The organism is Marinobacter alexandrii, assembly GCF_005871205.1.
In the GTDB taxonomy this organism is placed as follows: domain Bacteria; phylum Pseudomonadota; class Gammaproteobacteria; order Pseudomonadales; family Oleiphilaceae; genus Marinobacter; species Marinobacter alexandrii.
The window spans coordinates 1247830-1363172 of sequence record NZ_SWKM01000011.1; the positions used below are offsets into that span (position 1 = coordinate 1247830).

The 115343-nt window shown below is 55.7% G+C and carries 98 protein-coding genes and 4 tRNA genes (2 of these 102 only partly in view); 65 read left to right on the top strand and 37 right to left on the bottom strand.

The window, feature by feature from the left end; all coding sequences use genetic code 11:
- From FCS96_RS06185 to FCS96_RS06195, 3 genes are all read left to right on the top strand, one after another.
- Positions 1-835 carry the 3' end of a DUF1302 domain-containing protein gene (locus FCS96_RS06185; protein WP_138439326.1) on the top strand. It extends 1073 nt beyond the left edge of the window, so the window shows 835 of its 1908 coding nt (coding positions 1074-1908); its start codon lies off the left edge, out of view; the stop codon is at positions 833-835.
- 34 nt (positions 836-869) lie between these two features.
- A complete protein-coding gene (locus FCS96_RS06190) occupies positions 870-2231 on the top strand; it encodes a DUF1329 domain-containing protein (RefSeq protein WP_138439327.1) in 1362 nt (453 codons plus the stop codon).
- Between the two features lie 275 nt (positions 2232-2506).
- On the top strand, positions 2507-5197 hold the full coding sequence (locus FCS96_RS06195; RefSeq protein ID WP_138439328.1) for a helix-turn-helix transcriptional regulator: 2691 nt from the start codon (positions 2507-2509) through the stop codon (positions 5195-5197).
- A gap of 6 nt (positions 5198-5203) precedes the next feature.
- Here FCS96_RS06195 and FCS96_RS06200 read toward each other — a convergent pair whose 3' ends face one another.
- The 12 genes from FCS96_RS06200 to pilB all read right to left on the bottom strand — a co-directional run bounded on the left by FCS96_RS06200 (position 5204) and on the right by pilB (position 19144).
- Positions 5204-6097 carry an acyltransferase gene (locus FCS96_RS06200; protein WP_138439329.1) on the bottom strand — a complete coding sequence of 298 codons (894 nt, stop codon included), beginning with the start codon at positions 6095-6097 and terminating at the stop codon, positions 5204-5206.
- Positions 6098-6136: 39 nt separating this feature from the next.
- A complete protein-coding gene (locus FCS96_RS06205; protein ID WP_138439330.1) occupies positions 6137-7063 on the bottom strand; it encodes a glucosaminidase domain-containing protein in 927 nt (308 codons plus the stop codon).
- A 98-nt stretch (positions 7064-7161) separates the two neighbouring features.
- Positions 7162-9381, bottom strand: coding sequence for a hypothetical protein (locus FCS96_RS06210; protein ID WP_138439331.1), 2220 nt, complete (start codon positions 9379-9381; stop codon positions 7162-7164).
- Positions 9382-9522: 141 nt separating this feature from the next.
- On the bottom strand, positions 9523-10083 hold the full coding sequence (locus FCS96_RS06215; protein WP_138439332.1) for a YfaZ family outer membrane protein: 561 nt from the start codon (positions 10081-10083) through the stop codon (positions 9523-9525).
- 111 nt (positions 10084-10194) lie between these two features.
- Positions 10195-10383 (bottom strand): DNA gyrase inhibitor YacG, encoded by a 189-nt coding sequence (yacG, locus tag FCS96_RS06220; RefSeq protein WP_041341109.1) that lies wholly within the window; start codon positions 10381-10383, stop codon positions 10195-10197.
- 47 nt (positions 10384-10430) lie between these two features.
- Positions 10431-12668 carry a response regulator gene (locus tag FCS96_RS06225; protein WP_228264045.1) on the bottom strand — a complete coding sequence of 746 codons (2238 nt, stop codon included), beginning with the start codon at positions 12666-12668 and terminating at the stop codon, positions 10431-10433.
- Between the two features lie 158 nt (positions 12669-12826).
- Complete coding sequence (tsaA, locus tag FCS96_RS06230; protein WP_138439333.1) at positions 12827-13570, bottom strand: tRNA (N6-threonylcarbamoyladenosine(37)-N6)-methyltransferase TrmO; 744 nt, start codon at positions 13568-13570, stop codon at positions 12827-12829.
- Between the two features lie 2 nt (positions 13571-13572).
- The gene (locus tag FCS96_RS06235) at positions 13573-14667 is read right to left on the bottom strand and encodes a hypothetical protein (protein WP_138439334.1); all 1095 of its coding nucleotides are present in this window, start codon (positions 14665-14667) and stop codon (positions 13573-13575) included.
- Positions 14660-15259 carry a dephospho-CoA kinase gene (gene coaE, locus FCS96_RS06240; protein WP_138439335.1) on the bottom strand — a complete coding sequence of 200 codons (600 nt, stop codon included), beginning with the start codon at positions 15257-15259 and terminating at the stop codon, positions 14660-14662. The genes FCS96_RS06235 and coaE overlap by 8 nt, the downstream gene beginning before the upstream one ends.
- A gap of 3 nt (positions 15260-15262) precedes the next feature.
- Positions 15263-16138, bottom strand: a complete 876-nt coding sequence (locus FCS96_RS06245) for a prepilin peptidase (protein ID WP_138439336.1) — start codon at positions 16136-16138, stop codon at positions 15263-15265.
- A gap of 67 nt (positions 16139-16205) precedes the next feature.
- Positions 16206-17429: a type II secretion system F family protein gene (locus tag FCS96_RS06250; RefSeq protein WP_138439337.1), complete on the bottom strand. Its 1224-nt coding sequence runs from the start codon at positions 17427-17429 to the stop codon at positions 16206-16208.
- A gap of 2 nt (positions 17430-17431) precedes the next feature.
- Positions 17432-19144: a type IV-A pilus assembly ATPase PilB gene (pilB, locus tag FCS96_RS06255; protein ID WP_138439338.1), complete on the bottom strand. Its 1713-nt coding sequence runs from the start codon at positions 19142-19144 to the stop codon at positions 17432-17434.
- A gap of 401 nt (positions 19145-19545) precedes the next feature.
- Here pilB and FCS96_RS06260 point away from each other — a divergent pair, with 401 nt between their 5' ends.
- From FCS96_RS06260 to FCS96_RS06270, 3 genes are all read left to right on the top strand, one after another.
- Complete coding sequence (locus tag FCS96_RS06260) at positions 19546-20019, top strand: pilin (protein ID WP_212747054.1); 474 nt, start codon at positions 19546-19548, stop codon at positions 20017-20019.
- A gap of 116 nt (positions 20020-20135) precedes the next feature.
- The gene (locus FCS96_RS06265; RefSeq protein WP_138439340.1) at positions 20136-21692 is read left to right on the top strand and encodes an O-antigen ligase family protein; all 1557 of its coding nucleotides are present in this window, start codon (positions 20136-20138) and stop codon (positions 21690-21692) included.
- A 28-nt stretch (positions 21693-21720) separates the two neighbouring features.
- On the top strand, positions 21721-22164 hold the full coding sequence (locus FCS96_RS06270; protein WP_138439341.1) for a pilin: 444 nt from the start codon (positions 21721-21723) through the stop codon (positions 22162-22164).
- A 13-nt stretch (positions 22165-22177) separates the two neighbouring features.
- Here the strand turns inward: FCS96_RS06270 and FCS96_RS06275 are convergent, their stop codons facing one another.
- The gene (locus FCS96_RS06275) at positions 22178-23539 is read right to left on the bottom strand and encodes an MBL fold metallo-hydrolase (RefSeq protein WP_138439342.1); all 1362 of its coding nucleotides are present in this window, start codon (positions 23537-23539) and stop codon (positions 22178-22180) included.
- 89 nt (positions 23540-23628) lie between these two features.
- On the opposite strand from FCS96_RS06275, the gene cysQ reads away from it, so the two are divergent.
- The 22 genes from cysQ (at position 23629) to FCS96_RS06380 (ending at position 48010) form a co-directional block, all read left to right on the top strand.
- Positions 23629-24390, top strand: coding sequence for a 3'(2'),5'-bisphosphate nucleotidase CysQ (gene cysQ, locus FCS96_RS06280; protein ID WP_138439343.1), 762 nt, complete (start codon positions 23629-23631; stop codon positions 24388-24390).
- A 2-nt stretch (positions 24391-24392) separates the two neighbouring features.
- On the top strand, positions 24393-24872 hold the full coding sequence (rfaH, locus tag FCS96_RS06285) for a transcription/translation regulatory transformer protein RfaH (RefSeq protein WP_138439344.1): 480 nt from the start codon (positions 24393-24395) through the stop codon (positions 24870-24872).
- Positions 24873-24954: 82 nt separating this feature from the next.
- Positions 24955-25713 carry a Wzz/FepE/Etk N-terminal domain-containing protein gene (locus tag FCS96_RS06290; protein ID WP_138439345.1) on the top strand — a complete coding sequence of 253 codons (759 nt, stop codon included), beginning with the start codon at positions 24955-24957 and terminating at the stop codon, positions 25711-25713.
- Between the two features lie 411 nt (positions 25714-26124).
- Entirely contained in the window at positions 26125-27402 is a 1278-nt protein-coding gene (locus FCS96_RS06295) for a capsule assembly Wzi family protein (RefSeq protein ID WP_323053722.1), read from the top strand.
- A gap of 78 nt (positions 27403-27480) precedes the next feature.
- Positions 27481-29940: an SLBB domain-containing protein gene (locus FCS96_RS06300; protein WP_138439663.1), complete on the top strand. Its 2460-nt coding sequence runs from the start codon at positions 27481-27483 to the stop codon at positions 29938-29940.
- Positions 29940-30920, top strand: a complete 981-nt coding sequence (locus FCS96_RS06305) for a Wzz/FepE/Etk N-terminal domain-containing protein (protein ID WP_138439347.1) — start codon at positions 29940-29942, stop codon at positions 30918-30920. Before FCS96_RS06300 ends, FCS96_RS06305 begins: the two co-directional genes overlap by 1 nt.
- Positions 30921-30970: 50 nt before the next feature.
- Complete coding sequence (gene tviB / locus FCS96_RS06310) at positions 30971-32245, top strand: Vi polysaccharide biosynthesis UDP-N-acetylglucosamine C-6 dehydrogenase TviB (protein WP_138439348.1); 1275 nt, start codon at positions 30971-30973, stop codon at positions 32243-32245.
- A gap of 3 nt (positions 32246-32248) precedes the next feature.
- Complete coding sequence (locus FCS96_RS06315; protein WP_138439349.1) at positions 32249-33271, top strand: NAD-dependent epimerase/dehydratase family protein; 1023 nt, start codon at positions 32249-32251, stop codon at positions 33269-33271.
- 56 nt (positions 33272-33327) lie between these two features.
- Entirely contained in the window at positions 33328-34701 is a 1374-nt protein-coding gene (murJ, locus tag FCS96_RS06320) for a murein biosynthesis integral membrane protein MurJ (protein ID WP_138439350.1), read from the top strand.
- Positions 34688-35374, top strand: coding sequence for a class I SAM-dependent methyltransferase (locus tag FCS96_RS06325; RefSeq protein WP_138439351.1), 687 nt, complete (start codon positions 34688-34690; stop codon positions 35372-35374). Before murJ ends, FCS96_RS06325 begins: the two co-directional genes overlap by 14 nt.
- 5 nt (positions 35375-35379) lie before the next feature.
- Entirely contained in the window at positions 35380-36483 is a 1104-nt protein-coding gene (locus tag FCS96_RS06330; RefSeq protein WP_212747040.1) for a glycosyltransferase family 4 protein, read from the top strand.
- Complete coding sequence (locus tag FCS96_RS06335) at positions 36470-37603, top strand: glycosyltransferase family 4 protein (protein WP_138439353.1); 1134 nt, start codon at positions 36470-36472, stop codon at positions 37601-37603. Before FCS96_RS06330 ends, FCS96_RS06335 begins: the two co-directional genes overlap by 14 nt.
- Positions 37604-37788: 185 nt before the next feature.
- A complete protein-coding gene (locus tag FCS96_RS06340; RefSeq protein WP_138439354.1) occupies positions 37789-39000 on the top strand; it encodes a hypothetical protein in 1212 nt (403 codons plus the stop codon).
- Between the two features lie 43 nt (positions 39001-39043).
- Positions 39044-40978: an asparagine synthase (glutamine-hydrolyzing) gene (gene asnB, locus FCS96_RS06345; protein WP_138439355.1), complete on the top strand. Its 1935-nt coding sequence runs from the start codon at positions 39044-39046 to the stop codon at positions 40976-40978.
- Positions 40971-42119: a glycosyltransferase family 4 protein gene (locus FCS96_RS06350; protein ID WP_138439356.1), complete on the top strand. Its 1149-nt coding sequence runs from the start codon at positions 40971-40973 to the stop codon at positions 42117-42119. Before asnB ends, FCS96_RS06350 begins: the two co-directional genes overlap by 8 nt.
- A 94-nt stretch (positions 42120-42213) precedes the next feature.
- Positions 42214-43347, top strand: coding sequence for a glycosyltransferase family 4 protein (locus tag FCS96_RS06355; protein ID WP_138439357.1), 1134 nt, complete (start codon positions 42214-42216; stop codon positions 43345-43347).
- Positions 43340-44293, top strand: a complete 954-nt coding sequence (locus FCS96_RS06360; protein WP_138439358.1) for a UDP-glucose 4-epimerase family protein — start codon at positions 43340-43342, stop codon at positions 44291-44293. The genes FCS96_RS06355 and FCS96_RS06360 overlap by 8 nt, the downstream gene beginning before the upstream one ends.
- A 1-nt stretch (position 44294) precedes the next feature.
- A complete protein-coding gene (locus FCS96_RS06365) occupies positions 44295-44852 on the top strand; it encodes a sugar transferase (protein ID WP_138439664.1) in 558 nt (185 codons plus the stop codon).
- On the top strand, positions 44849-46789 hold the full coding sequence (locus FCS96_RS06370) for a polysaccharide biosynthesis protein (RefSeq protein WP_138439359.1): 1941 nt from the start codon (positions 44849-44851) through the stop codon (positions 46787-46789). The genes FCS96_RS06365 and FCS96_RS06370 overlap by 4 nt, the downstream gene beginning before the upstream one ends.
- 43 nt (positions 46790-46832) lie before the next feature.
- Positions 46833-46982 (top strand): hypothetical protein, encoded by a 150-nt coding sequence (locus FCS96_RS20355; RefSeq protein WP_407658066.1) that lies wholly within the window; start codon positions 46833-46835, stop codon positions 46980-46982.
- 90 nt (positions 46983-47072) lie between these two features.
- A complete protein-coding gene (locus tag FCS96_RS20360; RefSeq protein WP_407658067.1) occupies positions 47073-47399 on the top strand; it encodes a hypothetical protein in 327 nt (108 codons plus the stop codon).
- A gap of 242 nt (positions 47400-47641) precedes the next feature.
- On the top strand, positions 47642-48010 hold the full coding sequence (locus FCS96_RS06380) for a histone-like nucleoid-structuring protein, MvaT/MvaU family (RefSeq protein ID WP_138439360.1): 369 nt from the start codon (positions 47642-47644) through the stop codon (positions 48008-48010).
- Positions 48011-48073: 63 nt separating this feature from the next.
- Here FCS96_RS06380 and FCS96_RS06385 read toward each other — a convergent pair whose 3' ends face one another.
- Entirely contained in the window at positions 48074-49033 is a 960-nt protein-coding gene (locus tag FCS96_RS06385) for a sensor domain-containing diguanylate cyclase (protein WP_138439361.1), read from the bottom strand.
- Between the two features lie 3 nt (positions 49034-49036).
- Positions 49037-50071 (bottom strand): response regulator, encoded by a 1035-nt coding sequence (locus FCS96_RS06390; RefSeq protein ID WP_138439362.1) that lies wholly within the window; start codon positions 50069-50071, stop codon positions 49037-49039.
- 313 nt (positions 50072-50384) lie between these two features.
- Between FCS96_RS06390 and FCS96_RS06395 the strand changes: the two genes are divergently transcribed.
- Together FCS96_RS06395 and sbcB are read left to right on the top strand one after the other, a co-directional pair.
- Entirely contained in the window at positions 50385-51272 is an 888-nt protein-coding gene (locus tag FCS96_RS06395; protein ID WP_138439363.1) for a hypothetical protein, read from the top strand.
- A gap of 47 nt (positions 51273-51319) precedes the next feature.
- Entirely contained in the window at positions 51320-52765 is a 1446-nt protein-coding gene (gene sbcB, locus FCS96_RS06400; protein ID WP_138439364.1) for an exodeoxyribonuclease I, read from the top strand.
- Between the two features lie 19 nt (positions 52766-52784).
- Here the strand turns inward: sbcB and FCS96_RS06405 are convergent, their stop codons facing one another.
- Together FCS96_RS06405 and FCS96_RS06410 are read right to left on the bottom strand one after the other, a co-directional pair.
- On the bottom strand, positions 52785-54785 hold the full coding sequence (locus FCS96_RS06405) for a hypothetical protein (RefSeq protein ID WP_138439365.1): 2001 nt from the start codon (positions 54783-54785) through the stop codon (positions 52785-52787).
- A 30-nt stretch (positions 54786-54815) separates the two neighbouring features.
- Positions 54816-56429 (bottom strand): flagellin N-terminal helical domain-containing protein, encoded by a 1614-nt coding sequence (locus tag FCS96_RS06410; RefSeq protein WP_138439366.1) that lies wholly within the window; start codon positions 56427-56429, stop codon positions 54816-54818.
- Between the two features lie 383 nt (positions 56430-56812).
- On the opposite strand from FCS96_RS06410, the gene FCS96_RS06415 reads away from it, so the two are divergent.
- From FCS96_RS06415 to FCS96_RS06435, 5 genes are all read left to right on the top strand, one after another.
- Positions 56813-58381 (top strand): flagellin N-terminal helical domain-containing protein, encoded by a 1569-nt coding sequence (locus tag FCS96_RS06415; protein WP_138439367.1) that lies wholly within the window; start codon positions 56813-56815, stop codon positions 58379-58381.
- 68 nt (positions 58382-58449) lie between these two features.
- A complete protein-coding gene (locus FCS96_RS06420; RefSeq protein ID WP_138439368.1) occupies positions 58450-58887 on the top strand; it encodes a flagellar protein FlaG in 438 nt (145 codons plus the stop codon).
- A 189-nt stretch (positions 58888-59076) separates the two neighbouring features.
- Positions 59077-61053 (top strand): flagellar filament capping protein FliD, encoded by a 1977-nt coding sequence (gene fliD, locus FCS96_RS06425; protein ID WP_138439369.1) that lies wholly within the window; start codon positions 59077-59079, stop codon positions 61051-61053.
- Between the two features lie 36 nt (positions 61054-61089).
- Positions 61090-61476, top strand: a complete 387-nt coding sequence (gene fliS / locus FCS96_RS06430; RefSeq protein ID WP_138439370.1) for a flagellar export chaperone FliS — start codon at positions 61090-61092, stop codon at positions 61474-61476.
- 75 nt (positions 61477-61551) lie between these two features.
- Positions 61552-62763 carry an argininosuccinate synthase gene (locus FCS96_RS06435; protein WP_138439371.1) on the top strand — a complete coding sequence of 404 codons (1212 nt, stop codon included), beginning with the start codon at positions 61552-61554 and terminating at the stop codon, positions 62761-62763.
- A 13-nt stretch (positions 62764-62776) separates the two neighbouring features.
- On the opposite strand, the gene FCS96_RS06440 is transcribed toward FCS96_RS06435, so the two are convergent.
- Positions 62777-63808, bottom strand: coding sequence for an AraC family transcriptional regulator (locus tag FCS96_RS06440; RefSeq protein WP_138439372.1), 1032 nt, complete (start codon positions 63806-63808; stop codon positions 62777-62779).
- A 382-nt stretch (positions 63809-64190) separates the two neighbouring features.
- A complete protein-coding gene (locus tag FCS96_RS06445) occupies positions 64191-65162 on the bottom strand; it encodes a response regulator (RefSeq protein WP_138439373.1) in 972 nt (323 codons plus the stop codon).
- A 151-nt stretch (positions 65163-65313) separates the two neighbouring features.
- Here FCS96_RS06445 and FCS96_RS06450 point away from each other — a divergent pair, with 151 nt between their 5' ends.
- The 3 genes from FCS96_RS06450 to FCS96_RS06460 are packed head-to-tail and all read left to right on the top strand — an operon-like array spanning position 65314 to position 67536.
- Positions 65314-65796 (top strand): YajQ family cyclic di-GMP-binding protein, encoded by a 483-nt coding sequence (locus FCS96_RS06450; RefSeq protein ID WP_138439374.1) that lies wholly within the window; start codon positions 65314-65316, stop codon positions 65794-65796.
- A gap of 42 nt (positions 65797-65838) precedes the next feature.
- A complete protein-coding gene (locus FCS96_RS06455) occupies positions 65839-67224 on the top strand; it encodes an AmpG family muropeptide MFS transporter (RefSeq protein ID WP_431190872.1) in 1386 nt (461 codons plus the stop codon).
- A 3-nt stretch (positions 67225-67227) separates the two neighbouring features.
- Positions 67228-67536 carry an MGMT family protein gene (locus FCS96_RS06460; protein ID WP_138439376.1) on the top strand — a complete coding sequence of 103 codons (309 nt, stop codon included), beginning with the start codon at positions 67228-67230 and terminating at the stop codon, positions 67534-67536.
- Between the two features lie 153 nt (positions 67537-67689).
- Here FCS96_RS06460 and FCS96_RS06465 read toward each other — a convergent pair whose 3' ends face one another.
- A complete protein-coding gene (locus FCS96_RS06465) occupies positions 67690-68451 on the bottom strand; it encodes an SDR family oxidoreductase (protein ID WP_138439377.1) in 762 nt (253 codons plus the stop codon).
- A 97-nt stretch (positions 68452-68548) separates the two neighbouring features.
- Between FCS96_RS06465 and FCS96_RS06470 the strand changes: the two genes are divergently transcribed.
- From FCS96_RS06470 to gspD, 6 genes are all read left to right on the top strand, one after another.
- Positions 68549-69094 carry an FxsA family protein gene (locus FCS96_RS06470; RefSeq protein WP_138439378.1) on the top strand — a complete coding sequence of 182 codons (546 nt, stop codon included), beginning with the start codon at positions 68549-68551 and terminating at the stop codon, positions 69092-69094.
- A 197-nt stretch (positions 69095-69291) separates the two neighbouring features.
- Positions 69292-69579 carry a co-chaperone GroES gene (gene groES, locus FCS96_RS06475; RefSeq protein WP_138439379.1) on the top strand — a complete coding sequence of 96 codons (288 nt, stop codon included), beginning with the start codon at positions 69292-69294 and terminating at the stop codon, positions 69577-69579.
- A gap of 78 nt (positions 69580-69657) precedes the next feature.
- Complete coding sequence (groL, locus tag FCS96_RS06480) at positions 69658-71310, top strand: chaperonin GroEL (RefSeq protein WP_138439382.1); 1653 nt, start codon at positions 69658-69660, stop codon at positions 71308-71310.
- A 166-nt stretch (positions 71311-71476) separates the two neighbouring features.
- Entirely contained in the window at positions 71477-72268 is a 792-nt protein-coding gene (gspN, locus tag FCS96_RS06485; protein ID WP_138439383.1) for a type II secretion system protein N, read from the top strand.
- A 1-nt stretch (position 72269) separates the two neighbouring features.
- The gene (locus tag FCS96_RS06490; protein ID WP_138439385.1) at positions 72270-73121 is read left to right on the top strand and encodes a type II secretion system protein N; all 852 of its coding nucleotides are present in this window, start codon (positions 72270-72272) and stop codon (positions 73119-73121) included.
- Between the two features lie 32 nt (positions 73122-73153).
- Positions 73154-75124 (top strand): type II secretion system secretin GspD, encoded by a 1971-nt coding sequence (gspD, locus tag FCS96_RS06495; RefSeq protein ID WP_138439387.1) that lies wholly within the window; start codon positions 73154-73156, stop codon positions 75122-75124.
- Here the strand turns inward: gspD and FCS96_RS06500 are convergent.
- From FCS96_RS06500 to purE, 6 genes are all read right to left on the bottom strand, one after another.
- Positions 75121-77118 (bottom strand): M48 family metallopeptidase, encoded by a 1998-nt coding sequence (locus tag FCS96_RS06500; protein WP_138439388.1) that lies wholly within the window; start codon positions 77116-77118, stop codon positions 75121-75123. The genes gspD and FCS96_RS06500 overlap by 4 nt on opposite strands.
- A gap of 11 nt (positions 77119-77129) precedes the next feature.
- Positions 77130-77717: a LemA family protein gene (locus FCS96_RS06505; RefSeq protein ID WP_138439389.1), complete on the bottom strand. Its 588-nt coding sequence runs from the start codon at positions 77715-77717 to the stop codon at positions 77130-77132.
- A gap of 25 nt (positions 77718-77742) precedes the next feature.
- Entirely contained in the window at positions 77743-79803 is a 2061-nt protein-coding gene (locus FCS96_RS06510; RefSeq protein ID WP_138439391.1) for a putative bifunctional diguanylate cyclase/phosphodiesterase, read from the bottom strand.
- Positions 79804-80069: 266 nt separating this feature from the next.
- Positions 80070-80648, bottom strand: coding sequence for a superoxide dismutase [Fe] (gene sodB, locus FCS96_RS06515; RefSeq protein WP_041341261.1), 579 nt, complete (start codon positions 80646-80648; stop codon positions 80070-80072).
- A gap of 70 nt (positions 80649-80718) precedes the next feature.
- A complete protein-coding gene (locus FCS96_RS06520) occupies positions 80719-81837 on the bottom strand; it encodes a 5-(carboxyamino)imidazole ribonucleotide synthase (protein ID WP_138439393.1) in 1119 nt (372 codons plus the stop codon).
- A gap of 96 nt (positions 81838-81933) precedes the next feature.
- Complete coding sequence (gene purE, locus FCS96_RS06525) at positions 81934-82425, bottom strand: 5-(carboxyamino)imidazole ribonucleotide mutase (protein WP_138439394.1); 492 nt, start codon at positions 82423-82425, stop codon at positions 81934-81936.
- Between the two features lie 172 nt (positions 82426-82597).
- Between purE and FCS96_RS06530 the strand changes: the two genes are divergently transcribed.
- The 6 genes from FCS96_RS06530 to FCS96_RS06555 all read left to right on the top strand — a co-directional run bounded on the left by FCS96_RS06530 (position 82598) and on the right by FCS96_RS06555 (position 85429).
- A complete protein-coding gene (locus FCS96_RS06530; RefSeq protein ID WP_138439395.1) occupies positions 82598-83539 on the top strand; it encodes a coiled-coil domain-containing protein in 942 nt (313 codons plus the stop codon).
- Positions 83540-83675: 136 nt separating this feature from the next.
- Positions 83676-84557, top strand: a complete 882-nt coding sequence (locus FCS96_RS06535) for a DUF2846 domain-containing protein (protein WP_171040678.1) — start codon at positions 83676-83678, stop codon at positions 84555-84557.
- A 117-nt stretch (positions 84558-84674) separates the two neighbouring features.
- A complete protein-coding gene (locus FCS96_RS06540) occupies positions 84675-84923 on the top strand; it encodes a hypothetical protein (RefSeq protein WP_138439397.1) in 249 nt (82 codons plus the stop codon).
- 195 nt (positions 84924-85118) lie between these two features.
- Positions 85119-85194: transfer RNA gene (locus tag FCS96_RS06545), tRNA-Val, on the top strand.
- A 68-nt stretch (positions 85195-85262) separates the two neighbouring features.
- A tRNA-Asp gene (locus FCS96_RS06550) sits at positions 85263-85339 on the top strand.
- Positions 85340-85353: 14 nt separating this feature from the next.
- Positions 85354-85429 (top strand) — tRNA-Val (locus FCS96_RS06555).
- A gap of 42 nt (positions 85430-85471) precedes the next feature.
- Here the strand turns inward: FCS96_RS06555 and FCS96_RS06560 are convergent.
- Complete coding sequence (locus FCS96_RS06560) at positions 85472-86878, bottom strand: 3-oxoacyl-ACP reductase (protein WP_138439398.1); 1407 nt, start codon at positions 86876-86878, stop codon at positions 85472-85474.
- Between the two features lie 190 nt (positions 86879-87068).
- Here FCS96_RS06560 and FCS96_RS06565 point away from each other — a divergent pair, with 190 nt between their 5' ends.
- Both FCS96_RS06565 and FCS96_RS06570 read left to right on the top strand, forming a co-directional pair.
- A complete protein-coding gene (locus FCS96_RS06565) occupies positions 87069-88409 on the top strand; it encodes an acetyl-CoA C-acetyltransferase (RefSeq protein ID WP_138439399.1) in 1341 nt (446 codons plus the stop codon).
- A 99-nt stretch (positions 88410-88508) separates the two neighbouring features.
- Positions 88509-88585: transfer RNA gene (locus tag FCS96_RS06570), tRNA-Met, on the top strand.
- On the opposite strand, the gene FCS96_RS20365 is transcribed toward FCS96_RS06570, so the two are convergent.
- Positions 88542-90983 (bottom strand): putative bifunctional diguanylate cyclase/phosphodiesterase, encoded by a 2442-nt coding sequence (locus FCS96_RS20365; RefSeq protein WP_407658077.1) that lies wholly within the window; start codon positions 90981-90983, stop codon positions 88542-88544. The genes FCS96_RS06570 and FCS96_RS20365 overlap by 44 nt on opposite strands.
- Here FCS96_RS20365 and FCS96_RS06585 point away from each other — a divergent pair.
- Positions 90978-91214 (top strand): hypothetical protein, encoded by a 237-nt coding sequence (locus FCS96_RS06585; protein WP_138439402.1) that lies wholly within the window; start codon positions 90978-90980, stop codon positions 91212-91214. The genes FCS96_RS20365 and FCS96_RS06585 overlap by 6 nt on opposite strands.
- A gap of 204 nt (positions 91215-91418) precedes the next feature.
- On the opposite strand, the gene FCS96_RS06590 is transcribed toward FCS96_RS06585, so the two are convergent.
- The 4 genes from FCS96_RS06590 to FCS96_RS06605 form a co-directional block, all read right to left on the bottom strand.
- Positions 91419-92684, bottom strand: a complete 1266-nt coding sequence (locus FCS96_RS06590) for a hypothetical protein (RefSeq protein WP_138439403.1) — start codon at positions 92682-92684, stop codon at positions 91419-91421.
- Complete coding sequence (locus tag FCS96_RS06595; protein WP_138439405.1) at positions 92681-93127, bottom strand: type 2 periplasmic-binding domain-containing protein; 447 nt, start codon at positions 93125-93127, stop codon at positions 92681-92683. The genes FCS96_RS06590 and FCS96_RS06595 overlap by 4 nt, the downstream gene beginning before the upstream one ends.
- Positions 93128-93246: 119 nt before the next feature.
- On the bottom strand, positions 93247-94725 hold the full coding sequence (locus FCS96_RS06600; RefSeq protein WP_138439406.1) for an amidase: 1479 nt from the start codon (positions 94723-94725) through the stop codon (positions 93247-93249).
- The gene (locus FCS96_RS06605; RefSeq protein WP_138439408.1) at positions 94722-95729 is read right to left on the bottom strand and encodes a hypothetical protein; all 1008 of its coding nucleotides are present in this window, start codon (positions 95727-95729) and stop codon (positions 94722-94724) included. Before FCS96_RS06605 ends, FCS96_RS06600 begins: the two co-directional genes overlap by 4 nt.
- Before the next feature lie 159 nt (positions 95730-95888).
- On the opposite strand from FCS96_RS06605, the gene FCS96_RS06610 reads away from it, so the two are divergent.
- Positions 95889-97643 carry an autotransporter assembly complex protein TamA gene (locus tag FCS96_RS06610; RefSeq protein WP_138439409.1) on the top strand — a complete coding sequence of 585 codons (1755 nt, stop codon included), beginning with the start codon at positions 95889-95891 and terminating at the stop codon, positions 97641-97643.
- The gene (locus FCS96_RS06615; RefSeq protein ID WP_228264026.1) at positions 97640-101419 is read left to right on the top strand and encodes a translocation/assembly module TamB domain-containing protein; all 3780 of its coding nucleotides are present in this window, start codon (positions 97640-97642) and stop codon (positions 101417-101419) included. The genes FCS96_RS06610 and FCS96_RS06615 overlap by 4 nt, the downstream gene beginning before the upstream one ends.
- 2 nt (positions 101420-101421) lie before the next feature.
- On the opposite strand, the gene FCS96_RS06620 is transcribed toward FCS96_RS06615, so the two are convergent.
- Genes FCS96_RS06620 through FCS96_RS06630 form a run of 3 tightly spaced genes read right to left on the bottom strand, consistent with a single transcriptional unit; the run spans position 101422 to position 103861 of the window.
- Positions 101422-102105: an SIMPL domain-containing protein gene (locus FCS96_RS06620; RefSeq protein WP_138439410.1), complete on the bottom strand. Its 684-nt coding sequence runs from the start codon at positions 102103-102105 to the stop codon at positions 101422-101424.
- Positions 102106-102108: 3 nt separating this feature from the next.
- A complete protein-coding gene (locus FCS96_RS06625; RefSeq protein ID WP_138439412.1) occupies positions 102109-102867 on the bottom strand; it encodes a gamma-glutamyl-gamma-aminobutyrate hydrolase family protein in 759 nt (252 codons plus the stop codon).
- The gene (locus tag FCS96_RS06630) at positions 102860-103861 is read right to left on the bottom strand and encodes an amidoligase family protein (protein WP_138439413.1); all 1002 of its coding nucleotides are present in this window, start codon (positions 103859-103861) and stop codon (positions 102860-102862) included. The genes FCS96_RS06625 and FCS96_RS06630 overlap by 8 nt, the downstream gene beginning before the upstream one ends.
- Positions 103862-104068: 207 nt before the next feature.
- Between FCS96_RS06630 and lexA the strand changes: the two genes are divergently transcribed.
- Both lexA and FCS96_RS06640 read left to right on the top strand, forming a co-directional pair.
- Complete coding sequence (gene lexA / locus FCS96_RS06635; RefSeq protein WP_138439415.1) at positions 104069-104680, top strand: transcriptional repressor LexA; 612 nt, start codon at positions 104069-104071, stop codon at positions 104678-104680.
- A 41-nt stretch (positions 104681-104721) separates the two neighbouring features.
- Positions 104722-105213: a cell division inhibitor SulA gene (locus FCS96_RS06640; protein ID WP_138439416.1), complete on the top strand. Its 492-nt coding sequence runs from the start codon at positions 104722-104724 to the stop codon at positions 105211-105213.
- A 105-nt stretch (positions 105214-105318) separates the two neighbouring features.
- On the opposite strand, the gene FCS96_RS06645 is transcribed toward FCS96_RS06640, so the two are convergent.
- Positions 105319-105579 (bottom strand): hypothetical protein, encoded by a 261-nt coding sequence (locus FCS96_RS06645; RefSeq protein ID WP_138439417.1) that lies wholly within the window; start codon positions 105577-105579, stop codon positions 105319-105321.
- Positions 105580-105625: 46 nt separating this feature from the next.
- Entirely contained in the window at positions 105626-106126 is a 501-nt protein-coding gene (locus FCS96_RS06650; RefSeq protein WP_138439419.1) for a DUF6586 family protein, read from the bottom strand.
- Between the two features lie 271 nt (positions 106127-106397).
- On the opposite strand from FCS96_RS06650, the gene FCS96_RS06655 reads away from it, so the two are divergent.
- The 8 genes from FCS96_RS06655 to fliG all read left to right on the top strand — a co-directional run.
- Positions 106398-107756, top strand: a complete 1359-nt coding sequence (locus FCS96_RS06655; protein ID WP_138439421.1) for a DUF1329 domain-containing protein — start codon at positions 106398-106400, stop codon at positions 107754-107756.
- A gap of 38 nt (positions 107757-107794) precedes the next feature.
- Complete coding sequence (locus FCS96_RS06660) at positions 107795-108124, top strand: SOS cell division inhibitor (protein ID WP_138439423.1); 330 nt, start codon at positions 107795-107797, stop codon at positions 108122-108124.
- 70 nt (positions 108125-108194) lie between these two features.
- Positions 108195-109646, top strand: a complete 1452-nt coding sequence (locus FCS96_RS06665) for a sigma-54 dependent transcriptional regulator (RefSeq protein WP_138439425.1) — start codon at positions 108195-108197, stop codon at positions 109644-109646.
- Between the two features lie 252 nt (positions 109647-109898).
- Positions 109899-111137, top strand: a complete 1239-nt coding sequence (locus FCS96_RS06670) for a sensor histidine kinase (RefSeq protein WP_138439426.1) — start codon at positions 109899-109901, stop codon at positions 111135-111137.
- A 12-nt stretch (positions 111138-111149) separates the two neighbouring features.
- Complete coding sequence (locus FCS96_RS06675; RefSeq protein WP_138439428.1) at positions 111150-112616, top strand: sigma-54-dependent transcriptional regulator; 1467 nt, start codon at positions 111150-111152, stop codon at positions 112614-112616.
- Positions 112617-112875: 259 nt separating this feature from the next.
- Complete coding sequence (gene fliE, locus FCS96_RS06680; RefSeq protein ID WP_138439430.1) at positions 112876-113244, top strand: flagellar hook-basal body complex protein FliE; 369 nt, start codon at positions 112876-112878, stop codon at positions 113242-113244.
- A 15-nt stretch (positions 113245-113259) separates the two neighbouring features.
- Positions 113260-114966 carry a flagellar basal-body MS-ring/collar protein FliF gene (gene fliF, locus FCS96_RS06685; RefSeq protein ID WP_138439432.1) on the top strand — a complete coding sequence of 569 codons (1707 nt, stop codon included), beginning with the start codon at positions 113260-113262 and terminating at the stop codon, positions 114964-114966.
- A protein-coding gene (fliG, locus tag FCS96_RS06690; RefSeq protein WP_138439434.1) for a flagellar motor switch protein FliG crosses the window boundary here: on the top strand, positions 114959-115343 show its start. The gene runs 659 nt beyond the window's last position; the window shows 385 of its 1044 coding nt (coding positions 1-385); the start codon lies at positions 114959-114961; the stop codon falls past the right edge of the window. The genes fliF and fliG overlap by 8 nt, the downstream gene beginning before the upstream one ends.

The window sequence follows — 115343 nt, forward strand, 5'->3', positions numbered from 1 at the left end:
CAAGCCTTTCGCGGCGTTCCCAAGCTACTTTATTGAATACCCTGAAAATATTGACCTGTACGGTGTGAGTATCAACACGACCACGCCGGGCGGTTGGTCTTTGGGTGCGGAATACAGCTTCCGGCCGAATATGCCTATTCAGTGGAACGCATTTGAGTTATTGCTGGGCGGCATTCAGGCCCGAACTGATGCAGATGGCAATCAAACTCCGTTGAGCTTGCTGGAGCGCCGGCGCCTTGAAGAAGCCGGTGGTGCGAATCTGGCGGGCACGAAAGTCGATGGTTACGACCGCTTTAAAGTCTCTCAAGCACAGTTCACTCTGATCAAGTTCTTTGACCAGGTCATGGGCGCAAGCCGCCTGTCGTTAATCACTGAGTTTGGCGCAACCTACATTCACGACCTGCCCGAAAACGATGAAGCCCGCTATGGACGCTCAGGCACTTTCGGTGTTGGTCAAATACCTTTGGAATCACTGGGAGGAGCTGATGTCTGTGCTGGTGGAGCAAATATAAACACCAACTACTGCAACAATGAGGGCTTCACTACAGATTTCTCCTGGGGGTATCGTGCACGCTTCGTTTGGGATTACACCAACGTATTTGCTGGTGTGAACCTGCGTCCACAGCTGGCATGGTCGCATGATGTCCAGGGTTACAGCCCTCAGCCGGGCGGTGCTTTCAATGAGGGCAGTAAGGCGATCGGCCTCTCTGTAGAGGCTGTTTACCAGAACAGGATTACCGGTAATATCGGATACACCAACTTCTTTGACGGCAAGCCGTACAATGAGTTGACTGACCGTGATTTCGCAACAGTGAGTGTTTCCTACTCATTCTGATACCGGCAAGAATTTGGTTAACGAGGTACTTTAAATGAAACTGAACAAGAAACTACTGGCCACAGGTGTATTGGCTGCAAGTGTGTTTGCGGGTCAAGCCTATGGTGCGGTTTCTGCCGAAGAGGCGGCCAAGCTGGGCAATTCGCTGACACCGATTGGTGCAGAGAAAGCCGGTAACGGTGGTGACATTCCGGCTTGGGATGGCGGATTGAGCACGCCGCCAGCAGGTTACAAGGGCGACGGCCGCTATGTTGACCCGTTTGAGGGCGAAGAGCCGAAGTTCGTCATTGATCAGAGCAACGTTGACCAGTACGCAGACAAACTGTCCACTGGCCAAGTCGCCATGATCAAGCGTTATGACGATTACTTCATGCCGGTCTATGAGACTCATCGCACGGCGACATACCCGAAAGAGGTCAACGACCAGACCACGGCGAATGCCACAAAGGTTGAGTTGATCAAGAACGGTAACGGTCTTGGTAACTACACCGAAGCCACACCGTTCCCGATTCCTCAGAATGGTCTTGAGGCGATCTGGAACCACATTACCCGTTACCGTGGTGGCTCCGTTGCCCGTAATGTCGGTCAGGTAACGCCGACCGAGGGCGGCGCCTACTCCGTGGTCAAGTTCCAGGATGAGTTCACTTGGCGTACTGCCCTGCAGGACTTTGAGCCGGGCGAAGATCCCAACGTTTTGTTCTACTTCAAGCAGGCGATTACAGCTCCGGCTCGTCTTGCTGGTAACGTACTGCTGGTTCACGAGACCATCGACCAGGTTGCTGAACCGCGTCGTGCGTGGGTATACAACGCCGGTCAGCGTCGCGTACGACGTGCACCTCAGGTCGCTTATGACGGACCGGGTACAGCGGCCGACGGCATGCGTACGTCGGACAACTTCGACATGTACAATGGTGCGCCTGATCGTTACAACTGGGAGCTGGTGGGCAAGAAGGAGATGTACATCCCTTACAACTCTTACCAGTTGGTTGACCCGAGCCTCAGTTACGATGAAATTATCAAGGCCGGGCACATCAACCAGGACCTGACTCGTTATGAGCTGCACCGTGTATGGCATGTGCGCGCAACCCTGAAGGATGGTGAGCGCCACATCTATGCACAACGCGACTTCTTTATCGACGAGGATTCCTGGCAGGCTTCGGTAATTGATCACTACGATGGCCGTGGTGAACTCTGGCGGGTGGCTGAGGCTCACGCCATGCAGTTCTACGATCAGGACGTGCCTTGGTACGCCATCGAGGTTCTTTATGACCTTTTGTCTGGTCGCTACCTGGCGCTGGGTCTGACCAACGAGGAAGAAGATCCGTACGAGTTTGGTGCTGAGCGCCAGTCTCGGGATTACACGCCGGCGGCACTTCGTCGGGCGGGTACTCGATAAGGTCAAGATGAGAAGTGAAAAACGGCGGGCCCTAGGCCCGCCGTTTTTGTTTGTGGCAATGCAAACGTCGCAATGCGCGTTTGCCGCCAAAGAAACCGCCACCTCGGAAAACCCTTTCACGTCAAAATTTTGCAGCCCGCACCCTAATTGGTTTAACCTTCCTATCATACTAAAGGCGTATCCGGAGTCGGTCGCCACTCAAAGGTCAGTGCAGAGAACCATTTGCCGGTTAAACAGTGCATTCCATTTGGCCGGTTTTTGCAGCGGGGCAGTGAGTGAAACCATTCAATGATGGCTGTGCAGCCAACGATGAATTCCAGTCAGCTAACAGTAATATGCAGCGGGGTGAGCTGGTTAGGGATCTGCTGAGGCAACGGCTTCAGATTCCGCTATTGCCTGTCGGCTCACTGAAACGGCCGGTGTTGGACCAGCTGATTGCTGAAGCGTTGATTCCCCGGGGAGTGCTTTTTGTTGAGGCGCCCTGTGGCTACGGTAAATCACACGCCGTTACTGCCGGCTTGCATGCCGCCGACGTTAACCCAGACGGCTTTCGCTGGGTGGCACTGAGTGAGCAGGATAATTCGCCATCCCGATTTCTGACCCTTATTGCCATTGCACTCGACTTGCCGGAAGCCTCCGAAAGTAGCCTGCAGGGGGGAGCAACGTTTTCGGATGCGTTGGCGATGATGCTGGCCACACTGGAGCGTCAATCAGGTTCGCCTTCCCGGACCCTCATCATCGACAATGTTCAGAACCTTGGTAATCCAGCGGTTATTGCGTTGTTGCAACAACTGATGTCTGACCTTCCGGCGTGTCTGTCGATGGTGCTGCTTTCACGGCGCGCGTTGCCGTTTGAAACCCACGGTCTGGAGCTTGAAAGCCGCTTCAGGCGTCTGGCCAGCGAGACCCTGGAATTTAGTCGATCCGAAACTTTCGAGTTCTATGGGCAGCTACTGGAATCAAAACAGCTCACCAGTGTGGCCATCGATAACCTGTATGACATGACCGAAGGCTGGCCGACACCGCTCGCTTTGTACAGGCGGGAGCTGATCCGCCACAGCGAACTGAAACCAGTGCAGGAAACCAATAGCGTTGAGTGTTTTCTGAAGGAATCGGTTCTTGGCAATCTCACCTCTACCCAACGACGTTCTGTGCGCATTATGGCGGAGCTTGAGCTGTGCTCTGATGAGTTTTTCCTGGCATTGGCGCCGGTTATGCCCGAGATTGGTTTTGTGCCATCGCAGGCAATGGAGCATGGCTTGCCACTTAAGGCCATGCCAGGCCGCGGACGTTGGTACCGGATGAATCCACTGCTGCAGGAATGGCTGAAGGCACCGGTAATGGTCGGGCAGGTAGAGCGTATGAGTTACGCCAGCCGTTGGTTTGAAGAGCGGGGACAGTTTCCCGAAGCTCTGAAATACGCCTTGCTCGCTGGCGACTCAGATGCGGTAGTGGCGATTGCTTCCGAGGGATCAGAGGCACTGCTGTTGGGTCAGGACACTGCCTCGTTGTTGCGGTTGCGAAAAAGTCTGCCGAACCAGCTTTTGGAGCGCAGTGCCCGGCTCAAAATCGTCTACGGCTGGGTTCATGCGATTGGCGGTCAGTTTCGTCAGGCCAGAGCCCTGATCGATGGGCTCGAAGGGGCCAAGGCTGAGGAGCACGCGGCCCGCATCTGTGCGCTGAGGGCGTTTATTCTCCGGGGCGAAGGCAAAGTGGGGCCGGCTTTGGAAATGGCTGAGCGGGCGCTCAGTGCGGGTGATTTGTCCACTCAGGGGCAGCTTGTTACCCAGATGGTGAGATCAAGCGCGTTGTGTGCGGGTGGTCGCTTTACCGAGGCCAGAGATGCCAATCGCGCTGCGGCACGGCTTGCCCGAGAAGCGGGCGATTCGGGCTCAGAGGCGCTGGCGGTATACGCCCACGCCAGGATTGAGCTAGGCAAGGGGTCGCTAAAGCATGCGGAGCAGCTACTGCGTACCGGGCTGGATACCGCGATGCATGAATTGGCGAGGCCGGCCAAGATTGGTGAAACCCGCCTACAGCTAAATTTGGTGCTGGTGTTGTGGCATCAGGGCCGAAACAAAGAGGCAGACCGTCTGCTGGTCAGTTGCGGTCGTCATGCGGAGCGAACCCGTGACCTGGGTTTGTTGTTGGCAATGTCAGTTCGTATTCTGATGTGTCGAGCGGAAGACCGGTTGAACGATGCATTCGTCTGGATCGGTCGCGCCGAGCGTACCATGCATGCCTGGCAGGTGGATGAAGCCTTGTTCGTTCCGGTCCTGGAAGCACTCAAGGCCAGCTGTTGGCTGGCCCAAAACCAGGTCGACAGTGCTGCCCAGGCGGTAGCCAAGTTGGAGCCATATCGGCAAGCGGGTTGTGTGCCAGAGCTTTTCCCGATGATGCCGGGGCTATTGGACTGTATGGACGTCAGAGTAGCGTTGGCGCGAGGCGATAGCGTGCGTGCCCGCGAGACCCTGACGGGCATTCGGGAGCGCTATGAGGCGGCGATTCCGTGGGGTGTGGAGCTTCATATTCGTTTGCTGGAGTCTGTGCTCACCCAGGAAGAAAAAGGTCTGAACGCAGCGCAGAAGATTCTGGCTGCCGTTGTTGCCGAAGCGTCGCGGGAGCACTTTATCAGTCCGTTTGTGGAGCTTCAGAATGAGCTTCAGGATTTGATGACTAAAGGCTTCGCCCAGATCGCGAGTGGGCCATTCAAAGATGCCCTGGGCCGACTGTATCGCATTCAACCTGAAACTGAATCCGCCGAGGCATTGGCGGAGCCGATAAGTGATCGGGAGCAAGGTGTTCTGGAACTGATTGCGAAAGGGCTGTCGAACCAGGAAATCGCCGATAAGCTCCACATTTCGCTGCACACCGTCAAAACCCACGCGCGCCGCATCAATGCCAAACTGGCAGTGAGGTCCCGAACCCAGGCCATTGTCCGGGCGCGAGAGCTGGGATTGCTTTAACGCTGTTCAACTGAGCTTCAAGGCTTCGATCCGGGCATCCTTGTCGGCCCAAATCTCACTGATCCACTGTTGAAAATCCTTGCGCATTTCGCGGTCGTTCTCGTAATCCATGCCTAAAAAGCGAGGGGGGATTTCGCGAGTTCGAACATCAATGACGATGCGACGGATGCGTCCGCATAGATAATCCCAGAAACCTGCATTGCCATCCGGGTAGACGATTGTGACGTCCAACATGGTGTGAATAATCTCACCCATCGCCTGCAGGACGAACGCTGTGCCCCCCGCCCGTGGTTTCAGAAGATATGTGTAGGGTGAGTTTTGGTGCTGATGTTTGCTGGGTGTAAATCGAGTGCCTTCCATAAAATTGAACACCGTTACCGGTGTGTAGCGGAACTTTTCACAGGCGGCCTGTGTTGCCGCGACATCCTTGCCTTTCAGTTCTGGACGTTGGGCAATCTGCTCTTTGGAATGGCGATGCATGAACGGAAAATCGAGCGCCCACCAGGCAATCCCCAGAAACGGCACCCAGATCAGCTCCTTCTTGAGAAAAAACTTCAATAACGGAATCCGGCTGTTCAAAACGTACTGAATGGCTGGAATGTCGGCCCAGCTCTGATGGTTGCAGGTGACAAAATACCAGTGTTCGGAGCTAAGCGTTTCGACACCACGCACGTCCCACTCAACTTGATGCAACGTGTCCATCAGCAGGTTGTTAAATCCGATCCAGATCCAGGCTATCCGGTTCAGCACAACGGTGCTGGCTTTTCTGACCGGGGCAATGGGTAACACCAGCTTACCGATGGCGAACAGCAGTAGAACCGGAAAAAGAATCAGGGTATTACAAAGGATGAGCAGCGCCGCCAGGGTCCCTTTGAGCGGCGCGGGCAAAAAGTGGAGCATTCCTGCGTATCTCTGGAGTTAGGTTCGTTGTTGGTGGACTCAGCCGTCACTCGGCCTCGCCGTAGCAGATTTCTGCCCGGGCAGGAGCTTGGTTTCCGGATTTGATGTCGCCAGCTGCTGCAAGTCGTCCGGGGCCAGGTCGCGGATTGCTTCCCGAAAATCGTCATCGTAGTAGGCGAGGTTGTTGTAATGGATCATCGCCCGAATTTCTTCAACGTACTCCTGGCCACGCTCGGAGTAGCCCAGCAGCCCTGCAGCCAGTTCAGGTCCGGAAATGGGGTCGTTGCTTCTACGGTCCTCAAGCCGTATATCCCGTAGTTCCTGGTAAGTCGGGTGCCGGTTGAGGTTCTGGATGTATGCTCGTACCGACCGAAACGGTGAAGAAAACTTGGCAACCTCATGGTTCGCACCTTCCACCCGACTCCGGGGAACCAGCCCACAACCTTTTGAGAAGCACCATTGGCCGAACAGGTTGTAGCCCTTGGTGGCAAATCGGGACGTTCCCCAGGCAGATTCGTTGGCGGCTTGGGCCAGAATCAGGGATGGTGGAATTACGTCCAGACGTTTGCGAAGCAGGGCAAACTGTTCCTTGCTGCCGGGCTCGGCGTCGATTCGTAGCCGCTCAGCGTGACCATTCAGCCACTGCAGTTCGTCTTCAGACAGTTCGGGTTTCTGGGCCAGGCTCTGCAAGTAATCTCGTTCGATCAGAATCCGGGAATTGGCCAGAACAATGCGTGGGTACAGGAACGAGAAAAAGGCGGCTTTTTTCTCCGTTGTGTCGCTGTAGCCGCTGAAATCGGGCAGACCCTGATGTGCCCAATTCGGTAGTTTGGGCAGGGACGCCAGTGGGAGTTCCGAGCCCGAGCGCCCGTCGCCCAGGGAGGAAGGTGGCACATAGAAACCACCGCCCACGGCGAATGCAATTAAGGGAAGAATCAGCAACAGACCACGTTTGCCAGCAGACATAAAACCTCTCGTCACGAACGATATGCCAACGATTATAACAGGTTATACGCTGCCGTTCGCCAGCCGGGTCAGTGGCAGTTAATTCAGGGCTTGTTGGTTCATGGAGACTCCGCAATCCGGGTCGCCACTACCAGACCAATCTGTTCCTCACCCGCCTGGGTATCCCTGAGGCGCAGGTAGAACTGAGTCTGGTTCTCCGTGAAGAAACCGTCCAGGTTGAGGTTGGCATTTGTGCTGGAACTGGTGAACAGGGTCTGGCCATCGTTCAGATCGGAGTAGGTCAGGGCAATGTCTTCGGACTCCTGGAACTCGGGTGCAGAGACCGTCTCACCACTCACCGAGTGGGTAACGTTCAGAGTGCGAGGTGTCAGAATCGCTGTGCTGTCCGATGTGATGGTGAGAATTGAATTATCGAAATGGGTCAGAGTATTGCTGTCGTTGGCCAGTCCAAGACGAACGCCTTGCAGTCTGAAACGGCCGCTTGCCGGAGCGGGCGCATCGGTTTGGGCGGCTGCGATCAGCAGGCCGTCGCCTCCGGGACTGCCGTTCAGGTTGAACGCCAGCAGATCACCGTCGGGATTGCTGGCGCCGACACCGATGTCCGGTTGTACAAAGGATCCCGAGGCGTCGCTCTCGTCCAGATTCAGTCGGCCGATGTTGTGGTCACCGTCACTGAGCCGTGAGGTGCGGGAGCTCAGCGTCCAGGGAACGATCAGAGTATCAACGCTTGAGGACACAGTACCGCCGGCCCCTCGCTGGATCTGTTGAATGGCTTGGCTTTGGGTGATGGTTGCGGTGGCTCGGCCATCCTCCGCTGAGCCGTTTACAGCAATATCCCAGGTACCCAGGCCGGATTCAAAGGCGACAGGCACAGCGCCTTCGTTGAACTCAAGGGCTAGGTACACAACGTTTAGATCCCTGCCATTGAGTGCGTTCAGGTCGAAGCCTCTCTGCCGTAACAGATCAATTTCAAGTACCGATAGGTAGTGGTCTTCGACGGTATCTTTGCGCTTAAGCTCGTTTCCGGTTTCTTCGAGTTCGATCGCTTTTCCGGCGCTGAAATAGCCACTGATTACCCGGTCCGGACCGACGGTCTCGGACGCCGGGGCTGAAGTGTAGGCGTCAAGGTAATAGGGGTTGCGGGTCCAGCCAAGTATTTTGGACGTGCCCCGCCCGGTAATGCTTTGGTAAAGAGCTCGACCCGCCAGTAGCCGGGAATTGTCCACCAGCGTGGCGGCACCTGGCGATGAAGCATGGGTGTTGAGTGACCATTGCTCTGAGCCGCGCAGGAAAAAGTTGTTCCCATCCTGATGGATAAGCGCTTCACGCTCGTAGGGGATGTCGCTGGCGAGCGACGTTACCTTGATATTGAAGGCATCAAAGCTGGTTAGAGTCAGTGCCGGATAGACATAGCCCACGCCATTCAGGTCTTCCAGTCGTTCTTCCTGGGCAAGGCGAACACCCCATTGCCCTGAATTGGCCACTGAGCTTTCGAGGGACGTCTGGCCCAACTCAACGCCGAGAAATACTGCATTGTAGTCGGCTGAGCTGGCGCTGATCTTGCCCGAGGAGCCTTCATCCAGAAGGGCATAATCCGCCATTGCAGCAACGTATCCGGAAAAATCACCACGATCGGATAGGGTCGTAAGAGCAAGATTCAGGTCTGCGTTGGGTGGAATGTCGATCTCGAAATCGTGCACCTGGTCGGCAAGCGTCGACCACACATATTTGTTGAGACAAAGCTGGCCACGTGCGTCTGCTACGCAGTCCAGAATGCCCTGAAGTTGACCTTCACTGTATTCGGCGAGGGTGTTGCGAACCAGATACTCGGAAAAGGGGTTGATCTTCACATCTCGGTCGGCGTCGGCTGCCAATGCCCGCATGACCGTGTTGCGGTAACTGGCCTCAATGAGGACATCCGGACCCAGGGGGAGGCCGTCGTCAAAGCCAATAATGGTAAAACCATTGTCATCGGTGCGCATGGACACCGGAACCGCCCCCAGGTTCTGGAGTGACGTGTTGGTGGTGTAAATCTGCACCCGATCGGGCTGGACAATCTTCAAGTTACGTCTGGTGAGCTCGGCGTCCCGCGCCACTCCCCCAGGGACCTCCATGGTAATCCGGACTTCATTGCCGGCCAGGCCACTGTTGTTGCTGGAATCACCGGTACTGGCGGAGCTGAAATCGTTCACCGGATTTTTTCCACCGGCGAAATCATTCGGGTCGTCCTTTACACCGCTGATGACATCGTCACCACCGCCGCAGCCCACAAGAACTGCAAAGACTGCGTAAATAACGAGCCCCAAATTCAGTCGCATACCTGGCCATCCCTACCGAAAATTCAGGCGTTCAGTCTACCAGTGGGCTGAAAGGCAAAGCGTGAGGGATGGCACGAAAAAAGGCGCCCGAGTGGGCGCCTTTTCGTACAGCGTGACCTGAGCAGGTCCCGGATCAAGCGATCAGAAAAAGATCTTCATGCCCGCCATAACGCCTTCATCCAGATTGACGTCGCCACGTAGGGGGCGGTCAAGATCGGTGTTGAGGTAACGATAGCCAGCAAAAACCTCGGCGTTGCGGATCACCCGATAACTGCCTCGAAGTTCCAGGCTGGTCAAGTCATCGGAATCGCCGAAGGCCAGAATGCTCGGTGCGTAGTGCAGGCCACCGGTGAAGGACAGGCCAGGCACCTTGGGGATGTTCAAGGTTGCAAAGCCACCCAGTGCGACGGCGCCGCCGTCAAGCTCATCGGCATCCCAGCCGAAACCACGCATGCCAATGCCGGCGGTAGTGGGAAGATTGCCAATGGCGGTTCGGCCCTGAGCATGAAAATCCAGATTCAGGATGTCCAAACCACCTTCACGGTAGGTGTAGCCTGCACCCATTTGCAGTTCGTCATTGCTGCCCAGGAAGTTCACCTGACCCTTGACTGAGTCATTGGTAAGACTCAGGTCGACATCGCCGGCAAAGGCCGGAGCTGCAGCGAGAGACAGAACCATCAGGGAAATACGGGACGCTTTCATGCATGCACCTTTCGTAAGTGATTAAAAAAGTTGGACTATGGTAACGGGGCGACCTTGGGCACTCAACTTAAAAGGCGGTAAGCCACGTTTAATGTCGTGCAGGATCGACGTTTAGTGGCGGGTTTCCTCGCCGCCCTGGTCGAGATCGTCCGGCGAGACGTTCTCAGCGGGTACCCGGTATTCTTCGTTGGCCCACGCCCCGAGGTCAATGAGCTTGCAACGCTCGGAGCAGAACGGGCGGAACGGGTTGGATTCAGTCCATTCCACGGTTTTTTTGCAGGTGGGACATTCGACGTTCATGGTTGCCTTTGACGCTCGTATAACTGTATCTGTTGTCCGCAATCTGCTCAGGAGACTGCGGACGCCTTACAGTATTGTTCCAGTACTGCCCTTAACATTTCAATATTGACAGGCTTGGCTACAAACGAATCCATCCCGGCACGTCGGCATTTTTCCTCGTCTTCTTCCATCGCACTGGCTGTGAGAGCGACCACAGGAATGCGGTCGTGCTGGTTGGTTGATTCCCAGTGCCGAAGTCGCCGTGTGGCTTCGAACCCATCAACCCGCGGCATGACGCAATCCATGAACACCAGGTCAAAAGGATTGACCTGCCACAGGCTGGCAGCCGCTTCGCCATCGTTAGCTGTCATTACGTCGCAGCCAAGTTTTTCCAGCAGCCTGCGGGTGAGTGTGCGGTTGACCGGGTTATCTTCAACCAGCAGCACCTTCATGCGCCCGCAAGGCAATTCCCGCCGACGAGACGAATCGCTGACAGCCTGCAGTGAGAACCGGGTGAGGAATCGCCGCTCATTTTTTGCCGCGTCCGCAAAGAGCTGGTTCAGGATAGGCATCAGACAAGACTCACGCAGCGACTTGCTCAGGAAGGCATCGGCGCCCGCTTGACGGAAGTGTTCGGCATCGCCGCGCTGGGGATTGGAGGACAGCAGCAACAGGCGCATATCGGCCCAGAGTGGGTTGCCGCGAATCTGGCGGCACAGGAGGTCGCTGTCCATGTCTGGAACAAAACCATCGAGAACAATGGCATCAAATTTCTGCTGACTGTCGAAAGCCTGGCGAACAGAGGTCAATGCTTCACCAGCAGATTTTACCGCCTCGATGTGAACGTTATGTCGGGAGAGCATTTCCAGAGTGATCTTGCGGGATAGCTCGTAGGAGTCCACCACCAGAATCCGGCGATTCTTCATCATCCGGTCATCGGGCCTTACCCGGGTGGAGCTTTCCGGGGCTACCGGAAGCTGGAGTTCGATCCAGAAGGTGGAGCCCTCGCCAGGACGACTCTCCAGATCCAGTGTGCCGTCCATCAGGTTGGCCAGTTGTCGGCAAATGGTCAGGCCAAGGCCGGCACCCGGCAGTTGGCGCTGGAAGCTTTGTTGGAGCTGAACGTAGGGTTCGCATACCAGAGGAATATCTTCCGGATTGATGCCAACGCCGGTGTCTTCCACCGCCAAGCGAAGCCGAAGCTGGCCGTCGCGCCGGCCAAGTACTTCGATACTGATCAACACGTGGCCGGAATCGGTAAACTTGATGGCATTAGATGTCAGGTTGAGAAGAATCTGGCGAATTCGCACCGGGTCACCCTTTAACACCCAGGGCAGGTTCTCATCGATACGTAGTTCGAGAGCGAGACCTTTTTCGCGGGCCCTCGGACCCAGCATGTGAACCAGGTCGTTCAGGGTTGACCGCAGATCGAACGGGATGTCTTCCAGCATCAATTTGCCCGCTTCCATACTGGAAATGTCGAGCAGGTCGTTGATGATCGCTGACAGTCCTTCTGACGCGTTGAGCAGGGTGGCAACGTATTCGCTCTGTTCCTGGTCCAGGGGGGTGTCGGTGAGCAGGTTGGCGTAGCCGAGTATCGATTGAAGGGGAATGCGAAGTTCGTGGCTGACGTTGGCTAGAAATTGGTTCTTGGCGTGATTTGCTCGAATAGCCTGATCCCGTTCACCCTGGGACTGGATAGTGGTCTGGCGCAGCGACTGGGTATCTTCCAGAATCTGAAGCCGCATCTTGTTCAGTGCCTGCTCCAGTTCGGTCAGTTCATCCGGTGTTTTCGGTGCAGATCGTTTTAGCTTGAGCGGGTCGACCAGGGCGTCCAGGTTGAGCCTGGCGGCGTAGTCGGCCATGGTCTCAAGATGTCGGGAAAGGGTAAGGCGAACAATGATCAGCAATCCGAAGGTGCCCAGCATTACCACAATCGATTGGAACAGAAGGTTCAGCAGCGCCCGGTCCCTGAGGTCGTCGTAGATGCGCTCCACCGACGAGGTGAGTGTAAGTTGGCCAACATCTTCGGGACTGCGGAAAGTAGACCGGTCGAAGACCAGAGGAAAGGTCTGAGACATTACCCGGCCTTCGGGAAAGGTGCCGGTGGTGAATTGGTCGCCCGTTGAGGTAACGACACGGGCGTGCTGGATGGCAGCGACGGCCTTCATGTCTTCCAGGCTGTTGGCAACTTCGCTGAAATTCATCAGCCAGATGTTGTTACTCATGCTGCCAGACACCAACTCGGCAGCGCGGACCTGGGTGCTTCGCAGATCTTCTTTCCGGCGTTCAAATTCGCCGATCATCTGGATGCCGGTCGCGATGAGCGAGAACACCAGGCTGAACAGCAACACATACGCGAGCAATCGAGCCGCGAGCGGCCGGATTCCCAAGCGCTTTAAAAACCGGTTTGAAGACAATGCACGGATTCCCTGTGTCAACTACTAAACTCACCTGCCGGAGTTTAACAGACAGTTAGGACTTCGACACGTTCCTGTGAGTCAAGGTTCACGAAGCGGAAGCGAACGTTTAAATCATAGAGGTGCGCACCGTAAATTCGTTCCTCCTCCCGGCCTCGGCGGAACGAGGGCCGGGGGTCGTAACCGACCACATCTTCGATAAGGTTTCGCAGATCAGGGTATTCCTCGGGCGGGAGGGATCGGAGCTGCTGTTCGGCTTCTGGCAGGAAAGATACTGAGAGCCGCTCGGTGGGCGGGCTGTCGGCCCATCCCAGAGAAGCCTCGGGCACGGCGTCGGCAAACGGCAGGTAGGGCTTGATGTCGAGGATAGGGGTGCCGTCTATCAGGTCGTGATCGCTAATGTGCAGTATCAGTCGACCGTCTTTGCGACTGAGTCCCTGGTTCCTGACGACAGAAAGCCCCAAACTATTGGGTCGAAATGGCGATCGGCTGGCAAAGACTCCCATCTTGCGGTTGCCCCCCAGACGAGGTGGCCGGACCACTGGTCGCCACTCGGCACGAACCGCTTCGTGGAATTGAAAGGTGAGCCAGAGATGGGTGGCCGATTCCAGTCCCCGGAACGCATCCTCACGATCATAGGGCGCCTCGATCACAAGTTCCGCATGGGCGTAGCGGGTCAGGCCGGGTTGCCGAGGCACGCCAAACTTGTCACGAAAACAGGATCGAGTCAGGGCGATTGGCGAGAGTGTCAGGGCGTCCTGCGCGGGACGGGACGGATGTCGTGGCATAGTTAATCCAAATAAGGCCGCTCAAGGCTGCCGGAAAAGTACAATTCTATCCTGAAAAGCACCGATGCCCGATCCTTGAAGCTTTCGTCCCGCGGAAACTCCAGCGCCGGTATCAGTTCTGTGTACACCCAATCACTGTGCAAGCGGTACCGCCAGGTCAAGTCTGCAAAGGCTGAGGTGGAGCGCCAGGAGGGCTGGCTTTCGCCCAGAACCCCCAGTCGGGGCGTCAGGGTTGAGCGGTTGTTCAGTCGCTTATCGACACTGAAGATCTGGGCCGCCACGAACTTTCGATCCCGGTGTACCCACTCCAGTTCCGACGAAGATTGAAAGTACCAGCCGTTTCCGACCGACCTGCCAAAGCCAGCCCAGGTGCGTTCACCCCAGCCATCGCTGTGGTAATAATAGAAGCGCTGCTGGACGTGTAACAGCCAGTCGTCGTCCAGGCGCCATTTCTTTCGGGCGGTGGCTCGCCAGAAAGCGTCGGGTGGAAATCGTAGGCGAGCGCCTACATCGTTGGATAAGTTGATGGCATCGCCAATCTGGGTCAAATAGCGCAGGGCGCCGGTGGTGTCGGTGTCGGTGCGATCGGTTTCCGTCAATTGACGGTCTCGTTGCCGCTCTTCCAGTGGGATCAGCTCTTCGCTTTCACTCTCGATAACCAGACGCAGCTTGCGGCGAGTGGTTGGAATATCCAGCCGAAACCGGGCTTCCGGTTCGAATTGAAACGGCTCGCCGTACTCCGATTCGGTAGCGAAGCCAACACGGAGGTAGCTGGCATTGTTTGGAAGACCGTATTGGCTTCCCGATAAGGTGCGATCAGCCCACTGCCCCAGTCTTTCGATTTTCGGGTTTTGCGTCCGTCCCTGCAGCAACACCCAGTTGCTGAAGTTGAACCAGTAAGAATCCCTGGGTTCATCCCAATACTCGTCAGGCGAGAAAGTGTAGAAGGACTGTGGAAGGGCCTTGGGCGCCAGCACATCGGATACCGGGCGCTCCTGAACCCGAAACACTGGCTCGGCCGCCTGAGCGGGTGTCTGGAAGGAAAAGCATGCGGCGGCGATGCCTGTCAGCAGAGAGCGAGAGTAGCGGTCAGGCAAAATCCACCAACATCTTGTTATGCAATTCATGAACCTGACGCTCTACGTCAACGTGTGGGCGGTTGTTATCAATTATAGCGTCAGCCTTGGCACACCGCTGATCCCTGGGCATCTGTGCAGCAATAATTCGCTCTACCTGATCCCTTGAGTTGGCATCCCGCGCAACGGTGCGCTCAATCTGAACCTCAACCGGAACATCCACCACCAGGGCGTAATCCACGAGTTGGTGCTGATCGGTTTCAAACAACAGGGGAGAGACCAGGAGCACATAGGGCAGTGAGTAGTGTTCCGGCTTCAACTGGCGAATCAGCTCTTCCCGGATGATTGGATGCAGCAATGCTTCCAGCCATTTCCGCTCTTCTGGTGTTTCAAATACAATGGTCCGCAGCCGGGCCCGATCAAGGGCGCCCACCGCATCCAGTATGTCCGCACCAAAATGCTCGGCAATGGCTTTGAGTGCTGGTGTGCCCGGCTCAACCACTTCGCGGGCAACGTCGTCAGCGTCGACCCAGTGGACACCAAGATCCCCGAACATGCGCACAACGGTTGATTTGCCGGAACCGATACCGCCGGTAAGGCCTACAATTGCCATCAGTTAGACACCCAGAAAGCCAAACCAGAAACTCTGAATCTCGGTTCCGAACCAGAGGCACAGCAGGCCTGCAGCCGCCAGGTATGGCCCGAAAGGAATAGGCACCTCGCGGCCGTGTTTCTTGAAAATCATCAGGCTGATGCCCACCACCGCGCCGACCACGGACGACAGCAGAATCACTGCCGGCAGTAGCTGCCAGCCCAGCCAAGCGCCCAGCGCGGCCAGTAGCTTGAAGTCACCGTGGCCCATGCCTTCCTTGCCGGTCACCAGTTTGAATAACCAGTAAACTGACCACAGGGAGAGGTAGCCCCACACAGCGCCCCAGAAAGCACTGGTGAAGTCGGTCAGCACACCAAAGTAATTCAGCACCAGGCCCAACCAAAGCAGGGGTAGGGTAATGCTGTCCGGCAGCAGCTGGGTGTCGAAATCGATCACCGTCAATGCCACCAGGGACCACACCAACAACAACGACCACAGTGTGGCTTCGGTGGGCCCGAGCAGAGCGATGGTGGCAATGGAGAGTAGAGTGGTAATCGCTTCAATGATCGGGTAGCGGGGAGAGATGCCCGTCTTGCAGGAGGCGCACTTGCCGCCGAGGACCAGGTAACTAACCACCGGAATGTTCTCCCAGGCCCGAATAGTGTGGCCACAGGAGGGGCAGGTCGAAGCCGGTTTGGACAGGGTGATGCGTTCTTCCGGTTTTTTCTGGTTCTCAGGGAGTTCCAAGAATTCTTCGCACTGACAGCGCCAGTCCTGATGCATCATCTTCGGCAGGCGGAGGATGACCACATTTAGAAAGCTGCCAATACAGAGCGATAGCAGGGTGATGGACAGGAATAGTAGCCAGGGCGTCGCCAAAAATGTGTCTAGTGTGAGCATTGAGAGTCCATTAAAACGAGAAAGGCCGGGATACAGCGAGTAGCCCGGCCAGGATAGCTAGGAATAATTAACCGACAACCTGACCCATTTGGAAGATGGGAAGGTACATGGCAACAATGAGACCGCCTACTAAGACACCCAGGACGGACATGATCATCGGCTCCATGAGTGCGGTAAGGTTATCCACCATGTCATCAACGACTGCCTCGTAATGCTCAGCAACCTTCTGCAGCATCTCATCCAGGTTACCGGACTCCTCGCCAATGGCGGTGAGCTGGACGGCCATGACCGGGAAAATATCCTGTTGGCGCATGGCGACTTGAAGCTGGGTGCCGCTTGAAACATCGTTTTTTATACGATCAATGGCATCTCGATACACAGCATTGCCTGTGGCACCCGCCACTGAGTCCAGCGCATCTACAAGCGGAACACCGGCTGCAAAGGTTGTGGACAGGACGCGGCCAAATTTGGCCACGGCAGACTTATCGAGTATTTCGCCAACCACAGGCAGTTTTAAAACATACTTGTCAATGAAGTCAGAAAATTTCTGTGATCGTCGAATGGCTTCCTTAAAGAGAAAGATGGTGCCAACGATGCCAAGCAAAACCACGAACCACCAACTTTGCATCCACTCCGAAAGCCGGACCACAAACTGGGTGAATACTGGTAGCTCGGCGCCAAAGCCTTTGAACAGGCTTTCAAACTGAGGGACTACTTTAACGAGAAGAATCGCGGTCACGATGATGGCTACAACAACGACCGCAATTGGGTAGGTCATTGCTTTTTTGACTTTCTTCTTCAGCAATTCTGTCTTTTCAAGGTAGGTGGCAATCCGGTCCAGCATCTGTTCCAGTGCACCGGCTTTCTCACCGGAATCTACCAGATTGCAGTAGAGATCATCGAAATGTTTCGGGTGCTTGCTGAGCGCGCCGGCAAAACTGGTTCCTGACGAGATGTCATTGCGAATGCTCATCACCAGTTCCTGCAGCCCCTTGTTTTCAAGGCCATCCGCAACGATGTCAAAACTCTGCACTAGCGGGACGCCGGCTTTCATCATGGTTGCAAGCTGTCGGGTCAGCATCGCGATGTCAAAAGGCGTGATCCTTTTGCTGCCCCCGCCAAACAATGGCTTAGGTTTCTTCTTGACCTTGTCCGGAATAATTCCCTGCTTGCGAAGCTGCGCTTTGACCAGTGCCAGGTTCGATCCAGTGAGCTCGCCCTTGGATTTGTTTCCTTTCCGATCCTTGCCTTCCCAGACGTACGATTCCAGTTTTTGCGCTTTCTCTGCCATGCTTAATCCTTCGTGACCCGGTTGGCTTCTTCGAGGCTGGTGACACCCTCAATAACCTTCAAAAGCGCCGACTGACGCAAGTTTCTGAAGCCTTCGGCCTGAGCCTGCTGTGCGATTTTAATGGAGCTGGCCTCTTCCATAATCATGTTCGCCAGCTCGTCGGTGATCTTGACCACTTCGTAGATACCAACGCGGCCTTTATATCCACCATTGCATTTATCACAGCCTTTTGGGCGGTACAACGTGAAGCCTGTATCAATTTGTTCTTGTGTGAACCCTTCCTTCAAAAGTACGTCCTTGGGAATGTCCGTTGCCTGCTTGCAGCTACACAGGCGCCGGCCAAGGCGCTGGGCGATGATCAGGCTCACCGATGTTGCAATATTGAATGATGGCACACCCATGTTCATCATCCGTGTCAGTGTTTCGGCGGCACTGTTGGTGTGAAGGGTTGAAAGGACGAGGTGGCCGGTTTGGGCAGCCTTTATGGCAATGTTGGCGGTTTCAAGGTCTCGAATCTCGCCTACCATGATGACGTCGGGATCTTGTCGCAGGAATGCCCGCAGGGCTTCAGCGAAGCCAAGTCCGACCCGCGTATTCACGTTAACCTGGTTTATGCCTTCAAGGTTGATTTCCGCAGGGTCCTCGGCCGTCGAAATGTTGCGCTCATGAGTGTTCAGAATGTTGATACCGGTATAGAGAGAAACGGTCTTGCCCGAACCGGTCGGTCCAGTCACAAGAATCATGCCCTGCGGTTGTTCAAGAGCAGTCATATACATCTCTTTCTGGTCTTCTTCGTAACCCAGTACATCAATGCCGAGTTTGGCTTGGCTTGGGTCAAGAATCCGCAGCACGATCTTCTCACCCCAGAGGGTGGGGAGAGTGTTGACCCGGAAATCGATGGCTTTGGTTTTGGATAGCTTCATCTTGATGCGGCCATCCTGAGGTACGCGGCGTTCTGAAATGTCCAGCTGCGCCATGATCTTTACGCGCGCAGAAATTTTGGGGGCCAGTTTGATGGACGGTCGGGACACTTCTTTGAGGATGCCGTCGGTTCTGTAACGCACCCGGTAAGTCTTTTCGTACGGTTCGAAGTGAACATCGGAGGCGCCGCCACGAATGGCGTCAAGCAGCATTTTGTTGACGTACTTAACAATGGGGGCATCATCGACCTCAGTCGTGGAGACTGCGCCGTCGTCTTCCTGTTCGCCGCCCTCAGTCTCGACGCCTTCCAAATCGGCATCGTCGAGATCACCCATGGTGGTGTCTTGCGACTCGAGGTACTTGTCGATCGCCGCACGAAGTTTGGCGTCGTCGACCAGGACTGCATCGGTACTCAGGCCGGTATTAAACTTTATTTCGTCCAGCGCCTGAATGTTGGTCGGGTCAGACACGGCTATAAATAGGCGGTTGCCTCTCTTGTAGAGCGGTAAGGCATTGTGCTTTCGGATCAGTTTCTCATCGACAGTCTTCTCGGGCATCATTTCCGGCAAAAAGGAACTGAGATCCAGAACCGAAACCCCGAACTCCATTGCCGCAGAAAACGCCAGCCCACTACTGTTTGCAAGATTATTCTGTACCAAATAGGTGATCAGGGGGGTGCGGTTCTGGGAAGCTTGAAGAAACGCGTCTTTCGCCGTTGCTTCATCCAGCAGGCCGTCGTCCACGAAGCGTCTTGCGAGACCGGTGAGCGTTACATTGCTGTTGTTGGTAGCCATAAATAGAGTAAGAAGTGCCGCCTAAGTTATTGAAACCGGTGTTTCGTCTGTTGAACTGAGTTTAGATGGCTACCGGGATTTTGGGAAGGCATTCGCAGGATTCGTCGTTTGAATGTCGCGATATCAGGTGCACGCTGACTTCCGAGGGACAGATTAAGTGACGTTCAGCGTCACCAAGTGACATTTTCCGGTGAGCGTCGACCAGGTTTCGTATCATTATTCTGAGCGGAATTCGTTCTTAATATCATGAAATTAAATGGTTTGTTGTGCGATTTCAGAGTTGGCATGTTGAGTGCATTCACATGGCTAGGCTCACCAAGCCGGTCATGGGGCAAGGCTCCATCGGTCCCGGGCCGTCAAGAGTTGATAACCGACAAACACAGAGGTCGACCATGAAAAATATGAACATCAACCACGCCCAAAAGGGTTTCACACTGATCGAATTGATGATCGTTGTTGCGATCATCGGTATCTTGGCCGCTGTAGCTATTCCTCAGTACCAGGATTATACAGCGCGCTCTCAGGTGACTCGTGTCGTAGGTGAAGTGAGTGCACTGAAATCAAATGTTGAGAGTATCTTCAACAGCGGCGGCCAAATTGGTCTTGCAGACGATTTGACAACTACCCCGCGCACTATTTCTATCGGCTGGACTGGCTCTAACCTTGTCACTCCTCCTCTTGCGATCACTAACCCTGCAGCAGCCAACGTTTCTTGGGCGGCTACCCTGGGCACTGACGCGTCGAACGCAGTCGCAGGTGCAGTAATTACTATTACCCGCGCTATCGACGGCAGCTACAGCTGTCAGATCACTAACGGCCCGACAGCTAATGGTTGGAAAGACTCCTACGCACCTGCTGGCTGCCCGCACAGCTAATCAGGGCCTGTTCAAAGCGTCATAGCTGAGAACAGCAATAAAAAACCCCGCTCAAGAGCGGGGTTTTTTATTTTTGGGTAAGCTGTTTGGCTTTAGGTCAATTAAGGAGGCGGTGAGTGGCTTCATCTGATCAGAGAATGCGAGTTGATCATAAGATCAGCCGAAGCGCGAGAGTGTTTTCGCATGCCTTTCTTGTGCCGTTATTTTGCTCCATTTTTTTGAGTGCCCTATTCTCAGACTTTATTCCCACTGCCTTCGGAGCTTACGCCGATCAGAGGTTCTTCCAGTGCCTCCTGATGGTCGTTGTCATTGTTGCTAGTCTTTTGTGGTCAGATATCACTGTCGCAGATGAAGAGTTGGTAGTGAGTATCTGGCCTAATCTCCTCATTGCTGCCGGCTTCCTGGTTCTGTCCGTTCCTTATGCTTTCAGTGCATTCAACTGGGTTGAGCCGGGACTATTTGCCATCTATTTTCTGGCTTTCGCGGTTCTGGGATGGCGAATCCGGGGGTTGGATATCTCTCGGTATGCAGTTGAGTTATTTGTCATCGTTGCGGCGATCGCCTGTTTTTTTTACGCAGCCATGACCATGACTGTGTATCTTTTTGCCATTACTGATCGATTTTCCGAGCTAACGGATGTGATTCCCTGGGGCTTCGTGAACATGCGCTATTGGAGCCACCTGGCGACTTGGTTATTGCCCATTATGCCGCTTGCGTTACTGGTAGGGCCCTTCGTTGATAACAGGAAGTGGCAATGGTGTGTCAGCTTTAGCGCTGCTATCTGGTGGTGGATGGTTTTTATGACCACGGCACGGGGTACCATGCTGGGTCTGGCGCTCGCTGTAGTGGTCGCGATCCTTTTCTTTGGGAAAATGCTCATCCCGTGGGCGAGAATTTTCGGCCGGTTCATCTTGTTCGGCGGTATCGCTTGGGTGTTGCTATCAGTGCTGATCCCAAGCTTCGTCTTCGAAGAGGTGACTGTTCGGAGCCTCCACTCTGACAGTTCTGGGCGGCTTCCGCTTTGGCGAGAGGCCTGGCTCATGAGTTTCCAGAATTTTCCCTGGGGTCTGGGGCCACAATCCTGGCTTACTCATGAGTCTATATCCGGTCAGGATCAGCTCAAAATAAAGCTGGGGCACCCACATAATATGTATCTTATGTGGGCGGCGGAATACGGTTGGTTGGTAATTGCCGCGATATTCGTGCTAGTCATGCGTTTCATAAAGAACTTGCTGGTACGGGCAGGGCAGCTCCGGTTTGACCCTGCCGAATCGCCTACGGGGTTAGTAGTTTTGACGGTTTCTGCGGTCGCCGGCATGATCCATGCTGGGGTTTCGGCTGTGTTCATCGTTCCGGCCTCTATGCTGGTTGGCCTGTGTGTCTTGAGTTTGTTTTGGGCGTTATCAACGCCGTCGGCAGACGTAGTCTCACCTTCGGACCCAACAAAAACCGAGGGTCTCAGGGGGAGCGTGTTCAGAATGACTCTTGCTGCAGTTGTATTGTCAGCAGGGGCACTTTGGGTCAAAGAGGTCTGGGATTATCATCAGGCGATGGAGGCGGATCTGGTCCGTTACGAACAAGGCTCTTATGCCCCTTTCTTCCCTCGTTTCTGGTTCCACGGAAATTTCCCGCGTATCGAGCAGGGCGCTGGCCCGGCCTTTGCTAAAGATTAGATGAAGTCGGGATGCGGGAATGAAAAGAATGACTAAAAACGTTGAGGGCTTTACGCTGATTGAATTGATGATTGTCGTGGCAATCATAGGCATTCTAGCTGCCATTGCGATCCCCTCTTACCAGGGGCACGTTATGAAAACCCAAGTAAATCGAGCGCTTGGGGAGCTGGCTGCCTATAAATCACCTGTGGAAGAGAGTCTTGCTCGCGGTGGGGCTGTCGGTAACAATGATATTGGCTATGTGTCGTCGTCATTAACCACGGGTGTGATGACGACAGACATCGCAGTGATAAATGCTGACGGATCTGGTCACCTTGAAGTGACCATGGGGGGCAACGCTCATCGTGATCTGGCAGGGCTTGTCATTCGATTGCAGCGCTCGGTCTCGGGCGATTGGCAGTGCATCATTGACAGCTCCGGTGCCAATGCCTGGCGGGATGCCTACAGTCCAGCCAGCTGTGCTGTTATCTAAACTCATATAGCCCTTAGATTTCGACTTCCTCGAATAAGTCCGGCACTGTTGCCTGCCAACCGAACCTTTCCTGAATACGCCGGCGCATCAGGTCGCTGGCAACGGGTTCTCCATGGGTCACAAAAACCTTTTCGGGCTGGACGGTACCCTGTTCAAGCCATGTGAGGATCTCGTTGTAATCGCCATGGGCCGACAGGGAGTCCAGGTTGTGAATGTCAGCCTTGACTGGCCAGTATTCACCGTGGATTTTTACCGATTCCGCTCCGTTTACCAGAGCATCTCCTCGCGTCCCCGGTGCCTGAAAGCCCGCAAAGACAATGCTGTTCCTTGGGTTTGGAAGCAGTGTTTTGAGGTGATGCAGAACGCGTCCTCCACTGGCCATGCCGCTAGCCGAGATGATAACGCAGGGATACCGTACCGCGCCCAGGCGTATGGATTCTTCAACAGTGCGGACAAACTCGGTATTTCGGTCAATTAATTCGCACTGTGCGATGCTCAATTTGTGCTCTTTGTTGTGGCGGCAGAAAATCTCCGTCGCCTTGATGGCCATCGGGCTGTTCAGGAACACGGGCAGTTTGGGTATCTTTCCGTCAGCCATGATCTTGTGAATCACATAAAGCAGCATTTGGGCGCGTCCCACCGCAAATGCGGGGATCAGTACAATGCCCCCGCGGCCAGCGGTACGAGATATGATCTCCGACAGTGTTTGTTCCGGATCGCTGTCCTCATGCAAGCGATCTCCGTAAGTGGATTCGCACACCAGTACGTTTGCACTGTGGATGGGCTCAGGTGAGCGCATGATGATGTCCTTTTGACGTCCCACATCTCCGCTAAAAACCACCGTTCGACCAGTGGAGGCTTCGCTGACGTGCACGCAGGAGGAGCCAAGAATGTGGCCTGCAGGTGTGAATGTCACTTGCATGCCCTTTGCCGGCTCAAAAGGCTTGTGGTAGTGCAGGGGCTCAAACTGCTCCAGAGCTTTTCTTGCATCCTTTTCCGTGAATAATGGCTCCGGCTTTTCATGCTTGGAGTATTTCTTCCGGTACGCATACTTGGCTTCTTCCTCCTGCAGGAAGCCGGCATCCGGGAGTAATACCTCGCACAATTCATAAGTGGCTTTCGTGCAGTATATTTTGCCTTTGAAGCCGTTTTTTACGAGAGCTGGCAAATAGCCGGAGTGATCGATGTGCGCATGGGTCAGTACCACCGCATTTATTGTTGAAGGGTCAACGGGAAAGGCGGCCCAATTTCGGCGACGAAGATTTTTGACTCCCTGATACATCCCACAGTCCACCAGCAGTCTGTGCTTGTCGTCAGAAAGTAAATATCTTGAGCCGGTAACTGTACCTGTTGCACCAAGAAATCGAAGTTTCATGGGAACACCTGTCTGATTATTTGCCGTGAAATGTTATTATCGCCCGCTTACGTGTTTGAAGTTTTGATCTAAAGCAGGAAGCGTGGTCTATGGAATACAGCTCTGTTCTCCGTGATGTCATCAAAGTTGCAGATGAGGCGAGCAAACGTGTCCTCCATATCTACCAGTCCGACTTTAAGGTTAGCTACAAAGACGACAGCTCACCTATAACCGCAGCGGACATAGCGAGCCATGAGGAGATCGCGAGAGGCCTCCGAAATATCAGTCATGACATCCCCATTCTGTCGGAAGAAGGACAGGAAATTGGCTGGGAGGAGCGCAAGCACTGGCGTCGTTTCTGGTTAATAGATCCGATTGATGGCACCAAGGATTTCACGCAGCGCACCGGTGAGTTTACCGTAAACATTGCCCTGATAGAGGATGGTGAGCCGGTTATGGGTGTGGTTACTGCGCCGGCGGCAAAGGAAGCCTATTGGGGCGTAAAGGGCCAGGGCGCTCACAAGCGTGACCGCACCGGGGCGGTTCATCGCATTAGTGTTTCAGAGCCAAAGGCGGTTAAGCGGGTGGTCGCCAGCAAAAACCACCTGAATGAGGAGACAAGAGCTTACATTGCAGCGTTAGGGGACCACGAATTGGTTCAGGCCGGTAGCTCCCTGAAGCTATGTCGCATCGCTGAGGGGCGGGCCGATATTTATCCGCGCCTCGGGCCCACTAGTGAGTGGGATACGGCTGCAGCACACGCAGTGCTTGCCGCCGCGGGAGGCAAGGTGGAAAAGCTCAATGGTGAGCCGCTTCTTTACGGCAAAGAAGATATTTTGAACCCGCACTTTATTGCCTTTGGTCGAAAATAAGCATGAGCTGGTACGCAGTTCAGTACAAGCCGGCGCAAGGTGATCGGGCCCTGACTCATCTCCAGAATCAGGAAATTCCCTGCTTTTACCCGAAGGTGCCGGTAGAAAGGATAAAGGGTGGTAAGAGAAGTCAAAACCTGGAGCCATTATTCCCTGGTTATCTCTTTGTAAATCTTGAGCAAACGGACTCTGCGTGGTCGAAATTACGCTCTACTCGTGGTGTTCTCCGAGTGGTTGGGTTTGCGAACAAGCCTGCGAAAATTTCGGATGAATTGATTCAGCACATCAAGGACAGCCTGGATAAGGTGGCTGCGCAGGGGGGGATCCAATCAGGGAGCCAGGTGCAGTTGACGGAAGGGCCGTTTGGAGGTCTCAGCGCGATTTTCCAGGCTTACGATGGTGAAGAACGCGCCATAGTGTTTATCAACTTTATGCAGAAGCAGCAGCGCATAAGTGTTCCGGTGGCAGCGATAAAGCGATAAAGGCTGGCAGTCTGATCCGGGATGGTTTTCCGTTCCAGCAAATCAACAGGTTAATACTTAAATGAAACATGGTGGACTTTGAATGACGCACAATGAAAACCCTAGCCGAACACGTCACGACGACGAGATTAGCCTGGTTGATCTCGCGTCAACATTTTTGCGGCGTAGGCGGGTGTTTTATGCTGTTTTCCTGGTAACGATACTTGCTGGTCTCGGATATGCCATTTTAACCCCCGCAAAGTTCGAATACGTCAGCTTGGTGAAAGTGGCGGAAAAAGGTTCTGGTGAGTATTTAGACGAACCCTTAAGTATTATTGCGGAGCTTGAAAATCATTGGGTGCCGGAGCTCGAAGCTGCCTACCGAACGGAACATGAGAAACGGCTCCAGTTTGGAGTGACTTTTGCTAACCCTGAAGATACGGGGTTGGTTCGAATAGTAACAGAAGCACCGGCAGCCCAAGCGAAAACAGTTGAAAAAATCCATGGCGAGTTAATGAGGCGGCTGGAGAAATCGCAAGTAGCCGCTGTATCCAGCCTTCGGGAAAAACTCGAGAAGCGGATCGAGTCACTGGATGCGACTGTAGAGATGCTTCGTGGGGCTGAAGATGCAGGGGCTTCGATGGCTTCAGCAATTGAGCAGTTGGCGTCACTCGAAAATGAGTTAGCGTCGATTGAGCCTGTAGAGTTGTTAGTTGTTAGTCGGCAGAGTGCCGATCCTACAGGGCCCGCCAAGAGCCTGATCGTGACCCTGGCTGGTCTGCTCGGGTTGCTGGCAGGAACATTTCTAGCTTTTTTTGCAGAATTTGCCGCGCTCGTACGGGAGCAAATGGCTGAAGCCTGAATTTATCGGCAGCGCTATCCAGGCTGTAACAAGTTGTTACGTGCATACCCCCGACTGTAGTGTTTTTACGCCCGCTGTAACTTGTTCTGCGCACTGAGTGCCGTAGAATCGGCGCCGCGCAACACAGATGGCTAATCCGTCGACGGGGGGTGGCCTTTTTTCTCAATCTGTCAAAAAATTCCTGTCATCCGGAACAACAACACTTTCATGGCCATAAAGCACTGGACTCTGGTCGGTGGGGCGGTAGCGTGCCTGGTATCCCTTTCGGTTTCTGCAGCTCCATGGCTCGCGCCTGGTGATGCAAGGGCCCGCTTCTCGGCTCAAAAACTATCCGACCGAGGGCACTTCAATCGCACTGTGACCACATGGCCGTTGATGTGGGGTGCGGTTCATAATGGCTTGGAGACCAGTGTGGGTTCCGACCAGTCGTCGGTGGGAACAGCTGTAGCCTATCTCCGCTTCGAACAGGAACAGCAGGCAGGGCAAGGTTTCCGGGGCGAGTACAGTCTCTACGGCAGTACCGAAATCCCAGCAACGCGTGGGTTTGATCAGAACCCCCTGGCGAAAGCCGGGACAGCAGTGGATCTGCAATGGCAAGGTGAAGTCTGGGCGTTAGGCATAAAGCCAGCCATTGCGGGTGAAACTGATGATGGCGAAGAGTTCCGCTTGGATGGCTCCTACGTTGCAGCAACCGCAGGCAACTGGGTATTTGGTGCTGGAGCCATTGATCGCTGGTGGGGGCCTGGCTGGCAGTCTAGCCTTATTCTCTCCAATAACGCCCGCCCAATGCCGGCCATCTGGCTCAATCGCAATGACAGCCGTGCGCCGGAGATCAAATGGCTAAATTGGATCGGGCCGTGGCAGTTCACAGCCTTTGCTGGCCAATACGAGAGTGAAAGGGCTGTACCGGACGCAAAACTGGTAGGAATGCGACTCACCCTTCGCCCAATCAACGGGCTGGATATCGGCTTGTCACGAGCTATTATGCTCGGTGGCGAAGGCCGCCCGGAAAATGGGTCCACGCTTTGGAATGCTCTTATCGGTCGGGATAATGGTCAGCTCGAAGAGGATGATCCCGGCAACCAGCTCGCCAGCATCGACGGCCGCTACGGTTTCGCGGTGGGCCAACAGGCCATGGGCATCTACGCCCAGATGATGGGGGAGGACGAAGCAGGTGCTTTTCCGGCTCGAAAGTCTTGGCTTGTTGGGGCAGACTGGACCACGCAGCTTCTTGATGCAGATCAGCAATGGTTCCTTGAATACACCAATACCTTAGCTGATGACTTTCTGGGCGATGCCATGCCCAACATCACCTACGACCACTCTCGCTATCGTTCTGGCTACCGCTATTACGGCCGCAGTATGGCAGCCAGCTTCGATGGTGATTCGGAAGCGGTTACCTTAGGTGCCTTTAACTTTTTCGACAACGGCGCATACGTATCCACCAAGGTAACCTACGCTCGGCTTAACAAGGAGGGCGTCTCCCGAACCGTTGTTCCAAGCGACGATATTTTTTATACCGTACCCGCGGTTGATCAGGACGTAGCAATGCTTGATCTAGGGTATGGAAGGCCCCTGCTTAATGGTTGGCTAGACCTGAGCCTCCAGGCCACCGACAAGAAAATTCAGTACCTGGGAGGTGAGAAAGACCAATGGTCTCTGGGTGCTACCTGGACTTACCGTTTCTAAATTGATCGACCTTAATACACTGAGCTTAGTATCTTGAATATAAAAGGTTTTTCATTCTACCTGACGTTGCTGCTTCCAATGGCCGTGGGTGCCCAGTCCATCAGTAAGTCTCAGATTGAGCAGTTCCAGAATCTGCCAAGAGCACAGCAGGAAGCCCTGGCCAGCCAGTATGGTGTGGACCTGGACAGTCTCCAATCATCAGGCCAGAGTTCTCAGCGCCCTCGAGAAGTGCAAGTCGTGGAGCCGGTATACAGCGACACGGACGAAGAGAAGGACAAGGCGCGCGAGGAGAAACCCGAAGATCAGGAGGCCTCGGATGAAAAAGGCGGCCTTAAGCCCTATGGCTATGATCTCTTCAGGGGGAACCCAACCACTTTCGCACCGGTGACTGAAATTCCGATCCCTTCGGAGTACACCCTTGGCCCGGGCGATGTATTACGTATCCAACTCTGGGGCAAGGAAAACCAGAATCTGGAATTGCCTGTCAGCCGGGATGGCACTATCAGCTTTCCTCAATCCGGCCCGATGCGTGTGGCAGGGCTGAGCTTTGATGAAACCCGACAGCAGATAAGCAAGAAGGTTTCTGCGCAATACATTGGCGTTCAAGTGAGCGTATCCCTTGGCGAGCTGCGCAGTATGCGAGTATTTGTACTTGGCGAGGCCCGTAATCCCGGGTCCTACTCAGTTAGTTCTCTATCAACCATCACCAATGCACTGTACGTTTCCGGTGGCATTAAACAGAGCGGGTCCTTACGAAACCTTCAGCACAAACGTGACGGCAAGTTAGTTGGCACACTGGATCTTTATGACCTTCTGCTCAAGGGTGACAGTTCGGGCGATAACCGCTTACAACCCGGCGATGTCATCTTCATTCCGCCGGTCGGCAAGCGTGCTGGAATTGAAGGTGAAGTCTACCGCCCCGCGCTGTATGAATTGAAAAATGCGAACACCTTGGCAGACCTGGTTCGCATGGCCGGCGGCCTTACGCCCCAGGCCTATCCTCAGCGCATTAATATTGAACGTAACAATGAAGATTTCCTGCGTATTCTTGCCGAGGCGGATTACACCGCCACGAAAGGAAAAAGTGCGCGAATTCAGGCGGGTGACACCGTCACCATTCCGTCTATCTCGGATATAACCGGTCAGTTTGTCGAGGTCAGCGGTGCGGCGACACGCCCCGGCCGCTTTGCCTGGATGCCGGGTATGCGCGTGAGTTCGGTGATCAAGCACCTGAACGCAGATCTGGCCCCGGTCGCCGATCAACGCTATGCGGCCATAGTACGCACCGACAAAGTGACAGACACTATATCCGTTCTGAATCTGCGCCTAAGAAAAGCAGTACAGAATCCAGGTAGTCCGTTTGACCTTCGGTTGGAGGAGAGAGATCAATTGCTGATTTTCTCCGATGCCGGGAAAATTGAGGTCGGTGAAGAAAGCGAAGAAGATGACCGAAACGACACGCGGGAAAGCCTGTTTTCACCGGTGCTTCAACGACTCAAAAGCCAGGCAACACCCTCTGCGCCGCAAAAGACCATTCGCATTACCGGGCCCGTTCGTTATCCGGGAGAGTACCCCATGCCAGCCTCACGGTCGCTGGCAGATGCGATATTTGTGGCAGGTGGCCTCAAGGATTCTGCGTTTCTCTATAGCGCAGAAATTGCCCGTTACACGACAGATCAAAACGGCATAGGTACAACCGATATCCTCAGCTTGAACCTGGCGGAGGCCATGGCCGGAATTGGCAGCGTGGCCCTCCAGAGCCGAGACAGGATTCTAATCAAATCCATACCGAACTTTGCCACAACCAGCACCATCGAGTTGAAAGGTGAAGTGCGTTACCCAGGCGAATACACTTTTCGGGATGGCGAAACCCTCAGGCAAGTCATCGGGCGGGCAGGCGGCCTGACTGAGAACGCGTTCCCGACCGGTGCTGTATTTACGCGGGCCAAACTGCGCCAGCTGGAGGCGCAGCGTTTGCGGGAAGCGAAAGAACGTCTACAGGGTGACCTCCTCGGCGTGCAGCTTGAGGGGGATGGATTCGGTGGTCAAAGCGGTGATCGGGTCAAACAGGTTGAGAGTCTTCTGGAAGACGTTCAGAGCAGTCGAGCGGTCGGCCGAATGGTGGTCGACTTGTCGGCCGTGTTAAATGATGATGACTACCAATCGATTCAGCTTCAGGATGGCGACACGCTAACCGTTCCAAAAATTCCGCAGGCTGTTACCGTGTTCGGCGAGGTTCAATTTCCTACCAGCCATTTGCACCAGGCTGGTTTAACTGTCGATGATTATCTGGAGCGCTCCGGCGGTCCAACGCGCCAGGCAGATGAAAGCAGGGTGTATGTTGTAAAAGCAGACGGGTCCGTAATTCTGCCAGAAAAAAGCCGGTGGTTTGGTACAAGAAGCCAGCAGTTGGAGCCCGGTGACACGATTATCATGCCTATCGACGTTGACCGACTTAATCAGCTCGAGTTGTGGACAAACGTCAGTCAGATCGTTTACCAGATGGCACTTGGTGCAGCGGCAGTAGGGAATCTTTGATGACCCAATATGAAAAAATCCCAGGTACGTTTGGCAATCTCGAAGAAGACGAAATTGATCTGCGCCAGTTGTTCGCCATCCTATGGTCTGGCAAGTGGTTGATTATTGCCATCACCTTCTTGTTCGCTGTTGGCGGAGTCGCATACGCTATCTATCAACCAAACATCTATCAGTCCACCGTGTTGATGGCGCCTGCCAACGATGACAATACTATGGGGGGCATTTCGGGCCAGCTTGGTGGTTTGGCCAGTCTCGCAGGTATCAGTCTTGGCAGTGGTCGTTCCAATCAAACAGTTATCGCCAAGGAAGTGCTCCGCTCCCGCGCGTTCCTGGCTAGCTTTATTGATCGCCATAACTTGGCAGCTCCTCTAATGGCGGCGAAGGGCTGGCGCCCCAATTTAAGTAAGTGGCAATTTGACCGGGACATATACGATCCTGAAACGGGAAAATGGTTGCAGGACGAAGAAGGCAAAAGTCTGAAGCCTACAGACTGGGATCTGGTTAAGGTCTTCAAAAATAACCACGTCAGTATCAGTGAAAACCAGGAGAGTGGCTTAGTCACGCTTAGTATAAAAAGCCTTTCTCCGGAGGTCGCTAGACAGTGGGCTGAATGGTTGGTACAGGACATTAACGATCACATGCGTAGAGAAGATGTGGCCCGTGCCGAAGCACGGATTGCTTATCTTGAAGACAAACTAAGCGACGCTAATATTGCTGGTATGCAGCAAGTTTTCTATCAGCTCATAGAGAGCGAAACTCGCACAGTGATGCTCGCCAATGCTCAGCAAGAGTATGTGTTCAAGACGATTGATCCAGCGGTGGTTCCTCAGGAGCCGAGTGAACCTAAGCGAGCTTTGATTGTTGCATTTGCCACTTTGCTTGGTGGTATGTTTGGCGTTCTTATTGTGTTCATTCGAGCCGCCTTAAAAGGCAGCACTGAATCAGCAAAAGAGACTAATCCAGAGGCTGAAGCCTCATAATCTCAATTCTATTCCCCTCAAATCCTCCAGCGAAGAAATCAGCAACCACTATGCAAACAGACAATCTAAACATTGCTGTGATAGGTCTAGGCTATGTCGGCCTGCCGTTGGCCGTTGAATTTGGTAAAAAACGCCCTGTCATCGGCTTTGATATTAACCAAAAACGTGTCACCGAACTCCAGAATGGCCAAGACCATACCCTGGAGGTGAGCAGTGAGGAACTGAAACAGGCGGCTCACCTCAGCTATACCGCGAACGCTGAGGATCTTAACGCCGCCAACGTCTACATCGTAACGGTGCCGACTCCGATCGACGAACACAAACGCCCGGATCTGACCCCGCTGATCAAGGCCAGTGAAACCATCGGCAAAACTCTCAAGCAGGGCGATATCGTAATCTATGAGTCCACAGTTTACCCGGGGGCAACCGAGGAAGATTGTGTGCCGGTGTTGGAGCGGGTATCCGGTCTTATGTTCAACCGGGATTTTTATGCTGGCTACAGCCCGGAGCGGATTAACCCTGGTGACAAAGAACACCGTGTCACCAACATCAAAAAGGTCACCGCAGGCTCCACCCCTGAAATCGCCGACTTGGTTGATGCGTTGTACAACGAAATCATTATCGTAGGCACCCACAAGGCTAGCAGTATCAAAGTTGCCGAGGCTGCGAAGGTTATCGAAAATACTCAGCGAGACCTGAACATTGCCCTTATCAACGAACTGGCAATGATCTTTAACAAGATGGGCATAGATACCGAAGCCGTCCTGCAGGCCGCCGGCTCCAAATGGAACTTCCTGCCATTCCGTCCTGGCCTGGTGGGCGGCCACTGTATTGGCGTAGACCCGTATTATCTGACTCATAAAGCGCAGACCATTGGCTACCATCCCGAAATCATCCTCGCCGGCCGTCGACTTAACGATGGCATGGGTGCCTACGTCGTCTCGCAGCTCGTAAAGGCCATGCTTAAGAAGCGTATTCATGTGGAAGGGGCTCGGGTCCTCGTGATGGGCCTTACTTTCAAGGAAAATTGCCCGGATCTGCGCAATACCCGAGTGATAGATATCGTAAAAGAACTGGGCGAATACAATATTGAAGTTGATGTATACGACCCATGGGTAAGCAAAGCCGAAGCTCAGCATGAGTACGGCATTGATCCCATCGAGCAGCCCAAGCCCGGCCAGTACGACGGCGTGATCCTTGCCGTGGGACATGATCAATTCAAGGCCCTGGGGGCGCCCGGTATTCGGTCGCTGGTAAAGTCGGGCGGAGTGGTTTACGACCTAAAATATATCCTGCCCGCACAAGAATCCGACATCAGGCTGTAAACCATGACCCATTACGAAGAGTTGCAGAACAAGTTAAACAGCGCCCCGAAAACCTGGTTGATAACTGGCGTGGCAGGTTTTATCGGCTCTAATCTGCTGGAACAACTGCTCAAGCTAAACCAAACCGTAGTTGGATTGGATAACTTTGCTACGGGCCACCCGCATAATTTGGAAGAAGTAAAAGCCCAGATCAGCCACGCGCAATGGCAACGTTTCTCTTTTATTGAGGGCGACATCCGTAACCTAAAAGATTGCCAGCAAGCCTGCGAAGGTGTGAACTACATCCTGCACCAGGCCGCTTTAGGTTCTGTGCCACGCAGCATTAACGACCCGATCACAACCGATGGCACCAACATTGGTGGCTTCCTGAATATGCTTGTAGCCGCCCGTGATGCAGGAGTCGCCAGTTTCACCTACGCTGCAAGCAGCTCCACGTACGGAGACCACCCTGCGCTGCCGAAAGTGGAAGAGAATATCGGTAAGCCGCTATCCCCCTACGCTGTTACCAAATACGTCAATGAACTGTATGCCGACGTCTTCGCCAAAACCTATGGTTTCAATACCATTGGCCTGCGCTACTTCAATGTGTTCGGCAAGCGACAAGATCCAAATGGTGCCTATGCGGCAGTGATTCCCAAGTGGACTGCGTCGCTGATCCAGGGTGAGGAGGTGTTCATCAACGGCGATGGCACGACTAGCCGCGATTTCTGTTTCATTGAGAACGCTGTGCAGGCCAATCTTCTGGCGGCCACGGCCGACGATGCGGCCAGAAACCAAGTGTACAATGTGGCGGTGGGGGACAGAACTAGTCTTAACGAGCTTTTTGATACCATTTCCGAGCATCTCAATCGTAACGGCGTTAGCTACAGCAAGCAGCCGGTCTACCGGGATTTCCGTCCTGGGGATGTGAAGCATTCCCAGGCGGATGTGTCCAAGGCCAAAGAGTTGCTGCGTTATGAGCCGGAGTTCAACATCAGTGAGGGTATTGAGAAAGCTATGCCTTGGTACATTGAGTTTTTATCATAGACTTCAATAGGTGTTGCCGATATCGTTTCTTTCTGCTTTTCTAAGTTGACTGTTCAATGACAACGCCTGAACAGCGCACCCAGAATTTGCTTCCCCAAAGACTGCGAGCGAGACTTGGCGGCCTTGGTAGCGACAACAAACAGCTTGCCCAAGGTCTGCTGCTGGTCGGTTTTTTTGTTCTAGTAGGGAAGCTTGCCGGGGCAGCGAAAGAGATGGCTGTGGCCTGGCGTTATGGCGTCAGTGACACGGTAGATGCCTACCTTTTTGTTTTCAATCTGATTCAATGGCCTATTGGAATCATTGCTGGTGTGATCGGGGCAGTGTTGGTTCCTCTCGCGGCTCGTATACGGCAGGAGTCGCCGCAGGACACGCCACGGTTTCGCAGCGAGCTGCTTGGTGGCACTTTGTTAGTTGGCATGGCGCTTGGTGTCGGTGCTTGGCTGTTTCTTCCCTGGTTTGTGGAGCAGTCCTGGGTGGGCCTTGATAAAGCAGCGGCCGCTCGGGCAAGTCACATGGCGGCCTGGCTTGCCTGGGTTTTGCCTCTGGCCCTGATTGCTCGCCTCCTCGCCGCTTGGACGATGGCGGCGAATCGTCACCTCAATACCCTTCTTGAGGGTGCTCCGGCTCTGGCTATTCTGGTGACTGTGATCATGATGGGCGGCACCGCAGCGCTAATCTGGGGAACTCTTGCCGGCTTTCTTGTCCAGGTTGTATTGCTGTTCATGCCGTTGGCATTCCGGGGCGAGGCGGAGGCACCCGTCTTCGTTTTTCGTTCCCGGCACTGGCGCCCGTTTTTTGCGGGCTTCGGTCTAATGCTCGTTGGCCAGGCGCTGATGAGTCTGGTGGAAATTATCGATCAATTTTTTGCAGCGCGGTTGGGGACGGGTGCGCTTTCTACTTTAGGCTATTCTACTCGCATTCTGAGCCTCATTCTTGGTCTTGGCACTATTGCTATTGGCCGCGCCGCACTGCCGGTTTTGTCCCGCACACATGCAGAGGGCCGTGCCGGCATTGAGCGCACCGCTATTCAGTGGGCCATTATGTTATTCGGGGTAGGACTCGGGATCGCAATCGTAACATTCTGGTTTTCCCCGTACATCGTTGAACTCCTCTATGAACGTGGGCAGTTCAGCAGCAGTGATACTCTTCGGGTGTCGGGGCTTTTGATTTTTGCTGTTGCCCAGGTGCCTTTTTATTTTGCATCAATGATTTTAGTGTATGCCCTTTTGAGTCAGGGGCGTTACAGGACAGTGGCTGCAATTGCTGCGGCCAACCTCGCGGTCAAGCTGGTGTTGGCATCAGTCCTGGTTCCCGCTATGGGGCTTCAGGGACTGTTGTTGGCAACAGCGGGCGTTTATCTGGCATCAGGGCTATTAGCTGCCCGTGCCCTTTTGATGAAAGGTGAGAGAGTTAGGGATGGAACAGGATAAAATTTGGGAAGCTTATCAGAATGATGCTTCTCTGGTCGGCGGATGCTGGCCAAGTGGTGGCAGGTACAGTTATCTAGCAAAGCAGGTTCCGGTCGGTGCGCGCGTGTTGAATATAGGTGTTGGGAACGGGACGCTGGAACGGCTGCTTGTCCAGAAGGGTGTACAGGTCAGCTGTCTGGATCCCAGTAACACTGCAATCGAGCGCCTCCGGGATGAGCTAGATCTGGGCGAGAATGCTCAGGCGGGATACTCCCAAGCCATCCCTTTTCCGGACGATTCTTTTGATTTACTGATCATGTCTGAAGTTCTTGAGCATCTTGACGAGGATACGCTCGGGGAGACACTCAATGAGGTCATGAGGGTGCTTCGTCCCGCCGGGCGCTTTGTGGGTACGGTTCCAGCGGATGAGAATCTCGCTGACAGCTTGGTTGTTTGCCCGCACTGTGCCGAAAAGTTCCATCGATGGGGGCATGTTCAGAGCTTCTCAAAGGAGCGTTTGGTTTCTGTACTTGGTACTGTTTTTAGTCAAGTAGAAGCTAAGCGTGTAGCCTTGCATGACTATCAGCAGCTTAACTGGAAGGGTAAAATCCTTGCGGCAGTTACTGAAGCCCAGGCAGCGGCAGACATAAAAGGTAGTAACCAGAATTTCTATTTTGAGGCTTGTGGCAGTTGAGGCTCTTGATCCTGGTCCACTCTCTATCTTCTGGCGGAGCGGAGCGTGTTACTTCCAGTCTTGCTAATTATTGGGCAAGAAAGGGGTGGTCCATAACCATTTTGACGGTTGCCGGTCTGGAGACGGATTTTTACTCCCTGGATGCGGGTGTCAGGCGAGCAGCCTTGGGGCTTGATCAGCCCAGCGCCAGTATCTGGCATGCCCTCCGTCATAATTTTCGTCGTGTCCGCAAACTGCGAGCATTCATAACACGGGAACAGCCGGATGTTGTTCTGGCTATGATGAGTACGGCAAGTATTCTAGTCTCACTTGCGGCCCGTAAAACCGGCATACCCGCAATTGGCTCGGAACGCACGTATCCTCCGGCAATGCCGCTTGGCTTTATATGGAGTAGGCTGCGTCGTTTTTCATATCAGTACCTTAGCGCAGTGGTTGTGCAAACGGAGCAGGGTGAAGCCTGGATTCGTGAGCACACTAAAGCTGGTTTCACAGCGGTGATTCCGAATCCGATTACCTTTCCGATTGAACCTCACGAGCCAAGGATAATGCCCCGAAACCCGGGTCGTACACTTCTTGCGGTAGGTCGTCTCGGAGAAGAGAAAAGATTCGACTGGCTTATTGAGGCTTTTGCAGCTCTTGCCGGTAGATTCACCGACTGGAACCTCATTATTTTGGGGGAGGGCGTCTGTCGCCCGAAGCTTGAGAAGCAAGTGGAATCTCTGGGGCTGGCTAAGCGGGTTTCGCTGCCGGGGGCCGTAGGCAATATTGGAGAGTGGTACGAAGCTGCTGATCTTTACGCCTTGTGCTCTCGTTTCGAAGGCTTTCCCAACACTCTGGCCGAAGCTCTTTCCTATGGGCTTCCCGCTGTCAGTGTAGACTGCGACACAGGGCCACGGGACATTATTCGCCATGGGGTGGATGGGCTTCTGGTGCCCCAGAATGATCAAGGAGCACTTGTTGATGCTCTGGCTTCCCTGATGACGGATGAATACTTGCGCAAAGAGTTTAGCCAGCGGGCTACAGAAGCAGCCCAGCGCTTTGCGCCGGAACGGATTGCAGAAACGTGGGAGAACCTTTTCAGACAAGTGATAACCAATGGCTCAAAGTAAAAAAATTCTTTTCTTTGTCAGCTCAATGCAGGGTGGGGGGGCTGAACGAGTCGCCGCTCTACTGTGCAACCATTGGATTGAACGAGGGCATGAGGTAATGCTCGTCCCGACTTTTTCCGGGAGGGGGGAGTGCGCATACCAGTTGGACGATCGGGTGTCTCTTGTCTATTTAGCGGATAAGGTGGACACGACACGCAAGTCACCGCTATCGCTGCTCAGGCGGTTTCTGGGTATGCGTACATTGGTGCGCGACTGGGGCCCGGACGCAGTGGTGTCATTTCTGCCGAACGTCAATGTGGCGGCTTTATTGGCGACTCGTGGGCTTAAGGTACCGGTGGTTGTCTCGGAACGAACGTACCCGCCAGCCATGCCAATGGGACCAATCTGGTCCCGATTACGCCGCTGGACCTATCCGTTGGCAGCGACGGTCGTAATGCAGACCCAGCGCGGAGAAGACTGGTTGAAAACGGAGTCCTCTGGGTCACGCGGAGTTGTCATTCCGAACCCCTGTGTATATCCATTGCCGATCTCCCCGCAAGGTCCCGCAGCTTCGGATGTAGTTAATCCAACCCAGTACGTGGTCTTGGCGGTCGGTCGCTTGGGCGAAGAGAAGGGATTTGATTTGCTAATTCAGGCATTTTCCCTTGTGGCAGAAAGCTTTCCGAACTGGGATTTAGTGATTCTCGGAGAAGGAGAGGAACGATCGATGCTGGAAGCTCTGGTAACGAACTTGGGGCTATCGGGGCGTGTCCTTCTCCCTGGTCGCATCGGCGATTTGGCGGAATGGTACAACCGCGCTGAGATTTACGTAATGAGTTCGCGCTTCGAAGGCTTTCCGAATACCTTGATGGAGGCCATGGCCCATGGATTGCCCGCAGTCAGCTTTGATTGTAAAACCGGCCCGGCTGATATCATTCGGGACGGGATTGATGGTGTCTTGGTCCCGCCTGCGGACGGCGACGCGGGTCTGGCCCGTGCGATGGCGGAGATGATACAGGATGATGACAAGCGTCGGCTCATGGGCAGGGCCGCTGTCCGCGTGCGAGAGCGCTTTTCCTTTGCGCAGGTGATGGCTAAGTGGGATGACTTAGTGGGCTTACACGAGAATGGCAGTGTTTGAGAAAAAAAGTATGTGCACTGGCCTTAGCAATCGTGGGGGAACACAATTTTCTCTCGTATGCAAAAACTTCGAAGAGTTACGTAAGCCTGAGTCTGTGAATTTATGATTAGCTTCTGGTTTGGGCTGATCAAGGGAGGAGATTTGGGCTTGAAGGCATCCTATGCACTGGACGTAAGGAGTGTCTTATGAGCCCCAGTGTTTCTCCTTTCCAGCTGGCCGAACTAATGGTCCCGGCTCTTTTCATCTTTGTTACCGGATTCATCCTCACCCTGGCTGCAACCCGCTCCGTTATGCTGAGTATGTTCCTGCCACTCATTAAGGCAGTGGTGTATGTCGTCTATTATGTAGCTTTATTCGATGGTACATGGACGTTTCTGGACGACTGGTCCTACCTAGAAAGGGGGCGGTCACTGCTAAATCATGGGGTTGGCATTGCCAATTTCTCGGTCCACTTGCCATTGCTGTTCTCAACCGCTGGAGGCAAGCATTTTTTTTATTATTTATTTAACGCGGACGCCATGCGCCTCTTTGGGTACGCTTATTACGCTCCTGTAGCGGTCAATGTCGCACTCACTTTTTTGGCGGCTGGGCTTATGGCGGGCGCGGCGAAGACCGGGTTGAACTTCTCGCGTAGCCTGGCGGCGGGGCTTTTCGCGAGTATAGTTCTGTATCCGGATGTGGTTGCTTGGTCGACCATCGTGAATGGCAAGGACACTGTGGTGATGGCGGGCACATCCATGGCTGTTTATGTTGTGAGCCTGGCGGAGTCCGGCCGCTATCGAAGAGCGCTGAGTCTCGCCCTGTTCCTTGGTTTAGTGTTGTTGTTCACCCGCTTTTATACGCCTTTGATGATGTTAGTAGCACTTGGTTTGGCATTGATGCTTAGCTCGTCAGGCCGCCGCCGATCTTGGCTCTGGCTATTGGTAGTCACGGGTGGGGGGGCGGTATTGGGCGTCTTGGGTACGCGCATGCTGGGCAGTGCCTTTAACCTCCTGCTACAAGATTGGGTAAATCCAAGCTACGGGATCGTACGCTATCTTCTAACACCGATACCATTCCATACGACCGAAGCATACAGCTTCCTCGATTTGCCGCAGGTTGTTTACTGGGGGCTTGTGCCGTTTCTCATTTATGGCGTTTACCGTGTCTGGCAGCGCAGAACGCTTACCGCAAGATTTATCGTCATTTATTTCCTTTTGACGGTGGCCCTGTATGGCGTATTTGGGGAGCTGCAGGGCCCACGGCACAGGTATCAACTAGATGGCTTGATCGTTTTGTTTCAGTTCCTTGGTTTTCTGGGCGTTTTTCGGCAATTGGGTATTGGTCGACGGGCGCATAAATCGCTTGTGGATAATGTTCGTCCCAGTATGGTGCCGCCGACCAAAAGGTTGAGCTGAAATCATACTGCGTCGGTTACAAAATAAGGAATAGCCAAAATTTATGTGTGGAATAGCGGGATTCTGGGATAGAGGACATGCGGTAGACAATAATATCGTCGAACGGATGGCTCAGCGTATCCAAAACCGTGGGCCGGACGATGCCGGTACCTGGACGGATTCGGTTGTTGGACTTGCGCTGGCACACCGCCGCCTTTCCATCATTGATCTCTCCCCTGCGGGTCATCAGCCGATGCTATCGCCTTGCGGCAGGTACGTTCTGGTTTACAACGGAGAAATTTACAACCATCTCGAATTGAGAGAGGAGCTTGAGACTCTAGGCGGCGCCTTTGAATGGCGTGGCCATTCCGATACAGAAACTCTGCTAGCCGCTGTGTGCCATTGGGGCGTTCGGGGGGCACTTGAGCGTTTGAACGGCATGTTCGCCTTTGCGCTATGGGATTCGTCGGAGCGTACGTTATTCCTGGCCCGGGATCGCATAGGTGAGAAGCCACTTTATTATGGCCGTAGCGGCAATGCCTTTCTTTTCGGGTCTGAACTCAAGGCACTGGCTGCGCATCCGGATTGGAGCGGTGAGATCGATCGAGATGCTCTAGCGCTGTACATGCGCCACAACTATGTTCCCACGCCCTGGAGTATTTACAAGGGTATTGCGAAGCTGCCGGCGGCGCATTTCGTCGCTATTGGCGATAATGGGCGCGATGAGGGCGAACCAGTTTGTTACTGGGACCTCGGCAGGATAGCGGAACAGGGCGTGGCCGGATCCACTTGCGACCCAGAGGCATTGACCAGCGAGCTGGACGGTCTTTTGCGTGATGCAGTCCGAAGACGAATGGCGGCTGACGTTCCCCTGGGAGCATTCCTATCCGGAGGGTATGATTCGACCACCGTCGCTGCACTGATGCAGGCACAGAGCGACAGGCCGATTAAGACCTTTACCATTGGTTTCCATGAAGAGGGTTACAACGAAGCCCGACACGCCAAGGCCGTAGCCGAACATTTGGGCACCGAACATACGGAGCTCTATGTCACGCCTGAAGAGGCGATGGCCGTTATCCCCAAACTACCAACAATGTACGATGAGCCTTTTTCAGATTCCTCCCAGATCCCTACGTTTCTGGTTAGCCAGCTCGCCCGGGAACATGTAGTGGTGAGTCTGTCTGGGGATGGTGGCGATGAGCTGTTCTACGGCTATGGGCGTTATTTCAAGGCAGAGTCGATCTGGCGCATTTTGGAACGAGTGCCACGACCATTGCGGCGGGTTCTGGCGACATTAGTTTCGCATTTGCCGGCGCGCGGCCTGGAGAAAGCGATGGCATTGTTGCCGCGACGTTTGCGTATCGACCACTTCGCCGACCGCCTGCCGAAGCTGGCCGAGATGTTGGGGTATCTGGACAGCCAATCCTTCTATCGCCATTTTGTCTCCCATGCCCAAAAGCCTGAGGAGCTCGTGCTTGGCGCCATGGAGCCGGACACAATACTCAAGCGCCCTGACCGGATGCCTATCCTACCGGGTTTGCGTGAACGAATGATGTATGTGGATGCATTGACCTATCTGCCCGACGACATCCTTACGAAAGTTGACCGTGCAAGTATGGCAGTGAGTTTGGAGGCTCGAGTTCCATTGCTCGATCATCGGGTGGTCGAATTCGCCTGGCGGGTGCCCACGGATTATAAGTATCGTAATGGTCAGGGAAAGTGGCTTTTACGTCAGGTACTTTATCGCTATGTCCCCAAGGCACTGATGGATCGACCTAAGATGGGTTTCGGTGTGCCCATTGAACACTGGCTGCGCGGGCCACTGCGGGAATGGGCGGAGGAACTGCTGGACGAGAAACGCCTGCGTGAGGAAGGTTTCTTCGATCCGACTCCTATCCGAAAGATGTGGGAAGAACATGTCTCCGGCAAACGTCGCTGGCACTACTACCTTTGGGATGTGCTGATGTTTCAGGCATGGCTGGAACATCAGCGTGACTAAAAAAGTTCTACACATCATAACCGGCTTGAACGATGGCGGTGCCGAGGGCGTTCTGACTCGCCTGTGCTTGCACAGAAAAAAGGTTCAGCCTGTCGTGATTTCGCTGATGAACGATGGAAAATATGGCCCTCTATTGGCCCAATCGGGAATAGCGATTCACTGCCTTGGAATGAACCCAGGAAGACCCAGTGTCCGTCGATTTTTTAGGTTGGTTAGACTGATTCGCAAGGAGCAGCCAGATGTGGTGCAAACATGGATGTACCATGCGGATTTATTAGGCGGCATTGCGGCAAGATTGGCTGGAGTGCGGAGTGTATTTTGGGGTATTCGTCACTCAACGCTGGAAAAGGGTAAGTCCAAACGATCAACGATCATGATTGCCCGTTTGTGTGCGCTTTTATCAAGTTGGGTGCCAGATAAGATCATTTGCTGTGCCAAAAAGGCACAAGATGTTCATGCCGATATCGGCTACTCAGCGCGAAAGTTGCGCGTGATACCAAACGGTTACGATCTTTCGCGCTTCAGGTCAGACGCTGCGGCAGGCGCCAAGGTGCGTGCGGAGCTGGGCCTGGGTTCAAACGATTTCATCATTGGCAACGTTGGGCGTTTTGATCCTCTGAAAGATCACTTCAACCTGTTGCAAGCATTGGCTCGGGTAGCAGAATGCAAGATTCCCTTTCGCTGCCTTTTGATCGGTAAAGGCTTGTCTCCCGATAACGTTGACTTGGTAAAAAATATTGCTGAGCTTGGTCTGCAAGATAGTGTGCTGTTGGTCGGGCAACGGTCCGACGTACCGGCGGTTATGAATTCGCTGGATCTGCATGTGCTTTCCAGTCTGTCGGAAGGCTTCCCGAATGTGCTTGCCGAGGCCATGGCTTGCGGTACTCCATGTGTTTCAACTGATGTGGGTGATGCGTTGGAGATCGTGGGCGATCAAGAAGCTTGCTGCCCTGCTCGTGATTCAAGAGCATTGGCTGAAGTGATCATTAAACTAGCTCGAGAAAAGCAGCATTCTCCCTCAGCCTGGCAGGCTCGAAAAATTACGAGCAGCGATCGAATTGCAGAGAAGTTTTCGATAAAGGCTATGGTTGAAGCGTATGAGGCATGCTGGTTTCCTGCAGCTTGCGATGAGAATAGGTAATGGCTGAGGCTAGCTTTTGTGGCTGTGAGTTGACCCGTATCTGGCAGTATAACTGTTGGAGTTTGTTTGTGTATCAGGCGTGGGTGTTAGTTAATTGACAGTCAGAAAAATTCTATTTGTTGTCAATGCCCCCGAATTTTTTTTGTCGCATCGGTTGCCAGTCGCCCTGGCGGCGGGCGAGGAAGGATATGAGGTGCATGTTGCAACAGCGGACGATGATGCTGTCCGTGAAATCCGGCGTCTGGGGCTCGCACATCACACCGTTGCCATAGCCAGAAGCGGCCAAAATCCGTTTTCCGAGCTGGGCTCTGTTATCAGTTTGTATCGGTTATTTCGGGAATTAAAGCCGGACCTGGTGCATTTGATTACCATAAAGCCGGTGCTTTATGGCGGTTTAGCTGCGCGACTCGCGGGAGGTTCTGGTGTAGTCGCCGCAGTTTCTGGTTTGGGGACCGTTTTTGTCGCGCAATCGCTGGCCGCAAGAATTCGCAGGGTTCTAGTGTCTTGGCTATACCGGTTGGCGTTTAGCCAGCAGCGCCTTGCTGTAATTTTCCAGAACCCGGATGACCGCGATGGATTGTTGGCGATTGGTGCGCTAAAAAAAGAACAGGTGCGAATGATTCGCGGTTCGGGCGTAAATCTCGCCAATTATTCGTTTTTGCAAGAGCCGGAAGGTATACCGGTTGTTGTAATGGCCGCCCGATTGTTGCGGGATAAGGGCGTCTATGAGTTTGTTGAAGCGGCTCGGATACTGAAGTCCCGTGGTGTTGAGGTGGTGATGCGCCTCATTGGAGCGCCGGATCCAGGCAACCCTACCAGTGTCGAGCAGGTTGAGCTAGATAGGTGGGCTGCCGAAGGTGTTGTTGAGTTGCCCGGCTATCGCTCTGACATTGCAAGGCAGTACGCTGCCGCCAATATTGTGTGCTTGCCGTCCTATCGGGAAGGGTTGCCGAAAGGCTTGGTTGAGGCGGCAGCCTGCGGGCGGGCGGTAGTAACAACGGATGTGCCCGGTTGCCGAGATGCGATAGAGCCGGGTGTGACTGGCGTTCTGGTGCCCGTGAAAAGTGCGGTGGCATTGGCCGATCGCTTACAAGCTCTTATTGAGGCGCCGGAAGAGCGGATGCTCATGGGCAAGGCAGGTCGAGAATTGGCTGAGCGCGCCTTTTCTATAGATCGAATCGTGAATCAGCACTTGGCGATTTATAAGGAGTTATTGGAGGATGCCTGAGCGAGTTCTGGTCACGGGCGCATCCGGTTTTGTCGGCGGCCACCTGATTAAGAGGTTGGCCGCTGAGCCGTCCGTTGCTGTTCGAGGTGCCGTGCGAAAAAAGTTGGAGGGTGATGATTCCCGGCGTATCGCTGTGGGTGAGATCAATGGCGATACGGATTGGTCTGAGGCATTGAAGGGACAGCATGCCATTGTTCACACTGCCGCCCGCGCCCATATTATGGATGACGAAGCCGCTGATCCGCTTACCGAGTTCCGATGCGTGAACGTGGCTGGCACACTCAACCTCGCCCGCCAAGCCGCTGCGGCTGGTGTAGAGCGGTTTGTCTTTATCAGCTCAATAAAAGTGAATGGTGAACAGACGACGTCAGGCCATTGTTTCACGGCTGATGATGTTCCTGCCCCCGAAGACCCTTATGGAATCTCGAAAAGAGAAGCAGAAGAGGGTTTACAGCAAATTGCAGAAGAAACAGGTTTAGAAGTGGTGATCATTCGTCCGCCTTTGGTCTACGGCCAGGGCGTGAAAGGAAACTTCGCCAACATGACTAAGCTGATTGCTAAAGGCTTTCCGCTACCATTGGGCGCTATCCACAACAAGCGCTCTTTGGTCGCTCTGGATAATTTGTTGGATCTCATTATCAACTGTATTGCTAATCCTGCCGCCGCAAATCAGGTGTTCCTGGTCAGTGATGGGGAGGACCTTTCCACGTCGGAGCTGTTACGTTGCGTGGGCAAAGCCATGTGCCAACCAGCTAGGCTATTGCCGGTGCCTGCTAAATTATTGCAGATCGGTGCTACGGCTCTGGGTAAGAAAGCGATGGCGCAAAGGTTACTGGGGTCTTTGCAAGTGGATACTTCCAAAACCCGTGAGATGTTGGGCTGGGAGCCGCCGGTATCGGTGGACGAGGGGCTAAGACGCTGTTTCAAGAATAGTCAGGATGAGTGATGTGATTCGTTTGCTAGATGTTGTGTTTTCTTTGGTTGGCTTGATCTTTGGTTTTCCGGTGTTGGTGGTGCTTTATGTGCTAGGTCTGTTTGATACCGGCGCCCCGATATTTCGCCAGGAGCGAGTGGGGCGCGGCAAGCAGCCGTTCACATTGGTGAAGTTTCGTACCATGAAAGTGGATACTGTCTCCGTCGCAAGCCATCTGGCCAATACGGCATCCATCACCCAGTTTGGTCGCTTCCTTCGGCGTACCAAGCTAGACGAGTTACCCCAGTTGTGGAACGTGCTGAAAGGTGAGATGAGCTTGGTGGGCCCGAGGCCGTGCTTGTTTAATCAGGAAGAACTGATATCCGAGCGGGAAAGCAGGGGGGTGTTAAAGGCCCGGCCGGGCATAACTGGGCTGGCGCAGGTAAACGATATTGATATGTCGACACCACGGTTGCTGGCTGAAACCGATGCCAAAATGCTGGCGGAGCTCAACGCTATCGCTTATTTTCGCTATATCTTGTTGACCGTAAGGGGCAAAGGATCCGGGGACAGAGTGAAGGACGCACAATGATCAACTCCTTTCTGAATTTACCCAGGGTGCAAAAGCGGCTGATCTCAGTGGCATCCGATATGGTTGTTCTGTTTTTTGCGATATGGGCCGCGTTCGCGCTGCGACTAGAGCAACAGTTGTGGGTGCCGGACCGAGGCCATGTCATCGTAGCTGCCATCACTGTGGTATTTACGATTGCCGTGTTCATTCGGTTAGGGCTTTACCGTGCGGTTATTCGGTTTCTGGGCGATAAGGCTTTTCTCACTATCATTTATGGGGTGTTCGCCTCGGCCCTGGCGTTGATTATCACTGGGTACTTGCTGCAGGTACCCATTCCACGCTCGGTACCTATTATTTACGGTGCCCTGGCATTTGTTTTCGTCAGTGGCACTCGCCTCGGAGTGCGAATGCTGGTTAATCACCCGCACCAGCGCAATAAAGAGGCTGTCGCGATCATTGGTGCTGGGGAGACAGGCATGGCCCTTGCCTCTGCGCTTCGGCAAGGCCCTGAATACAAACCAGTTGTATTCGTCACCTTTGATCGGGCCAACCATAAATCGATGATTGATGGCTTGCCGGTAGTCAGAATCGATCTGATCGCGAAAAACATGGAGAAGTATCGTGTTCAGCGGATCCTTCTAGCCTTGGATCCTGATTCTAAAGTAGATCGAAAAAAGCTTCTTAAACAACTAGAGCCGCTTTCAATTCCAGTTCAAACCGTGCCATCCGTGTCTGAATTGGTCGCAGGCCAGGCCCGAATCAACGATATCCGTGATCTCGAAATTGAGGACCTCCTTGGCAGAGACCCAGTTCGTCCGGATACGGCAATTGTTGCAGAAAGCCTATTCCAGAAATCGGTCATGGTGACCGGGGCAGGGGGCTCTATTGGCTCAGAGCTGTGTCGTCAAATCATCCGCCACAAGCCAAAAACACTGGTGCTTTTTGAGCAGTCTGAGTTTTCGCTATATGCCATTGAGCGTGAATTGCAGGCTATAAACCGGGTTGAAGGTTTGGGTGTAGAGTTGCACCCGTTGTTGGGTAGCGTTGTGCACCGGCGGCGTTGTGAAGTGATTATGCGGACGTTCGGTGTTCAAACGGTCTATCACGCAGCTGCCTATAAGCATGTGCCGTTGGTCGAGCACAACGTTATTGAAGGTGTTCAGAACAATGTTTTCGGCACTGCTCATGCCGCTGAAGCGGCGATTGCCGCGGGTGTTGAGCGTTTCGTTCTGATTTCTACCGACAAAGCTGTGCGGCCAACGAATGTTATGGGGGCCAGCAAGCGAATGGCGGAACTCGTGCTTCAGGGCCTTGCGGATCGGCAGGACAAAACCGTGTTTTCCATGGTTCGATTTGGCAACGTCCTCGGTTCCTCTGGTTCAGTCGTGCCGTTGTTTCGTGACCAAATTCGTGACGGTGGGCCGGTTACGGTTACTCACCCGGACATCATCCGCTATTTCATGACGATTCCGGAGGCAAGCCAGCTGGTTTTGCAGGCGGGTAGCATGGGTGTAGGTGGAGAAGTTTTCGTACTGGATATGGGTGAGCCCGTCAAAATTGCTGACCTGGCCCGCAAGATGATTCACCTGATGGGCTTAGCTGAAAAAACGGAAGATGAGCCCCATGGCGATATTGAGGTGGTTTTTAGTGGGCTTCGGCCGGGCGAAAAACTTTACGAAGAGCTGTTGATAGGTGATAACCCGCAAGGAACCTCGCATCCAAGGATCATGATGGCTCGTGAGGTTTCTATGTCACCGGGCGACTTGGATGTCGCGCTCCAAGAGTTGCTAAGCGCCAGCCAGGAATTCAATTGCAATAGAGTCGTTCAAATCCTCAGTGCCGCTCCTACAGGGTTCACGCCTAGCGAGGAGGTTGCAGATTTGGTTTGGCAGAATGATGCCCAGAAACCAGGTATCAAAATCTCAGAGTCAGATAAGATCCGCCGTTTTCCGGTTTAAATAGCAAGATTCGCAATTAGAGTTAGAGCTACGGATAGCTGCCATGGCAACGAAAGGAATTCGTATGAAAAAGATTGCGGTGATTGGGCTCGGCTACGTTGGCTTGCCGCTGCCGGCTGCATTTGGAGAGCGGCGAGAAATCATAGGCTTTGATGTAAACGCCCTACTTAACACCATTGGTGAAAGCCAGTGAAACAGTTGGGCAGGTTTTGAAACCACGTGATATTGTTATTTACGAATCGACTGTTTTCTCCCAGGTGCAAAGGGAGAAGTCTGTAGTCCTGTGTTGGAGCGCATTTCGGGGCTGAACTTTAATAAAAATTTCTTCGCTGGATATAGCCCGGAAACGATTAATTCGGGTGATAAAGAGTATCGTGTGATCACCATCAAAAAAGTAACTTGTGGCTCTACACTTGAGCTTGTTGAAGAGGTGGATCAGTTGTACGCGGGTATCATTGCAGCAGGCATTCACAACGCCAGTTCAATTAAGGTAGCTGATTTGGTGAAGGCGATGATCAAGACCAACCATACAGTGGCTAATTCACGTGTCTTGATTATGGGCTTTGTGTTTAAAGAAAACTGTCCAGAAAGGAGTTGCGTTCTTATTTGAAGGACGACGGTGTTCTTTTTGACTTGAAGGGAATCCTGCCGCTCGGTGAGGCGGACTTAAGGTTGTAATTTTAGGATGCCATTTCGGATTATTTTAAAAAGGCCGATCAATAGGATCGGCTTTTTGTTTTCGGAAAATGCAATAAGTTTGCTAAATCGTATTTAATTATTTATTATCTTTACCGACTTTTAGTCAACTCCGAAATATTTTAAAACCCTTTTTATGAATAAGGTTTTAATTCCATGGCAAAGATCAACGATTACTACCAAAAAAAGCAGCTTATGGAAAAGCTTGCCGCAGAACTGGAGAAGCTCGAAGAAGACCAGGCTCTGAAAGGTGAACTGGAGTTCGAAAACAAGGTTCGTGACTTGATGAAGGAATATGACAAGTCACCCAAAGATGTTCTGCAGATTTTGTCTGCCATTGATCCGTCTGTTGCTGGCGCAAAGGCTGAGGCAACTGCTGGTGGTCGTGCCAAGCGGCCCATGAAGACTTATAAGAACCCGCATACCGGTGAAGTGGTTAAGACCCGTGGTGGCAACCACAAAACGCTGAATGAATGGCGTAATAAGTACGGTAAAGAAGCGGTTCAGAGCTGGCAGGAAAACTAAGTTTAGTTTGTCGGTTTCTTAAAAGAAAAGCCCGGTTTCTGCCGGGCTTTTCTTTTTTTCCCTTCACTTTTCGGAAATCATCACTCGATTTCGTCCACCTTCCTTGGCCGCATAAAGCGCTTCATCGGCCAATTGCATCCATTGCATGTAATTCTCCGGCCCATCACTTAATTGAGCAATGCCCATGCTGATGGTGTACTGAACCGGCGCCACGCTGGTTTCAACCACGCTTTGTGCGATGCTTTCCCGAATTCTTTCACAAATAGTGCGGGCGCCCTCGGCGTCGGTCTCCGGCAGGATAATGCCGAACTCTTCGCCGCCGTAACGGCCGGAAGTGTCGGATTGTCTCAGGTTGCCCTTGGTGACTTCTGCAGTGTGTTTGATGACCTCATCGCCGGCCAGGTGGCCATAGCGGTCGTTCACCTTCTTGAAGTGGTCGATGTCGAACATTACCAGCGAGGTGGCCTGGCCGTAGCGGCGGAAGCGTTCGTACTCCGCATCCACCAGATTTTCCCAGGTACCTCGGTTAAGCAGGCCGGTCAGGCGGTCGGTCATGCTCAGTTTGGCGAGCTGTTCATTGGCCCGTTCCAGTGCCCGTTTGCTGCTGGCGATGTCGGTGACGTCGTACACCATCAGGCAGACCTTCTCGACTTGGCCTGAGGGGCCGGAGAGGGGGCTGATGGTAAGGTTCTGGAACATGAACTCTTCCGTACCGGTAATCGGGCGGGTGTTGCGAAACTTGAACAGGTAAGGGCGCTGCTCCCAGGAGGTAAAGCCTCGAGTGTTCAGCAACGCAACGGCATCCACCTTGCGCGCCAGCCACGCCTGGGGAATGTCCGGGAAGACATCGAAGATGACCTTGTCGCGGATTTTGCTGGCGGTGATGCCGCTGTGATTCTCCATGAACCCGTTCCAGGCCTGCACCCGGAAATCCAGATCCAGAACCACAAGCCCGACTTCAACGGACTCGAGCATATCCACCAGCCAGTGAAACGAGTTGGCTTCTACTTCATTAAAGGCCATTGATCAGTCCACCAGATATTCGAGGCGTTGTTCGAGGAAAGGTACGGAATCTTCAGTCAGTAACACCAGCACGTCGCACTGGATATCCCGGTCCTCCAGGGCATAGCTGATTTCAATACATAGCAGGCGTTCGTCCCGGGTGCTGTGATGCTCAAGCAGTTCGGTGATTTGTCGATGCTGGCCCAACACTGTCGGATGACCCAGCCCGAGCTTCAGGTCCAGTTGATCGCCTATGCCTTTAAGGAATGCACCGAACAGGATGCTGGACATGTCCATCAGGACTTCGACATTCACGGTTTCACCGTCGTGCGCTTCGTAATGAAGCATTTCGGCCATTTCCCGGAAGCTGGCATCGGCAAAGATTAGCAGGGCTTCGCCCGCAATGCCTGCGCCGGTGAAACCCTGGCAGACGGCAGAATAGGTATCGCTGTGTTGGGCTGCAGATATCGCCATGTGCAGCTCAGAGTTGGCGATGAAGGCCACCTTGGGGATGGGCTGTTTGACGAATACTTTGAGCAGGCGCGCCAGGAGGTCGGATGAACGGCCCATGGCGACGTTGGCAATTTCCTGCAGATAATCGGTCAGGGACACCGAGATGTCGCTGGCGCTCGCGCTGGATGACTCGGATTTGAGCGCACTGTCATTCAGGGCCGCGGCTTCCAGCTCACTGGGGTTGTAGAAGCCGTAATCTTTGAGCAAATTCAGGATCAGGCCGGATTCCGTCGGCTTTTTGATGAAGTCGATAGCGCCCAGCTTGCGTACCCGTTCTCTGGCTTCGGGCTGGATGTCACCGGAGACCACGATAGTCAGTACCGGGAGATCTTCCTCGCGGATGTGCCTCAAAACCTCATACCCGTCCATTTCAGGCATGTTGAGGTCGAGGAACATAAGCTCCGCCTCATGGCCACGCAAAAGCTCCAGAGCTTCTTTTCCGTTGCTGGCGAATACGATGTCGGCACCGAAGCTTTCAGGGAGCGCTCTTGCCATCTGTTTTCTAGCGAGCGCGGAATCGTCGCAAACGAGGATGCGGGTGGTCATGGAAGTGGTCATAGCGCCAATGAAAATTTGAGCGAGTATATCAGGCTGTTACGGTGTGTACACATTTGCTACGGCGACGTAATGTTTTGTGAAGCCGGTCATACTTGATTCCTACCAAGCCGGTCGGTTCCCGGCGATTGTGATGAAGCTCACTCTATTGGCGAACTCGGCTCGGCTATAGTGCATTCGCGTCCTACAAGAAAGCAATTAGCGAAATAAGCCGCCTGTTGAGCCTTAGTATTAACGGATAACCGCGCAACAGCAGAGTCTGGTGTTGAAACTGACTCTTGAACATCAATCAGAGGCACACGTTATGAAGCATCATGTCTATGGATGCGCTGCTTTGGTCATGCTAAGTCTGGGTGTTGTGCCGGTTACCCAGGCTGAATTGAAACCGATCTCCGATCAAACCATGGGAGAGGTTACAGGGCAGGCATTTATGCAGGTCGATAATCTCGCCGATGGCGTTCATGACTTCACCCGCATGACGTTGGGTATAGACGTTGAAACCCGGGTAAACATCGACGATGTCAAAGTGGGTGAGATAGATGGCGGCTCCGACTTTGCGGCCACCCACCTGGCTTTGGGCCACATCGCTCGACAGGACGGTGTGCAATACAACGGTCAGGACTACATGCAAGGTGAGACCGTGTCGTTCGAAGCCTCAAAACCGTTCATTGAGCTGGCAGAGGACGCAAGCGGGTTGGCAGGTTTTCGGATGGGCTTCGGTCAGGCTCGCGGTTCTGTTTCCTCGTTAACGACCAGCCTGAGCGGTAACATCGGCCTCAAGCTTCGAGACTCGGCGGGTGTTGTTCACGACGCGACTCTGTTTGACGCCGGTAATCAGGCAACCAACTACCGTGCAACGCAGATTGGCATTGCCGATAGCGCCAACCCGGCTACCTGCAGTGAGTGTGCCTCCCTGAGCAAAGTGCAGTCGTTGTTTGTCGGCACGGCGCAAGATGACGGCGCAGGTGGCACAGTCACGGGCTTTACCGATGACTTCTTTATCGGTTTTCAGCGGGATGACGCGGGCGTTAAATGGCAGAGTCCGGGCGGTGCCAACGTCATCAACGCCGGAAAGGGTGTGTTCATTAATCTCCCCACCAGCATGACCGTCGATATGAGCCAATTGACCGGCCCTTCTGGCTTGCCCAGGCTGCAGACTCACCAGGCCGATATGGGGACTCAGCTGTTTTAGATGCTAAACTCCTGCCCAATTGACCCATCACAGGCAGGAGTTTTCCCTTGATTCGCTCGTTCTACTGGCACGACTACGAAACCTTTGGCGTAGACCCGGTCCATGACCGCCCCTCCCAGTTTGCCGGTGTCAGAACGGATGAAAATCTCAACATCATCGAGGATCCGCTGGTTATCTACTGCAAGCCTGCGGACGACTACCTGCCGTCCCCGGAAGCTTGCCTGATCACCGGCATCACGCCCCAGAAAGCCCTGCAGGATGGTTACCCCGAGGCTGAGTTCATCGCTCAGATTAATGAAGCTTTCAGTCAGCCCGGCACCTGCGTGGTGGGGTATAACAGCCTGCGCTTTGATGATGAAGTAACCCGCTATACGCTGTACCGAAACCTCCGGGACCCTTATGCCCGGGAATGGCAGAACGGCAATTCCCGGTGGGATATCATCGACATGGTTCGGTTGACCTACGCATTGCGCCCCGAGGGCATCAACTGGCCGAAAAAGGAAGATGGTAGCCCCAGCTTCCGTTTGGAAGAGCTGACAGTCGCCAATGGCATCGCCCACGAAAGCGCGCACGATGCCATGTCAGACGTTCAGGCGACCATTGCGGTCGCCAAGCTGATCAAGGAAAAACAGCCCAAGCTGTTCGATTTTGTGCTGAAGAATAAGGACAAGCATTCGGCGCGGGCGATGCTGGATACCGGGACCATGAAGCCGGTGTTTCACATCTCGGCCAAGTACCCGGCCTCTCGTGGTTGCTGTGCGATGGTGGCGCCGGTGGCGGAGCATCCGACCAACAAAAACCTGGTTATTGTGTATGACCTTCGCGAGGATCCCTCGGAGCTGATCAACGCCACGCCTGAGCAGATTCGTGAGCGGGTATTTACTTCCCAGGCAGAATTGGGCGAGGGCGTTAGTCGGTTTCCGCTCAAGGGCGTACAGCTGAATAAATGTCCGGTACTGGCACCCGGCACCATGCTCAAGAGCCTGACCAAGGAGCGCTTGGACGAGCTAAAACTTGATGGCGATACACTTCGGGCCAACCTTGCATTGCTGAAGCAGGCATCCGATTTGCCGGCGCGAATCGCCCAGGCCTTCGACCAGGCCCACGAAAGCGACCTGACCGATCCGGATGAACAACTCTACGCGGGTGGCTTTATCGGCAAGGCCGATCGGGAGAAGCTGAACTGGGTGCTGGAGCAGCCGGTGGAAACCCTGGGCGAGCAAGACGTGCAGTTTGCCGATGAGCGGCTGTCGGAACTGCTGTTCCGTTATCGAGCCCGGAACTACCCCGATTCTTTGCTGGGAGAAGAAATGGAACGCTGGGAAGAGTTCCGGTCCCAGCGGCTGATGCATCCGAAGAAAGGCTGGCGGTCGCTTGAAGCCTTTGCCCATGAGCTGCAACGGCTGGCCGCCGATCCGGATCTTACCCCGGAGCGGCGGCATGTACTTGAGGACCTGCATTTGTACGGCGAATCACTGATGCCATACGTGTGAGCGTATGGTTGAGTGAACCTCAGCGGCGTTTGCAGAAGTAAACGCTCAGCCCCTGGCCGACCAGGCTCTGAACTTCGCTGCCCAGGGCCTCGGCCTGAATCTGCCGCTGCACCGGTTGAGTCGCCAGGCTGTGGCCATCGGCATCCCGGGCTTTTACCAGTTTCCAGTCTACCTCGTTGCTTACCATGGCCATTAGCTGTCTTAGCTGAGCGCCGTCCTGCGGCAGGAACCAGCGATCGCGACAGCCGCCCAAGCTGAAGAAGTCGTCTTCCTGGGTCAGTTCCTTCCAGTTGGCATCCTGAGGATTGGCAAGCACCATGCGGCGTAACTGACGCAGCACTGTCCGCGTAGCCGGCAGCTTGTGCTCAGCAATCAGGTTGCGAATGTGGCGGTCACCGGCGGTCTGTTCGCCAATGGCAGTGTGCATATGCACCACCGCTCCGGCCAAGCTGGCGTCGCTCACCAGTGATGCCAGAGACATATCTGTCATGGCGGGTGAGGGCAGACGCCCAACTTCAATCCAGTGCACCTGATGACCGTCAGCGACAAAGCGCTGGGCAATGGACCAGGGCCAGAACACAATGTTCTCAACACCCATGTCACTGGCCATGCGAGTGCCCTTGGCGACATTGGCCAGGGATTCGTCGACCGCAATCACTTCGACATCACTGAGGTAACGTGCCAGTTCCATGGCGCGCTGGCCGGACTGGGCGCCGCACACCAGAATCCGAAGGGTATCGGGCAGGTTGTTAGTGGCAATACCCAATTCCGATGCCATTACATTCTTCAGGCTGCTCTCGGCGCGGAAGGCTAATTGTGACCAGGCCGGCCAGGCTTGGGGTACGTCCACCTTGTCCATGCAGAGTTCTTCGGCTTTTTCATCGAAGTTCTGCTTGATGGCCTCTTCGTTGGCCCGATCGTAATAGCTGGCGGCCATCACCGGCTGAAGCGCCAGCGGCCAGTCGGTCAGGCTCCACTGCCCGAGCTGAACAGCAAAACGCTGATGAAACAGTGCACCGTACATACCGCTGATGATCAGGGAGCCGATCATTCCGTCCTGCGACTCGCCCATCATTAGCTGGGCTTGAATACTTTCGTTGATCGTGGCAATCAGGCGCTCTTCGTCCTCTTCAGCGGCCAGGGCGTAACCGGTGCGGTCGGCATACTGGCCAATGGCCAAGGCCAGTTGCTGCAGTTCGTCACGCAGGTCCACCGTTTGTGCCACTTCCGCAATGATAGCGCGGCGTAGCATGACCACCAGATTCTCAACGGCCGGGTTCGGCATCAGCGTCTTCTGTAGGCCAAGAATCAACAGCTCATCTTCGCTAGCGGCACCCAGGAAGATCTCGGCATTGGGGTTATCCAGATCGTATTGTTGGTGCACGATGGCAGCTACAAATCGGCCCAGTTCCTGATGAGGCAGTCCATCCCGGCCGAGCAGGGCAATGGCATCCCGCGCAAGTTCACCGTCAGCACGCTCCACCTGAAGGTGTTGCGCGCAACTCAACATGCCGCTGTAGATTGAATCCCAGTTCGCGCCGGTTTCCAGCAGTTTGCGATAGTGTAGGTAGGCTACGTCGAACTGGCCTTGCAGGCGTTTGGCATGCGCGACCCCGCAGAAAGCGGCGGCGGATTGCCGGTCGCAGTCCAGTGCCTCCAGGAAATGCTGCTCGGCCAGCGCCGGGCGTTCGGATTTCAGAGCCCAGTACCCCAGGTTGGCGTGCTGCTGGGCTTGCCCAGGCTGAGCCTGCAGGCTGGCACTGAACAGATGATGAGCTTCGTCGAGATGCCCTTCATCCAGTTCAATCCGTCCCAGAAGGCCAAGAGCACCGGCGTTTTCAGGTTCGAGCTGGAAGGCATCTGCCAGGTAATCACGGCATTCCTGTCTGGCCCGGAGGCGCTGAATATGGTTCAGCCCGTTGCTGTTGGATTCTCCGTAGGCCAGGTTGGCCTGAAGTAGGAGCCGAGCCGCCTGCGCCCGATCGGAGCCAGGATTCTGAACGTGATGCTGTGATTGCATGGGACACCTCAACCTATTAATTGAACACCATTAACCCTGAAGTAGCTGAAGCACCTGCTGGGGGCGAGCGTTGGCCTGAGCCAGAACCGATAGGCCGGCCTGTTGCAGTACCTGGGTACGGGCAAGGTTTGCGGATTCGGCCGCAAAGTCGGCGTCCTGGATTCTGGAACGGGCCGCGGTCAGGTTCTCAGCGGTTGTGCCAAGGTTTGCAATCGTGGTTTCAAAGCGATTCTGGATGGCGCCTAAATCCGCTCGTACGCTGTTAATAGATTGCAGTGCGGAATCCATGGCGAGCAGAGCTTTATTTGCCCCCGAGATGGTCGAGATATCGACTGTGGCCACATTCTGTGTGTCGTCGACATTCAGGAGTGCCTGGTTGAAGCCGATGATGTCGCCACCGCCACTGATGGTGACGTTATCCAGAGACTGTAGGGTGACCTCGCCGCGATAGAGAAAGCTGTTAGATACAGTTGCGTCCGTGTCAGCTGTCTGGGTGAAGCCATCCTGGAACAGCGAGGTAATGCTTGATACATCGCCTGCGAGTTCATTGTTTGCTGTATTTCCCTCGGTAATCGACATGGTTTCGTCAATGTCGATGTTCCTGCCATCGTCAGCGCGAAGTACGAGCTCGCCGGATGTGTCGATTTCTGCGCGTACTCCGGTCTTACTGCTGAATTCATTGATGGCCGCTTCAGCATCTGCAAGGGAGATTGAATCGCCTGTGTCTAGTGTGGTCTCGAGAACTTTTACGCCATTGATGTCGAGGCTGTAAGTAGCTGTGTCGCCCTCCGCAGCCGGGTCGGTAAAGGTAGCGAGGGAGGCATTGCCGGTGCCAATGCCGGCGAAACTTTTTTCGGTTTCAGCAAGGGCGCTCACGCCATCCAGGGCACTGCCGTTAATGGCGGCGGCCTTAGCGTAGGCACTGTCAGCCTCCTGTCCTGCGAGAGTGCCCGCAAAACGGGTCGAATCGGCTACCACGGTTCCATTAATGATGACGGAGGTTCCCGTGGCTGCGCTGCTCACACCGCTGAAGTCAGTTATACCGGTTTGGGCGGCACCGTTAGTTCCGCCCGTGGCTGTTCCCAGAGTTTCGGCGCCGGTGCGAGCGACTTGACCGGCCACGTCGACAACTGAGCCAATCTGGTTAGCTTTGGTGCCATCAATCGATACGCCAATCGTCTGGTTAGCATTGGCACCGACCTGGAACTGCTGGGTGGTATAGCTGCCATCGAGAATTCGCAATCCGTTGAACTCGGTTTCCGAGGCAATGCGGTCAATCTCTTCAATCAGCTGGGACACTTCCGCCTGGAGTGCCTTCCTGTCCGAACCAGAGTTCGTGGCGTTGGCGGACTGTACGGCAAGCTCTCGAATCCGTTGCAGGGCGTTAGCGGCCTCACCCAAGGCACCTTCTGCAACCTGAGACAGGGAGATGCCATCGTTGGCGTTCCGGATGGCTTGATTGAGACCCTTTACCTGGCTTGTAAAGCGTTCGGAGATCGCCAGGCCAGCCGCATCGTCCTTTGCCGAATTGATCCTCAGACCAGAGGACAGTCTCTGAAGCGTGGTGTCGGCCGAGCGCTGTGAGGTGTTCAAGTTACGTTGGGCGTTCAGTGAAGCGACGTTTGTATTGATTACTTGTGGCATTTCTTTTCTCCCTGCTCCCAGGTGCCGGTGGCCAGACGCCGTGATGCTTGAGCGCGTGGTCGGCAAAATATCGTTTGATTACCGTTTGGAGTGAGCAAAGCGAACGCTGTGCCAGTTTTCAAGAAATGACGTTAAGTTTCTGATAAAAATAGATATATTGCCGTGCCTTTGAGGATGTGTTGATAGCGTTTTGTCATGTAAATGGCGGTCATAACGGTAAGTCATTGCCGCTTTTACATTCTTTTACAAAGTTTTTTTAAGTTTTTTCTCAAGGAAGGAATTGACGTGCCGTTAAGCATTGCATCAGGGCGGTGCTACCAACAGACGATTAGGCGCCGGACCTTTTTCACAAAGAAACGACACTAGTCGAAAGGGGAAGCAATATGGCTCTCGGTATTAACACGAACGTCGCGTCACTGTCTGCTCAGAACCAGTTGGGCAACTCCCAGAAGCTGAATGACCAGGCGCTTGAGCGTCTGTCCTCCGGCCTCCGTATTAACTCAGCCAAGGACGACGCCGCGGGCCTCGCGATCTCTACCCGTTTTCAGGCTCAGATCAGTGGCCTGAACGTTGCTCAGCGTAACGCTAACGACGGTATCTCTCTGGCGCAGACCGCAGAGGGTTCTCTGGGTGAAATCACCAACAACCTGCAGCGTATTCGTGAGCTTTCTGTTCAGTCTGCTAACTCCACCAACAGTGCTTCTGACCGTGAGGCTCTCCAGGAAGAAGTTAGCCAGTTGGTGAGTGAAATTGAGCGTACCGCTACAACAGCTCAGTTCAACGGCTTGAACCTGCTGGACGGCTCTTTCACTTCGCAGCAGTTCCAGGTTGGTGCCAATGCTAACCAAATCATCAATGTTAGTGTTGGTGGGGCGCGTTCTACCCAGATCGGCTCCATTGTCAACGAAACTGGCACCAATACTGTTTCTACAGTCGTTGGCGGCGCGGTAGGTGGCACCGCCCGGGCAAGCGCAGATGCTTATGATGGAGTTAGTGCCACCGCTTCGACCGGTGGGAACGTCACTATCAACGGCACCAACATTGTTTCGTCGGCTGGTTTTACTGGTCAAACATCCAGAGGTGAGACTGACGATAGCGCCTTCGCTAAGGCGAGTGCGATCAACGCCAGTGGCGCTGGTGTGACAGCAGTTGCGAGCAACACGCAAACCATCGCGCTTGGCGGCGCTAACGCTGTCGCTGCAACGTTCACCGCAACGGGTGATTCCGCTAGCTACACATTAAATATCAATGGAACCGATGTGTTGGCCTCAACGCTTAGTTTCGATAGCGGTGTGTCAACAATTAGTGCGTCGGATGTAGTGAACGCGGTGAACGCGGCTCAGTCTGATACAGGGGTTACTGCCTCATTCGATACGGCTACCAATGAGATTATTTTCACGAATGCAAGTGGCGGTAATATAAACGTTACCGAAACTTATGATGAGACCGAAGCAACTGCCGGTAACGTTAGCGCCAATACTGTTTTGGCTACTGGTGAAACTGGTGACGCTACTCTCGCAGCCACCTATCGTGGTGATATCACCCTTCAGTCATCTGAAACCGTAAACATCACCGCTGGCGCTGCTATCGTTGGTATGGACGCCGCCGCTCAGAACGTTTTGACAGTCGACGCTTCCCAGTCCGTTGCAACTGTTGATATCTCGACTGTTTCGGGCGCGAACAATGCGATCCTGGCTATCGATGCCGCACTGGACAGCATCAACGGTTCGCGCGCGCAATTGGGTGCGGTACAGAGCCGGTTTGAGTCTACGATCTCCAACCTGGCGACAACGTCTGAGAACCTGAGCGCTGCAAACAGTCGGATTCTGGACGCAGACTTCGCGGCAGAAACCGCCAAGCTGTCCAAGTCTCAGGTACTTCAGCAGGCTGGCATCTCGGTTCTGGCGCAGGCTAACGCCCGCCCACAGCAGGTTCTGTCCCTCCTGCAGTAAGGGGATAGCGGTAACATCCGGAGCCTTCGGGCTCCGGTTTACGCCGTTTAAGGATAGTGAGGTGAGCTATGAATGACGTTAACCTGATTGGCCCGGATCTGAAGCTGGTTCGCACCAGTGCGCAAGCTCCGGCACGGGCACTTTCGTCATCTCAGGCCGAGGGCAGGAATGCCTCCGACCTAGCTACTCCATCAACAGGGAAAGGCGCTGATGGTCGGGCGGTTTCTCAGGCTCAGGAGGTTTCCAAAGCTGAAAGGCTTCAGAACCGGAATGAGAGCCAAAGAGAAGAGCTGGATGATGCGGTGTCGCAACTGAATGACTTCGTTCAGAACGTGCAGAGAGATCTGCAGTTTGAAGTTGATAACGAGCGCGGTGCAACGATTGTCCGTGTGGTGGATCAGCAGACCCAGGAAGTGATTCGGCAGATTCCCGATGAAGTAGCTTTGAGGTTGGCAGAAAAATTGCAGCAGGATGAACCGCTGACGCTCCTCAACATAGAAGTGTAAAAGCTCAAGCTTAAGCGCTAACGTTGAAAGCGTGTATTCGGCACCGCCTTACCTGATGGTTTGGCGGTGTTTTGCGTTCAGTTAGACGTACACTTTGTTACAAAAATGGCCGAGTCTGAGGCAAAGTTTTGCCGCTCCCGGCCGTTAAGCTCATCAATGAAGCGAGCGCCTTCCTGAGGAGGCAATGTTATGGCAGGTATATCATCGCTAGGTATTGGATCCGGGGTTCTGAGCTCAGACCTTGTCGATCAGCTCGTGGCTGCAGAGCGCAAGCCCACAGAAAGCCGGCTGGAATTCAATACCCAACGTACCGAGGCTCTCTTGTCCGCCTACGGCACATTGCGCAGCGCTATCACTGAATTACGCTTGCCAATGCGTCAGCTGAGCGCTCCTGACAACATGACGGCGTTCTCCGCCAGTTCCTCCAATGACGACGTCGCAGTGACTCTGGACGATAGTAAGGCCAGTCGTGGCTCCTATACCGTCCAGGTAGATAGTCTCGCCCAGGCGCAGTCGCTGGCTTCCGGCACCTTTTCAGACAAAGATACCACCGGTATTGGCACCGGCTCCCTCACGCTGCAAGTTGGTGACGAATCCAAGGTTTTGACCATCGATGGAACCAACAACACCCTTCAAGGCCTGGCCAACGAGATTAACGATGCCGGAATAGGCGTAACGGCGGGTGTTATTGATACCGGTTCTGGTTTCCGCCTGGTGATGTCGGCTGAAGAAACTGGTACCGCCAATGCGGTAACGATTACCGCATCCGACGATGATGGCAACAATACCGATACCGCTGGCCTGTCGCGGTTCGTGTTTGACGGAACAACCAATAATTTGACGGAGACCATTGTAGCCAAGGACGCGGTGGTGCAAGTCAATGGCATTCAGATAACCCGCCCGACCAACAATATTGAAAATGTCATTGACGGCCTGAGCTTCGAGTTGAAGGCCGAAGGCGTGACTTCAAACGTCAAAGTCGAACAGGATTTCGGAGCCGTTGCCGACCGGGTGCAAGGGTTTGTAGATAAGTTCAATAGCCTGCAGTCGGTGATCAAGGGGCTTTCAGGGTTCAATGCCGAGACTGGCCAAGGCGCTTTGCTTACTGGCGACAGTACTGTTCGTGGTATCCAGAATCAGCTTCGGAACATCCTGACCCGGGTAGTGCCTGGTCTTGAGAATGCTTCAGTCCGCAGTTTGGCCGATGCTGGAATTACCACCGATTTCGAAACAGGTAATCTGGAGCTTGATCGCACCAAGCTTGAAGAACAGCTTAAAAACAATCCGGATGATGTGACCGCTCTGTTTGCTGAACAGGGGCGGGCCTCAGACGCTCAGGTTGAGTTTGTTCGAAGCGGGATTAGCACAGAGCCCGGAACGTACGGCATCAACGTCACACAGGCAGCCACTCGTGGTTCCGTCTCGGGCAATGCGGTCCTGGCGGACAATGTTACCATCGATAGCACAAATGATGAGTTGACGCTGTTTGTTGATGAAGAAACCAGCGTGTCACTGAAGCTGGATGCCGGCACTTATGCCACCGCGCAGGATTTGGCGGATCAGGTTCAGAGTCAGATCAACGCAAGCTCTGCCCTGAGCGCGGCTGGTGGTTCGGTGCAGGTGTCACTGAACGGAAGCGGCCAACTTACATTTACTTCCAGTAAGTATGGTAGCGAATCGAACGTAAGTGTTACTTCAGTTGAAAGTGGTGCTGCCCTTGGTTTGACGGTAGCTACTGGAACCGCTGGGGTGGATGTCGAAGGGACCATTGATGGCCGTGCCGCCGAGGGCGACGGGCAAGTCTTGTTCCTTGGCAGTGGAAACGGAAACGCCTCTGGCCTCCAGGTGAAAATTACCGGCGACCAGATTGGTAGTCGGGGCAATATCCAGTTTATTGAGGGTATCGCAGAGCGGACTGTTGATCTGGTAACCAACATTGTTGGTGCAGATGGTGCGTTAGAATCCCGGACAGAAGGTTTGAATAAGGAGCTTGAGCGAATTCAGGCTGAGCAGGTGAAGTTGGATGAGCGTATCGCTTCTTATCGCGAGCGTTTGGTGTCCCAGTTCAGTGCTGCTGATTCTCTGATTTCCCGGCTCAACAGTACTCGGGAGTATGTGAGCCAGCAGCTGGCTGCGCTCGCTCCCCAGAACAACCGTGATAACTGATCCGGTAAGACCGGAACCTGAAGCAAGAGGCAACCTATGAACGGTTTACAGGCATATCAGCGCGTAAACACCCAGACCAGCATCACCGATGCTGATCCGCACAAGCTTATCCAGTTGCTGTATAACGGCGCGCTTGAGCGGATCAATATGGCAAAAGCTCGCATGCAGGCGAAGGACTTCGAAGGCAAGGGTAAGCTGATCACCAAGGCCATTGAAATAATTGGCGGCCTTCGCGGTTTCCTGGACTTCGATAAAGGTGGAGACCTGGCTGAGCGCCTGGCTGGCCTTTATGAGTACATGGAGCGCACTCTGTTCGAGGCGAACGCCAAGAATGATCCAGCAAAACTGGATGAAGTCGCTGAGTTGCTGCGCTCAATCAAGGAAGGTTGGGACGGCATTCGTGAGGAAGCTGTAGGCCAATAGCCATTACCGCCATCGTCCCGTACAATACGTGCCTTATTTTCGATACATCCAAACTGTTCAGTCTGGAGCAAGGGCATGTCTGATATTAAGAAGGTGGTGCTGGCCTATTCCGGTGGCCTGGATACTTCCGTCATCGTTCGGTGGTTGCAGGACACTTACAACTGTGAGGTGGTGACTTTCACCGCCGACATCGGCCAAGGTGAGGAAGTGGAACCGGCGCGGGCGAAAGCCGAAGCGCTGGGAGTGAAGGAAATCTACATCGAGGACCTGCGTGAAGAGTTTGTGCGCGATTACGTGTTCCCGATGTTCCGCGCGAACACCATCTACGAAGGGGAGTACCTGCTGGGTACCTCCATCGCCCGTCCGTTGATCTCTCGTCGTTTGATTGAAATCGCCAACGAGACCGGTGCCGATGCCATCTCCCACGGTGCGACCGGCAAAGGCAACGACCAGGTCCGCTTCGAGCTGGGTGCCTACGCACTGAAGCCTGGCGTAAAAGTGATTGCACCCTGGCGCGAGTGGGATCTGAACTCCCGCGAAAAGCTGCTGACCTACTGCGATGAGCGCAACATTCCGGTGGAGAAGAAGAAGGGCAAGTCTCCTTACTCCATGGATGCCAACCTGCTGCACATCTCCTATGAAGGCATGAACCTGGAAGATCCCTGGGCCGAGGCCGAGGAAGATATGTGGCGCTGGAGCGTTTCTCCGGAAGCCGCTCCGGATAAGCCGACTTACGTTGAGCTGACTTACAGCAAGGGCGACATCGTTGCCATCGACGGCCAGGAAATGAAGCCTCACGTGGTGCTGGAAACCCTGAACAAGGTGGCGGGTGACAACGGCATTGGTCGTCTGGACATCGTTGAGAACCGTTACGTGGGCATGAAGTCCCGTGGCTGTTACGAAACGCCGGGCGGTACCATCATGCTGCGCGCCCATCGCGCCATTGAGTCAATCACGCTGGACCGCGAAGTGGCCCATCTGAAAGACAGCATCATGCCGCGCTACGCCGAGGTGATTTACAACGGCTACTGGTGGTCCCCTGAGCGCGAGGCGCTGCAGGCGCTGATCGACCAGACCCAGACCTACGTGAACGGCACCGTGCGCCTCAAGCTCTACAAGGGCAATGTTGAGGTTGTTGGCCGGAAGTCGGATGACTCGCTGTTCGACGAGAAGATCGCCACCTTCGAAGAAGATCAGGGTGCGTACGATCAGAAAGATGCGGAAGGCTTCATCAAGCTGAACGCGCTGCGTCTGCGCATTGCGGCAGGCAAAGGCCGCAAGCTCTGACTTTCGCCTTTAGTTAGCCTTTGGACGCCCGGAACTCTCCGGGCGTCTTTCCTTTGATTGCCTTGAATTTCCGGTGAAACGATGTGGTTTCACTGAACCCCAGCCGTAACGCAATATCCGGAATCGCCAACTCGCTGTTGAGCAGATAGTCCTCGGCCATGGTCTGCCGAACCTCATCCAGTAATTTCTGATACGACACGCCTTCCTGGCTCAGCCTGCGTTGCAGGGTCCGGCTGTTCATATCGAGCTCGTCCGCTACCACATCCTGCCTTGTGACTCCCTGCATCAGCTGTTGCTGAATGCTGTGCTTTACCTGTGAGGCCAGATCGCTCTTAGTGTCGGTGTTGGTTTCGAGCGATGCCAGCTGGGTGAGAGCATGCGCCTCCAGAGTTTTACGCAGCATAGGGTCGGGCTGGCGCAGCCGCGTGTTCAGCAGTTCCTTGCGGAAGGTCAGACTGTCTTCATCGGCAGAGAAGTGCACGGGGCAGTTCCAGCGTGACTGGTACGCCTGCTCCAGCTCCTTACCCGGCGATGGCCGTTTCAGTTGCACCAGGGTGGGCGCGGCGGCCTCGTCATCGGCCAACCAGCGGGCGTAATTAACCCAGGATGAGAATACGTTATCCACCAGGTGGGGCCGTACTGCGGGGTTGTCGTAGTTGCAGTGCCACAGCAGCTTGATGTTGTCGCCGGCCATGGCAAGGCGGGTGGTGCCCATATCGCCCACCAGCTTTTCGTAAGGCGCGATGCGGGCCACGGCTTCGCCCAGGGTGGCGCAGCTCATGGTGATGTAACCCAGCACGCTGTAGGAGCCTGGTTGCACGAAATCGCCGGTTTCCAAGCCGAGAATCCGGTTTCCGGTCTGTTCGGCCAGCTGCTGGATAAATACCTGGAATTGCTCGCCGTCGATCCGGCCATCATCGCTGTCCAGAATGGCGGCATTCAGTCCGGCTTTGGTGAACAGCGGTGCGGTATCAACGCCGGCAGATTCGGCGGCGCGAACATACTGGCGAAGTGCGGCAACGGAGGTGGTTCCGAGGGATTTCATGGTTACAACACAGTTTCTTGGAGTATTTGTTGCCGAGAGTATAACGGATCTGTGCCGTTAGAACTTCGGCGGCAAGAAGCATTCGCGGTAACAACCTGGTGCAGCAGCAGCGGGAGCAGGGCTGTGGGGCTAAAAACAAAAAGGCCAGCTAATAAGCTGGCCCAAAGATAAGGAAAGAACGAAAGTGCCTGAAAAATTCGTTAATCCGGTGGATCTCTGTCAGTAAGCTGGCCCATATGGCGGCGGAGGTACTGCACGGCTCCTCCGCCATGGGGGATACTGCTTAAATCCACAATCTCAGAATAGGGCTTTCGCTTATCAGTGTCTGTGGGTGATGTGTGTCGCACTGTTACGGAGTGTTTGCAAACCCACCAGCCGCGTATCAGGCCCCGGTTTCCATTTCCGGCACTGTTTCGGTGAATCGACGGGTTTCATAGGCGTCCACCAGGCCCTGAACGGCGGTGCGCTCTACATCCTGTACCAATGGCGTGCCGTGCTCGGCGTCTGCCTTACACAGCACCATGCCCGCTTCCAGCGAGATATAGCCGGCGGTAGTTTTCAGGGCCTTGTGGTTGATGCCATCAAACACCCGCCGAAACGCGGTGATCGTGCAGTGATCGCTGTTCGGGAAGTGGGCAATGACAGCGTACTGGTTATCACCAACCCGGCACAGAGAATCAATAGGACGCACCAGGGTAGTCAGGCGCCGTGCGATGCCCACCGCCAGTTCGCTCATCACCGAGGGCGAGTGCTTGCGCTTGAGGTCTTGCCAGTTGCGAATACCGCATAACACATAGGCGCAGGCGCCGCCGCGGGATTCGGCATGGCGCAGAATTTTTGCCAGGCGATCACGACTGTACAGGTTATTGCCCAGGCCAGTTTCCAGATCAATGACGTTGGTGGCTTCCAGTTCGCGGTTGTTCTCCACCAGCAGAGCATTGGCTTTGAGCAAGGTATTCTGCCGATCCGCCATGCGGTCTGCCGCAAAGATCCTGGGGATCAATTGCTTGGTCATGTCGGATTTGTAGATGAAGTCGTCCACGCCCCGGTCGAAGGCTTCCGACAGTGCGGCAATGCTTTCGCGGGCGGTCAGCAGAATCACATAGGTGTAGTGATTACTCTGCTCATCCTGTTGCCTAACCTGGTCGGTGAGCTGCAAGCCATCCATCTCGGGCATCAACCAGTCGGCAATCAGTACGCTGACGGGGCGCTGCTCAATGAGTTCCAGCGCGGCGGAGGCGTTATTGACGATGCGTACGTCGCGATATCCGGCATTTCGCAGCGTTCGGCCAACCACCATACTGCTGAATTTGGCGTCGTCAACGACGAGGATGGGTAAGTCCAGGTTTGGCATTGTTATCGACTTCTCATCAGCCCATGGTCAGATGCGTCGCCCCATGCCGGGTGCGGTCCGGCGTGGGTCTTGGTATGCTTTGGCACCTTGAACATCCGGGAATAAATTTAGGCCACAGTATAACCTCAGTGGCTGCTGGAGAATAACGACCATGCCTTCTTTTGACATAGTTTCTGAAATTGATCTGCACGAAGTCACTAACGCGGTGGACCAGGCCAAGAAAGACCTGGCCACCCGCTGGGATTTCAAGAACGTGGAAGCGAATATCGAGCGCGATGAAAAAGGCATTACCATCAGCGCCGAACAGGAGTTCCAGCTGGAACAGCTGATGGACATGCTGCGAATGGCCTTTGCCAAGCGCAAAATTGACGCCCGCGCCCTGTCCGAAGACGGCGAGAGCAAAGCCGGCAAGCTGGTAAAACAGCACCTGTTGCTGAAGCAGGGCATTGAGACCGACATGGCGAAAAAGATCGTGAAAATGATCAAGGACGCCAAGCTGAAAGTACAAGCCAGCATCCAGGGCGACAAAGTCCGGGTGACCGGCAAGAAGCGGGATGACCTCCAGGCCGCGATGGCGATGCTGCGCGAGGCTGAGCTGGATATCCCGCTGCAATTCAACAACTTTCGCGACTGAGTCGGAGGTTTCACCATCTTCTCCAGCGACCGCCGCGCCCTAATCCGGGAAGCGATTTACACCTACACGCGATGGCAGGTTGTTGCCCTGCTGTTTCTCGGGTTCTCGGCGGGGCTGCCGTTCCTGCTGGTGTTTTCCACCCTCAACGCCCGGCTCGCGAACGTAGGAGTGGAAACCGCCACCATCGGTTTCTTTAGCTGGCTGGGGCTTACTTATTCCATCAAGGTGCTTTGGGCTCCAGTGGTGGATCGGCTAAAATTACCGATCCTGGACCACCTGTTTGGCAAGCGGCGAAGCTGGATTTTGCTTGCCCAGGCTGGGATTGCGACGGGCCTTTATTTCATGGCTACAGTTGATCCGCTGTCAGCGACTGAAACACTTGCGTTGTTCGGGCTATTAGTGGCTTTCTCCTCTGCTACGCAGGACGTTGCGATCGATGCCTACCGGATTGAAATAGCGGAAGAGAGACTGCAAGCCGCATTGGCGGCAACGTATATTTTTGGCTATCGGGTAGCATTGTTGGTTGCCGGTGGCGGCGCTCTTGTGCTCTCCGCAAGTATGTCGTGGGAGGCCGTCTATCTGATCATGGCGACCCTGGTCGGTGTGGGCGCGGTAACGGTACTAGTCATCAAAGAGCCTCAGGTAAATCATTTTGCTGCAGCTCAAGATATTGCCCTTAAAATTGAAAAACATGCTTCGAGTCGTTCACATCTTCCACAGCCAGTTGCGAGATTCCTAGGCTGGTTCTACGCCGCGGTAGCCGGACCTTTTCAAGATTTTTTACAACGCTACAAAGAGTTAGCGGTAGCTATTTTGATTTTGGTAGCGGTCTACCGAATTTCAGATATCGCGATGGGCGTAATGGCGAATCCCTTCTATTTAAGTTTTATGGGTTTCACTACCGCTGAAGTCGGCTATGTCACTAAGATCTTCGGTTTTTTTATGACTATCGTCGGATCGTTAGTGGGTGGCGTTCTAGTAATGCAATACGGTGTAAGAAAAATTTTGCTAGCCGGAGCCATTATGACGGCGGCTACTAACCTTCTGTTCGTTTTGCTCGCTCAATACCCTCCGGACGTGGTCACGCTGGCAGTTGTGGTCAGTGCAGACAACCTCAGTGGCGGTATGGCTAATGTCGCCCTGATTGCTTGGCTTTCCAGTATGACCAGTGCTTCATTCACCGCCACCCAGTACGCATTATTTAGCTCGCTAATGACTCTGCCGGGCAAATTTCTCGGTGGTTTCTCGGGTATCGTGGTGGCAGATTTCGGTTATGCTGAGTTTTTCACTATCTCAGCCATAATGGGTGTCCCAGCAATTATTCTTGTGCTGTTTCTGATGAGCCGAGGTGATCGGCTGGACGCACTGGCACCACGAAAGGCCGAGACAGTTGAGCCAGACTCAGAACCGGCTCTGAAGGAGTCCTGACCCATGGAGCCAACCAAGGATCAGAAAATCTGGCAGGTGGTTCTGAGCATTCCGAAAGGTAAGGTGGCCAGCTACGGACAAGTCGCCGACATGGCCGGCCTCGGCCGGCAAGCCAGGTATATCGGACGGGCGTTAGGAAAACTCCCAGCAGGACATTCCGTGCCCTGGTACCGAGTAATCCGCAGCAACGGACAGATCGCCTTCCCGGAAGGCTCGTCGACGTTCATAAAGCAAAAAGCGCTGCTAGAGCAAGACGGCATTGAAGTAAAAAACGGCAAGATCAACCTACGCCAATACCAATGGCAGCCCTAGTGTTTACTCGTTATCAGTAGGCTAATTTTCAAAGTTCAATCGGTCAGGGGGCGGGGTGTCTTTTCTGCCGGAAAAAAGATGTCTGAGCGAAGCGAGTTCGTTTTCCAGAAGAAAAGACACCCCGCCCCCTGACCAGCCCCCAAAACCTAAAGGCTACAGCCGCAAAGCCCCATCAACCTCAATCATCCGCCCCGACATATAATCATTCTCAAAAATAAACGCCGCCGCCGAAGCAATCTCCTCCGGCTTGCCCATCCGCTTCAGCGGAATCCCGGCCGTCATCTTCTCTAACGCCTCCGGCTTCATCGACGCCGTCATCTCCGTCTCAATAAAGCCCGGCGCAATCCCCATGCAGCGAATGCCATAACGCGCCAGCTCCTTCGCCCACACCGGCACCAAAGCAGCTACGCCGGCTTTTGCCGCCGAATAATTACTCTGCCCCATGTTGCCGGCCCGGGAAATCGAAGCAATATTAATGATCACACCCTGGTCGCCATTCTTGATCATCTGGGTAGATGCTTCCCGACCACACAGGAAAACCCCGGTCAGATTCACATCAATCACCGCCTGCCACTGAGCAAGCTCCATGCGCTTCTCAATCTGGCCGTCCTTACCCTTCACCATCAGGCCGTCCCGGAGGATGCCAGCGTTATTAATGAGTCCATTCAACCGGCCGAAGTCTCCCACGATGCCCTCGAACGTGTGAGCAACGTCCTCTTCTTTCGCCACATTACAGACGTAGGTCTTGGCATCGCCGCCGGCCCGCTTGCAGGCCTCGGCTGCTTCGGCCAGTTTCTCCGGCATCAAATCAATTAGCGCGAGCCGCGCACCCTTGGCCGCCAGATATTCTGCCATGGCACGGCCAAGCCCCTGGCCGCCGCCGGTAATTGCAATCACGGAATCTTGAAGTTTCATGTTTTGCCCTAATCAACAAAGTCAGGTGGTGTTGCGTGTGCTGAGTGCGCGGAGTATACCAGACCTTCTAAAACCCACTTCAGACCCTGAGGTTCTGATGTCCGTGTTCCTTTTTCTTTTTATCGTTATGCCAGTGGCCGAAATGGCTGTGCTCATCAAAGTGGGCGGGGTTATCGGTGTGCTGAATACCATCGGGCTGGTGTTGCTGACTGCGGTCATTGGTGCCTGGCTGCTTCGGCAGCAGGGCCTGGCCACCTTGCTGAAGGCCAACCAGCGCCTGAACAGCGGTGAGCTACCCGCGAAAGAAGTCGCCGAAGGGCTGATCCTGGCGGTCGGCGGAGCGTTGTTACTGACCCCCGGCTTTATCACCGACACCATCGGTTTCCTGTGCCTTCTCCCGGGCTCTCGTCACTGGCTGGCGTCCCAGGCCCTGAAGCGCATGGTGGTTTCCGGCCAGAGCCGGGGCTTTCATTTCCGAGCGGGGGGAGGCACCGGTCCTTTCGGTCAGGATCCCTTTGGTGGCGCCGGTGAAAACCCCTTCGGCAGGCAGCGTCCGTTTGATCGTGACAGCGAGGGCAACATCATCGAAGGCGAGTATCAGGACCAGACCGAAACCGACCATGATCGCATCGAAAAAAAGTGAAAAATTTTGAGGGTGAGGTGTTGAAAACCCCTACGCCAACCCCACATAAGTTCCACAAGTTCGCCGCAGGCTGATAACGGCTGGAAAACAGCAAGTTAGGCAGCCGGGCAATTTGGCCGGATGATGCTTTGCAAGTCCGACCTTTTTAACAGCAAATGTCATTGCCACATTAATCTGACTATTGGAGAAGCCGAGCAATGAAAATTCGTCCGCTACACGATCGTGTTGTCGTGCGCCGTAAGGAAGAAGAAGAGAAAACAGCAGGTGGCATCGTGCTGCCTGGTAACGCCAAAGAGAAGCCTTCCCAGGGCGAAGTGGTTGCCGTTGGCAACGGTCGCATCCTGGATAATGGTGAAACGCGCGCGCTGGCGGTAAAGGTGGGTGACACCGTAGTTTTCGGCCAGTATGCCGGGAACACCGTAAAGGTCGATGACGAAGAGCTGCTCATCATGAGCGAGAACGACATTTACGGCGTGCTTGAGTGATCGCTTAGGCGACTCGCACGAACCCTCATTAATCCGATTTATTCAGTAACTTCGGTTTAACGAACAGGAATAGAAGACATGGCAGCAAAAGACGTTAAATTCGGTGATAATGCTCGCAAGCGCATGGTCGCAGGCGTCAACGTACTGGCAGACGCGGTTAAAGTGACCTTGGGCCCGAAAGGCCGTAACGTGGTTCTGGAAAAATCCTTCGGCGCGCCGACCATCACCAAAGACGGTGTGTCTGTGGCGAAAGAAATCGAACTGCATGACAAGTTCGAGAACATGGGCGCTCAGATGGTCAAGGAAGTTGCTTCCCAGGCCAATGACACCGCCGGTGACGGCACCACCACCGCAACCGTTCTGGCCCAGGCCATTGTTAACGAGGGCGTGAAGGCAGTCACTGCCGGCATGAACCCGATGGACCTGAAGCGTGGTATCGACAAGGCCACCGTTGAAGCGGTGAAAGCGATCCGTGATATGGCCAAGCCATGTGACGACAGCCGTAACATCGCCCAAGTAGGTACCATCTCTGCCAACGGTGACGAGACCATCGGTAAGCTGATTGCCGACGCCATGGAGCGCGTAGGTAAAGAAGGCGTTATTACCGTTGAAGAAGGCCGTGGCCTGGAAGACGAGCTGGACGTGGTTGAAGGCATGCAGTTTGACCGTGGTTTCCTGTCTCCGTACTTCATCAACAACCAGGACAACATGTCCGCCGAGCTGGATGACCCGTACATCCTGCTGGTCGACAAGAAGATCTCCAACATCCGCGAACTGCTGCCGGTGCTGGAATCTGTCGCCAAGGCTGGCAAGCCGCTGATGATCATCGCCGAAGATATCGAAGGCGAAGCGCTGGCTACCCTGGTGGTGAACAACATGCGTGGCATTGTGAAAGTCGCCGCCGTTAAGGCGCCTGGCTTTGGTGACCGTCGCAAAGAGATGCTGCAGGATATCGCCATTCTGACCGGCGGTACTGTGATCTCTGAAGAAGTGGGTCTGACCCTGGAAAACACTTCCCTGGATGATCTGGGCACCGCCAAGCGTGTCAACATCACCAAGGAAAACACTACCATCATCGGCGGTGTGGGTGCCCAGGCGGATATCGAAGCTCGCGTTGAGCAGATCCGCAAGCAGATCGAAGACAGCTCCTCTGATTACGACAAAGAGAAGCTGCAAGAGCGTGTTGCCAAGCTGGCTGGCGGCGTTGCCGTCATCAAGGTGGGCGCAGGCTCTGAAGTAGAAATGAAAGAGAAGAAGGCCCGCGTTGAAGACGCACTGCACTCCACCCGCGCTGCGGTTGAAGAAGGCATTGTTGCCGGCGGTGGCGTTACCCTGATCCGTGCTATCGCAGCGCTGGAGAAAGTGGACGCGATCAACGAAGAGCAGAAAGCTGGCGTGAACATCCTGCGTCGCGCTATGGAAGCTCCGCTGCGTCAGATCGTGTACAACGCCGGTGGCGAGTCCTCCGTGGTTGTGGCCAAGGTTCGTGAAGGCGAAGGCTCTTACGGCTACAACGCCTCTACCGAGCAGTACGGCGATATGCTGGAAATGGGTATCCTGGATCCCGCCAAGGTAACCCGTTCCGCACTGCAGGCAGCCGCTTCTGTTGCGTCTCTGATCATCACCACTGAGGCGATGGTTGCAGACGAGCCACAGGAAGAAGGCGCCGGCGGTGGTATGCCGGACATGGGTGGAATGGGCGGAATGGGAGGCATGGGCGGCATGATGTAATGCCGGCCTGATCCCAGCCATGCTCGGAGCGATCCGGGCGTGGCCCGATCGACCCTGAAAACCCCGCGTCAGTTCGCACTGGCGCGGGGTTTTTGTTTTTTTCTCATGAACTTGCCTCAGGCCTTTGCTAGACTCGGCTACCGATTAATTGTCTGTGTGTACCCGAATGAGCGACGCTGAATCCAAAACCTTTCTTCGCCCTGGCAAGCTGGTCCTGTTGGGCTTGCTGGCGTTGGTGGTGTATGCGATCGCTTTACTGTTCTGGGTGCCGGCAGGATGGGTATGGCAGCAGGCATCCAGCCAGGTTTCCCTGCCCCAGCAGGTGGAGATCCGGCAGGTGTCCGGACGGATTTGGGACGGTGCCGCCGGATTGGTGATGGCGGGTTACCCATTGCGCGTGGACTGGCAACTGGGCTGGCCCTCACTGACCGAGCTGTCACTTCCGGTCGACCTTTCTATTGCCTCATCCCAATCTGAAATTGAAGGCGATGTCACCGTCGCCTGGCCCCAACGGGCCGAAATCAATGCCAATGGCCAGGTAGTAGTCAGCGAATTTAAAGACCTGATTCGTCGCAGTGGCGGCGCCATGATCGAGGGTAATGTCTCCATCGATCAGTTTAATCTGGTATGGGAAGACAATCGCATCACCCTGGCTGAAGGACTTGGCCGGTGGGCCGGTGGCCAAGTTTCCTGGCCGATGGGTAATCGGACCGGCCAGGCCCGGTTCCCGCCCATGCAGGCCGAGCTTGATACCACTCAGGGCGGCGTTGCCCTCACAGTGGCGGAGCAGGGCGGTGATGGTCCGGCGGCCGATGCGCAAATCCTGTGGAACGGCATGATGGAACTCCGGGTCTATAAGCGCATGGTGGACCTGGCAGGTCAGCCCTGGTCAGATTCCGCAAGCCCTGGCGATGTGGTGTTCCGGGTCCGGCAGCCGTTGCTGCCAGGAGCGCGCTGATATGCCTGCGATGAACGCACAGACCCAAAGCCGATTGTCCCGAGCACTGGCTAACCTGTTGTTGGTGGGGCTGGTGATCTATCTCGGAATAGCGCTGGCCAAGGTGACCTGGTTGGCGGCCTGGGACGACAGACCAGTGCCGGTTGCGCCGGTCGCCGCTAGCGGCAATGCTGCGGACGGCTCGGGGTTGTCGTTCCCCATGGCCAGTTTCGAATTTTTTGGCCGGCCGCCAACGCAGGAGGGAGTCGCTGAAGTGGTCAAACGATCAGCGCCTGAGACCGGCCTGCGGCTGCGGCTTGAGGGCGTGCTTGTGGGACAGCGCCCGGAAGACTCCGGTGCTATAGTTGCAGGAAGTAACGGAGAAACGTCGTACTTTCGGGTCGGCGACATGCTGCCGGGCAATGCCGAGCTGGCGGAAGTGGAGCCGAGCCGCATCCTGATTCGCCGGGGCGGTCGCTACGAATCACTGACGTTCGAGGAATCCGAATCCGGCGGGCTGGTTGCAGAAGCCATGGAACCGCCGATAGCATCGTCGCCGGATGCCTTTCTGGAAAGTGCCCGGGCACAGTTGGACAGCCAGGGCATAGCAGCGCTTAATGCCTATGGCCTGAGCCCGGTGGATGACAGTGGAGCGTCTGGATATGTTTACAACGGTTCCAATGCCATGCTCAATGCCGTTAACCTTCAGGCCGGCGATGTGATTACCGCCATCAACGGCCAGCGTCTGGGCGACATAGAACAGGACAAATCCCTGCTTGAGAGCTGGCGCGGCCAGGCTCAGGTGGATATAGAAATCGAGCGTGACGGATCCATCCTCACCATCAGTTATGCCATACCCGAGCAGTGGCGCTGACCGGGTTCATCGATACAGGACGAAATCGCCACATGTATAACCACAAGACCAATATTCTGCGGGCGTTTGCCCTGCTCATTCTTCTGCCTCTCATGTCGGTGGCCCACGGGCAGGAAGAAACCTGGCGACTGAACCTGAAGGACGCCGATATCCGGGCCTTCGTAACTCAGGTTGCAGACATTACCGGGTACAGTTTTGTGGTGGACCCCCGGGTCAAAGGCAAGGTAACGGTGCTGTCCAGCGCCCCGATGAACAAGGACGAAATATACGATCTGTTCCTGGCCGTGCTGAATGTCCACGGCTTTACCGCCATTCCCGGCGAGGAAGTGATCAAGGTGGTGCAACAGGTGGATGCCAAGCAGTCGGCTGAATCCATGGCCCGGTTTGAAGAGATTCCCTCCGAGCAGCTCATTACCCGGGTGATCCAGATCGATAACGCCAACGCGCTTGAGTTGGTGCCAATCCTGCGTCCACTGGTGGCCAAGTATGGGCACCTTGCCGGTGTGGCTGCTGCTAACGCACTTATCATCAGTGACCATTCCTCGAACATCCAGCGCATTGAGCAGATCGTCCGTGAACTCGACAGTCCCTCCAAGTACGAAGTGGAGGTAATCCAATTGGAAGAAGCCTGGGTTGGCGATATGGTGACGCTGCTGCAGGAACTGGCGCCGGATGAACTCGGGCGTGCCGGTGGTGATAATGCCGCACGCAAGTACAGCGTAACTGCCGACGAGCGCAGCAACCGGTTAATCCTACGCGGCGACCAGAATTTTCGCGACAAAATGCGCGGGCTGATTCGTCAACTCGACCAGCCTTCCGCCACCGGTGGCACCACCAAGGTGTTGCGTCTGAAACATGCGGATGCCAAGAAGCTGACTGAAATTCTAAAAGGTGTCATGGGTGAGTTAGCCAAAGAGGGTGCTGGTGGCGGCAGTGGCGGGTCTGGTGGAACCAAACCAGGCAGCAATTTCGCAGTTTTCGCCGATGAAGGCCTTAATGCCTTGGTGGTTCGGGGTGAGCCGTCACTGATGCAGGAAGCCGAGCAGATCGTCGCGCATCTGGACGTTCGCCGGGCTCAGGTATTGATTGAAGCTGCCATCGTCGAAATCAGTGATGATCTTGGCCAGGATCTCGGTGTCCAGTTTGCCGTGGGTGATGAGTCCGGGGAAGCGACCCCTGTTGTTGGAACCAATTTCGGCAATGTAGGACGCGCCCTAGACGAAGTGATAGGTGCACTGGTGACCGATTCGGTACTTAGCCCTGCCCGGGGCGGGGTGACTGTCGGTGCCGGCCAGCGCGATGACGACGGCATCACTTGGGGTATTCTGCTACAGGCCTTGTCCACTTCTGCGGCGGCCAACCTCCTATCCACGCCGAGCATCATCACCCTGGATAATCAGGAGTCAGAGATTATCGTGGGTCAGAACGTCCCGTTCCGGACCGGTGAGTCGACAGTGACTGGCGACGGCACCACTAATCCGTTCACCACTATTGAGCGCCGTGACATAGGCCTGACCCTCAAGGTGACGCCCACCATCAGTGCTGACGGTCTGGTGCGACTGGTGGTTGAGCAAACCACTGAAAACGTCGCTGACAGCATTGAGGACGCCTCTGACATCGTTACCAACAAGCGCGAGATCAAGACCACAGTGCTGGCGGACGATGGCGAGACCATCGTTCTTGGCGGCCTGATCCGTGATGACTACCAGGTCAACAAGAGCAAGGTGCCCCTCTTAGGCGACATTCCGTTCATTGGTCGCCTGTTCTCGTCTGAGTCCGAGCGTCGTATCAAGCGTAACCTGCTGGTGTTTCTGCGCCCGACCATCATGCTGGGTAAGGCGGAAGCGGTGGCCGCCACGGACGACAAGTTCCAGGAACTGTGGGAAGTGAATCTGGATATCCGGAAGAAGCTGGATCTGCCGGCGGTGGACGCCAGCCCGGATATCGAGGTGCTGTTTGACGGCCGGAAGCGCCAGAAGATGGGTGAAACAACAACCCCTTAAGCGGTGAGTGGTGGCATCGGGCAGTCGATCTGGTCGGCCACCAATCTCATCAGTTCGTATTCACGGACGTCGATATGGCCATCGTGGGTGATGCAGTGCCCACAGGCATCAATGATAGCGGGCTTGAGCAAAGGTGAGAGCCCGTTCAGTGTGGTCAGCGCCTCCTGTAACTGGCGCATGGTCACCTTCTCCAGAACCGCCTGATCCTGCCCCTTGGTATTATCAAACCCTGCCATCGCCTCCCGGTATAACGACTCGGCATCCGAGGCGCTTTTGGTGCCGGCGCGCGCAAAAAGGCTTAGCAGCTTCTGGACGGCCGGCATTACCGGGCGGTACTTACGGTGGCGAACCGGCGTTACCTGACCGGCACTGGCGCCCAGGTGGCGCGACAGAAAGCTGGTCAGGGCCAGTTCGAACAGCGACATCCGATTGTCCGCCGCGACCAGCTTCTGGACGTTGGTGATCAAACCTTCCCGTTCCTCCGAATCCAGTTTCCGTAACGCCGGCATGGCTAACTCCAGGGCAGGGAATCGCACCTCCTCACCGATGGATTTCAGAGCTGGAATCAGCTTTTCCAGGAGGTCCGGTTGGCCGCCTAGCACCGGGTGCTCGGGAATCATTGCCAGCATCCGATGTTGCTCCTCCCGGGATACTTCAGCGATCACCATCGCATAGCAGAGCTGGATAGCGCCGGCGCGGGTATACAGCAGGCTGCGAAACGTAGCGGGTAGTCGGCCTAACAAGCGAGTGGCGAAGGCCTCGCCCTGGGGCGATGTAGTACCAACTCGTTCTGACAGCTTGCTGGTTGCGGGAAAAGAAGCAGCCTCGTTGCTCGAGGCCAGAGGCGAAGTACTGGTGCGTCGGAGCGGTGCCACCACCTCTGCCCCCAGGTCGGCAAAACCCGAGGCCTGGGCCGGGGCCTGAGAGCTGGTAGCGGCGCGCAGGTCAGCTCCGGGTTGGGTATCCCGGAGACGGCTGCGGAGACGGGCCAGCATGCCCGGCTGAATCTGGTTGATGCGCTGCTCAATAGGTGGGTGTGAGGCCAGCAGTGAGGCGAACTTCATCCGCGCGCTTTCCCCGAAGCACATGTGATTCATATCACTGGCATGGCTGGTGGTGTCCAGGTAGCCGCCCTTCAAACCGATCTTGAACAGCGCACCGGCAATGCCTTCCGGGTTGCGGGTAAATTGCACCGAAGAGGCATCAGCCAACAATTCCCGTTGTCTGGAAACGGCTGCTTGAATCAACCGGCCAAAGAACACGCCAACGTAGCCGATCAACAGCAGCGCAATGCCAATCACGCCAATGGCTGCCTGGCCGCGATTATCTCCCGATGAGCGCATAGAGCGGTGGCGGCCGTAAAACGACATCCGCATCAGGAAACCGCCAATCTGGCCAATCATCAGAATACCGGCCAGCAGGGCAATCAGGCGAACGTTCAGGCGCATATCACCATTGAAAATATGGCTGAATTCATGGCCGACCACGCCCTGGAGTTCATCGCGGCTGAGTTGGGTGAGGGTGCCATGGGTAACCACCATGACGGCTTCGCCCGGCGTATAGCCGGCAACAAAGGCATTAATGCCGGTTTCCTGGTCCATTACGAACAGCTCGGGTACCGGCACGCCACTGGCGATGGCCATTTCCTCCACCACATTTCGGAGCCGGCGCTCGTCCTGGTCCCGAGTGTCGGGATCAATGGGGCGGGCACCCACCATCTTGGCCACCCGTTCGCCGCCGCCGGCCAGGTCAACCCACCGAATCAGGGAAGTAACACCGATCAGCGTGACCACTGTCGCGGCGGTCAGCAGACCATGGCGAGACAGCAGCCAATCGTGGAAGACCAGGGCTGAGGATTCACTGCGGGTGACAAAGTACCCGACCAGGGAAACGGCAAGCGTGATCAGCACCACCGCTGTCAGGAACAGCAGGACCAATACGCTGGTGTTGCGCCGGGCACTGGCCTGGCGCTGGAAAAAACCGGGATGGGCCATGGGTCAGGGCGTCAGAAAGCGACCTTGGGTGCCTGGCGGGCCTCCGGGGTCTCGAGCTCCAGTTGGGCCGTCTCTTTGAACGCACACATGCCGGCGAGGACGTTATTGGGAAACTGCTCGCGGAAAATATTGTAGCTCATGACGCCATCGTTATAGGCCTGGCGGGCAAAGGCGACACGGTTTTCGGTGCTGGAGAGTTCTTCCATCAGTTGCTGGATGGTTTCATTGGCTTTCAGCTCCGGGTAATCCTCGGCCACCGCATAGAAGTTGGCCAGGGCTTTGTTCAGCAGATTCTCGGCGCTGCCCAGGCGCTGGATTTTGGTGCCATCACCGGGATCACGGGCGGCGTCTTTCTGTGCGCTGACTGCATTGTTACGGGCTTCCATGACCTGGGTGAGCGTGGTCTGCTCGTGGCTCAGGTAGGCCTTGGCGGCCTCAACCAGGTTGGGAATCAGGTCGTGTCGACGTTGCAACTGCACATCGATCTGTGCGAAACCGTTCTTGAACTGGTTTCTCAGCGACACCAGTCGGTTGTAGATAAAGACCAGGTAGATGACTACGACGGCGATAACAATCAGGCCAATAACAGTGGTTCCCATGCTAACTCCTTGGGGGATTGGATGATTAAACTTTGTTCTCGACCAACTGGTCGTGAAAGCCTTTTACGAACCGTTCAAAGTCCCGGGGCAGCAGTGGCTTACTGAAGAAATATCCTTGCGCGAGCTTGCAGCCCCGCTGGCTCAGATAATATTCCTGTTCGGCGGTTTCCACGCCTTCAGCGATGACTGACAGATTCAGGCTCTTGCCCAGATCGATAATGGTGTTGGCAATGCGAGTGTCATCCTCGTTCACCAGCAGGTCCCGGATAAACTGCTTGTCGATTTTCAAATGCTGTACAGGCATCTGTTTCAGATAGGTGAGCGATGAGTAACCGGTGCCGAAGTCGTCAACGGCAATACTGATACCGGCCTTGTTTAGCCGGTGAAGTTTGGCAACGGCGTCGGACAGGTTGGTCATAAAGCTCGTTTCGGTAACCTCCAGCTCCAGCCGGCCAGCCGGGATGTCATGCCGACGAAGGGTGTCCAGAATATCGCCGACGATGCTAGCCTGGCGCAATTGCACCGCGGACAGGTTAACCGCGATGCGCAGGGGCGTGCCTTGGTCGGCCCAACGTGCCGCCTGCGCGCAAGCCTGCTCCAGAACCCATTGCCCAATCTCAACAATGATGCCGTTGGTTTCGGCGACGGGGATGAAGTCGTCCGGCGGGATCAGGCCTCGGGTTGGGTGTGTCCAACGGATCAGGGCTTCCGCGCCAATCACACGGCGACTCTCCAGACTGATTTGGGGCTGATAAACCAGATGGAACTCTTTGTTGGTCAAAGCCTGAACCAAATCCTTTTCCAACTGCCTGCGATCACGAATTTCCTGATCAATGCTGGCAACATAAAACTGGAAGTGATCGGCACCGCTTTGCTTCGCCAGTGTCATGGTTTGCTCAGCGCTCTGGAGCAGCCGGTCGGCTTTGTCGGCGTCGGATGGGAACAGTGCCACACCAATGGTGGCAGTTATTGCGACATGCTGGTTCTCAACCATCATCGGGCCGCCGATGCAGGCCAGAACCCGCTCGGCGGTATCGGCGGCCTGGAAACCATCCCTTAAGTCTTTCTCAACAATCACGAACTGGTCACTGCCGAGTCGCGCAATGGTAAAATGCGAGTTGCCGAGCTGGCCGGTGAGTCGGTCGGCCACGGTTTGCAGAATCAGATCTCCACTGCGAAAACCGCATTGTTCGTTCACGGATTTGAAGTCATCAATGCCGCAGACCATCAGCGATAACATGCCTTTGCGGGCTTCTGCTTCCTGGATATCCAGGGCTAACAGTTCCATTAAGGTGTCCCGGCTTGGCAGGCCGGTCAATTGATCGTATCGGGAAAGTCGGCTGACTCGATCCTCGGCGTCGCGATGACGTTTCTGGGTGTCGGCGATGGCCACCAGCAGGTTGTTGGTGGCATTTACCCAGAGCCCAAGTTCATCCCGATCGTGTCCGGGAGGGATGGTTACCAGCCGATCGTCCGGGTGTTCCGGATCCACCGCTTTCACGGAGTCCACGATGCGCAGCAGCGGGCGGGTCAGCAGCAGATGGAAAACAAAGTAAAGAACCAGTCCTAGAATGAGCGCGGTTGCTACGCCAGAGGCAAAGGTGACGGTTGCCCGGTTAAGCCAGGTTCTGGCGGCGGGTACAGTGTCGTAGTGAACCTCAAGATAGCCATAAACCGCATTCGTAGTATCGTCGCGAACCAGTGGAATCCGGTAAGACCGATCAGAATCAAATATCGGGTCGGTCATCTGGCGGAAAGAGATCTGGTGCAGGGGGCGGTTGCGGGTGCCAAGGGCTTCGCCATCGGGATGGACAATGGCGGCCAGGTGCACGGCTTCCATGGCAAAGAGGCCATCAACCACTTGTTGGGCCAGCTCTGAATCAATGCTGAAAACTGCCTGAGTTGCGGCGTCCCGGACCATGGAAATGGTCTGGTCAGCTTGGCTGTCAAGGTCCATAGAAACACGTCGGGCATCGAGGATCACCTGCACAGTGCTAATAAAGATACCACTGATAAGGGCTATGGCGAGAGTCCGTCCAAAAATGCGGTAGCCCAGCCGATGCTCAACCTTGAAGGAGTTTTTCATTCAAGTCTGTCTGTAATCGTGTTTATTAAAGATTTATGGTCGCACATAAATCGCTGTTTTCGCGACGACTGGTCCACGTTTCGCCAAGGAAGGTAGAAGGTCGCTTGACTTGACTGAGTATCGGCGATTTTTTCAGAGAATTCAGGGCGAGGGTGTATCAATTTGTAAGGTTTTCGTTCGCTTGGATACACAAACGCCCGCGCAATGCGGGCGTTTGAGCTTTTACAGCCTACGGCTGCGGCCTTTCAATCAACTTGGTTAGGTAATCAGGCCAGGTTTTCGTTCACGAAATCCCAGTTCACCAAGTTCCAGAACGCTTCGAGGTAGTTCGGGCGGGAGTTGCGGTAATCAATGTAGTACGCGTGCTCCCAGACGTCGACCGTCAGCACCGGCTTATCGGCACCGGTCAGCGGTGTTTCAGCATTGCTGGTGTTGGCAATGGCAACGCTGCCGTCGGCCTTTTTCACCAGCCACGTCCAGCCCGAACCGAAGTTGTTGGCGGCCTTGTCGTTGAACTCTTTCTTGAAGGCATCGAACGAACCGAAGGCTTTTTCGATGGCATCCTTGGCCGCGCCAGTGGGCTCACCGCCGCCGTTCGGGCTCAGGCAGTTCCAGTAGAAAGTGTGGTTCCAAACCTGCGCCGCGTTGTTGAACAGCGGACCGCTGGCGCTCTTGATGATGTCCTCAAGCGACTTGTTGGCGTTGTCCGTACCTTCGACCAGGCCGTTCAGCTTGGTGACGTAGGTGTTGTGATGCTTGCCGTAATGGTACTCAAGGGTTTCCTGAGAGATGTGCGGTTCCAGAGCGTTCTTTTCGTAAGGTAGTGCGGGAAGTTCAAATGCCATGAGGTCGTTCTCCCTGTCTCTCTATTATGTGAGTGTACAACTCGTCAATATAGGGTCGATCTAATGTATATCAACCCCTTGGTGTTAAAGAGCTTTTAAACTCCGGGCTGCCGGGCAGGAACTGGGCGCAGTTGCGTACGCGCCAGACCAGCTCTTCGTAACTGTCGGCCAGAACGTTCACGTGGCCGAGTTTGCGCCCCGGGCGTTCACCTTTGTTGTACAGGTGCAGATGGGCATAAGGCAGCTCGAGAATGCGTTCCGTGTCGCCATGCTCGCCAATGATATTGATCATGCAGCTCAGGCCCCGCGCCTCAACGCTGCCGAGATGATGACCACTCACCGCCCGGATATGGTTTTCAAACTGGCTGGTCATGGCGCCTTCGATAGTCCAGTGCCCGGAGTTATGCACCCGTGGTGCCATCTCGTTGGCAACCAGCCCATCTTCGGTTTCAAACAGCTCAAGGGTCAATACGCCGACGTAGTCCAATTCGTTCAGTAGGGCCCGGATATACCGCTCGGCGTCCTCCTGAATGAAGGCCTGAAGGCCTGGGGCTGGCGCGATGGAGTAGCGCAGAATGCCCTCGTGGTGGCTGTTTTCAGCCATCGGGTAGAAGGCCAGGTCGCCATCTTCTGCCCGCACCGCGATGATTGATACTTCGCGCTTGAAGTCGACAAACTTCTCGACGATCAGGCGAGGGTGCCCGATGTCCGTCCACGCTTGTTCCGCGTCGTCCGGGCTGCGCAGAACCGCCTGACCTTTGCCATCGTAGCCTTCGGTATTGGACTTGGCTACAACTGGGCAGCCCAGCTCTTCAGCGGCCGCCTTCAAGGATTCGGCGCTGTCGGCGATTTTCCATTCCGGGGTGGGGATGCCGAGCTGGCCAAACAGAGTCTTCTCCAATTCACGGTTCTGGCAGACTTGCAGGGCCCTCGGACAGGGGTAAACCGGTTTTTCTTTCGCCAGTTTCTCCGCGACGTGGACGGGCAGGTGCTCGAATTCGTAAGTCACGCGATCAACGCGCGACAGAAAATCGTCCTGGTATTGGCCTTCGCGGTCGATGATCACTTCGCCGAGTCCGGCGCTGGGGCTGCCAGACATGTCGTAGAAAACAAAGGTCTTGGCCAGTGGATAGCCGGCCAGGGCTAGCATACGTCCCAGTTGGCCTGCACCTAAAACACCAATTCTCATCTGTATTCTCCTGCCGGTCTCTGGCTTCTGAATCGTCGGTGTGTGCGGATTTGAAAACACCTTTTGCAATCCGCTCAGCACGGCATGGCTTGGAAGTTACTGATCTCGCGGGTCCGGATTGTCCAGAATAGTCTGGGTCTGGGTGCTTCTGAACTCATCGACGGCCTGGCGCACATTGGCGTCGCTGGTGCCGACAATCTGGGCTGCCAGCAGGCCGGCATTGGTGGCGCCGGCATTACCGATTGCCAGTGTGCCCACGGCGATGCCGCCGGGCATCTGAACGATGGACAGCAATGAATCGAGACCGTTCAGGGCCTTGGACTGCACCGGAACACCCAATACTGGCAGAGAAGTCTGCGAGGCAACCATGCCGGGCAGGTGGGCGGCACCGCCGGCGCCGGCAATGATTACTTTCAGACCGCGCTCGGCTGCGGATTTTGCGTAATCAAACAGCAGGTCGGGTGTGCGATGTGCTGATACCACTTTGGTTTCGTAATCGACGCCCAGCTTTTCAAGCATCTTGGCGGCGTGTTCCATGGTGGGCCAGTCGGATTTGGATCCCATGATGAGTCCAACAAGCGGCTGCATAAGCAACTGTCCTGTGATAATTGGAAAGCCGGCCATTGTATGTTTTGCCTACGGGCCATGCAACAAAGCTCCGTCAGCGTTTCGGACGCGACAGCAATGGCATTTCACCCGTTTTATAACTGCATGTATTATCCGCTGTTAAGAATCAGTCCGTCCATAGCCAGGAGAAGTAATGGAACCCATCCGTCCAGACGACGATGAACTCAGAGCCGGGACACCGTATGGTGGTGCTGACAGTCGTGATCCCGAAGCCACCAACGCGCAGAGCAGCAGGGGAAAAAAGCGGAAAGCACCTGCTGGAGGAAGCGGCAGCGGTCGGGGCAACGTGTTCTTGCTCTGGCTTCTGATCATTGGTCTTGCTGGTCTGGCCGTTGCCGGGTGGTACACCCAGAATCAAAGGATTGTGGCTTTGGAAAGTCAGGTGGAGGAAGCCGACTACTGGGCTCGGCAAAGCAAGTTGGCATTGGCTCGTTTTGAAGGCGAATTATCGGAAACTGGCGAAAACCTGCAGGAGCGTGGCGCCTCGCTGGCCGAGCAGATTGCTGCGAACGATAAGGCCCTGGAAAGCGCCAACAGTGAAATCCGGAAGCTGTGGGTAGTCGCCAATGAGCGCAATAAGGGGCGTCTGAACGAACACCAATCTCGATTGGCGGATCTGGAAAGCGCTCAGGCTGAAGACGTCGAGGCCCTGGCGGCGATGAAAGTCTCGGTTGATAAGGCCCGGTCCTCGCTGGCGGCAGACGTCGCTGCCATGGAAGAACAGATGAAAACCTCCATTGTGGCCTTGCAGGATGCCAACCGGCAGGCAACGGAGCAGCTCACGACCCTCAGTCAGCAGATAGCGGACGTGGATCAGGTCGTCGAAAACCGCATTCGCCGGTTCGAGCAGGAGCAGAAGCTGGGTATTCGAGGAATGGAGGGCAGGATAGCGGCGCTTGAAAAGGAGTCGGGCCGACTCGCCGGTGCCGGTAGTGTGCAGACGCTCAAGAATGAGGTGGCCAGTCTGAAGCGCACCATCGCGGCGGTGGATGCGTCCCGTTCCCAGCTCACGTCGCGTCTGATTCGGCTTTCTGAAGAAGTTAATGAATTGCGCTCCCGGATGTCTGGTCAGTAACAGGCTTTTCAAAGGGTGGGGTGTCTCTGGCGGGTGCGTAACGGTTTGTAGTCATCCCTTTGCGGTAGCTCTCATTTCTGCCGGCGAGCAGTTGTTATTATCAGGCAACTCGCGGACAAGTGAAGAGTGAACAATCATGAAAAGCCCTACGCCCCCCGCTGTCCGGCTGCCTGTCCTGGCGAGCCGGGCAGTGCTGATGGCGGCATTGCTGCTCAGCTCCGGCTGTACCATCTACCAGTCCATTGGCAAGAGTGTGGGAGGCTTCCTGCATCCCGTGTCCGGTCCCGATTTTGTGCACATTCCCAATGATCAATGGGATCGGACGAACGCGCTGGTGTACTTCTATCGAACCCATTCCCAGTGGGCCGCTGAGGAGATCGAATCGCCCAGCGTCTACATCGACGACAAGCACTACTTCAATATCCGGAACGACAGTTACACCTGGCTGGAGGTGAGTCCCGGCGAGCGCCATATTGCCATGCGACGACCGCTTCTGGGGCTGGAGGGAATGAACTCATTTAGCCTGAGCCTGATCGCCGATGCCACGCTGACCACCGAGCCGGGGCGCATCTATTACCTGCGTTACAACGAATTGACCGAGCCTGAGCAATCTCACCCGGATCTTGATCCGGAGCACCCGCTGGCACAGGGGGATCTTCAACTGGTCACCCGTGCCTATGCCATGCAGGCCGACCAGATTATCAGTACCCGCTTCCTCAATAGTGATCTTCTGGCTCCCAATCATGCCGCTACGTCCATAGTGGAGATCAATGAAGACATGGATTACGAGCGTCGTATGGTGTTGCTTGAGGAAGAGCGGGAACTGGAAATCGAGCGACTGAAAGAGGAAGGACAATATCGAGCCGCGTCGTGGTTCTGGCCGTTCGGTGGCGGCCCTACAGTGCCGCTTGAGGCCGACCGCAGAATCCAGCAGCTTGAAGAGGACTACGCGCAGCTGGAACTGGAGCGAGAACGTAAAGCCGAGGCGGAGTCTGGCGGCGGATGGTGGATCTTTTAGGCGGTTGGCAAAGATGACCGGACGAGGAGGTGAATGCGCAATTGTCGGAATGGCATCCCGTTACTACACTGATAGCGGTTGTAACCACTGCTATGTCAGAACCGGAACGTCAAAGCCATGTCATTCAAGGATTCGTTAAAGGGTAGATTCCATAAGTTGACCGAGGAATTAATCCCGCCGTTGGTCGGCACCTGGAAAGAGGTCCAGCATCGCCTCGATGAGCTCAACTGCTCGCTGGCAAACCGTTCGGTACCGGAAGGGCGGCGCTCCAAAGTCAGTGAGCTGGCGTTGCAGGAAAAGGCCGAGCAGGCGGGGCAGGGGCGCAGGCCCGTCAAGCAGCGCAGGACCAAGGCAGGCAAGTCATAGAGATTGCATGAAAAATGGCCAATTTTGAATGGCTTGGAAGTTTTTCTCGGTTTTTTCGGTAAAACGTTTGACACCGCCAGTGAAATGCTTAAAATGCGCGTCTCACTTGGTTGAGACAGGAACTCTGAATCAACAAACAACGTTCAGCGTTGCAAGTGGATGCTCCTAACAGGGCATGGAAGTGAGTCGAAAGTTGGGTGGTTAGCTCAGCTGGGAGAGCATCGCCCTTACAAGGCGAGGGTCACTGGTTCGATCCCAGTACCACCCACCATTTTTCGACGCGCAGCACCGGATCACCCCATCCGGTTGCAGATTCAGGGCAAAAGCCCGAATCGATGCGGAGCGGTAGTTCAGTTGGTTAGAATACCGGCCTGTCACGCCGGGGGTCGCGGGTTCGAGTCCCGTCCGCTCCGCCATTTTTACTTTTCCCGGGTGGTTAGCTCAGCTGGGAGAGCATCGCCCTTACAAGGCGAGGGTCACTGGTTCGATCCCAGTACCACCCACCAGAATTCGAAAAGGCAGGCCTCAGGGCCTGCCTTTTTTATTGCCTATTTGCCAATCAGCGATTGGCCGCACACCCGCACCACGTTGCCATTCACCCCGTTAGACGCAGGGCTGCAATACCACGCGATCGCCTCGGCCACATCAATTGGCTGACCGCCTTGAGACAGGCTGTTCATTCGGCGCCCGGCTTCGCGAATGGTGATCGGCATGGCCGCCGTCATCTGGGTCTCAATGAAGCCAGGCGCGATGGCATTGATGGTCACGCCGTTCTTCAACTGCTTTGCCATGGCCTCGACATAGCCAATAACACCACTCTTGGCGGTGGAGTAATTGGTTTGTCCGAAGTTACCGGCGATACCGCTGATCGATGAAATGCACACAATTCGGCCGTTTTCCCGCATCAGTTCGCGGTGCATCAACTCCTCATCAATCAGTTCTTCGGCGCTCAGGTTCACCGCAATAGTCATATCCCAGAAGTGCTCAGGCATATTGCCGAGTGTTTTGTCCCGGGTAATGCCGGCGTTATGGATCACCAAGTCGATGCCGTCGAAGTGTTCCTGCACAAAGTCGGCGATCAGCTTGGGCGCGGCCTTGTCGGTAATGTCACAAGCCAGCGCCTTGCCATTGATGGCATCAGTCACTTGCTTCAGTTCGGCCATGGCCGGTGGGATATCCAGGCCAATCACTGTGGCGCCGTCACGGGCCAGTGTTTGTGCGATGGCCGCCCCAATGCCTCGGGACGCGCCGGTGACCAGAGCCACTTTGCCGGTTAGAGGGGCGGCCGGGCTGATCGTCGGTGCCGCGGCGCTCTTGCCAATGCGCACCACCTGGCCGGACACATAGGCCGAACGGGGTGACAGGAAAAAGCGCACGGTAGAATCCAGCTGTTTCTCTGCGCCCGGCGCCATCCATGCCAGATTGGCAGTGGAGCCTTTCTTGCCGACCTCTTTGCCAACACTGCGAACAAATCCCTCCAGCGCCTGTTGGGCTGCTGCCTGAGGAGCCTTGCGGCAGGTCGCGGGGTTCTGGCCAACCACCAACACCCGGGCATTGCGGCCGAGCTTTTTGATGGTGGGGTGAAAAAAGTCGTACAGGGCCCTGAGGTCATCTGGCTTTTTCAGGCCGGTGGCATCAAAGATCAGGGCCGAAAACGTTGGCTCCGTGCCCTGGCCAAGCTCTAGAGCCTTGGCTTTGTTGCCCGCCTTGGCGGAGTCACTGAGGGAATCAATGCCGCTGGCATGGTGCACCGTAGCCGCACTGGCGTTCAGAATGCCACCGAGGGTGGCAATGGCTTTGGCGCCGTTGCCTGCGCCCACCAGAACGTCACCCTCGATAAACGGCTGGTCCGGGCGCTTCAGACGGTTCAAGGGAATGGGCGCGGGCAAGCCCAGCGACTGCGCTGCGGTTTTTCCAACCGGTGTGTTAACAAATTTCAGGTACAGGTCAGACATAGAATCTTCCTTGTGATTGCTATAGTGCATTTCGAATGCATTAAGAGAGCGGGTCGACCTACAGGGTAAAGAATCGGTCAATTTTTGTATTGACTCAATGCCGCCGGCATATTGTCAGGCATGCCAATGAGCAGCTGGCCTGTCAGGTTAGACTGCGGATCAGTTAACCATATTCTGAAAGGACATCATCATGGCACAGTCACCAAAAACCACTCAGCCCAAGACGCCGGCGCGCGCAACGCAGCCGGCGGCGCAGCAAAATGGAGTGCGCCGTGTCGCGGTCCTCGGTGGAAACCGGATTCCGTTCGCCAAGTCGAACACGGCGTACAGCAAGATCGGCAATCAAGAGCTGCTGACATCGGCGCTGCGCGGGCTTGTAGACCGTTATGGCCTTCAGGGGCAGCGCCTGGGCGAGGTTGTAGCCGGGGCGGTGATCAAGCATTCCCGGGACTTCAACCTGACCCGGGAAGCCGCATTGAGCTCAGGCCTGGCCCCGGAAACGCCCGCTTACGATATTCAGCAGGCCTGTGGAACCGGGCTCGAGGCGGCCATCCTGGTGGCCAACAAGATTGCCCTGGGCCAGATCGAGTGCGGCATCGCCGGTGGCACAGACACCACCTCGGACGCGCCGATTGGTGTCGGTGAGGGCCTACGTGAAATCCTGCTGGACCTGAACCGTGCCAAGACCCTGGGCCAGCGCCTCAAGATTCTCGGCCGCTTCCGGCCCGGACACCTGGTGCCGGAAGTGCCTGAAAATGGCGAGCCGCGCACAGGCATGTCCATGGGCGATCATGCCCAGATCACTGCCCATGAATGGAACATTGCCCGGGAGGATCAGGATCAACTGGCCCTGGAGAGCCATAAGAAGCTGGGGCAAGCTTACGAGGACGGTTTCTTTAGCGACCTGATGACGCCGTTGGCGGGACTGGAGCGTGACAACATCCTTCGGCCGGATACGACGCTGGAAAAACTGGCGTCGCTCAAACCCTGTTTTGATCGCGAAAATGGCACTATGACCGCCGCCAACAGTACCGCGCTGACCGACGGTGCCTCCTGCGTGCTGCTGGCGAGTGAGGAGTGGGCAAAAGCCAACAATCTTGAGGTGAAGGCGTGGCTGACGTTCTCGGAGGTGGCCGCGGTGGACTTTGTCGACAAGAAAGAAGGCCTGCTGATGGCGCCGGCTTATGCCGTACCGCGCATGCTTGAGAGGGCGGGTCTGAGTCTGCAGGACTTCGACTATTACGAGATTCACGAAGCCTTTGCCTCGCAAGTGCTGTCGACGCTCAAGGCCTGGGAAGATCCGGAATTCTGTAAGACCCGCCTGGAGCTGGACCAGCCGTTGGGCAGCATCGATCGCAGCAAGCTGAATGTGAAAGGCAGCAGTCTGGCAGCTGGGCATCCGTTTGCCGCGACTGGCGGTCGCATCGTGGCAACCTTGGCAAAACTGCTGGAGCAGAAGGGCAGTGGCCGTGGCTTGATCTCAATCTGTGCCGCCGGTGGCCAGGGCGTTACCGCGATTCTGGAGCGCTAAATTTCCAGAAAAGCAAAATTGGCTTTGACAGGCACTGCTCTACCCCTTAATATGCGCGCCACGTTGATCGGGGATGACCCGAAAGACAGGCAGTAATGATGCGGGGTGGAGCAGTCTGGTAGCTCGTCGGGCTCATAACCCGAAGGTCGTAGGTTCGAATCCTGCCCCCGCTACCATTTCAGAAAGATCGGGTGAAGGCTTACCGATATAGTAGCCTTGAGCATACTCAACACCCAGCTCCTCCAGTTTCCTTAGCGTTACCTCATCTTCGACAAACTCTGCAATGGTTCTCATGCCGAAGGCATTTACCATCTTGTTCAGGCTTTCCACGAACACCTGATTGTCCAGATTATTCTCCAGATCCAGAATGTACGAGCCGTCCAGCTTCACGTAGCTCAATGGCAGCTTTTTCAAATAGCTGAACGATGAAAAACCAACCCCGAAATCGTCCAGGGCAACCATCACGCCCGATTCGCTGATCCGCGTTAGGTTAGTCAGCACCATCTGGAAGTTCTCAATGTAAGCGGTTTCGGTCAGCTCGATGATGATGTAGCTGGGATCAACCTGATATTTTCGAATCAGGTTGTTCAGGATTTCCGGGAAGGTGTTGGACTGAAGAGTGGGCGCCGAGATGTTAATGGACAGGCTGAAGTGGGTCCCGGCCTCCCAGATGGTGGCGAGTTTGCTGATGGCGTGATCCAGTACCCACTCATCCACCAGCCGGATTAAGCCCATGCGTTCTGCGGCTGGAATGAAATCGTTGGGGTAGACCGGGTTGCCATTCAGGTCTGTCAGTCTAAGCAGCACCTCGTAATGGCTGACTGTCTCACTCTTGATGCAGTAGATCGGCTGATAGTTCAACTCGAACAGATCCGTGCGCTTAAGAGCCTGTTTCAGCAGCGACGTCAGATCATGATCGCGACGGATATCGGCGAGATCGTTGGTGCTCGGGTCGAAAATCTGCCACTGGTCACCGCCCTTCTTTTTAGCTTGGTACATGGCCATGTCGGCGTGAACGATGAGCTCCTGCTCGGTAGTGCCATGGAGGGGAATCAAGGCGGCGCCCACGCTGACACTGTATTCGACCCAGCGCCCCTCTCTGCTTAAGAAAAGCTGCCCGCATAGTTTTTCCGACAGTTTTTGCAGGAACCTTTCAAGCTGGTCGGCTTTGATGTTAGGCAGCACTACAGTAAATTCATCGCCCGCCAAACGACTGATGGAATCCGTCAACCGAACGCTGGCGCGCAGGGATTCGGCAATCTGTATCAGTACATTGTCGCCCACGGTGTGGCCGTATAGGTCATTGATTTGCTTGAATCGATTCACATCAATGAACACTACTGCGCCGTTGCGCTGGGTATCCAGGACTTTCTGGAGATCGTGCTGGAAGCCGCGGCGATTGCCGATGCCGGTCAACGGATCGTTGTTGGCCAGCCATTCGAGGGCTTCTTCATCCCGCTTGCGCTGGGTAAGGTCGATGCCAATGGCGAGAATGATGTTTCGGCCTTTCTCATCGTCGACGATGGAGCAGGTCCAGTCGAGATAGATGGGCAGCCCCTGATCGTTGGCGAATTCCGCATCCAGCTGGATCACCTCGCAGTGATTGCCTTTCAGGAGATCAATCCGATCCTGAAACATCTTTCGGCTTTCGTCGGACATGAACAGGTCGGTGAAATTCGAGGTTGGCCGTTTGAACTCGTTTTCGAACCGGGCATTGCAAGTGAGGATAGTGCCATCAAATTGCTGGGTAACGATGAACAGATGCGAGCTGTCGATGAGTCGCTCCAGGAAGGCCTGCGATCGGGTGATCACCGCGATTTGCTCCTGCAGAGAATGGCTCTTGTCCTCAACTTCGATGTGTAGGGCCTCCAATTCGTGGGTCACGAACCGCGTGCTTTTCTCCAGTAAAGAGAGTTCGTCCTGCAACACGCCCGATCGGCCGCTGAGCTTCTCCTTGGCTTCCTTATACTCATGTTTAGGTAGCAGGTTCAAAGCCTCGACCACTGAAAACAGTCGGCGCAGTGGATTGAGCATGATCATGAACAGAACCAGTTCCGACACCAGTAGCGCCAGGGTGCCAATCAGGATGCTGATTTTGACGGAGTTGACGAGGTTGTGGTGTTGCTGGGTCTCATCGCTGATGGCAATCACTTCGGGTGTATCGCCGTAGGCCCGGTACCCAATGAACCTGAGCGGGTTCAATAGCAGTCTCTGACCCCTGACCTCGGATGGCTCGGCGTCGCCCAGATTGTCATAGGCGGTGGTCTTCTCAATGTGACGGAGCTGATCAAGTGTCTCCTGGAACCGGCTGGCGGCCCAGAGCCTCCGGTCCCATTCGGCCAGCGATCGGTCGGATTCCAGAGCAAGGTTGGCGTCTGAAAGCGCCGGCAACAGTATTGCCAGATCGTTGCTGGAGACCTGCTGGTAGCGTTGGATGATGTCGGAGATGTTCTGGCCGGTAACTATCAGGGCCTCAGAGCCATCGTCCAGCACAAAGGGCTCAATGACAAATTGTGAGCAGCCAAAATCGCAAAACAGGAATGAGCGAGGAATCTGGGCGCCATCGACTTGCATGGCGTCAGCGATGGCATCAGTCAATTCTTGCCTATTCCGGAACAGCAGTGGACTGAAGGCAGAGCCTGTCTCAGTGCCGTTAATGGTAAAAAGGCCGATGAAGTCGATGCCAGTGTTGATGTTGAGCTCTATCCACTCTTTCCGGAGATACTCCTGGAGCCTCTCGTCGGCACCGGGTTTATTGGCACCTTGGATCTCAGGCATTTCCGCAATCAGTTGCGACAGCTGTGACAGACGCAGGAAGTTGTCGTCCAGCAATTGATCGAGCACCGATTGCTGACGGAGCTGGAGGTCCGCAATGCGATTATCATAGGTATTAATCGCCTTATAGATGTGCTGACTGATCCAGACTCCGGTCAGGGTAATAAGAACGAGGCTAAGGAAGGCGACTGCTTTCCATTTCAGGCTCAGGTACATAGTTCAGCAACCGACGGATCAGAATTGGTAGTTCAATGACAGAACGTAATAGTTCCAATATTTATCAAGATCCTCGTCTTCCCTGCCGTTGTAGTTCGGCAGCCATGCAGTCCCCTCATTGAAGCTGGCCTGGCCCATGACTGACCAGTCTGTTGCAAACCGCCATTGGCCGCCGAGTGTCCAGCCCTTGCCGAACCCGCGGTAGCGGTTGTTGGGCCTGGCCGTAATCTCGCCCGAGCGATCATTCTTGTCCAGGTAGAGTTCTTCGTAACGGGTGAACCAGGAGGTTCGAGCGGTTGCAAGCCACTCAAGCTGAAGGTAGTAGCCTTCGGTAGTGACGCTATCCGAACTGGGCTGGCCAAGAATCTCAGCGTGAAAATCAGTTTCCAGATTCAGATACTCGGCGGTCATTATCCAGTCTTGGTAGCTGTATTGGGCCGAGACAATGGCAAGCAGGCCTTCGAACTTGCCATCAGTTACGTAGCTTAGGGGGTTCGCGACAATATCGCCCGGTGGGGCGCTCATCAGCGCTTCCTGAGCCTCAGCCACCGACTGGGTCTCATCGAGGTCGATGGTCAGATCCACCAGGCTCAAGCCCAGGCGCAAATCTCGGTCGAAGGCCGGCACCAGGTTCAGATTTAGCAACCAGAGCGGAATATCGTCGGATTTACCCATAGAAACGCGCTGCCCGAAAGCAAACTCCTCGAAGTCGTCCAGATCAATGTTGCGTTGGCCACCAGACACCTCCCAGGTGATCAGGTTTTCACTGAAAAGGACGGAGCCGTAGAGATTCACACCATCGACAGACAGCAAGGTGTCCCGGAACGCATCGAAATAAATCGAGTCGGGTACGTTATAGCCGGGGCGGGCCGACGGGATGTCCCGGATGGCGTTGTAGAAACCGATGTTATTTTTCACCCGACCTGCTCGGATGCCGAAGGATATATTCTGATCGCTGAATACGAGGTAATCGGCCAGTAGAAAGTCGATCCGGACGTCGCCATCGTCGGCTTCGTCCTGTTGTCGGCTGAGCACCTGCCCGGCTAGCCGCAATTCAGGCGTAAGTTCGGTGAAGCCGTTGACGCCAAGTTCGCGAAACTTCACCGACCCATTTTTAGAATCCGTGCCGGCATAGGGGTTGTCAGGGCTATAAAGGAACGCCTGATTTACGAAGCCATGAATTTGGGAGGAGTTGTTGATATCGATCGCCATAGCGGGGGAGCACGCAGCCAGGGAAACTGCAAAAAGCGCCTTTGCAAGAATTCCTTCTGAAAGTGTCTTCATGGCTGAACTCCTTGCAACACCTTAACGCCGTCCGTGGGATAGTTCTTCGAGACGTAGCCGATTGCTCCTGGTGTTGTCCGGATCACTTTCAACATTTCGTCCTCTGACTCAACTACGGTTGGTGCCTTGCCGGTGCCAGTGAACAGCATCCGATTCCAGATCCGATCAAGTTGATGGGCCTGAATTTGCAGGCGATCGACCACAAATTTGCGGTGGAGGTTGCTGTCACTGGGTAAGATAAAAACTTGAATGGCCAGGCCATCTGGCCATTTTCTGGTTTGCATGGCGAATATCTGGTTAAGGTAAACGGAGTCAAGCAGAGTGGGGTCGACACTCTCATGGAGCAGGATTTTGGGCGTGGCGTACGCTGCCGAAGTTAGCGCTAATAAGACGCCTAGCATCAGGCTGCGAATCCCGCGGGAGCGGACCTGCGGTGGGTTCATATTATCCTTGAATGGGCGTCGCGATTTCGAACTTGTGCTCATATGTAGTTGAGTATTGCCGAAAATGCGTCGATATAATGTGATTTTCCCCACTTATTTTATTCATCCTTGTAGCATTTTCAGTCATGTTCCGGTGGCCGTCTGAAAGCCGCCAGTCCCTCTGCCTCCAGTAATCGGGCGAATCTCAGGGTAGTCAGATCCCGGCCCGGAGCCCCGATGATCTGAATGTTATAGGGTAATCCGTTGGCGGAAACACCCACGGGTACAGACGTAGCAGGCAGACCGAGCAGGGTAGCCAGGGCAATCCAGCAAAACTGATCCATGTACGCCCGGGGTTGCCCGGCCACCATGATCCGGCGCTTGAACACCGGCTGGCTGTGATCGTGTCGGATCGCTGTGGTGGGGGTTATCGGTGTAAGCAACACGTCGAACTCTTCGAACAGGGGCTCGATTTCGATTCGCATCTTCTCGCGCAGCTCGTTCCAGATGGCCCACTGATGCGCCGCCTGATTCACACCGCGGGCGTATTCACCAATAAATGGGGTAACCGGTCCGAAGAACTTCAGCCAGGGTTCCAGTCGGGCAATCCACTTCATCTGGCGGCGCTGTGAGGGTTTCAATGAAGTGGCGAGCAAACTGCCCAGCAGATTGAAGTAGGCGGGCAGTATGTGTTCGAGATTGAGTAGGCGATGGTTGGGTTCTGCCACCAGGGCTCCCTGGCCTTCGAGTTTGCCAGCCAGGTCCCGGTAGCCGGCACTGAGTTCAGTCTCAATTGGGCACAGGGGATCGTCCAGCCAAAGCCCAACCCTGGCCTGTGCCAGTGTTTCCAATGTGGCCGGCTCCATCGCCAGCGCCCAGCTGCGGGCATCGGCCGGGCGGGGGCCAGCAATAACGTCCAGCAGCAACTCCAAGTCGCGGCTGCAGCGGGCCATGGGCCCGCCTACCGCCAGATCCGGTCGCGACTGGGTTCCGGGCGGGCCCGGAATATGGCCCCGCAGCGAAACCAGATCCCTAGTCGGTTTATGGCCGAACACCCCGCAGAAATGCGCCGGCGTACGAATAGAGCCGGCCAGATCACTGCCCACTTCCAGTGGTGTCATGCCGCTGGCCAGGGCCGCGGCGGCACCGCCGGACGAGCCACCGGGGGAGTGGTCAGTATTGTAGGGGTTGTTGGTTACGCCAAAGAGCTTGTTGTAGCTCTGCAGATCGGTGGCGTAGATCGGCACATTGGTCTTGCCGATGATAATGGCGCCGGCCTCCTCCAGGCGGCGGGCAATGTCGGCGTGCTTTTCCGGAACGTGGTTTTGCAGCGCCGGTGCCCCAGCCGTGGTGGTCATGCCGGCTACTTCCCAGGTGTCTTTAAGGGTCATCGGCAGACCATGCAATGGCCCGGTGGCCCGACCGGCTGCCCGCTGTTGATCAGATTCCCGGGCCCGGCTCAGCGCCCGCTCTTCGTCTAGAGTCACTACGGCATTGATATGGCTGTTTTGCTGGCGAATGCGTTCGAGCAACGCCTTGGTCAGGCTTTCACTGGTAATTCGGCCGGCTTCCAGTTCAGTCAGCAGCTTGTGTGCGGGTTGGTAATGCATCGAACTCATGGCAGGTCCTCGCGCCAGTACTTCACTCTCACCTGGGCTTTCACCGCATCGATGATTTCGACGATCAGGTTGATCAGGGCTTCGTTCTCGGTCTCGTCCGATTCCATCTGGTCTGGACTGGGCAGGAAGACGTTGACGATGTCTTCAATGAAGGCGTGGTTGGAGGCTGAGGCCAGGTCTTCAAGGATCTGGTGAATAACGTTGGCAACAATATCGCCGACCGCCTCTTCTAGGGTTTCCTGGATGGTAGGGCCGACCACCGGCAGGAATTTCAGGCGCGATAGCTCAAGGTTCTGCTTGAGGGCGCTGTCGACCCGATCCTCGAGGTAGCTGCGCAAGGCACCCCGGTTCGGCACATAGCCTTCCTGGGCGGCTTCAGCAACGCGGCTGGAGATCCAGTCGGTCAGCATTTCCCGGCGCGGGTAGAGAATGTCCTGCTGGATCTTGTCGAACAGCGGCGAGCCCCGTTTGACCTCCTGCTGCACACCGCTGAGCACCTTCAGAACGATGCGGTCGGAAAGTTCTTCCATGAAGGCCTCGTAGTAGAAATTTACGAAGCGGTAGAGCTTGGTGTTGGTGACATCAATGATCTTGTATTGATGCAGGCGGTAAATAATAGAAATGATGCGCAGAACCCGCAGGAAACGCAGGCTACCTACCGGGATACAGCCTACCAGGTCGTACCAGTGAATGAACGGATAGAAATACCAGCGGTCATAGATCTTGGCCTTTACCGCGTAGCCCCAGCGAAGAAAAAATTCGCTCAGGAAAATCGACACGAAAATCATGTCGTAGAAGATGAAGCGATCGTGGATCGGATGATAAAGGCTTTGTAGATCGGGGGCGTATTGCTTGAGCAAATCCTGAACCGCCACAAAGTTGTAGATGGAATCCCATATAATGAAGGCCAGGTTGATGATCAGCAGCCCCAGCATGAGGAAGTCGACGATAAACCAGATCAGTTGGTGGCTGGACTTCAGGTTCTCTCGGTTGATGTGCAGCATTCAGGACTTCCAGTTACCTGCCAGGACATTGTAAGCTCCTGACAGATTAGCGTATTTCGGCTCTGACGACGACTAGGGGCGGATTAACTTGACCACCTGTCGTTAAACTCGCAGGCTTGAATGAACCTTCGCTCACGATTCCAACACTGAAACCGCCGGATGCTTTCTAGAAACCGTGTTGTAACAACAGGCCGGCGCCGGCTTCTCGCACTTTTGATCCTTTGGTTGCCGCTGTCCGGTTGGGCTCAACAGGTTGAGGTTAAGCTTGAGGGCGACTACCCGGAACTCAAAACCAATGCCGAAGCTTTTATCGGTGAGGTTGAGGGGCGCAATGCCACCAACCTGCGGCGTTATGCGTCGACGGCGGTTGATCAGGCGAGCAAGGCCTTGCGAGCCCTGGGCTACTACGAGCCGCAGATCGACTGGCGTGTGGAGGACGGAGATTCTGACGATGGCGCCCGGCTGATCCTGACGATCACTCCTGGGGAGCCCGTACGGGTGACCTCGCGGACCGTGGAAATCCGCGGCGCAGCCTCGCGTGACAGCCGGTTCACCGACAACCTGCCCAAACAGCCGGCCGAGGGCGATGTCCTCAACCACGGCCATTACAATAGCCTGCGCGACACCATTCAGACTCGTGCCCGTCAGCGCGGTTATTTCGATGGCGGCTTTGTTGAAAAAAGCCTGACGGTGAATCCTGAAGACCGCACTGCCGAAGTGACCCTGGTGTACGAGAGTGGCGAGCGATACCAGTTGGGCGAGGTCACCTTCACCGAAGATCATTACTTTGAGTCTGATCTGCTTCATGACTTCGTTACCTTTGAGCCTGGTACCCCCTATCACACTGACAAGATTGCCGAGTTGAACCGGGATCTCTCCAGCAGCGGGTATTTCTCCGGGGTTGATATAGATGCCGTGCCAGGCCGGGCAGTCGACGGTGTAATTCCTGTGGCGGTCACCGTGACTCGGCGTCCGCCCCGCTCAGTTGGCGTGGGTGTCGGCTTCTCGACCGATGTCGGCCCCCGGTTCCGGGCCAACTGGCGCGAGCACTGGATCAACCCCATGGGGCACAAGCGCGGTGCAGACACCGAGCTGTCGGTGCCACGCCAGAACGTCAGCGCCTGGTACGAACTGCCGCTGGAACCACCCATGACCGATCTGATCCGCCTGACCGCCGGTTATCAGCGGGAAGATATTGAGAATGTTGAATCGGAACTGCTGACATTGGGCCAGCAGTGGCAACATGAGCTGGATAATAGCTGGCTTCAGGTGTTGTCCCTGCGCTGGGAAGGGGAACGCTTCAACATTGGCGATGAGGAATCCGGCACCAGTAGCCTGTTTCTGCCAGGCGCCGCGTATTCCAGGCGTTACGCCGACACCGCGTTGGATCCGTCTAAGGGTTATCGGCTGCAGTTCGATGTCACCGGTGCCCACCGGGCGGTGTTGTCGACCGTGGATGTGCTGCACGTGAGCGCGCTGGCCAAGGGCTTGTACACCATGTTCGATAATCACCGGTTCCTGGCTCGCGTTCAGGCTGGCGGCGTTGCCACCAACAGCTTCGAGGATGTACCGCCGTCGCTCCGCTTTTTCGCCGGTGGTGACCAGAGCGTGCGTGGCTATGGTTACGAGACCCTGTCGCCGGAAAACGAAAACGGGGTTCCGGTAGGGGGCCGGTACCTGCTGGTGGGCAGTGCCGAGTATCAGTATCAGTTTGCCGACCGGTGGCGAGCGGCGCTGTTCGTGGATCATGGCAATGCCGTCAACGATCTGTTCGATCCACTGGCTACCGGTGTCGGCATTGGTCTGCGCTGGGTCAGTCCAGTGGGGCCCTTGCGTCTGGATGTGGCGAAAGGCCTGGATCCGGAGTTTGGCGGCGGTTGGCGTATCCACTTTTCCATGGGGCCTGAATTGTGACGGAACAGCACGAACCCGGTGGCCCCGACCAGCAAGGGCAGGACACAAGTGCGCAGGACAAGGCTCGGCGATCCGGCTGGTTCTGGCTGCTGGTGGCGTTGGCCGTCCTGATTCTGCTGCCCGTGGTGCTTATGGTTGCAATATTGCTGGCACTGCGGTCTGAAACTGGCACTGCCTGGGTCATCGATCAGGTTCCGGGCCTCGAGGTGACGGAGGGTCGCGGCTCATTGCTGGGTCAGTGGCAGGCTTCCGAGGTGGTCTGGCAAGGCTTTGGTGTGAATGTTGAGGTGGAGGCGGTGCTGGTTGACTGGTCCCCCTCCTGCCTGCTGCAAACCCGGATCTGCCTCGATACCCTCAGGGCCACGCGCCTGGACGTTCGTGTCCAACCCTCGGCCGAGACTGAGGAAACCACGCAAGGGATCGACCTTCCCGCGTTGGAATTGCCGGTGGGGGTTCGCGTTGGCGACGTTAATCTGGGGCCGTTCAGCCTGAATGGCAGCCGGGTCTGGGATCGACTGGAATTGTCGGCAGGCGGCTCAGGCGCCGACTGGCAGCTGGAGCGCGGGGTCTACCAACTCGGCGACTACAAGGTGACCGCCTCCGGCCGGGTGATAACCCGTCGCGACTGGCCGGTGGACCTCAATGTGCAAGCGACGCTGCCGCCACCGTTGGGTGATCGATGGGTGGTCGATCTGAATCTGTCCGGCAGTGTCCGTGATCTCAGGGTCTCCGGACAGAGCCGTGGCTATCTGGACGCCACGCTGGAAGGCGATGTTGCGCCGCTGAATACAACCCTGCCGGCCCGTCTTCGCATCACGTCAAAACAGTTCACGGCGATGGATTCGGTGCCCGATACCCTGATGCTGAAGGACTGGTTTGTGGTGGCCGATGGCAGTCTGGCTTCAGGTTTCCAGACCCGGGGGGAGGCAACCTTGCCGGGCACCGAAGGGCCGATCGCGCTGTCTCTCGAGGGCAAAGTCGACACCGAAGCCGCCACCGACGTGAATCTCACGTTATCCACCCGCACCCCGGAAGGAGAAGGGCAGGCGAGCGTGCGAGGACAGGTCAGCTGGCAGGACGGGCTGAAGGCCAGTGCCGACCTGTCGCTTAACCGTTTTCCCTGGTATTCGTTGCTGCCGGAGCTCGAGGAACCCGCTGTTGCTCTGAATCGGGTGGATGGCTCGGTGAGCTGGTCAAAGGGCCAGTATCAGGCCAGTGTTGAGGCCGAGGTAGAAGGTCCTCAAGGCAAGGCAACGCTGTCCTCGGAAGTGGACGGTGACCTGGAAAAGGTCACTTTGACCGACCTCCGGGTAGAGACGGAGGCGGGATCGCTGTCCGGCAAGGGCAGGGTGGCGTTCGCCGGCCCGGTGTCCTGGCAGGCGGCGCTGGAACTTGACGATTTCAACCCCGGTTATTGGCTCCCGGCCCTGAGTGCCAGCCTCAGCGGGGACATCGAAACTGAGGGCCAGGTCAGGAAAGGCACCATTCCCCGGGTTGAAGCCCGCTGGGATCTGGGTGGGCAATGGCAGGACAAGCCGGCAAGTGCCAGCGGTACCTTGGATACCTCATCCGGGAAGTGGGAGGTCACTGAGCTCCAGGTGTCGGTTGGCGAGAATGAGCTGGCGGGTTCCGGTGCCTGGGGCGATCAGCTGCGTGGCCAGTTTAACCTGGCGTTGCCGGCACCCGGTGACCTTCTGGACGGCCTGGCGGGCCAGTTGAATGCGGAACTGAATATTGGCGGCACGCCTGACGATCCCACGGGAACCTTAACCGCCAGTGCGAAAAAGCTGGCCTGGCAAGACAGCGTGACCGTCGCCAGTCTTAACGTCGATGCTGCTGTGAAGTCCGGTCTCAGGGTCGATACCTCCATTCGGGCGAAAGATGTCGCCGGCTCTGGGCAGACCCTGGAGTCGCTGGATATTAATGTTTCCGGTACTCGGGACGAGCATCGGCTGGAAGCCCTGGTTGAGCATGCCGATGCGTCGGTTCGCTTGCTGTTCGGTGGTGGTTTTGACGGTGACGCCTGGACTGCCTGGCAGGGCGCGCTCGCCGAGGGCCAGATCGAGATTCCGGACCATGACCAGCGCTGGACCCTGGAATCTCCGGCGGCCTTGGCCTACAAGGTTGCAGGAAAGGGTGAACTTACGGTCGGCCAGCACTGCTGGCGCTGGCAGCAAAGTACCGTTTGCGCCAACGATCAGACCCTTCTGCCGACGCCTGACCTGGCCTATCGGATTAACAATTTCCCCGCCACGGCTCTGGATCCCCTGCTGCCAGAGCGCCTTCGCTGGCAAGGTCACCTGAATGGCGAAATTGACGTCACCTTGCCCGACAGCGGCCCAAGCGGTCAGATCAGGATCGACGCCGGCAGCGGAGAGTTTGAGGTTCAGGTGGAAGAGGAGTGGGAGCCTCTCAGTTACGATCGCTTTGTTACCGTGCTGAAGCTGAAACCGGATCGGGCTGATCTCGATGTCCAGCTTGCCGGGCCAAAATTGGGCGAGTTGTCGGTGCAGGTAGCGGTCGACCCCAGATCGGCGGAGCGTGAATTGGAGGGGCAGTACAGTCTGGCAGGACTGGATATTTCCCTGGCCGGTATTTTTGCCGGCCTGGACGAGGTGTCCGGCCAGATCGATGGCCAGGGCACCTTGTCCGGCCCGCTGATGAAACCGGCGGTGAACGGCCGACTGGAGCTGATCGAAGGGCGTGTGGTAGACCAGACATTGCCGATTCCGCTCGAGGAAGTGGCGATCAGCCTGGCGTTAAACGGATACTCGGCGGACATCAGCGGCAGAATTCGCAGTAATGCCCGCAGTGAGATCACCCTGGAGGGGGCCGTGGACTGGGCGAATGCTCCGGAAGGGCAGGTGAGGATATTGGGGGAGCGGATTCCGTTCAGCCTTGAGCCCTATGCCCAGGTTGAGCTGGCGCCTGATCTCACCATCGGATTTCGGCGCGGCGAGCTCCGGGTTGCCGGTAAAGTGGGCGTGCCCCGCGGCAGCATTGAAATCAGGGGCCTTCCGGAGCAGGCGGTTACTGTCTCCGAGGACGAAGTTATTGTCGGGGTGGAGCGGGAAGAACCGGTTATCCAGAATCTGGATATGGATGTCACCGTGGTTGTTGGGGAGGACCAGGTCACATTTGATGCCTTTGGCGTAACCGGTGACCTCAAGGGCACCTTGCGGATTGGCAACAACCTGGACACCCGGGGCACCCTGGAACTGGTCAACGGGACCTACGAGAAGTTCGGCCAGGAATTGGAGCTGCGCACCGCCCGCATCCTGTTCGTCGGTAACCTTACTCAGCCCTATCTGAACATCGAAGCAGTGCGCACCGTGGACACCGTGGTGGCGGGTATTCGATTGAGTGGGCCCGTGCAGTCGCCCACCACCGAAGTGTTTTCCACTCCGGACATGCCCCAGACAAGCGCCCTGTCCTATATCATTCTCGGGCGCGCACCGGAAAGCCGGGGCGATGAGGGTCAGATGAGCGGCGCTGCGATTTCCCTGGGGCTGACCCAAGCGAACAAGTTGACCGGAAAGTTGGGAGCAGAGTTTGGCATCGACCGGCTGACACTCGAGGCTGAGGGCAGCGGCGAACAGACTTCAGTGGTGGCTAGTGGCTATCTGACGGAGGAGCTCAGTGTCCGTTACGGAGTCGGAGTGTTCGAGCCGATCACCACCGTGGCCCTGCGCTACGATCTGGGCCGGTATTTCTATCTGGAAGCGGCCAGTGGCCTGGCCGCTTCCCTGGACATCTTTTACACCCGGGATTTCTGAACTCAGTTCAGCTCGAAGGTGGCGTTGACCGTGGCGGTGACCTCCCGGACGCCAACGCTAGTCACGGTGTCGGCGCGCCCCTTGGCTTCTGCCATCATCATGGGCATGGGTCGGAAACCGCCGTCCACGTTGATCGAAACCACCTCACCGCAGCTCTGTTGCAGCTGTTCGGCCACAAAGTCGCAGCGCGAACGGGCGTCGGCGATGGCATTGGCCAGCGCCCGGCGTTCGAGCCCTTCCTCATCGGAATGGAAAAACTGGTTGGGCCCCAGGTGGTAGGTCAAACCGATAGTCTGGGCCTGTTCGAGCAGGGGATTGAGCAGGGCAAGATCGTCGATCTGGAACGATACGGTCTGCGAAGCCACGGAACGGGTCCGGGGCTCTTCTTCGCGGTCTTTAGGTGGCAGGGTTCGGCTGTACAGGTTCACACTCGCGTCGGAATAGTCCTGAAGCTGGGCCTGATAATCGTTGATGGCTTGGCGCCACTGACTCATTAGCGTGGCGACCTGTTCGGTCGCCTGCTGCGGCAGCTCATGTTCAGCGCTGGCGGTAAACTGCAGCCGGGCGCTGTCGGGCTGATAGCGTACGCTGCCTTCTCCGGTCAGTGATACTTCACCGGCCAGGGCGAGTGCTGGCACAAACGCCAGCGGGGCGCAGAGCAGTCGTCGGCAAGTCTTTCGGTTCATCGATTATCCCTCCTGTGAACGCAATTCGAGCCCGGACTCTTCGGTTTCCGGTTCCAGGCGACTTAGCTTGAAGTCCAGGGCGGCCTGGACGAACTCCTGAAAAATACGACGATGGCCGCTGTGGTAGAGCAGGTATTCCGGGTGCCACTGCACACCCATCAGCCATTGGTCGTGGGTGTTTTCAATGGCCTGGACAAAGTGGTCGTTGTCGAGGGCAACCACGCGGAGGTTCCTGCCCAGGCGCTTGATCGCCTGGCTGTGGATGCGGTTGGCACCAATCACCGAGGACTGCATCAGACGCCCGAGCCGGCTGGCGTTGACCAGACGCACCGTCTGCATGGGTAATAGCAGTGGACGATGCCGAGTGTTTACCCGCAACGGGGTGACGTTCTGGCACAGAGAGCCACCGTGGAACACGTTAATGAACTGGGCGCCTCGACAAATGCCCAACACCGGGATACCGATGCGCTCGGCCTCTTCCAGCAGGCGTCGGTCGGTGGTGTCGCGCTGCTGGTCGTAGTGCGCGGTTACCTGGGGTTGCTGGCCATAGCGTTCCGGGTGCACGTGGGTACCGCCGGACAGAACCAGGCCGTCCAGCAGCAGTACGTTGGTGTTAGAGCCCGGGCGTATGTAGTGGGTGCGAGCCCCATGCATCCGCAAGCCAAGGCTGATCAGACGCTGCGCCGTTCCCTTTCGTGCCGGGCCACTGATGCCAATGGTGAGCCCTGGTATCTCCTTGTCCATTTCCTTGCGCTCAGACATAACCCCTGCTTTGCAACCACTCGGTGGTTGTATCCAGCCAGCTGTGAGTCAGGTTGTGCAGGTTGATCTTGCCACTTTCCCGGTAAAGCGCCCGGAGCTCGGCCAGATGTGAGGCGTTGCCAGCGATCTGCTCCAGGATCACCCAGTCATTCCAGACATTTGAGAAGTGCCATGATGGATTGTCGATGTCGCAGTCAGGCAGCCGGTAGTGCAGGGTAGGTCGGCTTTTGATCCGTGGATCGACCACATAGTCACTGAGCAACTCTTCGTCCAGGTGCGCGAACAGCGGCAGCAGATCGAGCGCTCGGTTCCGGGTCGGGTTGGACTCCAGGTAATCCCGCATCAATTGCGCCTGGTCCGGGTTGTAGTCGTCATCCATCAGCTGGTCGACGTACTTGCTGCTCCAGGGCTCAATGTAGGTGGTGAACTTGCGGCTGATATCCAGCTGGTGGCGGGATTTCAGCCAGTCATACAGCACCGCAAAGGCCTGGAAATACCGAACTAGCGTGGCCGGTTGCAGGTCTGGAAGTTCCGGGTTCAGCTGCAAGCCGAACGCGTAGTAGATGGCTTCCCGACTGCCCAGCGCACCCTCTTCACGCAACGTCTCCATCAGCGCTTCCACCCGGGTCACATGGGAAAACGGTACCGGTGGGCTGATAATCTCGAGTGGCACAATGCGCTCGGCCGCAGCGTCGATCACTTCCATAGCCTGGCCGCCCAGCTCGCGGATGGAGTCAGGAAGACGTTCATCAGCCAGATCCAGATCCTTAATCGGGTCGGAATCCAGTTCAATGGTGAAAGAGCCCAGATCTGTCTCTAACTTGGTGACATAACGGGAATCAAGCTTGGGTTTGGCGTCAAGGCAGCGTGCCACAAGCTGAACCAGCGCATCGTAACCGAGCCCGGACAATTCGATCTCAATCCCAACGCGGCGTTCGTCGCCACCCTCGGTGTACATAATGTCGGGCATTTTGCAGTCACTGGATTGAGTCATAGCACTCCCTGGCACAGTAGTTTTGGTGGAATCACCATACCACACTCACCATTACGTTAAGGTTGATGCGGGCGATAGAAAATACCGGGCTGGGCTTTACACTGGATAAAACACTGTATATAGTCATTTTACTGTATATAAAAACAGGGCTGGCAGAAGGCCGCCAGTTCCGGGATCCATGTGATGGACGTGCAATGGAGTAGCTCAATGAAGCTGACAGCAAGGCAATCTCAGGTGCTGGACATAATCCGGCGGTATCTGGACGAAACCGGTTATCCGCCAACCCGTGCGGAAATCGCCGCAGAGCTTGGGTTTCGCTCAGCTAACGCAGCCGAAGAGCATCTGCGTGCCCTGGCCCGCAAAGGGGCCATTGAGATGGTGCCGGGCGCCAGCCGCGGCATCCGGTTGCCGGAAGCCGAAGAAGATCTGGGTTTGCCGGTCATCGGTCAGGTGGCTGCAGGTAGCCCGATTCTTGCTCAGGAACATATTGAAGATCACGTCACGCTCCAGCCCGGCTTTTTCTCACCGTCAGCGGATTACCTGCTGCGGGTGCGGGGCATGAGCATGAAGGATATCGGTATCCTCGATGGCGATTTGCTGGCGGTCCACCGGACTCAGGACGTGCACAACGGCCAGGTGGTGGTCGCACGGGTGGGTGAAGAAGAAGTGACGGTCAAGCGCTTCCGGAAGGAAGGGTCGAAGGTCTACCTGATTGCCGAAAATGATGAGTTTGCGCCTATCGAGGTGGATCTCACCGAGCAGCAACTGTTTATTGAAGGGTTGGGAGTAGGTGTGATCCGTCGGTCGGATCTGCACTGATCCTATTGGATTGTTACAGAGAGTCGGAAAGCGGGTGAATCATGGAACAATTGAGCTTCAATCAGAATATGGCTTATCAGCACGGTGCCCTGTCTCGTGCGGTCCCGCCCTCTGCGGCCGCCGAGCGACGTTCTCTGATACGCGCCCGTCGCCGGACCGAGACAGCCGAACCTGTGGTGACTGGCAACGTTACCGAGATCATTCTGCCGGAAGGGCAGGTTGAAAACTTCCAGTTGCTGTTGCCGATGTTGACGCAACTGAACCAGGAGCGCCGTTGGCTGGCCTGGATCGATCCGCCGCAGGCGTTGGTGAGCAAGTGGCAGACCATGCATGGCATTATTGCCGGTGAGTTGCTGGTGCTGAGATCCACCGCTGACCACTCGGCGCAAGAATTGGCCGAGCGGGCACTGAGTGCCGGAACCTGTCACGCGGTAGTGATGTGGAGCCGAAAGCTAGCGAAGCCAGCATTTGAGGCCCTGCAAAGGGCGTCAGCGACGGGTAACAGTCATGGGGTGGTGCTTCGGCAGCGCTGAAGCCGCGCCGGCGCGTATTTTTCAGGAGTGGTAGTCGGCCTCGGGCATATGAGGCCGGCCAAATCAGCGTAGCAAAAGCTGAGTAGCTACGCCGGAGTGGGTATCTCAGTGCAGGGTGTACGAAGGTTGGGGCTCGGTCGCCTCAAGTTCATCGTCTTCCCAGTCAATGTCGTGAGCGACATTGCCAACAGCTTCAATGCCAGCGGCGATCATCGCCTTGGCCACGTTCATATCCCGATCTTCCATCATTTCCCGTGCTTCTTCGGAAAAAGAGATCTTTACAAGCGGCGCGCTATCGTCGTCTATGCGGCGCAGTGCGTAGTCGCCGTTGCTCAGTTGTACGATTTCAAAAAATGACGGTGACATTCGTTAAACCTTTCAATTAGTGAGACCTGGCGTGGGCGGTGGTTGGTTACCACTCGCTGTGCTGTTCTTCCAGGGCATCGGCAAAAATTTTCATGGCATCCAGGGTCTGGCGTAGCGCATCGATGGAACGGTCAGGCCCGGTTTCGGCTGACACCGCAATGATGTTTTCCGCAGACACCGATTTGCGGTTAATCGGTGGCCGACTCTGGGATGCTGCCAACTGATCAAGGTGATTCCACCAGTTGTTGGCCTGACCCGCCAGTTCCCTTAACCGCGAGACCTCGTTGGCCTCGTCTCCGATTAACGCTGCCAGCTCGTCCAACGTTGCCGGTTCTTCCGTGCGCTGCTGGTAGAGACGGGCAATCATCACCAGTAGAAGCCCGCGAGCCCGCAATAGCAGTTCAATGGAGCCCTGCTTCATCGCTTCGCGGCCAAGGGCGTGCGCAGCTTCGGAGTCAGATCGCTGGTCACCGGAAGCTGCCTGGCTCAACAGTACCCGAGCCAGCACCAATTTCTGCGACACCAGTGAATGCCATTGTGAGGCCATGCGTTACCTGCGATCCCGATGCGGTTGTTTCAACCCGTTTAGTCAGTCGGCCAGCATAACATTTATGGCTGAAAACTTCTTCCCCCCTTCGGTTTTCGGCTACTTCTGGCAGGTTGGTTTCACAAGAAAACACAATTGTTGACTTGAAACGGCCGTTTGAATTTGGCAAAAGAGGCCCCGGTTGCGGGTGGTGCAGGTAGGCAGCGCCCGTGCGGTCTTGATGGATAGGTTGCGGCAGCCATCGAATTGTCTGAATTTTGGAGGGAAAGGGATGCGGGAATCTATGGTCGCGGGTATTGCGGCAGTCTTGCTTGGGGCGGCTGCGCCGGCTCTTGGTAAAGTAGCTCCGGTTGAGGCCAAGATACTGGGCCAGGAGCTGACTCCAGTGGGCGCGGAACGGAGCGCCAACAGTGCGGGTACGATTCCGGCGTGGACGGGCGGGCTCAAAACCCCGCCCAATGGTTCGCGCAAGGGCGAGGTTGAGATCAACCCGTTTCCTGAAGATAAGCCACTGTTTGTGATCACCGCTGAGAATCTGCACCTGTACCGCGACAAGTTATCTGACGGCCATGTTCGGATGCTGGAGCAATACGGGTCGGATTTCTTCATGCCGGTGCACCAGACCCGGCGCAGCGCCGCCTTTCCCGAGCACGTGTACGAGAAGTCGCGGGAAAACGCGGTAAAGGCCGAGCTGCTGGACAACGGTAATGGCGTCCGCGACACCATCATGACCAGCCCGTTCCCGATTCCGGCCAATGGCCTGGAAGCGATTTGGAATCACATTCTTCGGTATCGCGGCACCGAAGTTGCCTTCCGCAGCGGGTCAGCGACACCCCAGAGAGACGGTTCCTACAATCCAGTGGTCAATGACTACGAGTATTTCTTTGGCTACAGCAAAAAAGGCGCTGAACTGCCAGAGATTGATAACAAGATCTTTTACCTGAAGACCGACACTATTTCCCCATCGTCCCTGGCGGGCACCATTACTCTGGTGCACGAGACACTCGATCAGATCCGCTCACCCCGACTGGCCTGGCGTTACGATGCCGGCTCCCGGCGCTTGCGGCGGTCGCCAAATTTGGCCTATGAGACTAACTTGCCGAACTCGTCGTCCCTGCGCTCGGTGGACCAGAAGGACATGTACAACGGTGCGCCTAATCAGTACGACTGGACTCTGAAGGGCAAGCGCGAGCTGTTTGTGCCCTACAACGCTTATAAGTTGCACGATAGTGGCGTTAAGCCTGACGACGTAATCCGGGCGCGGCATATTAATCAGAGCCTGACTCGCTATGAGTTGCACCGGGTCTGGGTGGTAGAGGCAAAGCGTCGTACCGGCATCGGCCACATCTATGACCGACGGGTCTTCTACCTCGACGAGGACAGTTGGCAGATCGTCGCGTCGGAGGAATACGACCAGGAAGGCAAATTGTGGCGGGTGTCCGAAGCCCACAATATTAGCTATTACAGTGAGCCGGTATTCTGGACTACCATGGAAATGACGTACGATTTGAACGCCGAACGTTATTACATTGATGGTTTGGATGACGGTTTTCCGGCATACGACTTCAATCCAGGGTTCCGCGGCGGTGATTTCACCGCGTCTGCCGCCCGTCGTGACGCGCGCCGCTGATCGCTCGATACCAAGAGCACCTGACAGGAGAAAGCACCATGGCCGATCCCCGGGAACACCTGGACCGTTTTGACCGACTGATGGCAGACCTTGGACGTGCGCTGAGCGCGCAGGATTGGGACCGGCTTGCAGAGCTGAACCGTCAGGTGCAGCCAGCGGCAGAGCCTTTGATGGTGGCGCTGGAGGCTCAGGAGTTGAGTGCGGGTGAAGTGCGGACCCGGCTGGAGGAGATGCAGCAGTTGGTCGAGGCAATGGATCAGGGCGCCGTTCGGGCCCGACAGGAAGCTCAGGACGCACTCAAAGGTGTAAACCAAAATCGCAATGCCGCGAAGATGTACCAAAACGTTTCATCGAACCGTCCAAAATAGCGTCATAAAATTGACTCTAAGACCTGTAGAGTCTTAAATAGCGCTCAAATCCATCAAGAGATTCTGGTGAATGTCCAAAAATAATAAGGTGCTCGTGCTGAGTGACGATGTTGCTAAACGCAGGGACATGGTCACAATTCTTGAGTTCATCGGCGAAGAGCAGGTTGTTGATGGGACGGATGCGTTCGAGCTTCTGAAATCTGCGGATGCCGACAGCCTTGATGACATTTCGGTAGCCATCATCGATGGTGAGGACGAAAGTGTTGTTGAAACCGTTGCCTCTATCTGTGGCTGCACCCAGGGTGTTCCACTTCTGCTGGTTGGCGATCCGACGCTCAAGGGATTGTCCACTGATGACTCAGCCCGAGTGATCGCGCGCATGGAATGGCCGCTGAATTACACCAAGTTTGTTGATTCGCTGTACCGGGCCCAAATCTATCGCGACCAATTCAGTCGCTCTCGGGAACGTGGTCAGCAGCGGGGGCTGCAGCTGTTTCGGAGCCTGGTTGGCACTTCCCGTAAGGTCCACCAGGTGCGCCAACTGATGGAGCAGGTGGCCGATAAGGACGTCAGTGTGCTGATCACCGGCGAGTCCGGTACCGGCAAGGAAGTGGTCGCCCGCAATCTGCATTATCATTCCGCACGTCGTGACAAGCCCTTTGTGCCGGTGAACTGTGGCGCTATTCCGGCGGAATTGCTGGAGAGCGAGCTGTTTGGCCATGAAAAAGGCGCATTCACGGGCGCCATCACGGCACGGGTGGGCCGTTTCGAGATGGCCGAGGGTGGCACGCTGTTTCTGGATGAAATCGGGGATATGCCGTTGAGCATGCAGGTCAAGATCCTGCGCGTGCTCCAGGAGCGGACCTTTGAGCGGGTGGGCAGCAACCGAACCTTGTCTGCAGATGTTCGGATCATTGCCGCAACCCACAAACACCTCGAAGACATGATCGAGTCCGGCGATTTCCGGGAAGATCTGTACTACCGCCTGAACGTTTTCCCCATCGAAATGCCGGCCCTGCGTGAGCGGGTGGAAGACATACCGCTGCTGATCAACGAGCTGATTGCTCGGATGGAAAAGGAAAAGCGTGGGTCGCTACGGATGAATTCAGCGGCGATCATGAGTCTGTGTCGCCACAATTGGCCGGGCAATGTTCGGGAACTGGCGAACCTGGTCGAGCGGCTGGCCATTATGCACCCCTATGGGGTGATTGGCGTCCAGGAGCTGCCGAAAAAGTTTCGGTACGTGGACGACTACGACGAGAATCGGCCGGTTGAAGATACCGGTATGCCCTCGGCGATACCGGGCCTGGTTGGCCTGGACGCGCCAGCGCTGTTGCCAGTCAATGGCATTGATCTGAAGGATTATCTGTCGAATCTGGAAAAGCAGCTCATCCAGCAGGCACTGGATGAAGCCGGCGGTGTTGTGGCTCGGGCAGCCGAGAAGCTCAGGATTCGGCGAACCACGCTGGTGGAGAAAGTTCGAAAGTACGGGCTCAGAGAAGAAGAGCCGGAAGAATCCTGAGCCCGGGTTAGGGTATTTTCTGGCGACAGTAAGCCCGGCCTCCCTTCGGTATAACGGCGTCAAAGGTTTGTAACCGATGGCGCCGTTCGCGTTTCTGGCCGACGTAAAACCGTCGCGACCTGTCTTTTGAATTTTCTTTCTTGCTGATAATTAACGAAAAAACCGAGTTGGCACGGTGCTGGCTTATACCCCCTGCAAACGAATAATCCGAATGGTGCGGCCTAGGGGTTGGGCCGGTCAGGGGGCGAAGGTATGAGTCAGGCACATTTTGTTATCCAGTCCGAGGCACAGAAGGCCGGGGCGAATGCGGCGGCAGACGTCAACGACAAGGTTACGGCCCTGTTCCCGGAGCAGGACGACGAGGCGGTGGATTCGGCGCTGGAGCTGTTTAACCGCATGTCCCGACAGATTACCGATTCCTACCGCACCCTCGAATCCCGGGTCAATCAGCTATCCGGTGAGCTGTCCCAGGAAACCATGCAGCGCCAGCAGGAGCTGGAAGAAAAAGAGCAGCTTGCTGACCGCCTGTCGACTCTGCTGAAGGCCCTGCCAGCGGGGGTGGTGGTACTGGACAGTCAGGGTGTAGTGACCCAGACCAACCCGGCGGCCATTTCGCTGTTGGGAGAACCCCTGGACGGCGAGCGCTGGGTGGATGTTATCCGTCGGTGTTTCGCGCCGCGTCGGGACGACGGCCACGAAGTCTCCCTGAAAGACGGTCGCCGGGTGAGCATTGAAATCCGGACCATGGAAAACCAACCCGGTCAGCTAATCCTGCTGACGGACCTGACGGAAACCCGCCAGCTTCAGTCGCAGCTTTCTCACGCCCAGCGTCTGTCTGCCATGGGCAAGATGGTGGCGTCTCTGGCGCACCAGATCCGCACCCCGCTGTCGGCAGCCATTCTGTATGGCGGCCATCTGAGCCAGGAAGATCTTGATGAAGAGATGCGCCAGCGCTGCGCGTCCCGTTTGATGTCCCGTCTGACGCACCTGGAGCAGCAGGTGCGCGATATGCTGATTTTTGCTCGCGGCGAGACCCGTCTGGCGGAGGAGTTGTCCGCTGAGACATTGGTATCGGCGCTGGACTCTGCGTTAGAGGGACTGAAGCTCAATGCCGGAGCCACGGTATCGATTGTGGACGAGGTGTCAGACGATTGCGGGCTGATGTGTAACCGCGATGCGCTCGTCGGAGCCTGCACCAACCTGGTCAATAACAGCCTGGAAGCTGGCGCCACCACGGTTGCCGTGCAGGTGGTGGCCGAGGGCAGTGAACTGGTTATCCGGGTGGTCGACAACGGCCCGGGTTTCCCGTCTTCGGAGGCCGGGCGTTTGCTTGAAGCGTTCTACACGACCAAGTCCCACGGTACCGGACTCGGCTTGGCGGTTGTCCAGGCCGTGGTGAAGGCCCACCAGGGCCAGTTCCATATTGAAGCGCTGTCGCAGGGTGGCGCGGTCGCCACCCTGCGCCTGCCGCTACTGAAGAATAACTATTAATCGGAGGCAACCATGGCCAAGGCCCAGATTCTGATCGTTGAGGATGACCATGACCTGCGCGAGGCATTGGTAACCACATTGGAGCTGTCCAAGTTCCGGGTGCGCGAGGCAGCCAATGCCCAGGAGGCGCTGGCCCGCCTGGCAGAAGCACCGGTGGACATGGTGGTCAGCGACGTCAACATGCCGGGGTTGTCTGGCCATGAACTGCTTGCCGAAGTGCAGCGGTTGTACCCGGGCCTGCCGATGATGCTGATTACCGCCTACGGTCAGATCAGTCACGCGGTCTCCGCCATGCAGGCTGGTGCCATCGATTATCTGGTCAAGCCCTTCGAGTCCCAGGTGCTGGTGCAGGCGGTGAGCAGGATCGTGGGCGGCGTGCGTCAGAAATCCTCGGATGCCCCGGTCGCTGAAGACCCGATCAGCAAACGCATGTTCCAGTTGGCAACCAAGGTGGCCGGCAGCGATTCGACGGTAATGATTTCCGGTGAAAGTGGTACCGGCAAGGAAGTGCTGGCCCGTTTTATTCACCAGCAGTCTCCCCGGGCCGATCAGCCGTTTGTCGCCATCAATTGCGCGGCCATCCCCGAGAATATGCTGGAAGCGATCCTGTTCGGCCATGAAAAAGGCGCATTTACGGGCGCGGTAGCGGCCTCGCCGGGTAAGTTCGAACAGGCCAATGGCGGTACTATTCTGCTGGATGAAATCTCTGAAATGGATCTGGGGCTGCAATCCAAGTTGCTGCGGGTTCTGCAGGAGCGAGAGGTTGAGCGTGTCGGTGGTCGCAAGACCATCGCCCTGGATGTTCGGGTGGTTGCGACCACCAACCGAGATCTCGGGGATTACGTTCGCGAAGGCAAATTCCGGGAAGATCTTTACTACCGGTTGACCGTGTTTCCCATGCACTGGCAGCCACTGCGCGAACGGCCGTTGGACATCATGCCGCTGGCCACGTCGCTGCTGAAAAAACACTGCAGCAAGATGAAGCTGACGGGCATAACCTTCGGCGCCGATGCCAAAAACGCGCTGATGAGTCATGCTTGGCCCGGCAACGTGCGGGAACTGGACAATGCCATTCAACGGGCACTGGTTCTGCAGCAGGGCAATGTCATCCATACCGGTGACCTGTGCCTGGAACTTGGCATCACTGGCCGGCCCGCCGCGCCAGCACCGGTTGCAGCTAGGCCAGCGTCTGATGATGGTTTTGCCCAGCCCGGCGCACCGGAGGACTATCTGCGCACTCAACCGGCGGAAGATGATCTGCCGGCATTTGGTGGCGATGAGCCTTCGGCGGCCAGCTCCCTCGGCAGTGATCTCCGTCAGCAGGAGTTCCGTATCATTATCCAGACGCTCAAACAGGAGCGTGGGCGTCGAAATCGCGCAGCGGAGCAGCTCGGCATCAGTCCGCGGACCCTTCGTTACAAACTTGCCCAGATGCGCGATGCAGGTATCGATCTCGATACCGAATTGGCTATGGCCTGACCTCTGTTAAGACTCCTTCGTTGGGCACTCACTTGAGTGCCCTTTTTTTATGGCTCTTGAAACCGCTCTCCATGCGTCTCCTGCGGGCGCCCCAACGCTGTCAAAACTCCGTCGCACGCTGATTCCTGCTCTCCAAATATCTCATTAACTTTATGATATGTATCGTTAAAGTTTAGTTGGCCCGGTGATTGCTTTTAAAGCGTCAATAGAATTCCATGAGTCACTCCGCCATGGCTAGCGGCGGAATTGGGAGAGAGTTATGGTCCAGCGTGCCGACATCAACAGCGTCCTGTCAGACATTCGCTCACTGCGTTCCCAGATGATGCAGAACCAGCAAATTCAGCAGGATCAGTCGGTGCGAGGTCGAATTGACGGCCCGCGCCAGGTTCAGGAAACACAGGAAACATCGAGCTTCAGCGACATGCTGGGGAAGGCGGTGAATAATGTGAACGACCTGCAGCAGACCACCGGCGAACTCCGCACCGCCTATGACATGGGCGATCCCAACGTGGACATCACCAAGGTGATGATTGCAGCCCAGAAATCCTCTGTCTCCTTCGAAGCCCTGACCCAGGTCCGTAACCGGGTGGTTCGCGCTTACGAAGACATCATGAACATGCCGATCTGATAACGGAGCAGAGCAATGGCCAGCGTTCCTGCACAAACCACGTCTTCCAATGTTCCGGCATCCCAGGCATCCGATGGCCCTGAGAGCAGCAGCGATATGTTCCTGGGCTTTAATCGCCTGAACCTTATGCGTCAGATCGGTCTGATGGTTGGCCTGGCCGCCAGTGTGGCGCTGGGCGTTGCCGTGGTGTTGTGGGCGCAGGAGCCAAATTACCAGCCGGTAGTGGGTGATCTGTCTTCGTACAATCCCCAGGATGTCACCACCATCCTCGACAGCAACGGTATAGATTACAAGATGGACCCCAGGAGCGGCGCGCTGCTGGTTCCCTCCGATCAGGTCTACAGTGCACGCCTGAAACTGGCCGCCGAAGGCGTCACGGATCAGAAAACCATGGGCTACGAGCTGCTGGACCAGGACCGTGGTCTGGGCACCTCGCAGTTCATGGAAACAGTCAGTTACCGGCGCGGCCTGGAGGGTGAACTCGCCCGCACCATTGGCGCCATGCGCGGCGTTCGTAGCGCCCGGGTCCACCTGGCCATTCCCGAGCGCTCGGTGTTTGTCCGGGATGCCCGCGAGCCATCTGCCTCTGTATTCCTGGAGGTGTTTGCCGGTCGTCGGCCTGAGCAGGAGCAGATCAACGCGGTGGTGAACCTGGTCGCCGGCAGCATCCCGATGATGAAGAAAGGCAACGTCACGGTCGTGGACCAGAATGGCAGCCTGCTCACGGGCCAGGAAGCTGGCGGCGAAACTGACCGCATGCAGGATCAGTACGAGTACACCTCGAAGGTTGAAGAACGACTGAGCCGGCGAGTGACATCGCTGATTTCACCCATCGTGGGTGAAGGCCGCTACCGGGCCGAGGTCTCGGCGGATCTGGATTTCTCCTCCGTAGAGCAGGCGGAAGAGTTGTTTAATCCTGAGCAGCAGGCGATCCGAAGCGAGCGGGAAATGACCGAGCAGCGGGTTGCCGGTGCCGGACCGTTGGGCATTCCGGGTGCGCTGTCCAATCAGCCGCCGGCCGATGCCACCGTGCCTGAGCAGGCCGCCGCTGGCGACGGCGAGGAGGGCGCGCCCGGCAAACCCATGGATGTTCGACGCGAAGCAACGCGCAACTACGAAATGGACCGTACCGTCAGCTACGTGCGCCAGGAGTTGGGTCGTATCAAGCGAGTGACGGTAGCGCTGGCGGTGGACGACATGAAAATGGTGGATCCGCAAACCGGTGAAGTCAGCTTTCAGCCTTGGCCGGAGCAGGAGCTACAGCGTCTGAGTATGCTGGTGCGGGATGCGGTCGGCTATTCAGCGGCCCGTGGTGATAGTGTCACGGTGATGAACACCGCTTTTGCGCCGGAAGAATCCATTGAATTCGAAGCACCGGGATTCTGGGAGCAGCCCTGGTTTTGGGACCTGATGAAGCAGGTGCTGGCCGGCCTGGTAATTCTGGTCCTGGTGCTGGGGCTGTTGCGCCCGACCCTGAAGAGTCTGTCTGGCAGTGGCCAACGTGAACGGGGTGGATCCGACGGCGATCGCGGTTACGGCGATCTCGACAGCATCGAAGGTGGTCATGAATTACGCCAGGCCATGTCGGGCCAGGACGATCTGCTTTTGCCCGGCGCCACTGACAGCTATGATAGGCAACTGAATTCTCTGAAAGGCCTGATAGCAGAAGACCCGGCCCGGGTTGCCCAGGTCATGCGCCAGTGGGTGAACGTTGATGACTGATCAAGATAACCAGCCAGGAGCCGGCGCGCCCCAGAAACCGCAGCGCAAAATCTCGCGGGTCGAGCAGGCCGCTATCCTGCTGATGTCCCTGGGTGAAGCCGATGCAGCGCAGGTGTTGAAGCACATGGGCCCGAAAGAGGTTCAGCGTGTGGGCGTGGCCATGGCCCAGATGAAGGATGTCAGTAAGGATGACGTCAGTTTCGTGCTGAACCAGTTCGTCGATGCTGTGGGCGGTCAGACCGGTCTCGGCGTGGGCAACGACGACTATATCCGCGCCATGCTGACCCAGGCCCTGGGCGACGACAAGGCTGCCAGCCTGATCGACCGCATCCTGATCGGGGGTAACACCACCGGTCTGGACACCCTCAAGTGGATGG

Excerpts from the sequence above, each read along its gene's own strand:
- pilB (WP_138439338.1), bottom strand. The coding sequence starts at position 19,144 with ATGGCTACCAACAACAGCAATGTAACGCTCACCGGTCTCGCAAGACGC.
- FCS96_RS06465 (WP_138439377.1), bottom strand. The coding sequence starts at position 68,451 with ATGAAACTTCAAGATTCCGTGATTGCAATTACCGGCGGCGGCCAGGGG.
- FCS96_RS06440 (WP_138439372.1), bottom strand. The coding sequence starts at position 63,808 with ATGAAATCCCTCGGAACCACCTCCGTTGCCGCACTTCGCCAGTATGTT.
- cysQ (WP_138439343.1), top strand. The coding sequence starts at position 23,629 with ATGGAATACAGCTCTGTTCTCCGTGATGTCATCAAAGTTGCAGATGAG.
- FCS96_RS06505 (WP_138439389.1), bottom strand. The coding sequence starts at position 77,717 with ATGGGAACCACTGTTATTGGCCTGATTGTTATCGCCGTCGTAGTCATC.
- tsaA (WP_138439333.1), bottom strand. The coding sequence starts at position 13,570 with ATGCCACGACATCCGTCCCGTCCCGCGCAGGACGCCCTGACACTCTCG.
- murJ (WP_138439350.1), top strand. The coding sequence starts at position 33,328 with ATGACAACGCCTGAACAGCGCACCCAGAATTTGCTTCCCCAAAGACTG.
- fliD (WP_138439369.1), top strand. The coding sequence starts at position 59,077 with ATGGCAGGTATATCATCGCTAGGTATTGGATCCGGGGTTCTGAGCTCA.
- FCS96_RS06225 (WP_228264045.1), bottom strand. The coding sequence starts at position 12,668 with ATGATCGGCGAATTTGAACGCCGGAAAGAAGATCTGCGAAGCACCCAG.
- FCS96_RS06210 (WP_138439331.1), bottom strand. The coding sequence starts at position 9,381 with ATGCGACTGAATTTGGGGCTCGTTATTTACGCAGTCTTTGCAGTTCTT.
- lexA (WP_138439415.1), top strand. The coding sequence starts at position 104,069 with ATGAAGCTGACAGCAAGGCAATCTCAGGTGCTGGACATAATCCGGCGG.
- FCS96_RS06510 (WP_138439391.1), bottom strand. The coding sequence starts at position 79,803 with ATGAAAAACTCCTTCAAGGTTGAGCATCGGCTGGGCTACCGCATTTTT.
- FCS96_RS06540 (WP_138439397.1), top strand. The coding sequence starts at position 84,675 with ATGTCATTCAAGGATTCGTTAAAGGGTAGATTCCATAAGTTGACCGAG.
- FCS96_RS06625 (WP_138439412.1), bottom strand. The coding sequence starts at position 102,867 with ATGTCTGAGCGCAAGGAAATGGACAAGGAGATACCAGGGCTCACCATT.
- FCS96_RS06250 (WP_138439337.1), bottom strand. The coding sequence starts at position 17,429 with ATGGCAGAGAAAGCGCAAAAACTGGAATCGTACGTCTGGGAAGGCAAG.
- FCS96_RS06260 (WP_212747054.1), top strand. The coding sequence starts at position 19,546 with ATGAACATCAACCACGCCCAAAAGGGTTTCACACTGATCGAATTGATG.
- FCS96_RS06245 (WP_138439336.1), bottom strand. The coding sequence starts at position 16,138 with ATGCTCACACTAGACACATTTTTGGCGACGCCCTGGCTACTATTCCTG.
- FCS96_RS06305 (WP_138439347.1), top strand. The coding sequence starts at position 29,940 with ATGACCCAATATGAAAAAATCCCAGGTACGTTTGGCAATCTCGAAGAA.
- gspD (WP_138439387.1), top strand. The coding sequence starts at position 73,154 with ATGTATAACCACAAGACCAATATTCTGCGGGCGTTTGCCCTGCTCATT.
- coaE (WP_138439335.1), bottom strand. The coding sequence starts at position 15,259 with ATGGCAATTGTAGGCCTTACCGGCGGTATCGGTTCCGGCAAATCAACC.
- asnB (WP_138439355.1), top strand. The coding sequence starts at position 39,044 with ATGTGTGGAATAGCGGGATTCTGGGATAGAGGACATGCGGTAGACAAT.
- FCS96_RS06630 (WP_138439413.1), bottom strand. The coding sequence starts at position 103,861 with ATGACTCAATCCAGTGACTGCAAAATGCCCGACATTATGTACACCGAG.
- FCS96_RS06415 (WP_138439367.1), top strand. The coding sequence starts at position 56,813 with ATGGCTCTCGGTATTAACACGAACGTCGCGTCACTGTCTGCTCAGAAC.
- FCS96_RS06600 (WP_138439406.1), bottom strand. The coding sequence starts at position 94,725 with ATGAGTTCGATGCATTACCAACCCGCACACAAGCTGCTGACTGAACTG.
- FCS96_RS06470 (WP_138439378.1), top strand. The coding sequence starts at position 68,549 with ATGTCCGTGTTCCTTTTTCTTTTTATCGTTATGCCAGTGGCCGAAATG.
- FCS96_RS06645 (WP_138439417.1), bottom strand. The coding sequence starts at position 105,579 with ATGTCACCGTCATTTTTTGAAATCGTACAACTGAGCAACGGCGACTAC.
- FCS96_RS06620 (WP_138439410.1), bottom strand. The coding sequence starts at position 102,105 with ATGAACCGAAAGACTTGCCGACGACTGCTCTGCGCCCCGCTGGCGTTT.
- tviB (WP_138439348.1), top strand. The coding sequence starts at position 30,971 with ATGCAAACAGACAATCTAAACATTGCTGTGATAGGTCTAGGCTATGTC.
- FCS96_RS06435 (WP_138439371.1), top strand. The coding sequence starts at position 61,552 with ATGTCTGATATTAAGAAGGTGGTGCTGGCCTATTCCGGTGGCCTGGAT.
- FCS96_RS06595 (WP_138439405.1), bottom strand. The coding sequence starts at position 93,127 with ATGAACCCACCGCAGGTCCGCTCCCGCGGGATTCGCAGCCTGATGCTA.
- FCS96_RS06410 (WP_138439366.1), bottom strand. The coding sequence starts at position 56,429 with ATGCCACAAGTAATCAATACAAACGTCGCTTCACTGAACGCCCAACGT.
- FCS96_RS06665 (WP_138439425.1), top strand. The coding sequence starts at position 108,195 with ATGTCCAAAAATAATAAGGTGCTCGTGCTGAGTGACGATGTTGCTAAA.
- fliE (WP_138439430.1), top strand. The coding sequence starts at position 112,876 with ATGGTCCAGCGTGCCGACATCAACAGCGTCCTGTCAGACATTCGCTCA.
- FCS96_RS06530 (WP_138439395.1), top strand. The coding sequence starts at position 82,598 with ATGGAACCCATCCGTCCAGACGACGATGAACTCAGAGCCGGGACACCG.
- FCS96_RS06590 (WP_138439403.1), bottom strand. The coding sequence starts at position 92,684 with ATGAAGACACTTTCAGAAGGAATTCTTGCAAAGGCGCTTTTTGCAGTT.
- gspN (WP_138439383.1), top strand. The coding sequence starts at position 71,477 with ATGAGCGACGCTGAATCCAAAACCTTTCTTCGCCCTGGCAAGCTGGTC.
- FCS96_RS20355 (WP_407658066.1), top strand. The coding sequence starts at position 46,833 with ATGGCAACGAAAGGAATTCGTATGAAAAAGATTGCGGTGATTGGGCTC.
- sodB (WP_041341261.1), bottom strand. The coding sequence starts at position 80,648 with ATGGCATTTGAACTTCCCGCACTACCTTACGAAAAGAACGCTCTGGAA.
- FCS96_RS06650 (WP_138439419.1), bottom strand. The coding sequence starts at position 106,126 with ATGGCCTCACAATGGCATTCACTGGTGTCGCAGAAATTGGTGCTGGCT.
- FCS96_RS06315 (WP_138439349.1), top strand. The coding sequence starts at position 32,249 with ATGACCCATTACGAAGAGTTGCAGAACAAGTTAAACAGCGCCCCGAAA.
- FCS96_RS06360 (WP_138439358.1), top strand. The coding sequence starts at position 43,340 with ATGCCTGAGCGAGTTCTGGTCACGGGCGCATCCGGTTTTGTCGGCGGC.
- FCS96_RS06500 (WP_138439388.1), bottom strand. The coding sequence starts at position 77,118 with ATGGCCCATCCCGGTTTTTTCCAGCGCCAGGCCAGTGCCCGGCGCAAC.
- FCS96_RS06190 (WP_138439327.1), top strand. The coding sequence starts at position 870 with ATGAAACTGAACAAGAAACTACTGGCCACAGGTGTATTGGCTGCAAGT.
- FCS96_RS06605 (WP_138439408.1), bottom strand. The coding sequence starts at position 95,729 with ATGCTGCACATCAACCGAGAGAACCTGAAGTCCAGCCACCAACTGATC.
- FCS96_RS06445 (WP_138439373.1), bottom strand. The coding sequence starts at position 65,162 with ATGCCAAACCTGGACTTACCCATCCTCGTCGTTGACGACGCCAAATTC.
- FCS96_RS06395 (WP_138439363.1), top strand. The coding sequence starts at position 50,385 with ATGAAGCATCATGTCTATGGATGCGCTGCTTTGGTCATGCTAAGTCTG.
- groES (WP_138439379.1), top strand. The coding sequence starts at position 69,292 with ATGAAAATTCGTCCGCTACACGATCGTGTTGTCGTGCGCCGTAAGGAA.
- FCS96_RS06290 (WP_138439345.1), top strand. The coding sequence starts at position 24,955 with ATGACGCACAATGAAAACCCTAGCCGAACACGTCACGACGACGAGATT.
- FCS96_RS06270 (WP_138439341.1), top strand. The coding sequence starts at position 21,721 with ATGACTAAAAACGTTGAGGGCTTTACGCTGATTGAATTGATGATTGTC.
- FCS96_RS06610 (WP_138439409.1), top strand. The coding sequence starts at position 95,889 with ATGCTTTCTAGAAACCGTGTTGTAACAACAGGCCGGCGCCGGCTTCTC.
- FCS96_RS06215 (WP_138439332.1), bottom strand. The coding sequence starts at position 10,083 with ATGAAAGCGTCCCGTATTTCCCTGATGGTTCTGTCTCTCGCTGCAGCT.
- FCS96_RS06675 (WP_138439428.1), top strand. The coding sequence starts at position 111,150 with ATGGCCAAGGCCCAGATTCTGATCGTTGAGGATGACCATGACCTGCGC.
- FCS96_RS06565 (WP_138439399.1), top strand. The coding sequence starts at position 87,069 with ATGGCACAGTCACCAAAAACCACTCAGCCCAAGACGCCGGCGCGCGCA.
- FCS96_RS06655 (WP_138439421.1), top strand. The coding sequence starts at position 106,398 with ATGCGGGAATCTATGGTCGCGGGTATTGCGGCAGTCTTGCTTGGGGCG.
- FCS96_RS06660 (WP_138439423.1), top strand. The coding sequence starts at position 107,795 with ATGGCCGATCCCCGGGAACACCTGGACCGTTTTGACCGACTGATGGCA.
- FCS96_RS06670 (WP_138439426.1), top strand. The coding sequence starts at position 109,899 with ATGAGTCAGGCACATTTTGTTATCCAGTCCGAGGCACAGAAGGCCGGG.
- FCS96_RS06450 (WP_138439374.1), top strand. The coding sequence starts at position 65,314 with ATGCCTTCTTTTGACATAGTTTCTGAAATTGATCTGCACGAAGTCACT.
- FCS96_RS06405 (WP_138439365.1), bottom strand. The coding sequence starts at position 54,785 with ATGCAATCACAGCATCACGTTCAGAATCCTGGCTCCGATCGGGCGCAG.
- FCS96_RS06460 (WP_138439376.1), top strand. The coding sequence starts at position 67,228 with ATGGAGCCAACCAAGGATCAGAAAATCTGGCAGGTGGTTCTGAGCATT.
- FCS96_RS06370 (WP_138439359.1), top strand. The coding sequence starts at position 44,849 with ATGATCAACTCCTTTCTGAATTTACCCAGGGTGCAAAAGCGGCTGATC.
- FCS96_RS06490 (WP_138439385.1), top strand. The coding sequence starts at position 72,270 with ATGCCTGCGATGAACGCACAGACCCAAAGCCGATTGTCCCGAGCACTG.
- yacG (WP_041341109.1), bottom strand. The coding sequence starts at position 10,383 with ATGAACGTCGAATGTCCCACCTGCAAAAAAACCGTGGAATGGACTGAA.
- FCS96_RS06640 (WP_138439416.1), top strand. The coding sequence starts at position 104,722 with ATGGAACAATTGAGCTTCAATCAGAATATGGCTTATCAGCACGGTGCC.
- FCS96_RS06520 (WP_138439393.1), bottom strand. The coding sequence starts at position 81,837 with ATGAGAATTGGTGTTTTAGGTGCAGGCCAACTGGGACGTATGCTAGCC.
- FCS96_RS06385 (WP_138439361.1), bottom strand. The coding sequence starts at position 49,033 with ATGGCCTTTAATGAAGTAGAAGCCAACTCGTTTCACTGGCTGGTGGAT.
- FCS96_RS06300 (WP_138439663.1), top strand. The coding sequence starts at position 27,481 with ATGGCCGTGGGTGCCCAGTCCATCAGTAAGTCTCAGATTGAGCAGTTC.
- FCS96_RS06205 (WP_138439330.1), bottom strand. The coding sequence starts at position 7,063 with ATGTCTGCTGGCAAACGTGGTCTGTTGCTGATTCTTCCCTTAATTGCA.
- FCS96_RS06390 (WP_138439362.1), bottom strand. The coding sequence starts at position 50,071 with ATGACCACCCGCATCCTCGTTTGCGACGATTCCGCGCTCGCTAGAAAA.
- rfaH (WP_138439344.1), top strand. The coding sequence starts at position 24,393 with ATGAGCTGGTACGCAGTTCAGTACAAGCCGGCGCAAGGTGATCGGGCC.
- fliF (WP_138439432.1), top strand. The coding sequence starts at position 113,260 with ATGGCCAGCGTTCCTGCACAAACCACGTCTTCCAATGTTCCGGCATCC.
- FCS96_RS06275 (WP_138439342.1), bottom strand. The coding sequence starts at position 23,539 with ATGAAACTTCGATTTCTTGGTGCAACAGGTACAGTTACCGGCTCAAGA.
- fliS (WP_138439370.1), top strand. The coding sequence starts at position 61,090 with ATGAACGGTTTACAGGCATATCAGCGCGTAAACACCCAGACCAGCATC.
- purE (WP_138439394.1), bottom strand. The coding sequence starts at position 82,425 with ATGCAGCCGCTTGTTGGACTCATCATGGGATCCAAATCCGACTGGCCC.
- FCS96_RS06380 (WP_138439360.1), top strand. The coding sequence starts at position 47,642 with ATGGCAAAGATCAACGATTACTACCAAAAAAAGCAGCTTATGGAAAAG.
- groL (WP_138439382.1), top strand. The coding sequence starts at position 69,658 with ATGGCAGCAAAAGACGTTAAATTCGGTGATAATGCTCGCAAGCGCATG.
- FCS96_RS06325 (WP_138439351.1), top strand. The coding sequence starts at position 34,688 with ATGGAACAGGATAAAATTTGGGAAGCTTATCAGAATGATGCTTCTCTG.
- FCS96_RS06560 (WP_138439398.1), bottom strand. The coding sequence starts at position 86,878 with ATGTCTGACCTGTACCTGAAATTTGTTAACACACCGGTTGGAAAAACC.
- FCS96_RS06335 (WP_138439353.1), top strand. The coding sequence starts at position 36,470 with ATGGCTCAAAGTAAAAAAATTCTTTTCTTTGTCAGCTCAATGCAGGGT.
- FCS96_RS06420 (WP_138439368.1), top strand. The coding sequence starts at position 58,450 with ATGAATGACGTTAACCTGATTGGCCCGGATCTGAAGCTGGTTCGCACC.
- FCS96_RS06340 (WP_138439354.1), top strand. The coding sequence starts at position 37,789 with ATGAGCCCCAGTGTTTCTCCTTTCCAGCTGGCCGAACTAATGGTCCCG.
- FCS96_RS06200 (WP_138439329.1), bottom strand. The coding sequence starts at position 6,097 with ATGCTCCACTTTTTGCCCGCGCCGCTCAAAGGGACCCTGGCGGCGCTG.
- FCS96_RS20365 (WP_407658077.1), bottom strand. The coding sequence starts at position 90,983 with ATGCAAGTCGATGGCGCCCAGATTCCTCGCTCATTCCTGTTTTGCGAT.
- FCS96_RS06535 (WP_171040678.1), top strand. The coding sequence starts at position 83,676 with ATGAAAAGCCCTACGCCCCCCGCTGTCCGGCTGCCTGTCCTGGCGAGC.